General features: G+C 32.0%; 81 protein-coding genes (2 of these 81 only partly in view). 45 read left to right on the top strand and 36 right to left on the bottom strand.

From position 1 onward, the window contains the following. From Q0975_RS11525 to Q0975_RS11510, 4 genes are all read right to left on the bottom strand, one after another. Positions 1-2136, bottom strand: the 5' portion of a protein-coding gene (locus Q0975_RS11525; protein WP_299436753.1) for an acylase. The gene continues 54 nt to the left of window position 1, outside the view; the window shows 2136 of its 2190 coding nt (coding positions 1-2136); the start codon lies at positions 2134-2136; its stop codon lies off the left edge, out of view. A 41-nt stretch (positions 2137-2177) separates the two neighbouring features. Then, positions 2178-3059 (bottom strand): LamG-like jellyroll fold domain-containing protein, encoded by an 882-nt coding sequence (locus Q0975_RS11520; RefSeq protein ID WP_299436751.1) that lies wholly within the window; start codon positions 3057-3059, stop codon positions 2178-2180. 233 nt (positions 3060-3292) lie between these two features. Then, on the bottom strand, positions 3293-3781 hold the full coding sequence (locus Q0975_RS11515) for a hypothetical protein (protein WP_299436750.1): 489 nt from the start codon (positions 3779-3781) through the stop codon (positions 3293-3295). 1 nt (position 3782) lies between these two features. Further along, positions 3783-4355 carry a sigma-70 family RNA polymerase sigma factor gene (locus Q0975_RS11510; protein ID WP_299436748.1) on the bottom strand — a complete coding sequence of 191 codons (573 nt, stop codon included), beginning with the start codon at positions 4353-4355 and terminating at the stop codon, positions 3783-3785. Between the two features lie 140 nt (positions 4356-4495). Between Q0975_RS11510 and Q0975_RS11505 the strand changes: the two genes are divergently transcribed. Next, on the top strand, positions 4496-4831 hold the full coding sequence (locus Q0975_RS11505; RefSeq protein WP_299436746.1) for a DUF6249 domain-containing protein: 336 nt from the start codon (positions 4496-4498) through the stop codon (positions 4829-4831). A gap of 68 nt (positions 4832-4899) precedes the next feature. Beyond that, positions 4900-6582, top strand: coding sequence for a serine hydrolase domain-containing protein (locus Q0975_RS11500; protein WP_299436744.1), 1683 nt, complete (start codon positions 4900-4902; stop codon positions 6580-6582). A gap of 143 nt (positions 6583-6725) precedes the next feature. On the opposite strand, the gene Q0975_RS11495 is transcribed toward Q0975_RS11500, so the two are convergent. Next, positions 6726-8273: an ABC transporter permease gene (locus Q0975_RS11495; RefSeq protein WP_299436742.1), complete on the bottom strand. Its 1548-nt coding sequence runs from the start codon at positions 8271-8273 to the stop codon at positions 6726-6728. A 134-nt stretch (positions 8274-8407) separates the two neighbouring features. Further along, entirely contained in the window at positions 8408-9271 is an 864-nt protein-coding gene (locus Q0975_RS11490; RefSeq protein ID WP_299436740.1) for an ABC transporter ATP-binding protein, read from the bottom strand. A 319-nt stretch (positions 9272-9590) separates the two neighbouring features. On the opposite strand from Q0975_RS11490, the gene Q0975_RS11485 reads away from it, so the two are divergent. The 4 genes from Q0975_RS11485 (at position 9591) to Q0975_RS11470 (ending at position 15117) form a co-directional block, all read left to right on the top strand. Then, positions 9591-10568: a sensor histidine kinase gene (locus Q0975_RS11485; RefSeq protein ID WP_299436738.1), complete on the top strand. Its 978-nt coding sequence runs from the start codon at positions 9591-9593 to the stop codon at positions 10566-10568. Next, complete coding sequence (locus tag Q0975_RS11480) at positions 10569-11276, top strand: LytTR family DNA-binding domain-containing protein (RefSeq protein WP_299436736.1); 708 nt, start codon at positions 10569-10571, stop codon at positions 11274-11276. A gap of 171 nt (positions 11277-11447) precedes the next feature. Beyond that, on the top strand, positions 11448-12584 hold the full coding sequence (locus Q0975_RS11475) for an AraC family transcriptional regulator (RefSeq protein ID WP_299436734.1): 1137 nt from the start codon (positions 11448-11450) through the stop codon (positions 12582-12584). Positions 12585-12732: 148 nt separating this feature from the next. Continuing rightward, a complete protein-coding gene (locus Q0975_RS11470; protein WP_299436732.1) occupies positions 12733-15117 on the top strand; it encodes a TonB-dependent receptor in 2385 nt (794 codons plus the stop codon). Between the two features lie 130 nt (positions 15118-15247). Here Q0975_RS11470 and Q0975_RS11465 read toward each other — a convergent pair whose 3' ends face one another. Together Q0975_RS11465 and Q0975_RS11460 are read right to left on the bottom strand one after the other, a co-directional pair. Beyond that, positions 15248-15946 (bottom strand): LytTR family DNA-binding domain-containing protein, encoded by a 699-nt coding sequence (locus Q0975_RS11465; protein WP_299436730.1) that lies wholly within the window; start codon positions 15944-15946, stop codon positions 15248-15250. Next, positions 15943-17145 (bottom strand): histidine kinase, encoded by a 1203-nt coding sequence (locus Q0975_RS11460; protein WP_299436728.1) that lies wholly within the window; start codon positions 17143-17145, stop codon positions 15943-15945. Before Q0975_RS11460 ends, Q0975_RS11465 begins: the two co-directional genes overlap by 4 nt. A 236-nt stretch (positions 17146-17381) precedes the next feature. Between Q0975_RS11460 and Q0975_RS11455 the strand changes: the two genes are divergently transcribed. Genes Q0975_RS11455 through Q0975_RS11445 form a run of 3 tightly spaced genes read left to right on the top strand, consistent with a single transcriptional unit; the run spans position 17382 to position 23880 of the window. Continuing rightward, entirely contained in the window at positions 17382-19295 is a 1914-nt protein-coding gene (locus Q0975_RS11455) for an ankyrin repeat domain-containing protein (protein WP_299436726.1), read from the top strand. 26 nt (positions 19296-19321) lie between these two features. Beyond that, on the top strand, positions 19322-20200 hold the full coding sequence (locus tag Q0975_RS11450; protein ID WP_299436724.1) for an ABC transporter ATP-binding protein: 879 nt from the start codon (positions 19322-19324) through the stop codon (positions 20198-20200). 53 nt (positions 20201-20253) lie between these two features. Then, positions 20254-23880, top strand: a complete 3627-nt coding sequence (locus Q0975_RS11445) for a M1 family aminopeptidase (protein WP_299436722.1) — start codon at positions 20254-20256, stop codon at positions 23878-23880. Positions 23881-24091: 211 nt separating this feature from the next. On the opposite strand, the gene Q0975_RS11440 is transcribed toward Q0975_RS11445, so the two are convergent. Together Q0975_RS11440 and Q0975_RS11435 are read right to left on the bottom strand one after the other, a co-directional pair. Then, positions 24092-25645, bottom strand: a complete 1554-nt coding sequence (locus Q0975_RS11440; RefSeq protein WP_299436720.1) for a M20/M25/M40 family metallo-hydrolase — start codon at positions 25643-25645, stop codon at positions 24092-24094. Positions 25646-25807: 162 nt separating this feature from the next. Then, a complete protein-coding gene (locus tag Q0975_RS11435) occupies positions 25808-27046 on the bottom strand; it encodes an MBL fold metallo-hydrolase (protein WP_299436718.1) in 1239 nt (412 codons plus the stop codon). 131 nt (positions 27047-27177) lie between these two features. Between Q0975_RS11435 and Q0975_RS11430 the strand changes: the two genes are divergently transcribed. From Q0975_RS11430 to Q0975_RS11420, 3 genes are read left to right on the top strand one after another with little or no spacing between them, the layout of a single operon-like run. Beyond that, positions 27178-28881, top strand: a complete 1704-nt coding sequence (locus Q0975_RS11430; RefSeq protein WP_299436716.1) for a trypsin-like peptidase domain-containing protein — start codon at positions 27178-27180, stop codon at positions 28879-28881. Positions 28882-28921: 40 nt separating this feature from the next. Continuing rightward, entirely contained in the window at positions 28922-29752 is an 831-nt protein-coding gene (locus tag Q0975_RS11425) for a hypothetical protein (RefSeq protein ID WP_299436714.1), read from the top strand. Between the two features lies 1 nt (position 29753). Continuing rightward, complete coding sequence (locus Q0975_RS11420; RefSeq protein ID WP_299436711.1) at positions 29754-31907, top strand: hypothetical protein; 2154 nt, start codon at positions 29754-29756, stop codon at positions 31905-31907. Between the two features lie 57 nt (positions 31908-31964). Here the strand turns inward: Q0975_RS11420 and Q0975_RS11415 are convergent, their stop codons facing one another. After that, positions 31965-35108, bottom strand: coding sequence for a carbohydrate-binding protein (locus Q0975_RS11415; RefSeq protein ID WP_299436708.1), 3144 nt, complete (start codon positions 35106-35108; stop codon positions 31965-31967). A 389-nt stretch (positions 35109-35497) separates the two neighbouring features. Here Q0975_RS11415 and Q0975_RS11410 point away from each other — a divergent pair, with 389 nt between their 5' ends. Further along, positions 35498-37678, top strand: a complete 2181-nt coding sequence (locus Q0975_RS11410) for a S9 family peptidase (RefSeq protein WP_299436705.1) — start codon at positions 35498-35500, stop codon at positions 37676-37678. A gap of 75 nt (positions 37679-37753) precedes the next feature. After that, the gene (locus tag Q0975_RS11405) at positions 37754-38674 is read left to right on the top strand and encodes a phospholipase A (RefSeq protein ID WP_299437230.1); all 921 of its coding nucleotides are present in this window, start codon (positions 37754-37756) and stop codon (positions 38672-38674) included. 126 nt (positions 38675-38800) lie between these two features. Here the strand turns inward: Q0975_RS11405 and Q0975_RS11400 are convergent, their stop codons facing one another. After that, complete coding sequence (locus Q0975_RS11400; RefSeq protein WP_299436702.1) at positions 38801-41863, bottom strand: GEVED domain-containing protein; 3063 nt, start codon at positions 41861-41863, stop codon at positions 38801-38803. A gap of 529 nt (positions 41864-42392) precedes the next feature. Further along, positions 42393-43553: an iron-containing alcohol dehydrogenase gene (locus Q0975_RS11395; RefSeq protein ID WP_299436699.1), complete on the bottom strand. Its 1161-nt coding sequence runs from the start codon at positions 43551-43553 to the stop codon at positions 42393-42395. 193 nt (positions 43554-43746) lie between these two features. Between Q0975_RS11395 and Q0975_RS11390 the strand changes: the two genes are divergently transcribed. Next, the gene (locus Q0975_RS11390) at positions 43747-44949 is read left to right on the top strand and encodes a GAF domain-containing sensor histidine kinase (protein ID WP_299436696.1); all 1203 of its coding nucleotides are present in this window, start codon (positions 43747-43749) and stop codon (positions 44947-44949) included. A gap of 6 nt (positions 44950-44955) precedes the next feature. Here Q0975_RS11390 and Q0975_RS11385 read toward each other — a convergent pair whose 3' ends face one another. Then, a complete protein-coding gene (locus Q0975_RS11385) occupies positions 44956-45135 on the bottom strand; it encodes a hypothetical protein (RefSeq protein WP_299436693.1) in 180 nt (59 codons plus the stop codon). Positions 45136-45222: 87 nt separating this feature from the next. Between Q0975_RS11385 and Q0975_RS11380 the strand changes: the two genes are divergently transcribed. Together Q0975_RS11380 and Q0975_RS11375 are read left to right on the top strand one after the other, a co-directional pair. Then, the gene (locus tag Q0975_RS11380) at positions 45223-45792 is read left to right on the top strand and encodes a hypothetical protein (protein ID WP_299436690.1); all 570 of its coding nucleotides are present in this window, start codon (positions 45223-45225) and stop codon (positions 45790-45792) included. Positions 45793-45898: 106 nt separating this feature from the next. Continuing rightward, positions 45899-46090, top strand: coding sequence for a cold shock domain-containing protein (locus Q0975_RS11375; protein WP_299436688.1), 192 nt, complete (start codon positions 45899-45901; stop codon positions 46088-46090). A gap of 125 nt (positions 46091-46215) precedes the next feature. Here the strand turns inward: Q0975_RS11375 and Q0975_RS11370 are convergent, their stop codons facing one another. From Q0975_RS11370 to Q0975_RS11355, 4 genes are read right to left on the bottom strand one after another with little or no spacing between them, the layout of a single operon-like run. After that, positions 46216-47601 (bottom strand): NAD(P)/FAD-dependent oxidoreductase, encoded by a 1386-nt coding sequence (locus Q0975_RS11370; protein WP_299436685.1) that lies wholly within the window; start codon positions 47599-47601, stop codon positions 46216-46218. A gap of 13 nt (positions 47602-47614) precedes the next feature. Then, a complete protein-coding gene (locus tag Q0975_RS11365) occupies positions 47615-48976 on the bottom strand; it encodes a radical SAM protein (protein ID WP_299436682.1) in 1362 nt (453 codons plus the stop codon). Beyond that, positions 48973-51261 carry a hypothetical protein gene (locus tag Q0975_RS11360; RefSeq protein WP_299436679.1) on the bottom strand — a complete coding sequence of 763 codons (2289 nt, stop codon included), beginning with the start codon at positions 51259-51261 and terminating at the stop codon, positions 48973-48975. The genes Q0975_RS11365 and Q0975_RS11360 overlap by 4 nt, the downstream gene beginning before the upstream one ends. A 19-nt stretch (positions 51262-51280) precedes the next feature. Further along, positions 51281-52759: a ferritin-like domain-containing protein gene (locus tag Q0975_RS11355; RefSeq protein WP_299436676.1), complete on the bottom strand. Its 1479-nt coding sequence runs from the start codon at positions 52757-52759 to the stop codon at positions 51281-51283. 425 nt (positions 52760-53184) lie between these two features. On the opposite strand from Q0975_RS11355, the gene Q0975_RS11350 reads away from it, so the two are divergent. From Q0975_RS11350 to Q0975_RS11340, 3 genes are all read left to right on the top strand, one after another. Next, a complete protein-coding gene (locus Q0975_RS11350) occupies positions 53185-54294 on the top strand; it encodes a type 1 glutamine amidotransferase domain-containing protein (protein ID WP_299436673.1) in 1110 nt (369 codons plus the stop codon). A gap of 103 nt (positions 54295-54397) precedes the next feature. Beyond that, on the top strand, positions 54398-55447 hold the full coding sequence (locus Q0975_RS11345; protein WP_299436670.1) for a helix-turn-helix domain-containing protein: 1050 nt from the start codon (positions 54398-54400) through the stop codon (positions 55445-55447). 131 nt (positions 55448-55578) lie between these two features. Continuing rightward, positions 55579-55770 carry a cold shock domain-containing protein gene (locus tag Q0975_RS11340; RefSeq protein WP_118456039.1) on the top strand — a complete coding sequence of 64 codons (192 nt, stop codon included), beginning with the start codon at positions 55579-55581 and terminating at the stop codon, positions 55768-55770. Between the two features lie 124 nt (positions 55771-55894). Here the strand turns inward: Q0975_RS11340 and Q0975_RS11335 are convergent, their stop codons facing one another. After that, the gene (locus tag Q0975_RS11335; RefSeq protein WP_299436666.1) at positions 55895-57073 is read right to left on the bottom strand and encodes an acyltransferase; all 1179 of its coding nucleotides are present in this window, start codon (positions 57071-57073) and stop codon (positions 55895-55897) included. Between the two features lie 269 nt (positions 57074-57342). Here Q0975_RS11335 and Q0975_RS11330 point away from each other — a divergent pair, with 269 nt between their 5' ends. The 3 genes from Q0975_RS11330 to Q0975_RS11320 all read left to right on the top strand — a co-directional run bounded on the left by Q0975_RS11330 (position 57343) and on the right by Q0975_RS11320 (position 61655). Further along, positions 57343-58473: a helix-turn-helix domain-containing protein gene (locus Q0975_RS11330; protein WP_299436663.1), complete on the top strand. Its 1131-nt coding sequence runs from the start codon at positions 57343-57345 to the stop codon at positions 58471-58473. A gap of 282 nt (positions 58474-58755) precedes the next feature. Beyond that, positions 58756-60279, top strand: coding sequence for an amidohydrolase family protein (locus Q0975_RS11325; RefSeq protein WP_299436660.1), 1524 nt, complete (start codon positions 58756-58758; stop codon positions 60277-60279). Positions 60280-60314: 35 nt separating this feature from the next. After that, a complete protein-coding gene (locus Q0975_RS11320; RefSeq protein ID WP_299436657.1) occupies positions 60315-61655 on the top strand; it encodes an amidohydrolase family protein in 1341 nt (446 codons plus the stop codon). Between the two features lie 244 nt (positions 61656-61899). Here the strand turns inward: Q0975_RS11320 and Q0975_RS11315 are convergent, their stop codons facing one another. Further along, on the bottom strand, positions 61900-62313 hold the full coding sequence (locus Q0975_RS11315) for a hypothetical protein (protein ID WP_299436654.1): 414 nt from the start codon (positions 62311-62313) through the stop codon (positions 61900-61902). Between the two features lie 351 nt (positions 62314-62664). Between Q0975_RS11315 and Q0975_RS11310 the strand changes: the two genes are divergently transcribed. The 9 genes from Q0975_RS11310 to Q0975_RS11270 all read left to right on the top strand — a co-directional run bounded on the left by Q0975_RS11310 (position 62665) and on the right by Q0975_RS11270 (position 76450). Beyond that, positions 62665-64188, top strand: a complete 1524-nt coding sequence (locus Q0975_RS11310) for an aryl-sulfate sulfotransferase (RefSeq protein WP_299436651.1) — start codon at positions 62665-62667, stop codon at positions 64186-64188. Between the two features lie 98 nt (positions 64189-64286). Beyond that, positions 64287-64859, top strand: coding sequence for a TetR/AcrR family transcriptional regulator (locus Q0975_RS11305; protein WP_299436648.1), 573 nt, complete (start codon positions 64287-64289; stop codon positions 64857-64859). 88 nt (positions 64860-64947) lie between these two features. Next, a complete protein-coding gene (locus tag Q0975_RS11300) occupies positions 64948-66090 on the top strand; it encodes an MBL fold metallo-hydrolase (RefSeq protein WP_299436645.1) in 1143 nt (380 codons plus the stop codon). 93 nt (positions 66091-66183) lie between these two features. Further along, positions 66184-66384, top strand: coding sequence for a hypothetical protein (locus Q0975_RS11295; protein WP_299436642.1), 201 nt, complete (start codon positions 66184-66186; stop codon positions 66382-66384). A gap of 405 nt (positions 66385-66789) precedes the next feature. Next, positions 66790-68412: a nuclear transport factor 2 family protein gene (locus tag Q0975_RS11290; RefSeq protein WP_299436640.1), complete on the top strand. Its 1623-nt coding sequence runs from the start codon at positions 66790-66792 to the stop codon at positions 68410-68412. 308 nt (positions 68413-68720) lie between these two features. Continuing rightward, positions 68721-69320 (top strand): DUF6642 family protein, encoded by a 600-nt coding sequence (locus Q0975_RS11285; protein ID WP_299436637.1) that lies wholly within the window; start codon positions 68721-68723, stop codon positions 69318-69320. A gap of 350 nt (positions 69321-69670) precedes the next feature. After that, positions 69671-71884: a DNA cytosine methyltransferase gene (locus tag Q0975_RS11280; RefSeq protein WP_299436634.1), complete on the top strand. Its 2214-nt coding sequence runs from the start codon at positions 69671-69673 to the stop codon at positions 71882-71884. After that, positions 71881-73062 (top strand): MvaI/BcnI family restriction endonuclease, encoded by a 1182-nt coding sequence (locus tag Q0975_RS11275; RefSeq protein ID WP_299436631.1) that lies wholly within the window; start codon positions 71881-71883, stop codon positions 73060-73062. Before Q0975_RS11280 ends, Q0975_RS11275 begins: the two co-directional genes overlap by 4 nt. A gap of 22 nt (positions 73063-73084) precedes the next feature. Further along, the gene (locus Q0975_RS11270) at positions 73085-76450 is read left to right on the top strand and encodes a COR domain-containing protein (RefSeq protein WP_299436628.1); all 3366 of its coding nucleotides are present in this window, start codon (positions 73085-73087) and stop codon (positions 76448-76450) included. 597 nt (positions 76451-77047) lie between these two features. Here the strand turns inward: Q0975_RS11270 and Q0975_RS11265 are convergent. The 4 genes from Q0975_RS11265 to Q0975_RS11250 form a co-directional block, all read right to left on the bottom strand. Next, positions 77048-77611 (bottom strand): TetR/AcrR family transcriptional regulator, encoded by a 564-nt coding sequence (locus Q0975_RS11265; RefSeq protein ID WP_299436625.1) that lies wholly within the window; start codon positions 77609-77611, stop codon positions 77048-77050. 2 nt (positions 77612-77613) lie between these two features. Further along, positions 77614-78165 carry a dihydrofolate reductase family protein gene (locus tag Q0975_RS11260; RefSeq protein WP_299436622.1) on the bottom strand — a complete coding sequence of 184 codons (552 nt, stop codon included), beginning with the start codon at positions 78163-78165 and terminating at the stop codon, positions 77614-77616. A 294-nt stretch (positions 78166-78459) separates the two neighbouring features. Beyond that, positions 78460-80445 carry a serine hydrolase gene (locus tag Q0975_RS11255; RefSeq protein ID WP_299436619.1) on the bottom strand — a complete coding sequence of 662 codons (1986 nt, stop codon included), beginning with the start codon at positions 80443-80445 and terminating at the stop codon, positions 78460-78462. Positions 80446-80559: 114 nt separating this feature from the next. Continuing rightward, a complete protein-coding gene (locus tag Q0975_RS11250) occupies positions 80560-81723 on the bottom strand; it encodes an alpha/beta hydrolase-fold protein (RefSeq protein ID WP_299436616.1) in 1164 nt (387 codons plus the stop codon). A 151-nt stretch (positions 81724-81874) separates the two neighbouring features. On the opposite strand from Q0975_RS11250, the gene Q0975_RS11245 reads away from it, so the two are divergent. Continuing rightward, positions 81875-82927 carry a histidine kinase gene (locus tag Q0975_RS11245; RefSeq protein ID WP_299436613.1) on the top strand — a complete coding sequence of 351 codons (1053 nt, stop codon included), beginning with the start codon at positions 81875-81877 and terminating at the stop codon, positions 82925-82927. Further along, positions 82920-83615: a LytTR family DNA-binding domain-containing protein gene (locus Q0975_RS11240; protein WP_299436610.1), complete on the top strand. Its 696-nt coding sequence runs from the start codon at positions 82920-82922 to the stop codon at positions 83613-83615. Before Q0975_RS11245 ends, Q0975_RS11240 begins: the two co-directional genes overlap by 8 nt. Positions 83616-83849: 234 nt before the next feature. Here Q0975_RS11240 and Q0975_RS11235 read toward each other — a convergent pair whose 3' ends face one another. Then, a complete protein-coding gene (locus Q0975_RS11235; protein ID WP_299436607.1) occupies positions 83850-85496 on the bottom strand; it encodes a serine hydrolase in 1647 nt (548 codons plus the stop codon). Positions 85497-85758: 262 nt separating this feature from the next. On the opposite strand from Q0975_RS11235, the gene Q0975_RS11230 reads away from it, so the two are divergent. Both Q0975_RS11230 and Q0975_RS11225 read left to right on the top strand, forming a co-directional pair. Continuing rightward, on the top strand, positions 85759-86886 hold the full coding sequence (locus tag Q0975_RS11230; RefSeq protein ID WP_299436604.1) for an AraC family transcriptional regulator: 1128 nt from the start codon (positions 85759-85761) through the stop codon (positions 86884-86886). Positions 86887-87082: 196 nt separating this feature from the next. Next, positions 87083-89347, top strand: a complete 2265-nt coding sequence (locus Q0975_RS11225; protein ID WP_299436601.1) for an acyl-CoA dehydrogenase — start codon at positions 87083-87085, stop codon at positions 89345-89347. 415 nt (positions 89348-89762) lie between these two features. On the opposite strand, the gene Q0975_RS11220 is transcribed toward Q0975_RS11225, so the two are convergent. The 6 genes from Q0975_RS11220 to Q0975_RS11195 all read right to left on the bottom strand — a co-directional run bounded on the left by Q0975_RS11220 (position 89763) and on the right by Q0975_RS11195 (position 98838). Further along, the gene (locus tag Q0975_RS11220; protein WP_299436598.1) at positions 89763-90872 is read right to left on the bottom strand and encodes an ABC transporter substrate-binding protein; all 1110 of its coding nucleotides are present in this window, start codon (positions 90870-90872) and stop codon (positions 89763-89765) included. Positions 90873-90878: 6 nt separating this feature from the next. Beyond that, positions 90879-91376, bottom strand: a complete 498-nt coding sequence (locus Q0975_RS11215) for a hypothetical protein (RefSeq protein WP_299436595.1) — start codon at positions 91374-91376, stop codon at positions 90879-90881. 202 nt (positions 91377-91578) lie between these two features. After that, on the bottom strand, positions 91579-92172 hold the full coding sequence (locus tag Q0975_RS11210; RefSeq protein ID WP_299436592.1) for a Crp/Fnr family transcriptional regulator: 594 nt from the start codon (positions 92170-92172) through the stop codon (positions 91579-91581). Between the two features lie 345 nt (positions 92173-92517). Beyond that, on the bottom strand, positions 92518-93804 hold the full coding sequence (locus tag Q0975_RS11205; RefSeq protein ID WP_299436589.1) for a peroxidase, FMP-type: 1287 nt from the start codon (positions 93802-93804) through the stop codon (positions 92518-92520). Between the two features lie 42 nt (positions 93805-93846). Beyond that, a complete protein-coding gene (locus Q0975_RS11200) occupies positions 93847-95946 on the bottom strand; it encodes a hypothetical protein (protein WP_299436586.1) in 2100 nt (699 codons plus the stop codon). A gap of 492 nt (positions 95947-96438) precedes the next feature. Continuing rightward, a complete protein-coding gene (locus Q0975_RS11195) occupies positions 96439-98838 on the bottom strand; it encodes a TIM-barrel domain-containing protein (RefSeq protein WP_366888612.1) in 2400 nt (799 codons plus the stop codon). Positions 98839-99440: 602 nt separating this feature from the next. Here Q0975_RS11195 and Q0975_RS11190 point away from each other — a divergent pair. The 3 genes from Q0975_RS11190 to Q0975_RS11180 all read left to right on the top strand — a co-directional run bounded on the left by Q0975_RS11190 (position 99441) and on the right by Q0975_RS11180 (position 103464). Next, positions 99441-100025: an N-acetylmuramoyl-L-alanine amidase gene (locus Q0975_RS11190; protein WP_299436580.1), complete on the top strand. Its 585-nt coding sequence runs from the start codon at positions 99441-99443 to the stop codon at positions 100023-100025. 127 nt (positions 100026-100152) lie between these two features. Continuing rightward, positions 100153-102546, top strand: coding sequence for an outer membrane beta-barrel protein (locus Q0975_RS11185; RefSeq protein WP_299436577.1), 2394 nt, complete (start codon positions 100153-100155; stop codon positions 102544-102546). Positions 102547-102564: 18 nt separating this feature from the next. After that, complete coding sequence (locus Q0975_RS11180; protein WP_299436574.1) at positions 102565-103464, top strand: polysaccharide deacetylase family protein; 900 nt, start codon at positions 102565-102567, stop codon at positions 103462-103464. 273 nt (positions 103465-103737) lie between these two features. On the opposite strand, the gene Q0975_RS11175 is transcribed toward Q0975_RS11180, so the two are convergent. After that, complete coding sequence (locus Q0975_RS11175) at positions 103738-106134, bottom strand: outer membrane beta-barrel family protein (RefSeq protein ID WP_299436571.1); 2397 nt, start codon at positions 106132-106134, stop codon at positions 103738-103740. Between the two features lie 234 nt (positions 106135-106368). Between Q0975_RS11175 and Q0975_RS11170 the strand changes: the two genes are divergently transcribed. Both Q0975_RS11170 and Q0975_RS11165 read left to right on the top strand, forming a co-directional pair. Continuing rightward, positions 106369-107430 carry a histidine kinase gene (locus tag Q0975_RS11170; RefSeq protein WP_299436568.1) on the top strand — a complete coding sequence of 354 codons (1062 nt, stop codon included), beginning with the start codon at positions 106369-106371 and terminating at the stop codon, positions 107428-107430. Beyond that, positions 107427-108128: a LytTR family DNA-binding domain-containing protein gene (locus Q0975_RS11165; protein ID WP_299436565.1), complete on the top strand. Its 702-nt coding sequence runs from the start codon at positions 107427-107429 to the stop codon at positions 108126-108128. The genes Q0975_RS11170 and Q0975_RS11165 overlap by 4 nt, the downstream gene beginning before the upstream one ends. Positions 108129-108288: 160 nt before the next feature. On the opposite strand, the gene Q0975_RS11160 is transcribed toward Q0975_RS11165, so the two are convergent. Together Q0975_RS11160 and Q0975_RS11155 are read right to left on the bottom strand one after the other, a co-directional pair. Beyond that, entirely contained in the window at positions 108289-109002 is a 714-nt protein-coding gene (locus Q0975_RS11160) for a hypothetical protein (RefSeq protein WP_299436562.1), read from the bottom strand. A 47-nt stretch (positions 109003-109049) separates the two neighbouring features. Next, on the bottom strand, positions 109050-109796 hold the full coding sequence (locus Q0975_RS11155; protein WP_299436559.1) for a trypsin-like peptidase domain-containing protein: 747 nt from the start codon (positions 109794-109796) through the stop codon (positions 109050-109052). Positions 109797-110006: 210 nt separating this feature from the next. On the opposite strand from Q0975_RS11155, the gene Q0975_RS11150 reads away from it, so the two are divergent. The 3 genes from Q0975_RS11150 (at position 110007) to Q0975_RS11140 (ending at position 112726) form a co-directional block, all read left to right on the top strand. Continuing rightward, positions 110007-111035, top strand: coding sequence for a histidine kinase (locus Q0975_RS11150; protein WP_299436556.1), 1029 nt, complete (start codon positions 110007-110009; stop codon positions 111033-111035). Position 111036: 1 nt separating this feature from the next. Next, entirely contained in the window at positions 111037-111738 is a 702-nt protein-coding gene (locus tag Q0975_RS11145; RefSeq protein ID WP_299436553.1) for a LytTR family DNA-binding domain-containing protein, read from the top strand. A 121-nt stretch (positions 111739-111859) separates the two neighbouring features. Continuing rightward, complete coding sequence (locus Q0975_RS11140; protein WP_299436550.1) at positions 111860-112726, top strand: tetratricopeptide repeat protein; 867 nt, start codon at positions 111860-111862, stop codon at positions 112724-112726. Between the two features lie 86 nt (positions 112727-112812). Here Q0975_RS11140 and Q0975_RS11135 read toward each other — a convergent pair whose 3' ends face one another. Continuing rightward, positions 112813-113667 carry a LamG-like jellyroll fold domain-containing protein gene (locus Q0975_RS11135; protein WP_299436548.1) on the bottom strand — a complete coding sequence of 285 codons (855 nt, stop codon included), beginning with the start codon at positions 113665-113667 and terminating at the stop codon, positions 112813-112815. Between the two features lie 85 nt (positions 113668-113752). Further along, complete coding sequence (locus tag Q0975_RS11130) at positions 113753-114448, bottom strand: aspartate/glutamate racemase family protein (protein ID WP_299436545.1); 696 nt, start codon at positions 114446-114448, stop codon at positions 113753-113755. 132 nt (positions 114449-114580) lie between these two features. Between Q0975_RS11130 and Q0975_RS11125 the strand changes: the two genes are divergently transcribed. Continuing rightward, a protein-coding gene (locus tag Q0975_RS11125; RefSeq protein ID WP_299436542.1) for a LysR family transcriptional regulator crosses the window boundary here: on the top strand, positions 114581-115343 show its 5' portion. The gene runs 137 nt beyond the window's last position; 763 of the gene's 900 nt are visible here — the first part of the coding sequence; its start codon is at positions 114581-114583; its stop codon lies beyond the right edge, outside the window.

The raw sequence follows: 115343 nt of genomic DNA, 5'->3' as shown, positions 1-115343 counted from the left end.
GTAAAAAGCGGCATCTTTAAATTGTACATCAACATAAGGTTGTATTTGATCATCAAAATGTTGAGAATCTGGATTTCCATTCTGACCACCAGCCAAACTGGTTTTAGCTTTTACCTTATCTCCAAATTCTACAACCGCAACAAAACTATTTCCTCTGGTACCATAGATTTTTTTGGTATTGTTTGTATAACGTTCTCCATAAGCAGCAAGTGCTCCCCAACGTCCTGAGGCAAATCCAACAGCTGTACTTGGTTTACTATCATCAAATGGTTGTCTGATATCTCCATTAATACGTTGAAAACGATTTACATCACCCCAAGGAAGAATCCCTCCAAAATCAGATTCTAATTGTGTTAATGTTTCTTTAAATATGGTTATTCTTTCTTCTAATGGTGATTGTGTACCAAAATAGGTAAGGAGTTGCATATCGCTAATACGTTCTTCAGGTCTTTTTCCTTTTTTGGCATAGTTTGTTCCATAAAAGTGAGCCAATGTCATTGCTAAAGATTCTTTTGAAGTTCTATAGTCCCAATTTCGTAAGATTTCGATACTACTTCCCAATTCTTTGGTTTTATCTATTTTATCGTATGCTTCTACCAATCCAGGAATTAATTTTGCAAATGCAGGTAAATATGGATCGTACGCCAATGCTATAAGACTATCTATGGTATATTCTTTTTTACCCTTTAGTAGTTCTATCGCATGAACACCTCTGAAATTTTCACGATCTATTGACATATAGCGAGGATACTCTTCTTTTTTAGGACTAAATTCTAATGCTGCTGTATATGGAGTCGAGTTACAGTTCTGAAGCCATCCATTAGTAGGATTTAAGAGTGTTATCGCCTCATCAACAGGATGTAATCCATTCCAATCGGTTTTGGGATTACTTCCATCAACCGCTTTAGTGTAATCAAAAGACTGATCACGAACCGGAATAAAATTACCATGAAAGTACGCAATATTTCCCTCAGCATCAGCATAGACTGTATTGTTTGATGAATTTGTCTTTATATCCATCATAGTACGAAACCCTTTATATCCATTCTGTTTGGTACGTATATAAGATTGTTCTAATGCTTTCACAGGTTCCCACATTAGAGCCGTAGCTACCCATTTTCCTTCTTTAAGATGTGTAATAGGACCGTGGTGGGTGCGATATGCTGGAAATGTTTTTTCTTTTATAATATCACCCTCTTTATACTTTAACGTAACATCATACTGTTCCACGGGACGCAGTTCATCACCATACTGGTACATTGGTTTTCCTTCTTTCTTTATGGTTGTTTCAATAAATTCATCAATAACATCCGTATATGTAGAAGTGTGCATCCAACCTGTCTTTTCATTAAAACCTTGATACACAAAAAACTGCCCCCAAGTTACAGCTCCATATGCATTTAGTCCCTCTTCGCTAACCACATGTACTTCTCCTCTAAAATAAAATGAAGTATGTGGATTAATTAACAACATGGCATTTCCGGATTGTGTTAATGATCCAGAAATTGCTATTCCATTAGAACCTTGTGGTTCTAACATTTCCTTTTCTTTTTGTAGCGAAAGCTCTTCTGTAATTGGCATTTCCATACCACCTTCATACATCGCTCTGATTTTACGAGTAGAAACTCGCTCTATATCTCCTCCTATAGAACCTTCACTAAAATACATAGGCATCCAGGGTTCAAAATGAGTAAGTAATCGAGGTTTTACTTCAGGATGTGTTTTTAAATAATAATTAATCCCGTCAGCAAATGCAATACATAGTTCCTTAAGCCATTGTGGACTATTTTCATAATTTGCTATCGCTTCTTTTTCTGTCATAAAAAGCTTTGCTCTTAAATCACTGTAAATAGCTTTTTCTCCTTCAACTTCGGCTAAGCGTCCTGTTGCCCAAATATAATTTTGTTCTACACGATTAAAATCATCTTCACATTGAGCATATAAAAGTCCAAAAACAGCATCTGCATCTGTTTTACCATAGATATGAGGTACTCCAAAATCATCTCTTATTATAGTTGTATTGAATGCACGAGATTTCCATCGTTGTTCTTCTTCACTGGTTTTTATTTTTGTTTCTGTTTTGCAAGAAAAAAAGAGCAAGGCAGTAATACTGAAGATTATGATTTTAAAACGCATATAGTTTTAATTTTATAATAGGTTGTGAAGTAGGTGAGTTTTTATTTTAGAAGCGTATGAACTCCATTTTCTAATGCATGTAATGTGGTAATTTCTTTTTGGGTAAGATTTCTATTATATATAGAAAGTTCATCCATCAATCCAATATATCCTAATCCCAAATAAATATTTGATTTATCCAGTTCCCAGGAAAACGGATCAGTAATTCCATTTCTCTCTCCTTTTAATATACCATTAATATATAAAGAAGTTTCTCCTTTTTCTGTATTTAATCCTTTGAAATTGATAAGAATATGTGTCCAAGTTCCTTTGGCAAAAGGTGGTTTAGAAACTGGGAGTAATTGTTTAATAAAATCTTGGTCATCATTATCAGAAATTGTGGTGTCCTTTTTCCAAGCTGTTTTATCTCCAATAACTCCAAGCCTGAAATCTCTTGGATTATCTTTTGTAAAGTCGACCCATATAGATGCATCATTATAACTAACATCTGTAATTTGAATTGGATCACAATACCCTGGATCAAGATCAGTAGCTGGATCAAGGTTTAGCCAAAAAGATACAGCACCGCTCCAATCTTGAGTATTGTAAGCAATGTTATCAGTACTAGGATAATAGATATACCCCTTACTATCAGAGCCGTATAGTAATCCATCGCCATGTAAACCTTGCCCTTTGGCTATGCTTATATCTTTTTTATGTAGTCCTACCTGAGCAGAATCTCGAGCCTTACGAGAAGGAACTGTATATAATTGTGGGTCACCTAGGGCAAAATCAGCTTCTACACCTTTATCAAAAGAGGCATAAAAAGTTAGTGCTTCTTTTAAATCATTGTTTTTCGTGTCGGATCCACAAGAAATTGCAAAAGATGATAAAATAACATAGAAATGTACTTTTAAGAAAGTATGGAGTTTAGGAGATGTCATGAGATATTTTGTGTGAGCTAATATGGATATAAATATATAAAAATAATACCCATCATATGTAGTGGTGGGTACTGGATATGAAAGTTTTAAATAAACTTTATGATATCGCAGGAATTAAATTTCGAAGAATGAATTGAAACAAACGACCTACATCAAAAGCTTTTAATGGGTTTACTTAATCTTATATTAATATTGAATGATATGCTGTCCATTCAGTATTAATTTATAAACACTTAATTATCAGGCAATACATTGCGCATTGTTTGAAATATTTTTTCTATTGATAAAATAAATACAGCACTAACCATAATACATACTAATATAATAGGGGTTTTTTTTATATATTCTAAAGCAGAATAAATAATATCTAAGAACACGCTGTTTACTTCCATTTGTTCTGAATTATTATAAATTTCACAAAAGAAAGAAGTAAGAAGAATACTCGAAATGATGATTCCTAGAACTTTCTTGGAAATCAAAGGTTCAATTACCTGATTATCATCATTCTTTTCTATGAGAGAAACGACATTTTTTGTGAAATCACTATCAACAGGGTCTAGCGTATTATGATTTAAGATCTTATTCATAACAACATCTTCTGTTCTTAAAAAAGCTTCATTTTCCTGAAGCATTTTCAAAAAATCTCTTGTGAAATCAGTATTAGGGCGTTCTAATCGTTCATTTTTAATCCACTTTATTAGAAGTTTATCTTTTTTATTCATTTTATAGAATATTTTTTAATTCATCTTTTAATAAGCCATTCAATTCTTTTTTCAGCTTTTTTCTTGCTCTGAATAATTTAATTTTAATATTCGCTTTAGATAAACCGGTAATGACATGTATTTCTTCAATACTATTTTCATCAATATAAAATAAGGTAATTAGAAGCCCTTCTATACCAGGTAATGAATCGATGGCTAATTTTACAAAATACTGTTTATCTTTATATTGTAAGCTTTCTTCTTGAGAGATAGTTGGGGATTTTAATTTCTCATGATCTTCATTAATGAGCGTTTGCGTATTGATTTTGTTTTTTCGAAGATCATACAGAGCAGTCCTATAGGTAATAGTATACAACCAGGTAGAGAATTTAGATTCTTTCTTAAAAGCATGTATTTGTTGATATACTTTTATAAAACTTTCCTGAGCTATATCTTCTGCTTCAGTTCTGTTTTTTACAATTTTTAAAGCAATATTATACACCATATCCTTATACTTATCAACGATATACGATAATGCTTCAAAATCACCTTGCTGTATTTTTTCGATATATATAAAGTCTTCTTCTGAGCTCATCCATACTTAGGATGCTATTTTATGTTTAATGGTTACACTTAATATTGTTTTAATCAAATTATTAATCAATCATTATCTACAATGTGTAACCTTATAACTAAAAAGTGCATCTTATTAGATAACCATTAAAAATTAAGAATATGGATGGAAATATTATAGTACCTATTTCTTTTTTAGTTTCTGTGTTTGGAATCATTTACATATATATTACCTCGAAGCATAGAGAACGTATTGCTATGATAAAATATGGAGTGAGTGCTTCTCAATTAACAAATAAGAATAGAGATTTGGCCCAATCATTAAAATATGGAATGTTACTTATAGGTATTGCTGTGGGAATTTTAGTAGCATACTGTATAAATTTATTCGTGTTAGAAAAATATCATCCGGTATTTTATTTTTCTATGACATTTTTATTTGGAGGAATCAGCATTATTATGAACTATAAGCTGGAAAAAAGGAAAACAAATACTTAAAAACTAATCTATCACCAATTAGAATTTATAATCAAAACAATCATTTCATCAATCAATATTAATCACTTATGACACAATTAAAACGAATAGGTATAAAAATCATTTCAATATGCATTTACGTGCTTTTAATGAATGTATTACAATCTCAAAACTCTAAAGTAGAAGTTGAAAAAATAGATGCATTATTTAGTGCCTGGAACCAAGGAAAAACTCCTGGAGCTTCAGTTTCAGTTATCAAAAATGGAACTGTTATTTTTAAAAAAGCGTATGGTTTAGGAAATATAGAAAATAACATCCCTAATACAACCTCCAGTCTTTTTAATATAGCATCTAATTCTAAACAGTTTACCGCATTTGCAGCACTATTACTCGAAGAAGAAGGGAAGTTATCCTTGGAGGATGATATTCGAAAATACATACCTGAACTTCCAGATTTTGGATATACCATAAAAGTAAAGAATCTCGCACAACATACTCATGGAATACGAGGTGTAATTTACCTATTAGGAATGGCTGGTTGGAATATAGAAGATGTTATCACAAAAAAAGATGTATTCAAATTATTTAAACAACAAAAAGAGCTTAATTTTCCACCAGAGACAGATTTTTTGTATAATAACTCAGGATATATATTATTGGCAGAAATTATATCAAGGGTATCGGGACAATCATTTCATATGTATCTGAGAGATCATATTTTTATGCCTTTGGAAATGAGAAATACGGTAGTATTTGAAGATAATAGTAAGATCATTAATAATGTATCATATCCATATTATTATGATGGTAAATCGTATAAAGTAGCTATTAGAAATTCAAAAGATATTGTAGGACCTACTGGTATCAGAACCTCTACAGAAGATTTAAGTAAATGGTTGAAGAATTTTGAAAACCCAAAAGTTGGTAATAAAAAGATGATAACTCGATTAATTACTCCTACTGTATTAAAAAATGGGGATACATTATCTTATGCCTTAGGTCAGGTAGTACATTCATATAAAAATCACAAAGTTATTAGTCATGGAGGCTCTGATGCTGGATACAAAAGTCAGATTTTGCGCTTTCCCGATGAAAAACTATCCATTGTAGTTTTAACAAATAATGGTTCTTTAAATGCTGAAGAAAAGGCATATCGTATTGCAGATCTATATTTAAGTAATGACCTTAAATCGTTAAAAAGCGAAGCAAATACAAAAGTATTATCAACTGTCGCTGCCACAGAAGAAATCTTGAATAAATATGAAGGAAAGTTTCAATTGCAACCTGGATTTGTATTAGAATTCAATCAGAAGGAGGGAAGCCTATTTATTACAGCTACTGGGCAAGGAACACTGCCTCTAGAAACACTTAGTGAAACTCAATTCAGGATTCGAAGAATAGATGCTATAATTACATTTATAAAGGATAAGGATGGGACAGTAAATACATTAAGTTTTGATCATAATGGAGCTGTTAATTCTGCAAAAAGAATAACTTATGATATTGATACATCCATTCTGGAAAAGTATACAGGTATATATTACAGTGAAGAATTAAATACGTACTATGAATTATTGATACAAGATGGTCAATTAATTGCCAGTCATCAACGACAAGACAATACTAAACTTACAGCGCTAGATAGTACTAAGTTTACAGGAAACACCTGGTTTTTTGGAATATTGGACTTTATAATTTATAAAGATGATGTTAGCGGGTTTAAAGTTTCTTCAGAAAGGGTAAAGAACCTTTGGTTCGAAAAGAGAATTTGATGATTTCTTTTATGAAACAAAAAATAACCTTTTCATTAGTAAAACCTTACTATAATTCATAATAGAAGGTACTTATCAATTACACTCTGAATTCGTTACTGAATGAAATTTATTGTAACGAATTCAGAGTGCAAAGAGTAGCATTAATTTCTTAACTGATGCCTTCTTGTTAAGAAACCAATGATTCCTATAGTTACAGTTATTACTATTAATGATAAAAGGTAATTAGAACTATGTATCAGTCCACCGAAATAATCTGTAAAGGGTATTTTATTAATGTTTGCGTAGGTTATCATAAAAAATAAAACTTCAAATAGTTTTTTTCCTTTAGTTAGTATTCCCAAGGTAGATGCCATCAAAACAATAAAAATCGATCCTATTATAATATGAATCATGGATAAGATATCAGGTGTTATTGCTAATCTAACTAGTAAAGGAAGCGCTAACAATAGTAGCATTATTATTCCAGCAATTAATTGTGAGGCTAATAATCTTCTTAATGGTCTGTATGAAGTAAAAGCAAAATAATGAACATTGTAATAAGCTTCTTTTGAAGATATTTCTGAAAGTCTATGTACTTGAAAAAACCATAAAATAGGGAGGATTAGTGGATAAGCAATACTGATAGGAGTAATTGCTAACAAGACAAACCCAATTAGATTTATAACCCATAACCACTTTTTTCCTTTTCTAAAAAGCATTATTAATTCAGTTTTTACTAGAGAAAAAACTCCATAATCAATCTTAGATTTTTCTAAACTGGATAATGTAATTTCTTTATCCCTCAATTTTTGAAAAACTTTTGGAATCGAATTGATGCCTCTAGACCTTTCTTTTGTATTAAATCGATGAAAAAAAGGAGATATAAAACCAATTAAAGTAATACCCAATAAACACCATGCCACGCGACTTGTTATAAAAGACAAAGGAAACGATACTCCATTAAATTCAAATTTCTTTGTGTCTTTTATATTTCCTATAACATATCCAATGTTCAAACTAGTCTGCTCATCTGTTTGTAAAATACTTCTAACACTAGCTTCCAATTGATGCATTACTATTTTAGTGCCAAATGGATCAAAAGCGTATTGAGCTTCATTTGTAGATGTATTAAACGCTATCGCCGAAAATAAAAAAAAGAATACTATATTTTGAATGATAGAATAATTTTTGAAGAATACTTCAAAAACTACTGCAAGCACTGCTATAAAAAACATAGCGGGAATTGGAATTAATAGATACGGTATTAAAAACTGTGAAACCTCAAAAGGATATCCTTCGTTATACAAAAAGAAAAGTATAACACTCATGACAGCAACAATTAGTACTATGGTTGATAGCACTAAGAAATTGCTTAACACCTTGGAAGTTAAGTATTTAAAATTCGATATAGGAGTAGAGGCTGTTATTTGACCTATTTTAGTTATTTCATCTTTGTTAATGCTGTTATTTATTAAATAAAAACCAACTAATGATAAAAATATACTAGTCATTATTGCGGTGACATACCCAAACCAAGCCGCATTATAACATCCAACATGATTGGCAATTCTTATGGTAGAATATGTAGCGTTTGGTTCTGGCACAAAAGTATATGCAATGGCTAAACTAACACATAATGTTATTAGAAAACTATAGCTTCTGGTACGTTGTAGGTAATCGTATTTTATAGTTGATAAAAATGTCTTCATAGCAAATTTATTAGTGAGCATTATAGATTCCGATATGTACTTTTTTTAGGAAAATCAGAACTGCGATTAGAAATACTATAGTGGCAAGAGATATTCTTACAATTGTCTTTTTATTTATTGAATTTTTCATGGTATTAATTTGTTTTAGTTAAGTATAAATATGCATCCTCTAGATTTGCTTGCTGAGAGATAGAATGTTCTATTGGAGTTTCCGAAATATATCTAACGTTTAGCTTTCCATTTTTTCTAGAAGTACTAACTATAATTTGGTTGTTTTTAAAGCTTTCCAATTGTTCTTTACTAATCATGGTTTCAAAAACCTTTTGATCAACTTGTTTTATAAGTTGTTCTTGATTTCCTTGAGATATTAAAGAACCGTTTTTCATTACTGCTACTTGATCAGCAATAGTGTCAATATCAGAAACTATATGTGATGATAAGATTACAATGCAGTCTTGCGCTAAATCAGAGATAAGGTTTCTGAAACGTACACGTTCTTCTGGATCGAGACCTACTGTAGGCTCATCGAAAATTATAATTTTAGGATCATTAAGAAGTGTTTGAGCAATCCCTATTCTTTGTTTCATTCCTCCAGAATAGCTCCCGATAGGTTTTTTAGCAGCGTCTAATAGATTTAATCCATCTAGTAACTGTTCGATTTTGATTTTAATGTTTGCGCCTCCAATGCCTTTCATAGCAGCTATATATTCTAAGAACTCGAATGCATTAAGATTTGGATACACCCCAAAATCCTGAGGAAGAAATCCTAATTGCTTTCGCATATAATTAGCATCTTTAAGAATATTGTTTTTGTTTAAAATAATAACACCTTGTGTTGGTTTACTTACCGTTGCTATCATTTTAAGAAGCGTAGACTTTCCTGCACCATTAGGCCCTAAGAGCCCTAATATTCCTTTTTCTATGGTGATAGAAAAATCTTTTAACCCGTATTTATTTCTATTATATTTTTTAGATATGTTTTGAATTTCTAGTTTCATAATTGTAATTGTTTTTTAATTGATTTTATTTTCTAACACAATCCTGTGCTTTCTATAATTGAGATTGTTATCTCGATTAAAAATTTTACGAACGCTATCATATTTTTAGATTTTGTAATTGATTAGGTCAAATCTCATTTAATTTAGTTGGAGAATAAAAAAAGAGTGATGAGTAGCGACAGTAAAGTGATATTAGGATAAAAACCCTTTCAACACGAATATGGAACCATTTAGACCAAAACGGGTAACTTACATCATGAAAAAGTGTTATTTCAAATATCAAAACCTATTTTTGATGGTAAATTTTCACTAAACGATTATGTCAAAATTAGATACTTGGGTAGATAATAGGTTTGTACAGAACATTGTAGTATGGTTGTTTTTAATGCTCATTTTTATGATGGTTATCCAGGCAGAAAATAGATTTGTTACTACTTTAGGTTTTATTGCATTTATTATGCCTCCCATTTATATCAGTAATTTAAAGATATTGCCCTTATTCTTTAATAATAAGAGGTTATTAGGAGTGTTTTTATTTCTTCTTAATATTTTGTTTTTCACATTCTTGGGAGTCATTCTTTTAAGTGACTTATTTGATAAGTTCCAATGGAAAATGCTCTTAAATGTTTTTGGAGCTGTACTATTGGTTATACTTTTTGGTACTGCTTTAAAGCTTGCTAGAGATAGTTTTTTTCGTCGTCAGGAGGAAAAGGAAGCAGCATTAAAGCTTTTAAAAGCGCAGTTAAACCCACATTTCTTATTTAATACATTGAATAATTTATACGGTTTATCTGTTGTGAAATCAGAAAAACTACCTGATTTAATGTTGAAGCTTTCGGATTTATTACGCTATAGTCTATATGAAACAAAAGATACGTTTGTTCCCTTGGAAAAAGAAATCGAATATCTCCAAAATTATATTTCTTTAGAGAAAATCCGTTTAGAAGACAAGGCTGATATTCAATTTATGATAGGTGGTAATCCTTCAGGTAAAACGATTGCTCCAATGTTGCTAATTGTTTTTGTAGAGAACGCTTTTAAGCATTTAGGAGTTTTACAAAATGTAAAAAGCAAAGTTATCGTGAATATTGAAGTAGGAGAGGACTCACTTATTTTTAGTTGTAAAAACACGATTGATACATTAGAAACTAATCAGGATAATTTAGAAAAAGGAAAAAGTGGTATTGGCTTACAAAATGCCAAAAAACGATTAGATTTGATGTATCCAGAAAAACATCAGTTACATATTGAAAAACAAAAAGAATCACATCAAGTAGAATTAACACTTAATTTTTAGATGAAAGTATTACAGTGTTTAGTAGCCGATGATGAGCCAATAGCTCGTCAGATAATAGAGAATTATATAAAGGAAATACCGTATTTAGAGGTAGTAGCTACTTGTAAGAATGCATTTGAAGTTATGGGGTTTCTACAAGAAAACACTATAGATTTATTATTTCTGGATATTAATATGCCTAAGCTTTCGGGTATAAGTTTGCTAAAGACAATGCAACAAAAACCACAAGTGATTATTACTACCGCTTACCCAGAATATGCAGTAGAAGGTTTTGAACTATCTGTAACAGATTACTTACTCAAACCATTCTCCTTAGAACGTTTTTTACAAGCTGTGCTAAAGGTTCAACAAAAGTTGACTAACAATAATACCAATATTGTTATTGAGAAAGAAGAGGTTGTTACATCTATATATGTTAAGAGTGACAAAAAGATAATTAAATTGGATTTAGATGCTATTAATTATATAGAAGCTTACGGAAATTACATTAAAATATATACGGATCAAATGATTCTAACACCTACGACACTATCAGATTTTGCAGAAAAATTATCAAATGATTTCATAAGAATACACAAATCATTTATCGTAAATTTTAATAAACTTAAATTAATCGATGGTAATCAAATGGTATTAAAAAATGACAGTAAATTACCTATCAGCAAATCATATAGAAAGATAGTACTTAATAAAATAGATGGTGTTTAGTATGAGATCACTAGAAGGAACACCTTTGTTTCTTAATTATTAAAGATTGTTTTGCATTTTTACGAATCAACTATTATCAAGAGCAATAATTTGGGTTTATAAAATAATGAGATTTACTTATAAGTTAAGAGTAAATATTTATTTTAGCTTTTTAAACACGTTTAAAAGTTAATGGATAAATTTTCTCTCTTAGGAATCATCACCCTTGTCATTGTGTTTATCGCATTATTACTTGCCATTTTCTTGTTTACTGTTAAGACAAAAAACAAGGTTGGTAACCGATTAATGGGTGTTTATTTTACCATATTTGCGATACATATTAGTGTGTTCTTTTATGCAAAATACATTGAACTTCCACTAGTTCTAAATATGCTTCGGGATCAAATTGCATTTTTGTCCAGTCCACTGTTGTTCTTATATGTATTGTCATCCGTTTACTCGGATTTTAAGCTTCAGCCTAAACACCTTTTACATCTGATACCTTTTGCTATTGAGATTTTACTTTATGCTCCTGGATTTTATTTAGCTAGTGAGGAAGAAAGAATAATTTTTACAAATAATTTTCATTCAAACCCAGAAGTTAAGTTTTCTTCGCTTTATGGTTTTATAGTGTCTATAACCTATCTTATTTTAATATTTATGACACTTAAAAAGTATAAGCTGTTATTATTAGAAAGTTATTCTAACAATAATAGGTTTAATTATAAATGGTTATATCAATTAACATTACTACTATCTTTTATTTTTGTTTTTTCGACTGCTAAACAAATTTATAAATATGTTGGTGATGATATAGAAGTTTTAAATATGATGAGAATCATATTAACATTACTCTTACTAGGGTTTTTGTCATGGATTGTACTTAAAAGCATGTATTATCCAGAGTTGTTTAGAAGTATTGATACCAAACATTTGTTGGTGAAAAATTTGATTGAAACCAGCGAAAATAAGCAAACCTCAGATGATAAGTTTATTGTACAAGTAGAGAAACTCCAAAAATATATGGAAACAGAAGAACCTTATTTGGATTCTTCATTGACCATACATAAATTGGCAAACCAGCTCAATCTTCCGTTTAAGGATATTTCTATTTTGATTAATCATCATATAGGAAAACATTTTTTCGATTTCATTAATGAATATCGAATAAAAAAGGCAATAACCTTACTAGAAAATCCACTTAATGAGAAGCTAACTATTCTTGAGATTTTGTATGATGTTGGTTTTAATTCTAAATCTCCATTTAATACGGCTTTTAAAAAACATACGGGTTTTACACCTACACAATACCGTAAAAAAATCTCATAATCAATTGATTACAATAAAGTAGTACGTCTTTGTAAAAAGTAATACCAATTTCTAACAAATAAAATAGTACTACTTTCTTTAGTTGTACGCATACTTGAAGCTTTCCTTTCATTTTTGTTTTGAATTAAATTTTAAAACAAACAACAAAATGAAAAATTGTATTCTATTCATCTCCTTACTATCATCTTTTTTAGGAATTGCACAATTACAACTAACGGGTACTGTAACTAATAATTCAGAACCTGTGCCATTTGCAAATGTATTCCTGACCAATCAGAATGATGAAATGGTAATCAATAGCGGAGGTATTACAGATGAAAATGGTTTCTTTTCTATAGAAACTAAAAAAGGGGTATATAGAATTACTATAAGTTTTATTGGTTTTCAAGATTGGAAAAAGGAACTTTTGATAGAAAACAACCTTGATTTAGGAACTATAGTACTTAAAGAAGATGCAGAAAACCTAGATGAAGTGGTTATAACATCACAGAAAAAGTTAATTGAACAAAAAACGGATAGGCTAGTATTTAATGTAGAAAATAGTATTGCCGCTGCGGGAGGCAATGCAGTGGATGCACTTAGAGTTGCTCCTGGTATTAGAATTCAAAATAATAATATCAGCATGATTGGAGGCGAATCATCACGGATCATGATTGATGGTAGATTATTACAATTAACTGGAGAAGATCTAATAAGTTTTCTAGATTCTATGGCCTCCGATGATATCAAAAAGATTGAAATCATTACCAATCCACCTGCCAAATATGAAGTCGTTGGGAATGGAGGTATTATTAATATTATTTATAAAAAGGGTAGAAGAAACTCGTGGAAGAACACTTCTGGTGTTACTTATAATCAAAATACATTTAGTTTCACAACATTGCGCAATAGTTTTTTCTATAATAAGAATAAAATTAGGGTAATACTTTCTGCAAATGGGAGTAAAGGAAATATCCGTAATCAAGAAAACAGTATTATTCTATTTCCGAATAGTACATGGGAAATCGATACCGAATCAAAAGATGAAAAGAATAATTATTCTGGTCGTTTTTCATTAGAATATGATATTTCAGAGAAAATCAAAATAGGAGGGCAGTACCTAGGTAATTATAATCATCCTGATTCTAAGGGTAATGGTATTACAAACATTTTGAATAATCAGAATTCCGTAGATTCCTTGTTGATTAATAATAGTAATAGAAGTGATAGAGTAAATAGTCATGTCCTGAATGCCCATGTAATAACATTACTCGATACCATAGGGAGAAAAGTTTCTGTTGATTTTGATTATTTTCGATATAATAATTCTTTGGAAAATGATTACATAGTAAATACATTTTCTTCTAACAATGAATTCATTGGTATTAATCAAGCGGCACAGAATTTCTCTAATCAGAATATAGAAAATTACAGTGCAAAAGTAGATATTGAACATCCTCTGACGTTTGTGAACCTTTCTTATGGTGCCAAATTAAGTTTTATTACCACACTGAATGATTTAGAAAACTTTAATACGATTACCGGATTTCCAGTTTTTGACACCAATCTATCCAATCAATTTGAGTATAAAGAGAATGTACAAGCATTGTATGTAAATGGCTCAAAAACAATAAATAGCAAATGGAATTTTAAAGCAGGATTACGACTAGAGAATACAGAAACCAGTGGATATTCTATCACATTAAATCAGAGAAATGAAAATAACTATTTAAAAGTATTTCCTACATTTTATGCATCATATCAGAGGAATGACGATCATAATTTTTCCTTTAATTATGGGAAAGGGATAAATCGACCAATTTTTAGAGATTTAAATCCGTTTAGAAGCTTTATTAATAGTAATGCATATTCCGAAGGAAATCCTTTTATACAGCCATCATTTACAGATCGTTTTACATTGGCACATAATTACAAAGGAAAATTAATTACTAACCTATATTATGGTCTAACTACTGATGGTTTTGGCACGTTATTTTCCGCTGATGCCGAAAATGAAATTCAAACAATTATCAGACGAAATTATTATACTACAGCTATTTTTAAAATAAGCGAAACATATACTTTTGATAGTTTGTCTTGGTGGAAAAGTCAAAATTATTTCTCGTTTTCGCTTCAGAATACAGAACTCGATAATGACCTTAATTCTAGTCCTCAAAATGGAAATCAATTTTATTTCTCAACAAGTAACACCTTTGTATTAGGAAAAACCACAAAATTACAAGCAGATTTTTGGTATGCTTCCAAGACTAAATCATTACTGTATGATGTAGATAAAATGTACAATGTTACTATTGGATTAAAACAGAGTTTTTTAGACAATAACTTACAAGTGTCGCTAGTATTTAGTGATATTTTTGACACAGCAAGTTTACGTAATTTATCATCAGAGATAAATGGTGTAGAAACTATCTATGGTCAAAATTATAGTAGTAGAAATGCACGATTTTCATTGACGTATAGCTTTGGGAACAAGAAAGTTACTATTAAAAACAGAGGGTTTGGTAGTGATAATGAGCGAAATAGGGCAAATTAATTTAGCGCGTGTTAGATAATATTGATCATATAGAACATATAGAACCTCACAATGTATTAAAAGCTGTGAGGTTTTAGTATTTATTAATGATACTATATCTTTTAAAGATTCATCAGATAGTTCTAATCAATTACTTCAATAACTGAATAACATTCGTTTTATACATGGTTCCGATGGGTATGATATGATCCGAAATTAATATTCTATTCCCTTCGATACTTTTTATATGTTTTTTGGCTACTGCAAAAGATTTATGTACCTGTAAAAAATCATCACTGGCTAATGATATTAATAAATCGGTAATTTTTTCTCTGACGGTAATGGTTTCATTAATAGTGATTACCTTAACATAGTTTCCAGCAGATTCTAAGTACTGTATATCACTAAGTAAAACCTGTATATATTTTTTGTTACTTTTTAGAAAAATACTTTTCTCTTGAGTTTCTGGAAGAATGTTTGGTGAAGCTATTGTTTTTGATGTGGATGTAACTGCTTTATTTACTGCTTTCAAAAATCGTTCGAAACTAAAGGGCTTAAGCAGATAATCTACAATGTTAAGCTCATAACCTTCTAAAGCATATTCGCTATAAGCCGTAGTGACGATAACTTTTGGAGGCGAAGGAAGTGTTTTTAAAAATTCAAATCCTTTTAATTTTGGCATATTCAAATCCAAAAAAATTAAATCTACTTCGTTGGTACTTAAGTATTCAAAAGCTTCTAATGCATCATAGCAATTCTTCATTAACTCCATGTTTGGTAATAAATCGCAATAACGTTTTATAATTCCGTGGGCAATGTGTTCATCGTCTATAATTAAGTATTTAATCATATATGCTTCAATGTTAATTGTACTTTGTATACGTCATCTGTAGTTGTAAAAGATAGCGCATGTTTTTTTGGATATACTAATTCAAGTCTTCTCTTTAAGTTTTTAAGTCCAATACCAGGGTTTTCTGTTACTTCTGCAGTATCAAAATTATTCTCTACTTCAAAATGAATTTCTTTACCGGTTGAGTTCAGATTAATACGAACGTAGGCATTTTCTCTTAGATTTTCCAAACCGTGCTTAAATGCATTCTCCAGTAATATTATAAATAGCAAAGGCATTACTTTTGTATCTTTATCCTTGATATCACAATTAAATTGTACATCGGTTTTTTTATGATACCGCATTTTATGAAGCTCGATATAATTCTGAAGGTATTCCATTTCTTTGTTAATAGTTACAAAATCGTGTTCTCCTTCATAAATACTATATCGCATCATGTCTGATAATTTCAATATCAACTCTTGGGCTTTTTTCGAATCTTCTTCTACTAAACCATACAGATTATTGAGTGTATTAAAGAAAAAATGTGGATTGACTTGGCTTTTTAAATGTAATAGTTCCGTTTTAGTTTTCTCATTCTTGAGTCTGATGATCGATTTAATTTGTCTGATTAACCAGTTTAATATAAAAACCAAAATCATTAAAAACAATACAGGAGCTAAGAGATCCATTACTAATTGGTCATCTTCTAAAAGTACAAGATTACCATCTTTTGTTGCTTTGGTCTCAAATGTGTAGAAAACGATAATAAAAAGAACAATTGAAATATTGATCATCAGCGACCAAAAACTCAATTTAGGAACATTCCAGTTTTTAATGCTTTTGCCTTCCTTTTTGTTAATGCGGTACTTCATAAAAAGAAATAGAACTACTGAAATAAATGACAGTCCAAATAATATACTAAGTACTCCATGAGTTGGATCAGACTCTAGTGCACCTGTCAAATACAGTACTCCTAATAGTATCGCAATTACTGAAATTTCCTTCCGTATTAAAGCTTGTATGTCAGTTATGTAGTTTTTTCTAGTTAGAAACCAATACAATAATAAATAGCCTAGTGTACCAATAGAAGCAAACGTTAATAAAACTCCTGTAAACCTAATATCCAGTGTTATTAAGAATGTACCACTTATTAAAGAAAACACAAATATACTAAGTGTTATAAATACTCGATTATATCTATCATTTTGTAACATCATACCCAATATTACTTAAATAATGTATATCCACCAAAGAAGTTGATAGACACTGTTTATCTAGGTATAAACTATACCAAATTAGGGATCAACTTACTTACTCCTTGCAAATCGTATTTGTGTACCTGTTTATATCCGATTGATCACTATTATTTATTTATAAAACAGCTTGTTAATATGTTTGGCTAAGCAATCATTCAATCAAAGCGAACAGTTTAAATCATAACACATCTTAAGTAATGAAAACACAAATATTGAATTTCGGAATTTACCTATTACTATTATTTACTATTAATAGTACAATTATTGCTCAGGAAGAAGCATCAAAGAAAAATAATAAAACCAGTATTCTCGGGAAATGGGAAGGCAAAATTATAGTAAACGAAGAACGATCTATTGGAATCTTATGGCGTTTCGAAGAATCAGATCAAGGTGAAATAATTGGTTTTATGGGACCAGTTTCAAAAGGAGTAGCAACATTACCAATTCAAAATATTGTTGTTACAGATTCAATATTAAATTTTATAATTCATTCTGAAGGAAGTTATTCTGGTAAAATTACACCCAAAGGAATCACCGGTATCTGGAACGCTCAAGGCAGAAAAGAATTGGTTCTAAATATGCATCGGGAATTAACACAAAAGCAACTTCTTCAGAATGCTAAGAATAATAGTGATAAAAATTCAGGGAAGGACATTCACGAAAGTATTAAACTGGGCAATGTCAAAGCAGTAAAAGCTTTTTTGGATAAAGGGAATGATATTGATGAAACATATGACAAGGAATACACTTTGCTTTGTTATGCTATTAAAAAAGATAAAACCAATACTGTGGCTAAATATTTATTGGAAAAAGGTGCTAATCCCAATACAATATCAGGAGATATTACGCCACTTATGTACGCTGTAGCATATCAGAATTATGAAATGATGAAGGAATTAATCAATCATAATGCTGATTTGGATTATGTAACTATAGAAAAACAATCAGCTTTGATATTTGCCATTAAAGGAAGAGATGTAAAAGCACTGAACATATTGATAGAGAGAGGTGCAGACCCTACTAAAAAAATTGATAGTAAAAAGAGTGCTTACGATTTAGCAAAAGAAGAAAATATTAAAGAAATATTAGAGGTACTACATCTACCTTATATTTCGCCTTCTGATGGGCCTTATGTAATAGAAAATGGAACAAAAAGAACAGCTATTTGGGTAAGTAAAGGGAAAAAATACACTAAACGAATCAGCAATAAAGTTCCCCAAACTATTGAGCATGATGGTATGAAAGCCATAATATGGGATGCTAATCCAACCGAAGTGAAAAAACTAGAATATAACGGGAATTTCAAACTTGCTGCGACTAGTGATATTCATGGACAGTATCAGGTATTTATAGAATTATTACAACAGAATAATATTATAGATCAGGATAAAAAATGGAGTTTTGGAAATGGTCATTTTGTAGTTGTCGGAGATATTTTTGACCGAGGACCTCGTGTAACTGAAGTATTATGGTTTTTATATGATCTAGAAAAACAAGCAGAACAGTATGGTGGCAAACTCCATGTATTACTAGGTAATCATGATGTAATGGTACTTAACGGTAATCTTCGTTCAGTTCACCCAAAATACAAAGATATTGCTGAGATGTTAGATACACCTTTGGATTCTCTTTTTACCAAAGGAACTGTTCTGGGAAATTGGCTAAGAACGCGTCCAGTATTGATGAAAATAAATGATATGATGTTTATACACGGTGGATTACATCCGGATATCGTTTCTAAGGGACTATCAATAGATACTATTAATAAAGAGTTTAAAAAAGAATTGGTTGCAAGTGAATTACCAAAAATTAGAACGGAGTTAGGAAACTTTCTTCATCATGGAAATGGTCCTATTTATTACAGAGGATATTTTCAAGGAGAATTGGCTACTACAGAACAAATAGATCAATTACTAAAACATTTTAGCGCCACTCATATTATTGTTGGCCATACCACACACAAACAGATTGAAACTCGCTATAAGGGAAAAGTACTTGTGATCGATGCAAACATGAAAAGTGGATCCTCTGGAGAATTATTGCTTTGGGAATCTGGTGAGTTTAAGCGAGGAACACTGTCTGGAGAAGAATTATCAATTACGGGTAATTAATATTAATTATTTTAAACTAAATAGAGATGCAACTTACTATCAATAATTTATCAAAAACATATACTAACGGTACTAAAGCACTACAAGATGTTTCACTAAATATCCCTACTGGAATGTTTGGGTTATTAGGACCTAATGGAGCTGGTAAATCTACATTAATGCGCACTATAGCAACTTTACAGGATGCAGATAAGGGTTCTATAACACTTGGTGATATAAATGTATTAGCAGAAAAAGATGAAATCAGAAAAGTCTTAGGATATCTGCCACAGGAATTTGGTTTATATCCTAAAGTATCCGCGGAGTTTTTACTAAACCATTTGGCTGTACTTAAAGGATTATCTAATAAGAAACAACGAGGAGAGGTTGTTGAAGCATTGTTATACAAAACAAATCTGTATGATCATAGAAAGAAAAACCTTGGAGGGTTTTCTGGTGGAATGAAACAACGATTTGGGATTGCGCAAGCTTTGCTTTCTAACCCGAAACTTATTATAGTAGACGAACCTACAGCAGGACTAGATCCCGCAGAACGTAATCGTTTCTATAATCTGCTTAGCGAACTTGGTGAAAATACCATAGTTATATTATCAACTCATATTGTAGATGATGTAAAAGAATTATGTACTAATATGGCTATTATCAACCAAGGGCAAGTACTTCTGGAGGGAAATCCAATACAAACAATTGAGGAACTAGAAGGTACTATATATCATAAAACTATAGAAAAAAGAGAGCTAGAGATTTATAAGCAAGAATATACAGTAATCGCTGAAAAATTTATGTTGGGTAAACCTGTAATACATATTTTGAGCAAAAACAATCCAGGAAATGGATTTGATACAATCCCAGCGGATTTAGAGCACGTATACTTCTCTAATATTTTTGGAGCACCTTATAACTAGGTAGTTAATTTAATCCATTTTCATCCAATTCTTTCATTCTAAACGTATTCGCTATGTTATTCGAGATATTCAAATTTGAAATTAAATACAGGATAAAACGTCCTGATACCTATCTATATTTTTTTATTCTATTATTGTATTCTATTCTATCAGTAGACATCATTTTTGAAGGTAATTTAGACCCTATCAAAAGAAATGCACCATATGTTATTGCACGAACGATGACTATTAGCTCTGCATTCTTTATGATGGTTACCTCTATGATTATGGGAGTAGCTGCATTACGTGATTTTGATCATAATATGGAATCACTAATGTTTGTGAATCCTATTAAAAAAAGCGATTATTTGCTGGGTAGATTTTTAGGTTCTTTTATCGTGTTGTTTTTTATTTACTGTGCTATGCCTTTGGGTATGGTTATAAGTGATTTTCTACCATGGAGAGATGGTGACACTTTATTAATCTTTAATTTTTGGCATTATTTACAGCCATTTTTTATGCTGATAGTACCCACGTTATTTTTTGGAGGTGCTATATTTTTTGTAAGCGGAGCTTTAAGTAGAAAATTAATGGTTGTCTATACGCAAGGAATACTATTTTTTATGGTATACATATTCTCAATGCAATTGGCTCAAGGATCTGAAAATTTATACCTATCTGGGCTTTTAGAACCATTTTCTTTTCAAACAATTAGTTTGGTTACTGAGTATTGGAATGTAACAGAACGAAACACAATGTTACTTTCTATGGAAGGAATGTTGCTGTATAATAGGCTGTTATGGATAACAATTGGAGTAATCGTTTTAGTTATTGGTTATTATAGATTTAGTTTTAGGGTTGTTAAAAATGGTATTGTAAAAAAACTTAAAACAATCATTACTGGTCAAGAAGCAAAAACGGCTAAAGAAATAGATGCTATACTAAATTCAGGTAATATAGCTACAGTAAATCCAAATAAGATAACCTTGTTGTTTCAGCATTCTTTATTTTATTTTAAATCTATACTAAGATCAGCACCATTCTGGGTTATTGCTGCTTGCGCTTTAGGGATTATCCTGATTAGCTCTATAAATCTAGACACTTCTTTTGGTGTAGAAAGTTATCCAACTACTTATATTATTGTTGGTGAGTTATTAGAGAATACATTATTGTTCTTCATATTAATTATTATATTTTATTCCGGAGAATTGATCTGGAAAGAAAGAGATGGCAGATTGAGTCTTATTTATGATGCATTGCCTGTATCTGATGTTATCTATTTGACGAGTAAGTTTATTGGGCTTATCCTAGCATATACCTTGATAATGATTTTGATGATTATTGCAGGTATTATTTTCCAAACTTCAAAAGGGTATTATGAATATGAACTAGGAGTGTATTTTACAGGTTTTTTTGTTGAAATATTTCCTTTCCTTTTCCTTTTTACTGTGTTGTGCTTTTTCTTTCAAGTCTTAGTAAACCATAAGTTTTTATCACATATTTTGGTTATCATATTTACTTTTTGCTGGACAATAGGCCTGCGTGTATTGGGTTATGATCACAGTCTATACATATTTGGAGGTCCAGATTTAGGAATGTATTCGGATATGAATGGTTATGGTCATTTTTGGGAACCTTATATCTGGTTTAAAATCTATTGGGTAGCATTTTCGGCAATATTGTTTGTTATTGGGATTGTTCTATCGGTAAGAGGTACAGAAACAAATATAATAAAGCGTTATAAATCCAGTGAACTAAGACTTACAAAGTCATTAATTCGGTTTGGAATTATGATGATATCAGTTTTCTTGTTATCTGGTTGCTATATATTTTATAACACGAATATTCTTAATAATTATTCGACAATTACTACACAGCAGAAACATAGAGTTGATTATGAAAAAAAGCTTGAGAAATATGATAAACTCTTACAACCTAAAATTATAGATGTTAACCTAAAAGTAGAGTTATATCCATACGAAAGAAATTATACGGCAGAAGGGTATTTTATGCTTAGTAATCCTCACAGTACAACTATCAATGAAATTCATATACAAAAAGCACCAAATGATCATGTGGAAATTGAATATCTTACTATAGAATCAGGAGCTAGTGTAAATAATGAATTTGAACTATATGGGTACTCTATTTATGAATTAAAACAACCTTTGAAGCCAGGTGATTCTGTTAAAATGGAATTCAAACAAACGCATATCACTAAAGGTTTTGCAGAAAACGAAAGTACTAATATTGTATATAATGGAACCTTGCTAAGTAATTTTCATTTACTAACAATAGGGTATAATAAATATATTGAATTAGAGGACAAATCAGAGCGTGAGAAATATGGTTTAAAACCAAAAATGAGAAGGGCCAAAATAGATGATCCCAAAGCTATTCTAGAAGGCTTATCTTCTGGTGATGGTGAGGAAATTAATTTTGAAATCATTATTGGGACTGATATAAATCAAACTGCCATTGCACCGGGTTATTTGCAGAACGAATGGGAGGAAAGTAATCGTAAGTATTTTCATTATAAAATGGATAAACCTATGTCTAATTTCTATTCTATAATATCTGCAGAATATCAGGTAATGAGCGATAAATGGACATCAGAAGATTCAAACTTTAATCAAACCGTAAATCTTGATATATATTATCATAAAGGGCACGAATATAATTTGGATCGAATGATGAATGGTATGAAAAAGTCTTTTGATTATTTCAATAAAAATTTTGGCCCGTATCAATACCGTCAAATGAGAATTGTAGAATCTACCAGCTATAAAAGTAGAGCGCAATCATTTCCAAATACGGTACCTTTTTCAGAAAACATTGGCTTTATTATGGATATTGATGATAAGAAAGATGTAGATATGGCCTTTTATGTAACTGCACACGAAATGGCGCATCAATGGTGGGGACATCAGGTAAATCCTGCCAATGTACAAGGTAAAGCTATGCTTTCAGAAACCTTAGCACAATATTCAGCGTTAATGGTTTTGAAAGAAGAATATCCTGAGGAAAAAGTACAGCAGTTTTTACAATCTAGAATTAATAGTTACTTAAAAGCGAGAACTAATGAAAAAATTAAAGAAATGCCTCTAAATCTGGTAGAATCAGGTCAAGAATATATCTATTATGATAAAGGATTGATTAATATGTATGCCTTACAAGATTATATTTCTGAGGATAGTGTGAATATAGCTTTAAAAAGATTTGTTAGAGATTGGGATAGTTTTGAAGGTTTAAAAAAGATCAAAACTAACAGATATGCTACTACCAAAGATTTACTGCCATATTTTAGAGAGGTAACCGCAGACAGCTTGCAATATGTGATAACGGATTTATTTGAAACCGTTACATTGCATGAAAGTAAGATAACTGAAGCGACTTATAACAAGATTTCTGAGAATCAGTACGAAGTAAAACTGAACTTAGATTTAGAAAAATATAAAATAGTCGATATTAAGAACGAAAGGAACATTCCGGTAAACGACTGGATTGACATAGGAGTATATGCAAGTGGTACCAATGGGAATCAAGAGTTGATATATCTAAAGAAACATAAAATCACCAAACACTTTACAGAATTACAAATTATAGTAGATCAAAAACCAAGTCAAATTAGTATTGATCCTAAAAATAAGTTAATTGATAGAAAAAGAGAGAATAATGTAATTATACTTTCCGAAATATAGATGCCTAATTCATTGTTCTATAAAATGATTAAAATAAAGAGGCTGTCTAAAAACTAGATTTCTATGTCATTTCGAGCGGAGTTGAGAAATAATTATCCTTGGTTTTCAGTACATTTCGACTCCGCTCAATGTGACAGTATTGTAAATATTGTGCTTTTCGGACAGCCTCATTATTCAAAATATTCTTACATAAAAGAATATCCAATTGTACCTAGTTCATTCCTCCGGCACGATTTGGTGATCGCGGTGTTGGCCACTTTCTTTGTTCTCCTGTTCTAGAATCAATAGGAAGAACACTTTTTACTCGAGAGGTTTTTTCAGGATCTTCACTAGCCATATAGGTAAGTATAGCTGTAAGAATAGCATTATTACGTACATCATCAAAAATGATTTTATCATATGTATCTCGATTTGTATGCCACGTATAATTCCAGTAGGACCAATTTAATGAGCTTAAACTGAATGCTGGCGCTCCTGCTGCTTGAAAAGACGCATAATCAGAACCACCTCTCGCAGGAGTACCAGGAAAAGTAGTTTCTATATGTTGTGTGATTTCTTCAGGAACTGCTGCTAACCATTTACTTAGGTAATCATATGAATGAAGAAAACCACCTCCAGACAAACGAACTACACGACCGGTACCATTATCTTGATTAAATGATGCTTGAACACCTGCTACAATATCTGGATGATCTTCTACAAAGGCTCTTGATCCATTTAATCCTTGTTCTTCGCTACCCCAATGTCCAACAAGTATTGTACGTTTAGGATTAGGGTAGATTTTTTTTAATAAACGCATTGCCTCCATCATAACTAAGGTACCTGTACCATTATCGGTTGCTCCAGTTCCTCCATCCCAAGAATCAAAATGTGCGGAAAGAATTACATATTCATTAGGTTTTTCTGTTCCTTTAATTTCTGCAATAGTATTAAAAGTAGGTACTTTTCCTAACTCTTTAGATTCTGCAACAATATTAATTTTTGGCTGTTGACCAGATTTTACAAGCCTATATAACATCCCATAATCCTCTAGCTCAAGATCTACAGTAGGAATCTTCTTTGTACGAGCACCGAAAATTTTATTTACTCCAAATCCTCTTGACCAGTTTGAAGTTACGATTCCAACTGCTCCTGCTTTTTCTAATGCAGCAGGTAGGGTTCTATTGTTATACCCTGTCGTTTTCATGTTTTTTCGCCAAGCTTTAGTCTGAATATCTCGCGCATCTTTCATTTTAGTAAAAGATTCTTCTGTAGCAAACTCTTCCCAGTTATAATCAGGACGTCCTGTAGGTTGTAACATGGATATAAGTACAATCTTTCCTTTAATAGTAGTCAACCATTTCTCGAAATCCAGAGAATCTTTTAGCTGTACAGGTAATACCATCAATTCTGCTGTTATACCTTCTTTTGAAGTGCTTGGATTCCAGGCAAGTTGTGTTCCTCTTAAACTTTGAACACGAGGATATACCATATCTATATGAGTAATACCTCGTTCCCATCCGCGCCATTCTCCCCATTTTTCATTTCTAGCGCTAATACCCCAATCGGTATATTTTGCAACAGCCCATTCATTTGCATGTTGCATTTGAGGAGTACCAACTAAACGAGGACCAATAATATCTGTAAGTTCATGAGCTAAGGATTCTAGTTTAGAGTTTTCATTAGCTTCTTTGATAATTCCATCTATTACAGGATCTGTTTTTTGTGCTAATATTACACTTGATAATAGAAGTGCGATAGTCAATATTTTATAAGATGTATTCATGTGTAATTGTTTATTGGTATAATTTACGAGAAATGATTTGAGATTGAATCTATCTTTATAAATAGTTTAAGAAATAAATCTAAATATATTGTGCTGGTTGATAAAACAAACATTACTTACAAAATTAAAGGGCTAGATGTATTGCATCAAATTGTAGAATTATTATATCCTTAGTTTCACATATCCATCAACACCATTTCCCCATTCATCTACATCTGGCCAAAGTGTATCATAATTATATTTTTGTTTACTCATATCATCATCAATATCTAGTAATCGATCGCCTTGCTTGTAATTAAAAACGAACGTTTTATAAGATGCTACAGGGTGATTATTCAAAATACTAGCCATGGTTTCAAAATTTGGATGTCGATGCCTTCTTCCATTACTGGAAAAAAGATAGTACTTAGCCTGAACCATTTTGATAAGTTCAGGACTGTTATTTTTCCATGCGCCATGATGTGCAACTTTAAGAACATCTATCTGTAGTGGAAATTGATCTTCAGGAATCATTTTTTTTAATTGTTCTTCTACTTGACTCGGAATAGCATCACCAAGAAAGAGTAGTTTTATATCTCTGTATTCTAATAAAAAGATAATAGACGATCCGTTAGTAGGGGATTTGTCTTCTTTTTCCCAAGGTTTATTATAGTTTTCTACCCAATCTCCGAAAGTAGATACTAACATTTCTTCGTCAAGAATAGCTTCATCAAGATCAGCCTGTCTCATTTCCTCCATCATTTTTTCGAAAGCATCATCAAAATATGAATCCTGATTGATCTTGCCTGCAAATATCTTTTTTAGATAGCGATACCATGTATTTGCCATTTTATCTAAAGAAGTTTGTGTGGGACCCAGTAATGTCAATTCTAGATTGTCTGACAGTTTTAGTTTTAATGGTTGATCAGTTTTTACTGCTAACGAATTAAAAGTAGTATTCCATTTGTATCCATATTTTAGAAGTAAACTACCTAACGATGTTCCTTGCTCATAACTTACTAATTGAATTTCATTTTCTGTTTCAATACTTTCTTTTCCACCAACGATTGGTATATCAGGAATACTTCCGTTTAGATCACCCTCTTCCTTATCTTCAAAATTAAGATGGCGATAACTATTAAACCAAACTTCATCAATCCCAATAACAGATGGATTATTAGCTTCTCCGTTTTCATTAATAAAAGCGATGGCACCAGATATATGGTCCGCATCGATATGAGTTACTACAAACTTTGTTAATCTACGTCCTTCGGAATGAAGTGTTTTTAATCTAGGTTTTAGATGATCCCGAAAAGTAGAGATGTATCCTGTGTCAATAAGAATAAGTGCTTCTCCAAAATCTAAAAGTATTGCATCGCCGTTTCCTGCAGGAAATAATTCTATAGATATAGTATCTGACATACTTGAATTTTTCAACTAAATTAAACAGTATAATTATTGTCTGAACAGAAAGGAACAATCAATTTATCGTAAATTAATGATTATTGTTATTTCCCCCAATTTTTCTTACCTTTTTGCAACAATATCATCTAATGGCCGACACTTTAATTAAACTGTTTCAAAAGAGAACAGTACTTATTAGTACGACAAACTCTATAGGAACGGGAACTCTTATTGCTCCTGGAAAAGTGCTTACCTGTGCTCATGTTATAAGGAAGTCAATAGATGATATAAATACGATAAAAATTTTATTCCCTGATGTTACACAACCAGGGCATTTTGAATGGGAAGAGAATGCTGCTAAGGTATATCTTTCCAAAATATACGAAGAGTCGAATAAAAAGGGGAATGAAGTTGGAACTGAAATAGAATCATTAAAAAAAGAGTATCCAGATGTTGCTATTATAGAAATAGCCAAAAAAGATCACGCTCTGATGGCATTACCAAATAGTGATGACATTTCTAGTGATCTTCAGAATCGTCAATTTTTAGCATTTGGTTTTCAAAAAAAAGATAGAGACCTTAAACGCAATGTACCTCAAGCAGTAAGTCTGAATTATAATGGTGAAGAAATTGATTCAGATGTTATTAGAAAATTAGTTTTTGCGAACGGATTGATTCGCCCAGGAATGAGTGGAGCCGCTTTAATCGAAAGAGAAACTGGTGACATTATTGGGATTGTACAAATGACTCGTAGTGCTAATGATGATTTGGGAGCTTATGTTATTCCTATTGATATCATTTGGAAGGTTTTTAAGAAATGGGAAGAAGATGGAGACACTGAGATTTTTTCTGAATTACACAGTAAAGAAGTAAAAAAACAGATTCAAAAAGAATATAACCAGGAATATCCTAAATATCCAATGTACCGGAAGTATGGAATTAGGTTGATCATTTTACCAACATTAATCTTTCTTTTGATTTGGTGGATGTTTTATCATCTTGGACAAATACAAGAATCTGGATTGGTGGCTATAATATTGGTAACGGTTACCATCTCTGGTAAAATAATGGGAGATTGGCTTGGTGAAGCTATAAATACGGAATCGAGTAAACTTAAAAACACCATAGGATCTTTACTTTTTGGCAATGTATTTTTGATAGGTCTTGGAATTATAACGCTCTTTTTATGGGTTTTTACAACATCTATATGGGTACACGGCAATTCTGAATTTGATCAAGTGCCAATAACCTTATTTAGTGGTGAAGAATATAAAGAAGGACGCCAAAAAAGCCTGAATCCAATCGGGGATACAAGGTTTTTAATATGGACAACATTTATGGGAGATTCTGTGAAAATTGTTCCAGAAGGCATGGAAGAACTACCATTATTTGTTTCACCATTCTCTAAAAAAGAATTGTATTATCCAAAAAGCTTTTTAAAAGAGCCTTTGTTTTTGATTCGATTTGATGCAAGATTGTCAAGTAAAATGAATAAATATCGTGTAGAGGTTCAGATAGAAAAGCAAAATGGTAGTTCTATGAAGTTTACAGATAGTACTTTGGCTAATAGTGGTGCAATATTGTTGGGTAAGCGAAAACTAAAAATCACTAAGCAACGCGAGCAAATTTGGAAAGATTTTTTTGTGGAGGGTGGAATTAGAGACAATATTTTGGAAAAATGGACGGATCACTGGAAAAAAATAAAAATCTATAATGAAGTTGATTTGGATAAAAATGATAGGATATCTATAAAGGTTATTAAAAAATCTGATAGTACTATTATTAATGAACAATCTTATAAAATAGGTCCTAAAACTGATAATATAGACAAATTATTAAAGTTTAAATTTTAATGCCAATATTATGGGGGAAATAATAATTAATAGGAGGATCATGGGTATTCTCTTACTTTTTGCATTACACGTACAAGCACAGAAACCAGAAGTAAAAGTAAGTTTTGATATTGCAACGAATAATTTATTTTTTGAAATATTTGAAAGCGATATTGATGAAATGAAAAACAACGCTTTACCAATACTTATTGATGGATTAAATGAGTATATAGGATTTGTATCATTCTTTAAAGAATCTGCTTCTAATGAGCTAACCATAACATTAAAAAACAAAAACGTTGGTAGTACCGGTTTTAATGAAGAGTACTGGTTGTTTTTTGAATTAAAAGATCAAGAAGATTCTGTATTCACACACGAATGGCAGTTTCTAGATTACGAAGAGTTTGATGCATATCAGAGTTCTGCGATAATGATGTTAGACAAATTACAAGAAGATTGGAAAGCTTATTTAAATAAATCGTACAATCAAGAACTAGTGAGTATTTTATTTGACAAGATTTCGATAACTATTCCGGATAGTGATCACTATTATATTGATAATACTTCAGGTATTAAAGAGGCAATTCTTCCTTTTAAAAAAGAAGCACTTATGATGGAGCCCATAGATAGTGAGTTTAAAGTAATTGTTAATGGCAAAACTAATAATGGAGTTCATACGATATCCAAACATGAAGAAGCTCAGTTTTCTGGAGTTGTTCAGGAAAATATGACAAGCATACCTTTACCACTAATGGGATGTTTAAGAATACAGCTAAAAGAATTACCAGTAATGGAGCTTATTAATGGTAAGATATTCGTAACGAAATATAGAAGAAAAGTATATAGCACCATTGCTACTTCTAGTGAGTTTTTTGAATCTAACATAGAGTAAAATGAAAACTAAAAATTTATTCTTGATTGTATTCCTGACAATATCATTAGGATACTGTTATGGACAGGATACTGTAAAACCTTCTATAACCAGTAGCGAATTATTAGTAAAAGATGTCAATCTAACGGTTGATGATTTGCTTAATAATGGAGAAGTAAAGAAAGCAGCAGCACATATTAAAGATAAAAAAACGTATTGCCAAGAGGTTGCTGATGTCAAGTTATGTGAAGCGGGATTAAATTTCACTACTGGTTATTTATATCAGCAAGCCTCTCTTAAAGATAATCAGAATAGTAGGGCATACCAAAAAAGAGCTATCGTTTACTATGAGAAAGTTTTAACTTCATACCCAAATAATAAAGCCGCCTTGTCTAATTTTATTCAATTGATAGCGGTACAAGATATTGATCCGTCCATTATTAAAAAATTAGAATTAATGGCCAAAAAATATCCTGCGGAAAGGATCAATATCTATGTGCAAATAGGTGATATGTATAAAGATGATAATAACTTGCAAAAAGCTTGTGATTATTATAAAAAAGCATATAAAGAAGATCCTTTCTCTGAAAAAGCTTGTGGTGCTATGGTAGCGTTGTATACCAAATACGAGTTTTCTTGTGTTATGAGGAAAGATATTAGGCAATTAGCATTGGATTGTCAGGAAATTGACTTGCCAAATTATTCAGAAGAACTCCTTAGAAAAGAATTGATTTTATATTTTAATAATAAAGAGTATAAAAAAGCTTTAGAATCTTTGGTGTTTTGGTCTTATATAATGTCGAATAATAACTGGTTAAGTTCTTCTAAAGTACTTCGATTAAAAACTAAATTATTCCCTAAAAAGCAAATTAGATCTAGAGCGGAAAACCCTATTTACAATGCCTTAGATGAACTTCAAGATTTAATAGAAGTTGTTCAGGTAGAAGATACTAATAGTATTAAATTTTGGAAAGGATATAGCCCTAAAATTTATTCTTATGGAGAATCGAGTAAGATCGAACCAAAATCAGTTTTTTATAAAATTATGCATGCAAAAGGAGTAAAAGAAAACTTCAAAGGAAATGTAGAAAACGCAGAAAAATTTTGGGAAGTTATTCTCAAAGAAACTAGAAACGACGATAAGGCATTGTTTACAGTTGTGGCTTCGGATATGGCGCAATTATATAATAATAACCAAAGGTTAGATCCCTCTGACAAAAAATTAAACGAGCTTATAATTAGACTTTTTGATATGAAAGGAGCAGCTTATGGAGAGAACGACTTGCGTATGATCCGAAAATATCATATCACCCTTGGAAGTATTTTTTACAGTAAGAAAAAATGGGATGGGGCAGGGTTTGCCAATGCTAGATTTCAGTTAAGTAACGCAATAGATAATCGATTAGGACCAATAGTGAATCCAAAATTAAGAAGAATGTTAGGGGATGTGTATCATGAATTAAATCAGGATAAAAATGCCATTAATTCTTACAAGGAGTCTGTTCAGGATTATTTATCCTTTGATTTGATAAAAGATGCTGATATGCTGATGAATGACATTAAGAAAAAATATAATATTTCAATGAATTCTAACCAGAAAAAGGACCTCGAAGGAATTCAAATGATAATTGACTGGAGAAAAGAATTTAAAAACCCTAAAAATAAGTTGCTTAAAAACGAAGTAACGGTGATGGATTATTTAGCAAAAATTTCTAAAGCAGAAAAAGATGCCAATAAAGTATTATCAAAGGAATTTGTTAAACTTCAATTTTTCAAAGGACTTTCTGACTTAGGTGCATTGGTTTCGGAGAATAGAAAGATAGATAAGCAAATTATATTAGCCAATGCATTAGAAAAAATAGATAGAATATACCAGCTATCTTCACCAACAGATTTTAATAGAATAAAGAAAATTAAAATTTCTTTAGAAGAAAGTGTGGAACAACCAAAAAGATTGGAGAAAACACAAATGAATAAAAAAGCAAATTTATCCTATAATTCAGGATCAAAGTCAGGTTTTAAAACGTATAATGTTACCGCTTTGAATAAGGAAATTATAGTTCCTAATCAACTATTTAAACTAAATGATGTTCTCACAAATCATTATACATCAGATAGCTTAAAGAATAAAGCTACAATTGAATTAAAAGGCGGGAAATTCAGAGTTAAAAATTAACCTGAATTCCCCATCTTAACATTAGACTATTTGTTTTAAAATATAGTATATAAGCAATTACCGCTGAATACTTATTTTACTAAAATATGATTGTTTATTGTCTAGGATTTTTATGATATATACACCGGCTGTCAAGTTATGTACATCTAAAGCTGCTGATTCGCCTTTAATATTTTCCGAATGTATTCGTAGACCAGCTAAATTATAAATTTCTACTCGTGCTGTACCTAAACCAGAAACAGTGATATTTAATAAATCCGAGTTATTTAAAGGATTAGGATATACTAAAGGAGCTTCCTTTGCTATATCTTCAGGAAACTTATTATTTGTTTTAAAACGATCTCTACCAGCAAGCCATTCCATATCCCAGCGCACACCTCGTAATAAACATCCTTCAACACCCATATCAACTCTACCTGGACATAATGGTTCATCACTAGAGTCATTTATAGGTCCATTTCCACATTGAACATCATTATATATATTGTCTCCATTATTTCTGGATCTAAACAAAGGGTGCTTTTCTAATTCATCACAAATATCAACTACACTGTATTGAGTTCCATTAACGATTACCTTTTTACTCCCTAAATTATGATCAAAATTAGTACTGCACCAGCAAAATCCATTAGCTTCATAACTATCATGCCAAGAAACTCCTCCAGGATTTAAAGGAATATCTCCACAATCCTGAATTAGAATGAGGTGCGCTATATTGTATTCACAATCTCCACCTGCATATCTAGCAGCTACTTGATATTCTGCATTACTTAAACCTGTAAAACTATAAGAGCCAGCATTGTCATTAACGGTAATAGGGTATGAGTTTCCTCCATCAATACTTAATTGAATTTGTGTATACACATCCGAGTCTTCGAAATTGACAATAATTTGACCATTATTGTTGCTACAACCAGGATTCGTTTGTGTAATTGAAAGTCCACCAAAAAAATCTGAACAATCCTCACCAATAGGTGTGCAAGCCAATGCAGAGACATTCGACCCTGTTACTTCCATATAATCAATATTACCAAGTCCTGAGTTATTAGTAGCTTCGAGACGTATGTCTTTTACTCCTTCAGACAGATTCACTGTTACTGATTCTGTATCCCAGCCAGTCCAACTTCCTGTAGTATTAAAAGCAATATTACTTGCTACAGTGGATCCATCAACAACTAATTTTGCTGACCTGTTACTGGTACTGGCATATCTCCAAGTAAGGGTATATGATCCAGCTGATCCATTAATTTTCCAATCTATACCATTACCAATTGCATTAGCTGTATTGGTAAACCCTGTTCCTGTATGTCCCGTATGATTGTTGTCTATTGAACCATCATAAGAACAGAATCCAGTTTCATCTTCTTGAATAGTGATTGTGTTATTTGTAGCTGCATAATAAGTAGGTACATTTTGTTTCGAAATACCAGGCCCTTCGTAAGCTACTGACAATACATTTCCGCCAGTTTTTTCAAAAAACTGAACTTCTATTTTATGATGCCCGGCTTCTAAACAAACTGTTCCAGATTCTTCACGTGCACCATGTAATCCATCATTGTCTACTACCTTAACTCCATCAATCCAAAGTGAGGAACCATCATCAGAAGTAGTATAAAATGTATAGCTTCCATCACTTGGAACATTTATAAAACCATCGAATGTTAATCCGAAATTATCCTGACTTCTGGTATTACTAAGATCAATTGCTGAAGCAACTCCAGTTGATATTGGTGAAAGCGAATTAAAATTAGGAAGTGAATTCCAACTACCTTCATAATACTTATAATTAATACCAGAAGATAGGTTAGAAGGTGGTGTAACATCTGCCAATGGTGAATTACAAGGGTTTGCTGTGGTATCCTCAGAAAACTGAAACCAATCGATATCTAATAAATACCCATTGCCGCCAGTGAATACAAAATAAATATCCTGTTCTTCACTTACTCGTGATATACTCGCAGTAAAGGTTTCCCATGATGTAAAAGAACCTGTATTGGTAACTTCTACAGTTCCCAATAAAGTTCCGGAAACACTTCCTTGTCTTATTTCGATAGTTCCTCCTGAAGTGCCACTGGATGCAGAAATTTCTATTGAATTTGCTCCAGAACCAAAATCAACATTTTCATATTGCACCCAATCGCCATTATTTACCCAGCCTACAAAGGAATTAGTAGATCCTGTTTGTATACCTGATTGCTCACAAAAATCTTCTGCTTCTATCTGTGAAAATGCATCGTGACTGTCACAAATAGCTACAGTATCTTCACAAGTTTCACTTGAATCACTTATATTGCTTGACTGAGAAACCGCACTGGTAACGTCATAATCGTCTCCATTCCCATAAGAATTACAATTTAAAATTTTTCCAGTAGCTCCAGATTTAGCATAAATACCGTCTTTTGCATTATTTGCTACACAGTTATTTTTCCAATCAATATCTCTTGTAGTAAAGTTTTCACTATTTGCACCTAATCCAAAATCACCATTGTCAGTGATAATACAATTATGTACCAAATATCCTTCAGTATCTGCAGCACGTACTCCTCTAAAATAGTTTCCTGACATTTCACAATCATAGATTTCAATATCTTCGCTATAAGAAATATTAATTCCATTTGCAGAAGTAGAGTTGTTAAATGTAGAGTTCCTAACAACAGCACCATAACATCTCCTTAGGTACATATTATGTGCAAAACCTTCTTTACCAGCTGTTCCGTTTTTACTAAAATCACAGTTCTCTACTAAAACATTTTTAACACCTTTAATATGCACTCCCCATCCCGTGTTGTAACAACGAACACTTGATATTTTTACCGTATCGTGATCAGCGCCATAGGAGATAATTTCTATCCCTCCACCGTCAGATGCATTGGTACCATTTAAAGTTAGGTTCTGAATGGTAATGTTTTTTAAGCCATAACCAGATTGAACAATCATTTTTATATTTTGAGTTGTCTTAATGGTAGTGCCATATGTACCTGAACCTTGTAGTTTTGTGTTACTAGATATTTTAAGTGAAGAAGTAATCGTAAATGTGCCAGAAGCAAGTGTTACAGTACCACCTCCGCTAGAGCCTACATCATCGAGTGCATCCTGAATGTTCCCACCTAAAGGCACTGTTATATCAGCAGCACTTAACGAGAGGCTTATTAACAAGATAAAAACTTTTGTTATATTAATTAAGTAGTTTGTTTTGTCCATAATTAAATTATTTTAATTTTTAGACATATCTCAACCTTCACTTTAGGAGGAATATTTATGTCAATTTTGTTATGAAAAAAATATTTTTTTTATTTTTCAAAATACGATTGTATCGAATTAGGTTTAATTATAAATTGGTTGACCAATTTAATGAGAAGTAAAAATAACGTACACGTTTAAGGAATCATTCAACCTTTAGAATACGTAGGGAATGATTTAGAATTCGTTTGTTATTTATGGTAATATCCTGAATTAGAATAAAATTTATTCTTTTTTAAATAAAATTAATTGCTAATTGTTGCAGAATACTAGTATTTTTAAATCATAAAATTCAAATTGTATATAATAATTTGAATATTCATTTTTATTATTTAATCATACTATTACATATGAAAACTAAAATCATCAATCTACTTTTAGTATTGCCAGCATTCTTTATAGCTTGTAATACTGCAACAGAAGAAAAACCCGAATTACGACCCCATCAGTCGTTAGATGCTCCGGTAGCTAAAAAAATTGCGGAAGAGTTAACCGCGCACGAGGATACACGCATCGATAATTATTTTTGGATGCGACTAAGTGATGAACAAAAGAATGCCGAAACTCCAGATGCACAAACTAAGGATGTATTGGAATATCTAAATGCAGAAAATGATTATAAAGAAGCTGCAATGAAACATACCGATAGCCTTCAGAAAACGTTATTTGATGAAATCGTTGGACGAATCAAAAAAGATGATTCATCGGTTCCATATAATGACAATGGTTATTCTTATTATACCCGTTTTGAAAAAGGGATGGATTATGCATTGTATTGTCGTAAGAAATTAGAAGATAACGCAAAAGAAGAAATTATGCTCAATGGACCAGAAATGGCTAAAGGGCTTTCGTATTTTTCACTTGGTGGTATGTCTGTTAGCCCTGATAACAAAATGATTTCTTATGGAGTTGATACTGTATCTAGACGCAGATATACTATCTATTTTAAAGATTTACAAACAAATGAAATACTTTCGGATAAATTAGTAAATACTACTGGAGGTGTTGCCTGGGCCAATGATAATAAAACAGTCTTTTATACTTCTAAAGATTCTGTAACATTAAGAGCTAATAAAATCTATAAGCATGTATTAGGAACAGATCAATCAAAGGATGAATTAATATTTAATGAAAAAGATGATACGTTTAGCACTTTTGTATACAAATCGAGATCTGATAAGTATATTATTAGTGGTAGTTATCAAACACTCTCTACAGAATATAGATATCTGGATGCAGATACTCCTAGTGGAGAATGGAAGATGATACAAGCTAGAGAGAGAGACTTAGAGTATAGTGTAGCCCATTTCGGAGATCATTTTTATATAAATACCAATCTAGACGCAAAAAACTTTAAGCTAGTAAAAACACCGGTTACTGCTACTAGTAAGGAGAATTGGGTAGATGTAATACCACATAGAGAAGATATTTTGTTACAAGATTTTACAGTGTTTAAAAATCACTTAGTACTTAATGAAAGAAAAGATGGTTTAAGTACTATTCGGGTAAGAAAATGGAATGGAGATAATGATCATTATATTTCTTTTAATGACCCAGCATATCTTACCTATACTTCAACAAACAGAGATTTTGATACAAATATTGTACGCTTTGGTTATACATCGCTAACGACACCCAATAGTACCATCGATTATAATATGGATACTAAAGAGCAAACAATTTTAAAGGAACAAGAAGTGTTAGATCCTAATTTCTCTAAGGAAAATTATGTGTCTGAACGTTTATATGCTACCGCAAAAGATGGGGTAAAAGTCCCTGTATCCTTAGTGTATAAAAAAGGAACACAAAAAAGTGGTAGTACTCCATTGCTATTATATTCTTATGGTTCTTATGGAAGTAGTACTGAACCTTATTTTAGTTCTACCAGACTTAGTTTATTAGATCGTGGATTTGTATATGCAATAGCGCATATTAGAGGAGGACAAGAAATGGGTAGATATTGGTATGAAGATGGTAAATTATTAAAAAAGAAAAATACGTTTACCGATTTTATTGACGTAGGTGATTTTCTTGTAAAAGAAGGATATACTAGCTCTGATCACATGTATGCCTATGGAGGTAGTGCAGGTGGATTATTAATGGGTGCAATTTTGAATATGAAACCAGAACTTTGGAATGGAGTAGTAGCTGCTGTGCCTTTTGTAGATGTAGTTTCTACAATGATGGATGAAACGATACCATTAACAACATTCGAGTTTGATGAATGGGGGAATCCTAAGAATAAAGAATATTATGAGTATATGAAATCCTATTCTCCATACGATAACGTTGAAGCAAAAGAATATCCTAACATATTAATCACAACAGGATACTGGGATAGCCAAGTACAGTACTGGGAACCAGCTAAGTGGATAGCAAAACTTAGAGAGCTAAAGATAGATGATAATTTATTAATTATGGATTGCGACATGGAAACAGGCCATGGTGGTGCATCTGGGCGTTTTGAACGATACAAGAGAACTGCTCTTAATTATGCATTTATGCTAGACCTTGAGGGAATAGAGAAATAAACTTTGTGTTTATTAAAAGATCAAAAACCAGTAAGAATCTAAATGCTTACTGGTTTTTTTATAAAATTGAAAAAAGTGGTAGCACCAATCAATAAGATTTTTAGGAAAGTAATAATTACCGTAATGTTATCGGTTCTCACATTTTCTGTTAGTCATAGCCAAATCATTCTTCAAGATTCGGAAGGAAGTCTTTCCAAAAGATGGCAAATAAAAAGTGATAGTATAAAACGTTTTAAAATTGAACCATATAAACCGGTTTATTTTTTGTTAGCTAACTATACTACTGATATAAATAACTTTCCAATTAGTGAAAACCCTCTTAATTCAGTAGAAGAAGCTTCTGATTTTTCTGATACTGAGTTAAAATTTCAAATAAGCTTTAAGACCAGAGCTGTGAGAAATTTGTTTGGAAAAAAAATAGGCGGTGATCTTTGGGTTGGGTATACTCAATCTTCTAGATGGCAACTATATAGTGCTAATATTTCTCGACCATTTAGGGAAACTAATTATGAACCCGAATTGATGCTAGTTTTTCCAACGCCTTATAAAATTTTAGGATTGAATGGAGTATTAGCCGGTATAGGAATAAATCATCAAAGTAATGGGAGATCGAATCCTTTATCCAGAAGCTGGAATAGAATTATATTACAGTTCGGTTGGGAAAATCCTTCTTGGAGTTTTATGCTTAGACCTTGGTGGCGATTACCAGAAGATACTGTCGAAGATAATAATCCAGGAATAGAAAACTATGTTGGTAGAACAGAGTTTTTAACAGTTTTTTCCAAAGGAAAGCATGACATAAGTATACTAGCAAAGCATTCTTTACGTGGTGGAAACAAAAATAGAGGAAGTATACGACTAGATTATGCAATTGAGGTTTTAGGTCAGTTACAAATTCATGCACAAATATTTCATGGATATGGGGAAAGTTTAATAGATTATAACCATAGTCAAACAACTTTTGGAATTGGTTTATCTCTTCTGCAATGGAGATAGTTTGTACAATTCCACAAATACTTTAAAAATTTGATTAAGTTAATATCCTAACGGTTTTTTTAAAAGAAAAGGCTGTCCATAATATGAACAGCCTTTTGTACTACTTATTGGCTACTTTATTATCAATTATTTCTTGATAACAAATCTTTTTGTAATAGCTAATCCTTCAGAAGTTGTGAATCTTGCAAAATATATTCCTGAAGCAAATTGAGATACATCTACAGAAAGAGAATCTACGTTTGGATTGATCTTCTTAACAATTGCTCCTGTAGTCGAAATCATAACAATCTCATCATAGTTACCATTTCCAATTTCTATATTCAATACCGAAGTTGCTGGACTTGGATATAATGTAATACTTTTATCAGCTTTTCTGGTAAACGATACAATCTCAGCAGAATCAACTGTAGTATCCGGTGTACTTGGAGATGTAGTTGCCCTTGCGTTATCACCAGTAATAATGATTTGGTCAAAATACACCTGATCATTATTTACACTTGCATCACAACGAATACGGAATCTGTTATTTGCATTAAAGTTATAGGTTCCTGCATCAAGAACTATAGTATCTGTAAAGAACGTTCCATTGGTAAAATCAGTACCAGTGACATATTGACCAATAACTTGGTATGATGATCCATTAAAAAATTCAACAAAATAATCTTCTCCATTTTCCATACCATTTGCAAAAGTATGAAACTCAATAGATACTTGTGTATTCCCTGTTAAATCAAGAGCAGGGGATACGGCATTAGAAGATGCGCTATTATCTCGAAGTCTAATGGAAAAATCTCCTTCAAAAGCACGAGCACTATTATTAATACGAGCACAATCACTTCCGCCATCGGTCCATCCTTCTAAACCAGTTTCAAAATAATATGCAGCAATTTCTCCAGATGGTCCAGGTCCCGGTCCATCAGTTCCTAGATTTACAGTATAATCTTCAACTTCTCCATATGTGAACGTTTCACAAGAAGTAGGGACGGCATTGTATTTCATAGAAACTCTCATTCTCACTGAAGTTTCAGAAGTTCCACTTGGTATTGTAAATGATCCACTATTAGGAGTATCTGTAGAAGCAGTTTTAGACCATACCAATTCACCTGCATCGTCAAAATCTCCATTGTTATTATAGTCAATCCAAACCGCATAACCTTCTGCATATACAGTACCTGTCCAAGTAGGAGTAACGGTTACTGTGTATGTTTGACCTTCATTTAAATCAGTTGAAATTGACGTAAAATCTGAATAAAACTGAGCACCAGAGTTATTATTGATCGTATTCAGCTGAACATTGCTGATAAACTCATCATTTACATTGGTACTTGCAGAATCACAATAAACTGTAGTACTTCCATCTATAGTAGTAAATGAAGTAGTTACATTTCCAGAAACATTTCCAGCCGCATCTTCTGCATTTACAGAAGCAGTATACGATGTTAAAGGAGAAAGTCCTGTAACATCAAAACTAGTTGTTGTAGAAGTCCCCACCACAGTTCCTCCAATGGAAATATTATAACGAGCTACTCCAACATTATCGGTAGAAGCGGTCCAGTTAAGTGTGGCTCCACCAGATGTGATATTACTAGCTGTTAAATTTGTCGGATCCGAAGGTGCTTCAGTATCCGGAACTCCTGCTTCGATTTGAAATTTACCGACAACACCTCTTCTACCATTATTTACGTATTCATTGATAAACCAAAACGAAGAATCATCTGATGGATCTACATCAATTTTACTATAATCTCCATATCGTGTGCCAGGAATATTACCAGTTCCATTTGCTATAAGTTCTTCTGCAGTAGTCATAGTTCCTAAAGGATCAGAATTTAATCTGCCTGTAAAATAAGAACTCACTCTTACTGTAGATGGAGTAGTAGGACCAGACATAGAAGTATATCCCATTCCAATATTTCCTTGACCATCCATTGCTAAACTTGCATGCCAAGCGTGTCTTCCGTCGGGAGCCGTATAAGTACCTTCTTGATACAAAGACCAAGGTTGGTTATCTCCACTTTGTCTAAATTCATACCATCGTATAGCTGCTAATTCTCCAGAACTAGCATCAGCATCTACTACAAAATTAAACACTGCAGAATTATGAGTAGCAAATTTTCTAAATTGAGCTTGATTCATAATAGTAGCTTGTAACGCATCAATAGAAGTACCTCCTCCTGGTTGTGATAAATTTACGAAGCTTCCTCCATCAAAAACGCTAATAAAAGGAGTAGTATTGATTTGCTGAGGACTCGACACTGTAGAGCTTCCTGGATTATTCCAATTTACATCGGCGGTCCATACTTTAATGTGATCTACTGATACACCACTCCAAGCATTGTCTTGTAAATATACGATAGTAGCACCTCCAGGAGCAGGCAAATTGCCATCAGTTACATTTAGTGCTTGAGGGCTAAAAAAACCACTAGTAACAATTCCAGGAAGATTGAAACCTAGAATTTGTGCATTTGGATCTCCCGCCAACATAGCATCTCTTTCCAATGCCCATAATTTATTAGTTCCACCTGTATTTTCGGTAATGTAATATCCATCACTCCATACCGATAATTTTTGATAATCCTGTATTCCTGAAATGTTATAAACATACCATCCAGAGGTAACTGGATTGGGTCCATCAGAAACTGCTACCTGAGCACCTGATCCTAAAAATGATAGTACCCATCTATCCGCTGCATTGTCATAAGATGCTGTAAGATCACAACAACCTCCTGAAGGAAAAATTGCGGGATTAGGTGATGTTTGCCCAACGAGTTGATTACCAGATTTATCATAAATCATAAATCCAGTATTGTACACGACAACTACATGATTAGGACCTACAGCAATAGAAGGATCTGTAGGTTGAGAGTTGGATGTATAAGTATCAAAAACCAGGCTAGCAGGAGCTCTTTGTACACTTTGCTCCATTGCGTTTTTATTTTTGAAAAAATAATCATTTTCAGTTTGTGGGTCTTTACCCGAGATAATTTGATTTCCTAATGATCTTTTATCTTTTGCTTCTCTGACGGAATTATCCGGAGGAATAAGATCATTGGGTCTTGATGCGATTGAGGAAACATATTCTACAGAAGATACTTTTCCATGATAGAATGCTTTGGTTCCAGTTTGTTGTGCTTGAGTCATAAAACAGACCATAACAAACGCCGTTAGTAATACGAGTTTTAATTTCATTTGTGTTAATTTAAATGGTTAATTGATTTAAATTTAGTGCAAATTGTAACAGGAAATATGAAATTTTAGATCTTTTTTTTAAATGAATGGGAAGACCATATTAAGGATATGTAATAACCATTTTTATAGATGGAAGATTGTGTTTTTTATAATTTTAGAAGAAAAATTAGTGATAATTCATCTAACTCTATAGATCATAAAAATGTTGATTAATGAATGCTATTGAAGTTAAACAACAAGCTAAAAACACATACGTATGGTGGTCGTTCAGAACCATTTTAATAGTTTGTTCTGTATTGATAATAATAGTATTAAGCTTATTACTTAAAGTTATATATAATGATAGCGGTTTATTTAAATCATTTTCATTTGAGGTCCCTAAAACACCACTATTTCTTATGATAACATTTGCCTTTTTGTATTATGTAAATTCTATAGTTAGACTCAATTATCATAATTCTAAATAATAATATAGCCTTGTCTATATACTATCTAGACAAGGCTATATATTAATTTTCAGGTAGATGCTTTAATATGCCATTTCTACAATTTCGGCGGCAATGTCGGGAGTTATGTCTTGATGTTCTCCTAAAGAAGTCATTCCATGATCCGTTAGGTTTTTTGCTACTTTTTTCGAGAATCCATCATAGTCATCAGTATAATCTCTTAATCGAGTATCAATACCTAATGATTGAAAAAAGCTTTCGGTTCTTTTGATAGCTTCTCTGGCTTTTTCTTCTATACTTCCTTCAGTTATATTAAAAATACGCTCTGCATATTGAGCTAATTTTTCCTTTTTCTGCTCAAACTTTTTTGTATAGGCACTCGGTAAGATCACTGCTAAGGTTCTGGCATGATCAATACCATAAAAAGCTGTCAGTTCATGTGCAATCATATGGACACTCCAATCTGTAGGAACTCCTTTTTGGATGTATCCATTTAGTGCCATAGTACAGCACCACATAAAATTAGAAGCAGCTTTATAATTACTAGGGTCTTCAATAATAGCTGGAGCAATTTCTATTAAAGTTTGTAAAATTCCTTCAGAAAAACGATCCTGAAGATATGCATCTGCAGGATACGTCATATATTGTTCTAATACATGAGTGAAAGCATCTACAATACCGTTGGCTAATTGCCTTTTGGGTATACTATGAACAACAGTGGGATCACAAACAGAAAATTCTGGGAATAATCCAGGTCCACCCATCACCATTTTTTCATTTGTCTCTGATCTACTTACAACAGCACCACTATTCATTTCACTACCCGTTGCAGGTAATGTAAGTACTGTGCCAAATGGTAATCCTTTTAGTGTTCTAATTCTTTTTGACAAAATGTCCCAAGGATTATCCCCTTCATATAACGCTGCTGAAGATAAAAACTTTGTTCCATCTATAACAGAACCACCTCCAACTGCCAACATATACCCAATATCTTCTTTCTTTATAACCTCTAATGCTTTAAGTAAAGTAGTATATTCAGGATTTGCCTCAATTCCAGAAAATTCTATAACCGTATGATCTTTAAGTGCTGATACTACTTGATCATAAACACCATTTTTTTTGATACTTCCTCCTCCATAAAGTAGTAAAACCTTTTTGTCTTTTGGTACTTCAGTTGTTAGTTTGTCGATTTGCCCTTTACCAAAAATCATTTTGGTAGGTACGTATAATTCAAAATTTTTCATGATTTATATTTTATTATTACAGCTAATTAAGTATTGTTTGATTTTATTTCTACAAATTTCAAAATAAATATGCGTTAAATTATTGATCTATGGTAAGAAAAGCTTGAATCTTACGACTTTTAATAAATTGATTATGTAATTTATACGGTATAACCAGAGATTAAAATCAGATTATTTTTTTAGATTTACCCCAATGATAGCACCTAAATTCCCTGAAAACGAAAAACAACGACAAATTGCTGTAGAAAAGTATGGATTATTGGATACTTTACCAGAAGAAAGTTATGATAATATTACTTCTATAATGTCCTATATCTGTGATGTACCTATATCACTTATAACGCTCATGGATAAGGATCGTAATTTTTTAAAATCACATCATGGAATTCCTTTTAATGAATCTCCACGTGAAATTTCTTTTTGTGGGCATGCTATTACTTCAGACGATCCTATAACTATCATAAAGGATTCTAGAGAAGATGAACGTTTTCACGGAAATCCTTTGGTAACGGAGCATCAGGCTATTTTTTATGCAGGGGCACAGCTAATCGATTCTGAAGGGTTTAAATTAGGTACCTTATGTGTATATGACACTAAACCAAGAGAATTGACTTCTGAACAGAAAATGGCTTTACTTGCGATGTCTAAACAGGTAGTTAGCTTATTTGAACAGCGATATCAAAATCTAAAACTTACGCAACTTCGGGATAAGCTGGAAAAAAGAAATGACGACTTACAAAAATTTGCTAGTGTAGTATCGCATGATCTTAAATCTCCTTTAGCTAATATTATTTCACTTACAGAATTATTAGAAGATGATAATAAGGATAAACTTAATGAAGAATCTTTACAGTATTTAGAATATTTAAAGACTTCATCATATTCCTTAAAAGATTATATTGATGGTATCTTAAAGTTTTACAAAAGCGACGATTTAATAAAAAACAGAAAAGAGAAAATACTACTTCATCATCTTTTTGAAGAACTAAAAAAAATAACAGATTCAGAACATAAAGCTACGTTTACTATTTCTTCAGATATAGAGGAATTATTTGCAAATGAAACGGCGTTAATGCAAATTTTAGTAAATCTGATTACCAATGCAATAAAATATAATTCTAAACCCGAAATTTTAATTGATATTAAAGTATCGGATTTGCAAGATGATTATGAATTTATTGTAAATGATAATGGTAATGGCATACCACAAAATTATTTAGACAAAATATTTGACTTATTTACAGTTGTTGGAGTAGAGGATAGGGATGGTAATGTAGGTACCGGTATTGGATTAGCAACCGTAAAAAAGATAGTAAAAAACTTAGGTGGAGACATTTCTGTTACTTCTTCTGAAGGCAAAGGGAGTACTTTTACTTTTTCTATTGCTAAAATTTAGAAGTTATCAATCAATACATTCTCCTAAAATCAGTGTACGACCATCTGATGCTTTCTTTTCTCCACGTGCATAGGTAACTGGAGGATAAGTACTTCTTACTCTTACACCTAACTCAAAAACACCTGAAGCTCTACTCATTCCAGTTCCAGCAAGAATATCTACTTCAGAAACTGTCATAACGGCCATTAATCTAAGTAATGGTATGATCTAATACCATTTCATTGTTCGATGTATAATAAGTAGTATCTTTCATTCTTCTTAAAAAGAATTATTATGATCTATAAAATTAGACTCATTGCTTGTGCTTTCTTAGTTTTTATGCAAGTACAATCACAAGAGATTAATCCGGCAAAACAGTTTTGGAATACACTTCAATCACATTGTAATAAGGCCTATGAGGGAACCTTAGTAGAACCTAAAGAAGACAAAGATTTTGGAGGCAAAAAATTGATAATGCATGTCCGTTATTGTAGTGATACTGTTATTAAAATCCCTTTTTTCGTTGGAGATGATAAATCCAGAACCTGGATATTAACCTATGCAAATGATCGTATTTCTTTAAAACATGACCATAGACACGAAGATGGTACAGAGGATGATATTAACTTTTATGGAGGAACGACAACTAATAAAGGGAAATCCAATATTCAATTCTTTCCTGCGGATGCTCATACTCAAAAAATGATTCCCGGAGCAGCAACCAATGTTTGGTGGATAACAATAGATGAATCAACATTTACTTATAATCTAAAACGCTTAGGCACAGAGCGTGTTTTTAAGGTGGTTATGGATCTAAAAAAAACAATATCAGTCCCGGAGGCACCTTGGGGATGGAAGGATTAACTATGCTTTTTAGGGATGTAAAAAAAAATGAAATTAATTAGTTATATATCAAATTAATAGCACGATCTTTGCATTTCAAAAATATAATAATTTTAATTACATTACAATGAATAAAGGAACAGTAAAATTCTTCAATGACGCTAAAGGTTTTGGTTTTATCACTGAAGAAGGTGCTAACAAAGATCACTTTGTACACATTTCTGGATTAATAGATGAAGTTCGTGAGGGCGATGAAGTTGAATTTGATCTTAAAGAAGGAAACAAAGGATTAAATGCAGTGAACGTAAAAGTTATTTAATTATATACTTTCAATTTTTAAAAAAGGCCATCATAATTTGATGGCCTTTTTTCATGATTTTTATTTATTGAAAATATAACTAGACACTTGAATTAAAAAAAACAGTAAGCTTAGTGGAGGAGATACTAATGATGGGTCAAGACCTGTTGATATATTAACCATTTTGTTAACTTCATAGGATTCTGTTTAGGCAATACATTACTAATAGCTTTTATACATTCCTGAAGGGTTTTTCCATGTATCAATTTGAGTAATGGTATGATATGGTGAGAATCCACAAAAACAAAAGGGTCTTCGTTTCCTTTTAGCAAGAACCCTTCCTTATTTATAATTTCTTTTTCCCCTAAAATCGGAACCGATACAAATGTTCCTTGCGTATTTAAATTTAGTATGTCATTTTTTTTCAGTGATATATAATGATTAGTATTTGAAATTACTTTTGATACTTTTCTGGATTCCCAAAATACGCCTTCAGTAAACACGGCTTGTTCGCTATAAAAATCTGTTGTCCATTGCTTATTCTTTCTTACTTCTGATTGTATCAAGTTTTTATAATATTGAAGTGCTAAAGATGTATTTTTCTTCTTTAAAATAGTATTCACAACAATAGCTCCCTGAATTCCAGATTTTATTGCTTTTTGTACACCTTGCGATGAAATAGGATCCATTGTATATGCTGAGTCACCAATTTTAATGAAATTATCCCCGATTACATTGGTATCAAAATAAGGTGTAGCATCACAAACAGAAATGTCACCCATAGCATAGGAATCGATGATATGTTTGGCAAATTTTGATTTAGATAAAGTATCCTTATAGAATTGATTAATAAAAGAAGCTTCTTTTAGTGCCGAAGGATTTGAAAAAATACAAAGAACAAAACGACCTTTATCTAAAGGTGCTCCCCAATACCAATAATCACTTCCAGCTTCTATAAAAGAATGGAGATCTATTTTACTAGTTGATTCCCAATAAGAATAGGTAGCCATTAGTTTCGGTAGATATGCTATTCTTTTATCTTTAAAAATTGATTTTCTACCACAAGAATCTATAATAAATGATGATAAAAAATGAGATTCTTTTGTTCCACTTAAAACGTTTATATCCCAAGAGCCATCTTCTTTTTGTTGTAAACTTTGAATCGTTCCAGGTTGTATTATCGTTACTTTTTTTAATTTACACTCGTCCAATAATAATGAATCAAAATGCCCACGATCTATATGAAAACCGGCATTTTCTTGATTAAACTCTTTAATTATTGGATCCTCGGATGACCATAAAACAGTGGATTTCATGGCCCTTATAGCTTGTAATGCTTCTACTTTTTTTTCAATATTTAATTTTTTTAGCCAATGATGAATCCCTGACGTAAGTGATAACCCAATATGTTGCCTTGGAAAATTACTTTTCTCGACAACTAATATCTTATACCCAAAATCAGCCAAACGATTTGCTATAGTAGTACCTGCAGGTCCAGCACCAACTATACATATGTCATAATGGTTATGCATCTTTTAGTTTTATTCAAGCATTCCAATCAGGAACCAATCTATTTATTCTTTCATATGATTGAATTGTAAAGTACAACCATCCCCGAATATAATCACACGCTGTTCTTCCTCGGTCAATTACTTCATGATGACATCCACCTCCACATAAATAACGAGCCCAACATTGACCACAAGGCGATTGATTATGTACATGACGTTCTTTTAACCATGTATTTTGTAGTACAGGATCAACACCTCCTTCTACCGTTCCCATTTTTCCTTTGGGTTCATTAACAAATCGGTGACAAGCGGATAATTCTCCATCGGCAGAAACTCCAAAATATCCTGCTCCAGCACCACAAGGATATGGACGATGTGTTTCTTTATCAATTTCCTTTAATGCATTAATCATATTCAAAAAAGGGTACCGCTTTCCTTGCAATACAGCACGTTCAAAACGAAGACCACAATCAATCATTCCGGTAAGTAAATTCTCAAGATTTTCCTTAGACATTTCCTTTTCTCCATCACTAGATTTCAAAAGTGGAGAAAAGCCCACACTATGAAATCCCATTTCGATAAATGTATCCAATGTATCACCAAGATTCATGTTTTGGGAAGTAACAGTTACTCTTGCAGATACTTGCATTTTTTTTTGCAATCGAAGTAAAGGTTCAATCTTTTTCATGATTTTATCATAACTTCCTGTACCATTTTTCATGAGGCGAAGCTTATCATGATCCGTCTTTAATCCGTCTAAACTTACAGTAACAGCAAAACCATATTTCTCAAAGAAAATAGCATCTTCTTCTCTTACTAATGTTCCATTTGTGGTAATAGAAAATTGTATATCTACATCTTTGGTTTTAGCCTTATTAACTGCATATATAGTTGCTTGCTGTATGTCATCTCGATTCATTAGAGGTTCTCCTCCTAAAAAAGTAAGTTGTACACGCTCTCTCGGTTTTCTTTGATCTATTAAAAGATCAATAGCCGATTTAGCTGTGTCTATAGTCATTTTTTTTGATGGCCCACCAAAATCACCTTGTTGTGCATAGCAATAGGTGCAACCCATATTACATTTTTGTGCAATTGCTAAAGATAATGCATGCATAGGAGGATCTTGTAATGGTACATCATCGATATATGGAGTAGGAGAGATACCCATAGCTGCTAACCGATATGTTATAGCTTGTTCGTCATTTAATTCCAGAAGCGATTGTATTGAATCTTCAATTGTCTGATTTATAGAAAATAACCGACTTCCATTGGGAATAAATAGCTGACTAGATTTTGCTCCACGTATAAAATGTGCATTAGGAGAAATTGGTTTAGAATCTGCTGCTATGATTTGTGCCATAGCTTGTGCTAAAGTTTGTTTATCTTCTATAATCATACTAGCAAATCGCTTTTATCTCCATCAGAATCTAATGCATCTCGTCCTTTTACAATGAAGCTTAACTCACCTTCCCAATTTTCAAATAAATCATCATAGGTTACTAATCTACTATCTGTTCGATCATCTGGTATATACGCTCCCGATCGTTTCTTAGACATCCAGTTATCTCCTTTACTTAATCCGTCTGCACCAGGTTCTATATTTACATAATCCGGACGACTGGCTGCCCAGTAATAACAAGCACATTCACGATAATCATTTTGCCAGGGAGCACAGAGTCCTTGTGTTAATTCACCAGGTTCGAGTATATCGTTACTAAAAGCAGCACTCTCTTGATTAAAAAAATGATTTACAGTTAGTTCTTTAGTTATTAAAGCATCATTATCCTTATGTAACTGATCTGCAGTAAAAACCACTTCTTCATTGGACTCTTTTTTAGTAAAATAACCAATAACCTTTTGTCCTTGTAATTGTAATACTTCCGCCAAGTTATTTGACCATTCCATAAACGAAACACCATTAGGATTAGAGGTGTTTATAAGTGTATTATTACCGCTATTCGGAAATGTTGGACCCGTAGTAATAACCGTTGTTGGATGTTTAGTATCTCCATAATGTAATCCAACCAATCTATGATATTTTAATTTGTCTAAATCTCCTTCACCGCTTAACACAAAATTATTATTCTCTAATAATAAAAGTCCTTTAAAAGCTCTTCTCCATAGATTTCTGAAATCAAATTCTAGTCCAGGAAAACAGTTAGATATAGCAGTTCTTGGTAATACCGAAAAAGGATTCCCTAAAGCTTTATAATGTAATTGGGATACTACATCTTTTACGAGCATAGAAGTTGTTGCAGTATGATTCAATCTTTTATCTGCTTCCTGAAACATGGCCGAAGCAGCAGATTTTATAATAGTATTTATCTGACGATGAGTAAAACAAAGAGCTCTTCCATCGGCACCTCTCATCATAGCTGGCATTTTACGACGTTCTTCATTCGATAAATCGCCAATTTTATCAGGACGTCTTAGTGCATTTTCGAACCAAGGAGCCATGCCGGTACTAATCCCATTGAATACGCGGTCATGGATTGCCTGCACGGCAAGATTATCAACAATTGAGGTTGCCATAATCGGTTCAAACATACGTCCAAAATCATTAGAATCCTGAGCAGACATAGTACTTGCAATTCTGGCTTTGCCATTATATGGATTTCCATTCATAATAGCAGTATTCATAATACGTACGGTTTCTAATGCACGACGAATGATTTCTTCTGCTTCCTCTATTGGAACTTCTTTATCTATATCAGGTCCTAATAAAATTTGCTCTAATTCATCTGTTACTACTCTAACTGGTAATGTATCCGGTGCATAGGCTGGTGGACCAGCACTAATATGTGCACGTGCTTTTAAGGTTTCTTTTTCATTTTTCTTTAGATGAACTGATGCAAAACCATCACATTCATCATCTAAATATCCCCAACTTACCCGAAGTCCTTCCTTATTATTATATCCTGCAAAAATCTGTGCTGGATTGGTTAATATAGGGCGTTTTTGATTTCCTTCTTCATATCCATGCCAATCCTTAGTTTCATCATAAATTAAGAAATCATCTCCATATTTTTTATATAATGGATCAGGTTCAGGTTGTAATGTATTTTCATTTATCCGTTCTTTTGATGAACCATACACTTTTCCAGGACCCGGTGTCCAGCGAAGTCTAATTTGAGGAAACTCTGCAGTAGGTTGAACAAATTGGATATGACCTAAAGGTAAAACCTTTCCTGGTATAAAATTATCACAGTATCCTTCTAGAGGAATACGTTCATGACTAGTAATATCACAAAGCTCTGCATTAATTTTGTCCTTATTATTCTGTGTCCTTCTATACAATTTGATATTTGCTATATCAATATGCCATGAAATATCGGACAATGAGTGCCCTGCTTGTTCTAAAAGATCAAGTGTGAGTGGTACTAATACCTCTTTATTATCACTAGTAATAGCAAATACTTCTAGAAATGGCGCCACTGGTCTTACTACTCCATTTTTATCTGAGACATTATTAGAATCCTTAAAAATGATTTTATTTGGTAAACATGTATTAATAACACCCGTTTCCGGATCAATGGATAGCGAATCTTCTGGTATAATCGTTCTAAAGTCCAATGGTGCTTCATCACTAACACTTAGGGTGTACGCATCCATAGGTATTTCTGAAGATCCAAGTCGTCCAATTGCAATAGGAGGTAATATTCTTAAGTCTAAAATTTCCATGATTTGTTTTTGATTGTGATTAAACAGCTACATTAATAATTTGATCTGCAATTGCATTGAGTTTTTGATCCGCTTCTTTTAATGAATAGAGATAGGTGCGTTGTGTATCATCGGCAGTTAACAATAGTTTTTCAATCAACACTGCTGAAGCCTCAATAAGATCTTGGTGTTTTTTCCAACGACTACTTTCTCCAATAGGAAGATCCATAGTATACGGAATTGTAAATGGAGGTCCAGCTGTTTTATCTGAATTGTCCCCTAAAGGCATTTTCATGAGTACGTGAGATAAACTTCTCAAATTATACATCTCACCAAAAGTAGCATGAATAATAGCTCCTCTGGGAGAAAAAGCACCGGTATTATTATATCCATCATCTAGCAAAAAACTATGCGTTAAGAATGTTAATAGCATTCTATATCGTATATCAAACAAACTAGCCCATTCCTGTGCCAGCGGATCTGTGATATAATCAATTTCTTGATTTGATACTTGTCCGGTAGAAGGAGAATAAGAAAGATCCGCTCCACTATCACCAATGGTAGGGTTGGTTGCTACCTTTCTAGAAGGCATAAAATCTTCGGGTAACTTACGCCATTGCTTATAAATACTTAGAAAGCGTTCGAAATGAGAAAGCTCATTTCCTACTTCCTCTGTGGATTCACCTTGTTCCGCAATTTCTTTTACTGCATTAATCGTATCTGTTCTTGATAGGAGTGGAGCCACCAGAACATTAGGAGCTCCTTTAGGATTAGCTTTCATACTATCTCCACGTGCTCCATCCTTATATCCACGTCCCCATTCATCAAACTTTGCTTGAAAAGGATAGGTATCTGCCTGAAATACATCATCCGGAATATAACCAGAGTCTGGATCTAACATAGCGAGTACCTCTTTAAAAATGCAACTTATAGGATCACCTAATTCCTTTTTTCCAACCGAATCTTCTATCAATTTTTTAATCTCTTTCTTTATTTCTTTAGTTTCCTTGTCGTCGTCTTGTGTAATCGTCAACCAATTAGCTGGTGATTCTGCGAAAATATATTTAGCAAGAGAAGTTTTTGTGAATTGTTCCAGCTTAAAAGGGAATGGATAAAGATCTGTATCCCAAGGGAAATCCTGTCGATTAAAATTCAAGGCAGCACCAATTACGCGAAGTACATTCTGAACAGATACAAAATGCCCCATTTCTTCCTTTGCAATACCTAAAATAATTTCTTGCCATTGGCGAACACTTTCTCGATGTTCTTCGGCTATATGATCTCCACCCATGCTATAGGCAGCATATAGATATTGTACCATCAATCCATGTTCTAATTCTGCATCTATATGTAGTAAATAACTTAACCAGTCTTTAGCATTAAATTCTGAAGGAATGTTGACTTGACCACATGCATCTTGTGGCTTGCCATCTGCTCTTAGAGTTTTAAATAGTGTAGATTCTTCTTGATTTGCTAAACGAATAAAACGTCGTAGATGGCGAGTTTGATTTGATCTCATAGGTTTATAAAGAGTTAGTAAGATTAAAAAATGATAATGTGCCTAGTAAATATAGTGAAACTACACGGGGAAATAATAGGTAAAAACACCTGTTTTTATTATTATGTAAAATTACATTTTTGGAATGTTTATTTTATCTATAACAAGCTGATTTAGTAATTGTTAAATATGGTTGTTTAAATGTAAAAATTAACATTTTATCACAATAACATATCATATTTTTTTCTTGATAATAGAGAAAAAGGAATGAACTAATTAGCACAACTATTAGTATCCGTCACTACTTATATATTGACTTAAGTTTTTTATATGTTAGATGCTCAATAAGATCTTTAAAACATATTTTACTCTGACGAAATTATCATTTCGACAGTGTTTAGTACTCATTTCAAGTTACTTCGTACTATAATTCTAAAATCAATATCATGTTTAAAAAATATCGAATTCTTAAATGGGTTTTACTTAGTTTCACGGGTATCCTTGTTTCTCTTTTTCTTTTTGGTTGGTGGTTTATTAGCCTATTACCATCATCAGAAAACAATACTGATATAACTACTACACAAATATCAGATTTACCTTATGTATCAAAGGATATTATCCCATCACGTGGAAAAATATTAGCAATTGTTACCAGTACAGATAAAATGGGAAATAGCGATAAAAGCACTGGCTATGAATTAACAGAATTGTCACGTGCTTATTATGTGTTCCAGGCGAATGGTTTTGAGGTTGATATTGCCAGTCCATTAGGAGGAGAACCACCAGTAGTAATTGATGATGAAGATATGGGTGAATTTGATCATGCTTTCTTAAATGATAGTATTGCTCAATATAAAGCAAAGCATACAATTCCTGTAAAAGATATCAATCCTGCCAAGTATGAAGCGGTATTCTTTGCTGGTGGAAAAGGAGCTATGTTTGACTTTCCGGAAAACACATCTATCCAATCTATTGTCCGATATTTATATCAATCGAATAAAGTAGTTGGTGCCGTGTGTCACGGACCCGCTGCGTTGGTAAATGTAACACTGGATTCTGGTCGTCCGTTGATAGAAAACAAAAGGGTTAGTGGTTTTACAAATGAAGAAGAATTACTACTGATACCCGATGCAGAAACGATATTTCCTTTTCTTTTGCAAGATAAATTAGTAGCAAAAGGAGGAAAGTTCAATGAAGGAGCAATGTATTTGGAAAACATTAGCCACGATAAAAAATTAGTAACAGGACAAAACCCATGGTCTACCTGGATATTAGCGGAAACTATGATTGCTGAATTAGGGTACACACCCAAATACAGAGAGATTACAGCCGAAGAAAATGCAGTTAATGTTTTAAAAGTATACGATGCAGAAGGATCTAAAAAAGCCAAAGAATTAATTAAACAATTATATGCTTCGGAAAACAAACCTTTATCAAGAATACTTATTGCAAAACACGGTATTATAGCTGCTATGCAAGGTAAAATTGGACGTTTCTTTAGTCTCGTAGGATTAACATCATATGCAAAAAGTACATCGAACAATATCGAAGGTTAAAAAATAACTGATGTTTTATTATTAAATAGGAAGTACAAATTCTTACTCGAGTTTGTACTTCCTTGAGATATCAAATATCCCTACATTTGGAAAAAATAATATATTGAGTTTTTTAGATCTATTATTGGTTGTTATTAGTAGTGCAGGACTTTTGCATGGAATACTATTTGCTTGCCATTTAATTGCTTTCAAAAAGAAAAAGACATTAACCAATCGTATACTTGGATTGATACTCATCTTTATGGCTTTTAGAATAGGGAAATCTGTAATGCTCAATTTTGGGGATGGCTTAGAACCTATTTTTATTTTTATAGGGTTGGCATTTCTTTTATTAATTGGCCCGCTTTTTAGATGGTATATTTTGGGGATGACACGTGCCGATTTTAAACTACCAAAATATTATTTTTTAGAACTCATTCCGTTTGCTTTTATTTTTATTGCAAGCCTTTTTGTTACCAAAGAATGGTATGAAAATAGCAAACTAGTCATTATCATTTTCGGGAGTGGTCTTGTTTTTATATACCTACATTTAGCTTTCTATATTGCTTTAGGTTTGTGGATTTTAAAGAATACAAAGAAACAATATCAACAAGGGTTACAAACAAAATCTCAAAAAGCTATATTTAATTGGCTACATCTACTAAGTATTGGTTTTGCTGTTATTTGGATGACCTATGTATTAAATATCCTAGATGAAACGGTTCCTTATATTGTTGGTCCTATTTTATATTCTGTAATTATCTACTTTTTAAGTTATAAAGCATATCAATTAAAAGCAACGGATCTGGATGGTGATGTGTTTAAAGCGAATGATAATAATCTGTTATTTGATGAAATATCAAAACTTATTACTGATACAAAATTATATCTTGAACCTGATTTATCTTTAGTAAAACTTAGTAAACTGTTAGGGAAAAGTTCGCAAATTACATCCTCTGTAATTAATCAATATGCTAAGCGAAACTTTAATGATTTCATTAATTATTACCGAGTCCAGGAAGCTAAGAAATTGCTTTCTAGTAAAGAAGGTGATAAATACACTATTTCTTCTATTGCTTTTGATACAGGTTTTAGCAGTCTTTCTTCTTTTAACAGTGCCTTTAAAAAGTTTGAAGGAGTGACACCATCTAGATACAGAAAAGATAAAATTTAACTTTGGTATTAGTAGATATAATAACCGAATATTTATAATAAATTGAAAATAAGTCAATTAATCTATTGTATATCGAAAAAAAGGGGGCACTTTTGCATTTTAAAACAATATTTTAATTTAATTACATTACAATGAATAAAGGAACAGTAAAATTCTTCAATGACGCTAAAGGTTTTGGATTTATCACTGAAGAAGGTGCTAACAAAGATCACTTTGTACACATTTCTGGATTAGTAGACGAAGTTCGTGAAGGCGATACAGTTGAATTTGATCTACAAGAAGGTAACAAAGGATTAAACGCAGTGAACGTAAAAGTTATCTAATACATACATATACTTTCAAGTTTAATAAAAAGTCCATCAATATTGATGGACTTTTTTTATTTTGAATCATAGTTTCTGATTTATCAAATTATGAGCTATTACTTCAATTGCCACTCCTATAATTTCAGGATGATATAGATTGCTGCTTTTTGTTGTGCCGTATGAGGTCGTTACGATTGACTTTTATCCTTGGAGCCGTTTTGATACCAAAAAGAAAACGAGCAAATTTAAAAGGGTATATACACCAGCGATAGATAAATAGAATAACTACAAAGGATGTAAGCGCTAAAACCAAAAGTTTTGATAGGATGCCCCAAGATTGTGGTAAAATGTAGTATCCTATTATAATAAGAACAGTCTGATGGAGGATGTAAAAAGGATAGATACCTTCGTTAAGTTTCTTCAATAAACTACTTGGTTTAGCTAACCAAATCTGACCATATCCTAATAAAGTAATGATAACAGACCAACTTATCAGTGAAGTCAGACCATACCAAATATCCCATCTAGTAGGAATATCCCAATAAGCAGCTGCAATACCTTCTGGTAAGAAATAATAAGTATAAAATATAATGATTGTTAAAATTGTGATTGCACGATTTAGTTTTCGATATTTTTTAAATAAGCTCCATAAAATTGGTGTTCCCGCTAATATAATTCCCATTATGAAAAAATATCCATAAAATAAGGTAGTTGACAGATTAGTAATAGACTTGTCATCTTCCGGAAAGTATTTCTTAGCAACAACCTTGAGAATGATAAGAGGTATCACCAGAGCAAATATACCAAGTGGTTTTGAGCAAAAATTACCTAAAACAGTTTTGAAAGATTTCGAATGGGTTGATTTTATCCAAAGTATAAAAGGAATACTTACTACAGAAAGGTAAAACAGGTTTTCAATAAACCAGAGGTGATTCACATCCAAATGCTCTAGAATGTTTGTATAGAATTCTGCATAAGAAGTATATGATTCAATATGCTCGATATATGTTTGAGGTGGCACAATAATAAATACTCCAAAAACTAAAGGAACTAATAACCGAGTAGCACGCTCTTTCAAAAACTGTCTCCAGCTTCGTTTAGAGAAAGCGAACACTGTTCCTGTTCCAGAAATGATGAATAGTAATGGTAGTCTAAACTGTTCAAAAAACACCATGATATCATCTAGTAATTTGCTGGACTCAACATTCATGATATGAAAATCATCACCATTAAAAGGCATTCCTATATGATGTAAAAAAACAAGAAAGATGGAGATTACACGCCACCAATCAAGATCATAACGTCTTTCGATTTTTTGCATAGCTATTGGATTGATGAGAGTAAAACTAAGTCTTTATAACTCTCAGAAACACGACATTTTAATAATGTCGTGTGATTGTCGGGTTATTGATATTTATACCTAACAGTACAATGCTGATATGTAGTAAATAACTCATTTGTACTGTAAACTTTTAGAAGTGTAGGAGAGAAGATATGTTATTAATCTACCATTTTTCAGGTGTCTGTAATTCAACACTTTTATAGTAGTTTAAAAAATATTTACTACTTATATTTGATCAAAAATTATAGGTGAAATTAGTTTACGATTTCCTTTTTATCGCCGGAATGCTTGTCGCAAGCATTTATATGTATATTTTATATAAATCCAAAGATCGGGGACTACCCAAATCAATTTTAATCGCTTTTTTTGGATTGCTAATTATCGTTATCCTAGAATCCTATGCTTCAATCCATAATATAACCATCTTATTAAGGATTGGTTTTATACTTACTCTAGGCGTAAAATTGGCTCTTGGACCACTACTATTATTATACATTCAATCGTTGTTTTTAAAAGATGAAAAAGTATTAAAAAATGCTGTGATCCATTTAATACCGTTTGTTCTTTTTGTATTTTTTGTTTCACTGCCCTATGAAATTGCAGTGATTACCGAAGAATACTTTGTTAGTTATAAAAACGTTCTTCAGGAATATCTTATGCCTGTAAAACGTTTGTCGCTAGATGTTATATTTTTAATATACATATATATAAGTTTTAAAACTTTTTATAGATTCAAGCGCGCTTTACAATGTAATTATTCATATATCGAACATAACAATTTCATCTGGGTTCGCTATCTATTAATAGCACCTCTTATTGTCATTATTATAGATCTGTTTTTTGCTGGGTATCAATTATTTTTTGGTTATCTAGGATGGCGAACACAAAATACTATAATGCTATTTACGTCGATTTCTATTTTTTATGGTGCCTATTACGGTATCAAACAATCCAAAGTATTGATTCCATATTTTTTGTTAGAAAATGATATTGTTACCAGTCCAAACAAAGAATTAATAACTGAACAGCAAGAATCTGAGTTTTTGATATTAGAAAAGTCACTTATATATCATATGGAAAATGAAAAACCATATCTAGACGAAGAATTAACGCTGAACAAACTAGCTATTGGAATTGGTATAACTGATAAAAAGTTGTCAGCTTTATTAAACCAATATGTCAAAATTTCTTTTTATAATTTTATCAATTCATATCGTATCAACGAATTTAAGAAATTGATTGCTTCACCTTCATATACGGATTATACCATAGAAGGAATTGCGTATGAATGTGGTTTTAAATCCAAAGCAAGTTTTTATAGGTTGTTTAAGAAAGAAACAGGACAATCCCCTTCAGAATTTAAGAATAGCTTGAAATAGTTCCAGAAAGATTTAGGTGGTAATTCCTAATTGAAAATATTTACACAGAACAGCATTGGAAGACATATTACAGGCTGTAAAAGAAGTTTATACTAATCAATACCGCAATTAACTTCTTTAAATAGAAAGGGATTGTAGTACTAAATAATATATATCAAACATCACTAATAATCCTTACTTCATCCCTTTTTTGTCTCTTTAGAAGCAATGAGACCCTAAATAATCCTATTTATTATTCTTTTGTACGTTTTAACAATCACTTTAAAATTCATCAAAAAACAAATGAAACGTAGATCAATCAAAAAATGGATAATCGGAACATTGCTGATAGTAATGGTTATTAGTATAGGTTCCTGTATCGGAGTTAAATCACAAATCAATCATCATCTCGGAGCAAAAACAGAAATAGTAGACGCTTCAGTTTTTAAAACACTATCCAACCCAATAGCTATTACGAATGTCAATGTACTATCTGCAGATTGCTCCAAGATGACAGACAGTTTAACCGTATTGATAAAGGACGGAAAAATTCAATCTATTACTGAAGGAAATGTAATTTCTAATGAGTATACCGTAATTGATGGTACAGGAAAATACTTGATTCCAGGGCTTATAGACACCCATGCGCATTTGAAGAAAAGTAAAAATGATCTTTTACTATATCTTGCTAATGGAGTTACTGGCATTGCCGAAATGTTTGGAACGAAACAACACTTAGCATGGAGAAAAGAAGCCGAAGGCGGAACTCTTAGTCCTAAAATATATGTAGCAACAACAAAAGTTGGAAGTAGAAAAGGATTAATGCGAAAAATAAGGAAATGGTTTGGAGCTCAACATAATTATACCACTGTCAAAAAAGCACAGAAAGCGGTTACGAAGTATAAAGAACAAGGCTATGACGCTATTAAATTGAGTTCTTTTTTAAGCCCCGAAATTTATCATGCGATCGTGAAAGAAGCGAAAAAACAAAATATACCAACTGTAGGACATTTAACATATGACGTTAGTTTAGATGATTTTTATGATTCTGGACAAACACAATTAGCGCATATAGAAGAGATTACAAAAAGTACCATGACGGAATTTGGAGGCTTGTATACTGACAATACTGAAGATTATTTAAAGTACCTCAATGAAAATGCTGATGCAATTGCCATAAAGCTAAAGGAAAATAAAATAGTAATTTCTTCTACTGTTTGGATTATAGAAAGCTTTCCAAAACAAAAATTTGATCTTGATAATTTTATTAAAGAAATAGAATTGGAATATGTAAACCCAGGCATAGTAGAAGGTTCTAGAATGGGAAAAGGATGGCTTCCAGGTAATAATTCCTATGAAAATTTGGAGATCAAAAACGATCCCGAAAGAAGTAAAGAAGTAAAAGTTTTCTGGGACGCATATGCGAAGGCAATACATGTTATGGCTAGAGCATTATTAAAACACAATGTGACCATAATCGCCGGAACTGATTCTAATGGAGCTTGTACTGTTCCAGGTTTTTCACTACACGATGAGTTAACCTCTCTAAGCAACGTAGGATTAAATAATGAACAAGTGTTACAAACAGCAACACGAAATGCTGGGGAATGGATGCAAAATAATACAGGTAGAATAGAAGTAGGTTTTGATGCTGATTTGGTATTGTTAAATAATAACCCTCTTCAAGATATTAATAATACCAGAAAGATCCAATCGGTAATTATTAATGGAAATCTTATAGATCGATCTACACTAGACAAGATGTTAGAATCGGTTAAAAATGCAAATGATAGAAGTAGAAAAGTGAGTATTGATACCCATTTATAGTAGATATGTAATTTCTTTAATTAAATATAGAAACAATGAATAACATTAAATACACACTCATGATAATTGGTCTTTTATGGGGATGTACAAACAATGCACAAAATTTTACCATAAAAGAACAAGAACCTATTAAAGCTTTTATAAATGTACATGTACTTACAATGCAGGATTCGATTCCCAAAATGTCTCAGACTGTTCTCATAAAAAATGATAAAATCATAGAAATTGGAGCCAGTACAGATATTCAGATACCAGATGGAGCGAAAATAATTGATGGTAATCATACCAAGTATTTAATTCCTGGTTTAACAGACACTCATGTACATTTAACTCATAAAGGTTCTGAAGAATGGATCCGAGCGTATGTTAATAGTGGTGTAACTACCGTACTAAATCTTGGTGGCTCCAAGAAAGTTTTAAAATTAAGAGAGAATATCAAGAATAATAAAATCTTAGGTCCTGATATATATACTGCTGGTCGTGGAGGAGTAGTACGTGAACTAAATCGTCCAAATTTTAAAGAAGTATCCTTAGCTAAAATTGAAGAACGAATTATAGAAGATAAAGAAAAGGGATACGATTTCATCAAAATATATGGACAAATGACGATACCCCAGTTTGAACATATGATAAAAATAGCTAGGAGGGAAGGCGTTCACGCAATGGGTCATATTCCTAGAAATTTAACTGCAGATGATGCGCTACGAATAGGGCAAAAATCTATGGCACATACAGAAGAGTTTATCTATACACAGTTCACAGAATTTGATGAAAAAGAGATAATAGATTTTGCTAAGAAAGCAGCAGCACAAAATATCTGGTTAACTGCAAATATGGTTGCATATGAAAAAATAGAACAGACTTGGGGGAAACCAGAGGTTATGGATTCTATATTGCAGTTGCCAGAAACCAAGCGTTTACACTCTAAAATTTTAAAGTTATATAAACAAGATTGGTACGGTTCAAGAGATGTAGATAGCAGAGGATATATAGAAAAAGTGTATAAATTGTATTTTCCAATAGTTAAACATTTTCATAAGGCAGGTGTAAAGATTCTTGTAGGTACTGATACTGGGTTTCCTGGATTGGCGCCAGGTCAATCAGCAATTGATGAAATTAAGAACTTGACGAAAGCAGGATTAAGCAAATACGAGGCATTAAAAGCAGGAACTGCCAATGCAGGAGCGTATATTAATCTCTTTATTGATAACAATTACTACGCTGGCAAAATACAAGAAGACTATAAGGCGCATATGGTACTATTATCATCTAATCCTTTAGAAAACCTAGAAGTTTTAGAATCTCCGGAAGGTGTTATGTTAAGAGGTTATTGGTTTGATAAGCAAGACCTTAACAATATGGTGCAATGGGAGTAGATAATATAAGTATAATCTCATGAATTCCTCAAGGCTCGGCTTCGATTTTACCTGATACATAGAAGGTTGGGATAACAGGAAATATGAATTTTCGTTCGTGATAAAAATAAAACCAGTAAAATACCCCTGTCAATTGAGCTTGTCGCCCTACAATCTCAATTATTTTAAATCAGTTCTATAATACGTTTATAGAACTGATTTTATTTCTACTTGTTCTCGTAAGGTTTTTATTAAATTTAATGGTTTATTGCTTCGATTGCCATTCCTTTAATTTTAAGAAGGTATCGATTGCTTCTTTTTGTTGTGAAGTAATTGCTGGTTTATTTTTTATGCGGTCAGCAATTCCCGGTAGATTCTCTACAGACAATGAAGTATGCCAGTTGGCAGCCATATCAAGATCAAAAATCTTAATCGCTTCCGGTTTATGGGTATCGAGAGAGCTTTGGTGACAACTACCACAATGAGTAATGAGAACTGCTCGTGTAATTTCAGAATTCTCCTCAAATGTGCTTTTATCAGCATTAACTGGGCGTGGTTTTTCTTCTGAAGAAGTTACATCTTTTTTTGCATAAGAAGTACTCGTATCCCGAACACAACTACGTGCTGAAAACACAAGTGTTGTAAAAAACACCAGCAATATTTTGGTATAGCTAAACATCTGTTAGTAAAACATTTAAGATACAATATTCTATCTTAAAGCATTCTTAATTAACAGCTATATTTTATTAAAAAATGATTAAACTAAAATATTTACTAAACACTCTGAATAATACTATCTTATAAGTTGAAATTTCTTTTAAAATAATAATACGACTATGAAAGTTAGCTGAGCAGTAAAAATGAAGAATACATATTACAACATAATACTGTGTAATAATTTTCGTTTTTACCATAAATAAAGGATCATTCCTTTATAAATTATATAAATTCGTTACTCAACTAACTTAAGTTTTATACACAAATGAGTTTTAGTCTGCGTCCAAGAATTGGAATACTAGTCTGTCTATGTATGTTCATTTTTATTTCATGTCAAGAAGATGAAACAACGGTAATAACCCCTGAAATTATAGATTCTCTACCTTCTGGAATAGTAATAGAGGAAGAAGTAACTCTAAATCCATCGGGATACGCACCGCTTTCTGCTATGATTTCTTTGACAACGAGCGAGATAGTTCGCGTGCGTATTAGGGTGCTAGGAAAAAATGGTGAAGATTCTGATGTTGTAAAAGATTTTCCGGAATTAGGAACGACCTTGCAAATACCTGTTCACGGACTTTATGCTGACTTTCAAAACAGCGTTAGAATCACTTTTTTTAACTCTGATGGAGTAGAATTGGGTATAAAAACCTATATAATCAGCACAAATCCTCTTATAGCGGATATGCCTATGATTAGTATAGAAACTGCTAAGCGAGATCTAATAGCCAAAGGAATGACGATGGTAAACTATTATGGTTATAGTCAGAATGTACATCCATTTAGACCATTTATGTTCGATGCTTACGGAGATATTCGTTGGTATTTAGATTATATAAATCATCCGGATTTAAATAACTTACATTATGATAACGGGCCGCATCGTCTTGCTAATGGTAACTTCTATTTTGCTAATAGAGAACCTGATGCGATATATGAAGTAGACCTTTTTGGTACTATTGTGAATACCTGGGATATGCCAGGCTATAGATTTCATCATGAAGTATTCGAAAAACCAAATGGAAATTTCTTGGTTTCTGTAGATAAATATGGAGAAAGCACTATAGAGGATTATATCATAGAAATTGATAGAAACAGTAAAGAGGTGATAAATGAGTGGAATCTCAACCAATCTTTGGATAATCAAAGAACAACATTAACAGATAATGCGATTGATTGGATTCACGTAAATGGTGTGAGTTATGACCCATTTGATGACAGTATCATTATATCCGGACGAACACAAGGAGTTGTTAAACTTACTGCTGATAATGAAGTGGTTTGGATTATGGGTGCGCATAAAGGTTGGAGCACTGCAGGAAATGGAATAGACCTTACGCAATTTTTATTACAGCCATTGGATGCTACTGGAGTTCCAATTACTAGTCATGCGGTTTTAAATGGTGATGAAAATCATCTTGATTTTGAATGGAACTGGTATCAGCATGCTACCAAAGTAATGCCTGATGGGAATATTATTCTTTTCGATAATGGCTTTAATAGAAATTTCTCAGAAATAAATACCTATAGTCGTGCAGTATCCTATAAGATTAATACAGAAAATCGTACAATCCAGCAAGTATGGCAATATGGCAAGGAGCGAGGTACAGATACGTATTCACGAATAGTCTCTGACGTAGATTATCTGGAAGCCGAAAACCATATGTTATTTTCTCCAGGTAATATCGTAGATGGAGCACGACCCGTAGGTAAATCGATAGAAGTAGATATGATAACTAATGAGGTGGTTTTTGAAGCAACAGTAATTCCGCCAAAAGCATTCGTGAACAAAATAACATTTCATAGAACGGAACGACTATTATTATATCCTGATTAAATAAAACATCAATTTTCTAAATATTCATTTAAATCATAAATATTTCCTAAAAGCATATAATCGAATAAATATTCGATTTATAATTATATATTTGCAAAGTGCGAGTAAAAGACGAAACAAAACGGTTAGCCATCATAGAGAACACTTTGGATATTGTTTTCGATAAGGGTTTTGCAGGTGTTAAGATGTCCACACTTGCTAAAAGAGTAGGTATTTCTGTTTCTACACTTTATGTCTATTATGAGAGTAAAGAAGATTTAATAGTATCAATCGCTACGGAACTAATAGCACGTCAAACCAAGAATAGTGTTAAGGATATTACCGAAGATTTACCTTTTAAACTGAAAATGAAAACCATGTGGTTGTACTGGATTCACTTTAGTATCAATCATAGTAAGGAGATGCATTTCATCACGCAAGTAAAGAAATCTCCGTACTACGACAAGATTCCTGCAGTTATAAAAGAAACAAAAAACCGATTAGGAATAGATCTTTTCGAATTAGGGAAGAAGGAAGGGTTAATTAGGGATATAAATAATGAAATCTTAGCATCTATTATAGGGGCTATTTTGTTAGAAACTGTTAATCTCATTATCACTAAAAAGATAAAATTGAATGAAGAAGATACAGATGTAATGTTTTCATTTGCTTGGAATGCTATAAAAAGTTGAATTTTTTTTGACTTAAAAAAGAATATTTATTCGATTATGAAATAGTACCTCTTGAGAAAAACAAAATAAACGCATGCTACATAACATAATGAAAAGTAAAATTTTTAAATATATAAAACGAATGATTATAGGTATCGGAATTCTTATAGGAATAGTGCTACTAATAGTGGTCTTGTTTATCAATATAAGCCCTGAGTTTGGAGGAAAAGCCACTAATAAAGAAAAAGTTAGGTATGGATCTTCTATAAACTATAAAGATGGAAAGTTTGTGAATACCAATGAAGTTCAATTAGATATGAGTTTTGGGGATATGGGGAAAAGTCTTGTAGGCTTTTTGAAATCTCAACCCAATACAGCTCCTGAAGGTGATTTACCCGTAAAAGAAATAGATTCTTTAAATATTGCAGAATTCAAAGGGAATACACGTCTTATTTGGTTTGGGCATTCTTCATTTTTAGTTCAGATAAATAACAAAACGATATTGATAGATCCTATGCTTGGTGACGTTCCAGCGCCGCATCCTATATTAGGAGGTAAACGTTTTAGTAAGGAATTACCTATTGAAATTGAAAAAATGCCTAGAATAGATGCAGTACTGATTTCACATGACCATTATGATCATTTGGATTATGGTTCTATTAAAAAATTAAAAGACAAGGTAAAGATGTTCTATACACCGCTAGGAGTAGGGGTTCATTTACAAAAATGGGGTGTCGAAAAAGACAGAATTATAGAATTGGATTGGTGGCAAGAAACTACATTCGAAGGATTAAATTTTATATGCACACCCGCACAACATTTTTCTGGCAGAGGCCTTACGGATAGAACAAAAACACTGTGGAGTTCATGGATTATACAATCTAATAATGAAAACATCTTTTTTAGTGGAGATAGCGGATATGCCGAACATTTTAAGGAAATAGGCGAAAAATATGGACCTTTTGATTTTGCAATGATAGAATGCGGGCAATACAATGAAATGTGGCCAGATATACATATGTTTCCGGAAGAAACTGTACAAGCAGGATTAGACGTAAAAGCAAAAACAATTATGCCAATTCATTGGGGAGGTTTTAAGTTAGCAATGCATACCTGGAAAGATCCCATAGAGCGTGTTAGTAAAACAGCTAAAGAATTAAACATGAATATGATAACACCCAGAATCGGGGAATCCATCTATTTAGATGATAATGATAAACTGAAAGAAACTTGGTGGAAGGATTATGAGTAGGTTTTTTGTATAAATAATAAAGTTTTGTTTTTTGTTGGGTAACAAATTCCCTGAATTAGTAACAGCTAGCATATAAACTTAAAACTTTTAATCATGTTAAAAAATCTTTCAAATTTAGGAGCTGTTCTAAACAAAACAAAGCAAAAACAAATTGTTGGCGGTAAAGCACAAATCAGTAGTGGTCTTGCATATTGCAGCTGTTCTGAAGGCGGTAATGATGGTTGGGACGGAACGATCAGTTCTTGCGATAGGTGTTTTGCACTTTGTATGGGAAATGCTATTTGTATAGATTAGCAAAATCATTAAAAAAGCGGTCTTCGGATCGCTTTTTGTTTTAATTTATTCTGTAATCAATAATAACAGGAGTCGCATGTTATTTTGGGCTAATGCAGCGTATATCTGCAACTATGTAAAATGCAAGCATCCATCAATTTGCTACAATATACATTTGTACTATAATGTACTTGCGTTATGCGTTGTACAGTATCGCAATTCTTCAAAGCAAAAATAAGATTGCTTATGTGTTATGCTTTCGCGAAAGCGCAACACATCCCTTGATAATTTTTATTTAGCACATACTCCAAAATATATTTAATCTGCCCATTTTGTATGCCAACATCGTGATATAAGTAGGAAGTTGAGTCTAAACCTTAGACATTTACTGCATATTAATAATAATCCGGATTAAAAACAGTCAATATGAAAAAGTATGTCCTAGTAGTAGCAATGCTTCTTACAATTCAATGTATAAATGCGCAATCTAAAACTAATGAAGATGTGAATACATCAGCTATTAATTTAGTTATTCTTAATGATAACGGAGATGTTTTATTAAAAAAAGCAACAATAGGTTGGATAACAATAGGTGCATTTTATGAGAAAAGACACACTATAAATGAAGTTATCGATAGTATCTCAAATAAATATGGAGTATCCATTACAAAACCAAACCTTAAAGGTGTTTTTACTTATAAATTTGACTTTAATAATTCTTTAAGTGTAAGGCAGGTTTATGTCGCTAAATCTACTACTAATGATTTACCAACAAATAAAAATGTAGAATTCCGTTGGGCACCAAAAGATGAAGCTATAGAAAAATTTAAAAGCACTATTCCATCTTTAGGCGAAATGATAGGGCAAGTTATAGAGTATCCTCAAGTAGTTTGGGGAGGTTCTTTTTTAATAAAGCGAAAAAACGGAAAAAACACTTCTATGATAACAGAGGATTTTTATCCAATAAGCGATGCGTTCACATACAGAGAAGGATCACATAATCCTGCTGTAGTAAAAACACTTCAAAAGTATATGGAAGGCAGTTCTTATAATAAGAAAGAAATGTTACTAAGTGCCTTTGCAGACAATGCTACATTATATCTAACAAACAGAAATGGAGATTTCAAAAGATATTCCCCAAGTGAATACGCTGACTTTTTTAAAACCGCTGAAAAGGGAAAGTTCAATGGGAGAGACGCTAAAATTTTAGAGGTTACCGTTACAAAAGATATAGCAACGGCAAAAGTTGAAATTGCTGGTCCTAATAGAGCGTGGGTATATATTGATTTGTTCTTGCTCAAAAAGTTTAAAAATGATTGGAAGATTATTAGTAAAACAGCAACAAGGGTCGATGAAATAGAGAAGAATGCTGTATTATTTGTTGTTTCTAACGCTCATTATTATGCAAATACAGACATACCTACGGGGAATAGTTTTTCTGAAATTATAAATGCATATGATGTTTTCAAAAAAGCAAATTATACTGTCGATTTTGTGAGTCCAAAAGGAGGTGCGGTGCCATTAGCCTATATTAATACATCAGACGAGATGAGTAAAAAATATCTATATGACACGCAGTTTATGAATGTTTTGAAGAACACAAAATCACCTTCAGAAATTGATGCTTCAAAATATAAGGCTGTTCAGTATATTGGTGGTGGAGCTGCTATGTTTGGGGTTCCAGAAAATAAAGAAATTCAAACTATAGCGATGGATATTTACGAAAAATATAACGGAATTTTATCTTCAGTTTGTCACGGTACAGCGGGCATCGTTAATTTAAAGACAAAAGATGGAAAATATGTAGTTGACGGTAAAAGAGTAAGTGGTTATCCTGATGATTATGAAAATAAAAATGCGCCGTATTTTAAAACATTTCCTTTTTTAATCAAAAAAACAATTGAAGAAAGAGGAGGTGATTTTAAATTTTCCGAACGAGGAAAATTTACTGTAGAGACAGATGGACGTTTAGTTACGGGACAAAATTTTCAATCTTCAAAGCCTGTGTCTTTAAAAATTATAGAATTAATAGACACAATGAAAAAATAGATAAAGAGGCTAATAATTCTTATTCAGTTTCCAAAGTATTGTACGTGACAAAAGAAATTATCCGGTGGATATTTAAATATTATCATGTGTACTATTATACAAGATACACGAACTTCTCTAAAACAATGCCTATGCAGTTGATAATTATATTCTAGTTTAGTATTTTTTTATTAATTCAAATACTATGTGTGGTTTTAAAATTTTAAAATAGCTTATTGTTTTTAGGTGTTTTTAGATGAAATGGTTAAAAAGAATAAAAGAGTTATATTATTTTTGCTATTTATATACGTTACATAAATCCTTAAAATTTGTTAGAGAAAAGACAGCAATTATCCCAAGAACAATTTGTAGATATAGATTATTTCATTTATTGTTTAGAAGCGGTTCACAATATAGAAACGGACAAGATTACCGAAGCACAAAAAAAATTAGAAAAATTGACTTCGCAATATGGCGTAGCTAGTATTTATAAAACGTGTGATACCATTGAAGGTTTAGAAGCTAGTTTAAATGCATTGGTCTCGGATGATCATAATTTTAAAAACTATGAAATAATCTACCTCGTTATAACAGGTGAAGCAAATAGTATTTGTTTGAATGACTATTATTATAGTCTACAAGAAATTGCAGAAATTTTTGAAGGAAGATTAAAAGGAAAGATTTTACATTTTTCAAATGCAAAAGTTCTAGATTTAAACGAAGAAGAAGCACAATATTTTTTGGATATCACTGGTGCAAAAGGTGTTTCTGGGTATGGAAATGAATATAATGGAATAACTAGCTCAAATCTTGATATAGCATTCTTTAACTTATTTAAAGAAGATGAGAATATGCTAGATGTTGTAGAAGAGTTGCATCAAAGACATTACAAAGCCTGTGAACTACTTGATTTTAGATTGTATCACTAAATATTGACGACATAAAACACCTAACGGTGTCGTTATATCTGCAATTATATCAATCCGCCGCGGCGGACCGCCAATTTGCTACAATATACATTTGTACTATAATGTTCTGCGTTATGTAACTTGAGCTTTGGTTAAAAGCGAAAGTTGTTACTACTTTTCTTGAAAAAATTTATTCCCAAATGTTTCTTTACTAAACTTAATAGAACACTCTTTTTACGAAGCGACGATAGGAGAGTAGTGGAATGTGTGTGGAATGATATTATTTGCAAATACTTCAATATTTAGTTGGATATTTTATTAACTGTCCGTAGATTTGTCCGTGTCCGTAAAAACGTCCGCAATATATAATTATGGCTACTATAAACTTCTATCTAGATAAATCTGACAAAAAAGGATTTGCTCCAATTCATTTAAGAATTAATTGTAATTCTGAACAAGTGAAAATCTCAACTGGTGAAAAAATTAAACCGGAAGACTTTGATAAAGAGACTCAACTTGTCAAGGAAAAAGCAGAAAGAGTTACTGAAATAAATCATTATTTAGGTTACTTAAAAGAAAGAGCAGATGAATTGTTCAATAACACATATAAGAACAGTTACTCTAATAAAGAAATAAAATCAAAACTTACTGATTTTGTTAAGGCATATAAGGAAGACCATAATGTTAATATAGTTAGAGAACAAATATCTCTTTATGGCAAGCCATTTACTTTCGTGGATTTATTTGCAGGAGCTGGTGGATTTAGTGAAGGCTTCATTCAAGCAGAACATAATAACAAATTCTTTGATTTTCTTGTTGCAAATGATATCAATGAAAATTCCGAATTAACTCACGTAGTTAGATATAACCATCAATTAGGTTTAGATGCTGACTTTTTATGTCAAGATATTACAGAACCAGATTTTTTAGACAATCTACTTTCCAAAACTAAAGGTAAAAAAGTTGATGTTGTTTGTGGTGGACCACCTTGCCAGAGTTTTAGTTTAGCAGGAAAAAGAAGGAAATTTGATAAAAAAGATGACTTATTTTCTCATTATTTAGAGGTAATTAAAGTGCTTCAGCCGAAGTATTTTATTATGGAGAATGTTAAAGGTATTTTAACAAAAGAGAAAGGAAAAATAAAAGAACTTATTCTTAAAGAAATCAATTCGATAGTTGATATTAAAGAAATTCCAGCTTTAACTTCTTTTATTAAATCATTAAAGAAGACAAATATTGATAATGATTTTCTTTTAGATTGTTTAATTAAAAGAATTGAAATTGAACAGTTTACTGATATAAAAGCTGAAGAAGCAAAAGAGACTTATATAAAAACCATAGATTCTAAATTCAAAAAGTTAACTCCAGATATTGCAGATTATAAAACGAGTAAAACTGACGAAAGGATTAGCACAATTAGACACGGATTCAATCTATTAGTTAGAAATAAAGAATGGGAGAAATTAAAACGAGATATTATACGAGAAAAAGATTTCTGCAATATTGACAATGATTATTTTGTAGATTCTTTTACTCAATTTCTTACTGATATTGATTCAAACGAGGTTATAAATAAGATAGAAGAAGCATTTGGTAGATTAAACGTTGCTAAAGACTTTAAAAAACCTTGTAATGATATTATCCAAGCATTAAAAATTTACGTTTTAAACATAGATGATTGTATTACAATCATTCGCGAATATTGTAATAAGGAACAAAGCACTCAATTAGATGAAATCATAAACGATATAAGACTTTATAGAATTGAAGCACCTTTTGTTGCCAATTCATCTAACTATGGAGTTCCTCAAAATAGAGAACGTGTTTTGTTTATAGGATGTAGAAAAGACCAAAAATTCATATCTGAAATTCCTGCAACCGTTACTGAAGAAGAAAAGGTTTCTGTTTTTGAAGCATTATATGATTTAGATTTTATAGGGAATAACGAAGAGGTTCATCATTATCAATTGGTTGATATTTCCAAACAATATAATGGAACAGCCAAAAAGATGAAAAGTCTCCTTAAGAATCGTTCAATTGATGGAAAACCATTAAAAACAAAAGGAAAAACTTTTGCTGAATGGAGTAAAAAAGGAAGATTAAATGGCAGATTTACAAAAGCAAAAAAACCATTCTATGTAAAGAGTACTGAAGCTTTAAATAATGGAGAAAAAGTATTTGACATACTTCATAATCACAAAACAAGTAATCAAGGAGATGATGTAATTAAACGACTTGATATAATCTTAAAAGAAGGTGACTATAAAAATGCTCAAGCTGAATTAAACAAATGTGGGTTGTCTTCTAAAAAAAGAAACTATAATGTATTAAAGCCAGAGAGTCAAAGTCCAACAGTTATGACAATCCCAGATGATTATATACATTATAATTCTCCAAGAGCATTAACAGTACGGGAAATGGCTAGGCTACAATCTTTCGATGATTCATTTGTTTTTCAAGGGAAACGTTCTACTGGTGGAAATAATAGGAAAACAGAATTACCTCAATATACTTTAGTTGGGAATGCCGTTCCTCCACTTTTAGCTAGAGCAGTTGCAAACGAAATCTTGAAAAATATTAAATGAGATTACTAACTAACCCAGAAGAAGAAAAACTTAAAGTTTTAACTGAAAACTCAATCTCTTTAACCTTAATTGAACCTACTGAAAATGGACTTAAAAAGTCTATTATGGATGCAACTGGAACAGTTAGAAATTATTTAAGGAAGAATAATTTTCACGATTATAACTTACAAGCACAAGGACCAGAAAATAAAATAATAATAGATGCTCTTATTTATGAAACTGATAAAGTTAATAAATCAAGAACTTCATTATATAGACCAAAAACAAAAAAAGGAGATCCCAGAATATGGTTTAGTGGATTAACTAAATATTCTAATCCCAATGATATTTTAGCTTTAATTGCTTTTGAAGGTAAATTACACGTTCTTAATTTAACGCAGTTGCCAATAGAGCAATTAATAGATTCTGCTATTATTAACCCAATAAAGGAATTAATTGAAGAGATTAATTTTATTGAAAATGCAGTTTCAAAAGAATTATTAAATATGTTAACCAATCTTGCTAAAGGTGGTCCAATATTATCAATGGTAAATGCAGATACTTCTGTTGGAAGAACATTAGAAACGGCATTAGGGATTGATATTAATTCTTCTAAACTTCCTGACTATAAAGGAATAGAATTAAAATCATTCAGAGCCAATAAAGGCAATAGGAAAAATTTATTTGCACAAGTTCCAAATTGGAAATTAAGTAAATTTAAAAGATCTGCAGAAATATTAAATGCTTTTGGTTATTGGAGAGAAGAAGATTTTAAATTATACTGTACTGTTTCTGCAATAACAACTAATTCACAAGGCTTAACTTTAAAAGTTGATCCAGACATAAATCAACTTATTGAAAACTCCAATCAAAAAGGAGTAGGGGACTTTGTAGTTTGGACATTGGATAAGTTACATCAAAGGCTACTTGAAAAGCATAAAGAAACATTCTGGGTAGCCGCCGATACAATTTACGATGATGGAAAAGAATATTTTCAATACAAACAAGTTGAGCATACAAGAAAACCTATTGTATCACAATTTGATATTTTATTGGAGCAAGGAATTATTACTTTAGACCATTTAATCAAAAGAAACTCAAAAGGTAGAGTTGTTGAAAAAGGACCTTTATTTAAGATTAAGCCTAATAGTTTGGATTTATTGTTTCCTCCAAGTAATATTTATAATCTAATCTTATAACAAAACTCTTACATTTGTATGTATGAGAGAATTAAATAAATCTGAACAGTCTAAGCTAGAATATTTTAAGACTCTTAACATTCCTTTTGCACAGATAGAAGTTACCCAAACGGCATTAGAGAAAAGTATTTTAGATGCTACACAAACAATTCGTGATTTACTTTTGTATTTGCAACTGCACGATTATGATAAGCAGAAATTCGGTGCAGATTTTAAAGAGTCAATTCCAACAAATTTTCTTCTTGAAGATGAAGTGTTTATCACAAAATCTCAATTATATAGATCAAATACAAGGGGTGATAAACGAATTTGGTTTGAACAGATTAAATCCCATATTTCTGGAGCGGATATCTTGATTTTATTCGGAAGACGTGATCAATTATATTTAATTAATATCACTCAATCAAGAATTAGGGAGCTTGCTAATTCATCAAAGGATAATCCTATTCGGGAAACTATTAACCAATATAAAAATGGATTTCAGGATTCAAATGTTGTATTCAATATAGAAAACCCAATTCACAAGTTATCGCATGGTAGTTTATTCACTTATGAACAAGTAAGAGACTTTCAACAACGAAAGATAGCTGTTATACATAAAGATACTAAAGCTAAAGGGAAAAGGCCGTATACACAGGCTGAGGACTTTAAACATGCACAAATAGGAGATTATTTTTATTTATGTAATGCAAACTATTCAGTAAATACCATCGGTTCATTCAGTTCTGAATGGGAAATGTGTGAAATTGAAGATCTAGCAAATATTGGATGGATCCAACGTAAATACATCGTTCATTACAATGCAATACAAATTAAGCCATATAATCGCAAAATAAGGCGCTGGTGGCTTCCTACAGATTTTTCAACTTTTGTTCGTATACCCATAGAACAAATGAAAGAAGCTAATGAAATCCTTTTTATTCCACATTTTGATGTAAAAGTACAATTGTCATTTACAGATGAGATTGATTCAGAGTACATGCATAAATCGTTAATAAAAAATGATTTAATTGGCGAATACGATATTAATGATAATGATAAGATTACGACACTTAAAATTATAAACCCTATTAACTCTGGATTAGGATTTTTAAGACGATTTCGTGATTTGAAGTTATTGGATATAAGTAATACAGAAATTTCAAATATTGGAATCATTCGGGATTTACCACAATTAACAACCTTAATACTTTCAAAAAATAACATCTCTGATTTAAGCCCTATTAGACATCTTCACAACTTAAGACATCTTGATTTAAGGAATAATGAAATCTCGGATATTAAAGAGTTAACGGTTAATAAAATGCGAAAACTTTCTGTTTTAAAGTTGAGTGGAAATCAAAAATTAAAATTACCTCTCTCTGATTTTGATGATTTGAATGGAATAATTGGTTTTAAGATTAGCATTGATGAAGGAGGCCTTGAAGAAAATAAACATGTCAAAGTAAATATAATAGGTACGGAAAGAATTGGTAAAACTCAATTGTTTAATGTGCTACTAGGCAATTTATTCGTACATGATCATGTTTCAACTCATGGAACCAAAACAACTGAATACAAAGTTGGAAATTCTGGGTATTCAGCACTCTTATGGGATTTTGGAGGACAATCGTACCACCATGGGACTCATAAAATATTCTTACGACCTTATGATATTAACATAATTCTTTGGCGTGATTCAATAGGAAAAGATAATTATCCATATTGGCTTGGTACTGTTAAGAGGTTCGGTAATAGTAGTCCACAGTTAATGATTCAAAATGTATGGGAAAATGAGAATGATGAAATTATTTTTCCAAAAAGTGAAAAAGCACATCTTTATGATCTCCCATTTCATAATACATTTGCTATTGATATATCTGAATTTTTGAATAAATCATCAAAATGGGAACCAACAGTAAATAACTTCATTAAAAGATTCCAACATTTAATTAAAGAACATGCTAGTAAATTCAAAGATCTTTCTAAGAAAAATGTTTCGGTTAGAAAAAAACTTGATAAAGAGACGAACCCAGAAAAAATATATTGGGATATAAATGAGTTTAAAGATAACTATGCCTCAAGTTTTTCAAATGAAGAATTTGCTTATTTACTTAACTATTTGGAATACACTGGAAGAATTTTACACTTTAGAGAATCTGAAGAATTAAAAAGCTTTGTGTTTTCAAATCCTCCATCACTTTCAGATTGGATTTACAATAAGGTACTTACTAAAGTACAGATGCAAAATAATAATGGAGTAGTAGACTACAATGATCTAAAAGATCTTTTAAAAGAAGAGGCTGCTGAATTATTCATTAATCTAATGACAAAATTCGGTTTGATATTTCAAAGCCCATTCTCAGATAGTTTTAAGAAATTTATAGTTCCTCAATTTCTTCCTGAAAACAATTCCGCTTTAAAAAATACACTATTGGATGTTTTACCATATACATTTTGTATTCGATTTGAAGATTTTTTACATGAAGGTGCGGTATTCAATTTTATTTCAAAATATGGTAAAGAAGCCATTGATGAAAGTTCGATTTGGAAATATGGTTTAATATTTAAGAACCTGAATTATAATGTACAAGTTTTGATGCACTTTAACAGAGAAAGTCAGGAAGTAATATTCCATATTGAAAATGGAAATTCTTTGACAAAATTTTCTCAAGAACTATTTGACTTTTTTGTTGATGGAGGAGAGGATAGTATAAACGGTGACAGAGGTGATTACCAGAATGTAAGTCTTTCAACAGATAATAGTTGTTTTTTTGATATTAAAGGAACAAAAATAAATATAAGTGAAGGTGTGTTTTATGGAGAATGTATTCAAACAAAAGTTAAACGAAAATTAAATTCATTGGAGATGTCATTACTAGATAGAAGTAGCAAAGTTAAGAACGTATTTATATCGTATTCACGAAAAGATGTAGATTACAAGGATGAATTAAGGGTTCATTTAGCACCATTAGTGAGATATGACACTATTACAGAATGGGCATGTGAGGATATTAGAGCTGGGAAATGGGATGAGCAAATACAAACTAAATTGCAGGAGGCTGATTTGATTATTTATATGGTTTCTGCAAATTTTATGGCCTCTGATTATATTATTGACAATGAAGTTAAAATAGGTATAGAAATGGCAATTAATGATCCGTCAAAAAAGATAATGTGTATTTTGGTGAAAGAATGTGTATGGAGGTCATGGGCATTACTTGAGAAGAACTTTAAAGAAACTAATAGTGCAGATTTAAGTCAATTTCAATTTCTACCATACCATAAAAAAAATGGAGAGGAAAAAATACTATCTCTTGAAGAATGGGGTGCTGAAGATACAAAACCAAGAAGTGTTGCATATAGAGATATTGTAGGTAAGATTTTAAACGAGGTTATAAATAACTAAATACAAATACTTTGATAGTATATAATTATGTAAAACAGAATCTCGATGCTTGCCTTGGCCTCATAAAATTTTGGTAAAACAATAGGAGAAATAAGCGTCCATATTTTAGGGGTTTAGTAACACAACAGGCGCCACGGCAAATTATAGCTACAAATGTGAGCAGAATGTTTCAACAATAGTTTTTTAAAAATTATGATGACCCCAGCAGCTACGAACACTATGAAATAGAATTATCCTGGGATATTTTACATAGTATTACATTATAGCTACGAATGAGCTTAACGTTTCGCAAATTGGCTTTTACATAATAAAATACCTGCAATGCCATCCAGCGCGCCATCTCGCCAACAATATCGAAAGTCCACCGGACTTTCTGGATATCGTTACGTGTACTATAATTTATATTATGTAAAATAGAATATTTCAAAACCTACTCTCTATACACTATTTAATGTGTCATAACTATTTATCATTATTATAGAAACCTATGATGAGTAATTATGAAAAAGTAGTTTTATGATACAAGAAACCAAAATTAACAACTATATACTATTTTCTAGATTCTCATTTTTCAATTGAATCATAAATAGTCTTTTTCTAAACTCTTGCAAATATCCAATCGATACCTTTATAAAAGTCATTGATAGTTAATACTCCTAAATCCGTTTTTTCATTTTGTGAAGCTGCAGCTAATGCAAAACCATGTGTGTAATCCACAATTAAATCTGCCAATAGAATACCTTCAGTTTCATCATTAACTAATGAAATGGCATGTTTTCTAATTGAATTAGTAAGTTCAATTAATTCTTTATTAATTAGAGAATGGTCTATTAGTAATAATCTTGATACATTTGGATGCTTAAAAACACATTTACAATAGTTATCTAATAATGCTCTTATCACTTCTTTAGAATCATCAGTTATGGTAATTTCGTTTACATTTTTATATACAACTTCTACAAGGCTTTTTATAATATCTTGACGTGAACCTACGTGATGTTTTAAAGCCATTGCAGTCACTCCAAACACATTCGCTAATTTTCTAAATGAAAGCCCAATCTCTCCTTGTTCATCAAGAACTTTAAGCGCTACTTTTAAAATATGATCTTTTGACAATATCAATTCATCATTTGTTGGTCTACCTAATGATTTACTTGTCATATCTATTTATTTAATACTTGATAGTGATTTTGTATAAAGCCAAATTTCATAGGTTTTGAATTAATTAATTCTAAATCAATATCCTTATCCAATTCTCCGAATAATCTCTTTCCTTTACCAATTAGAATAGGAATTTGTGTGAGCGTTATTTCTTTAATAAAACCATCATTAATAAATGATTGTACTAACTTACCACCATCTATATAAGCTTTTTTAAGACCTTTCTCATAAAGAAGTTGCATTAACTCTTTAGGATTTAAAGCCTTAATCTTTACTTGTTCCTGTAATGATTCTGGAACATCATCTTGAGTTAATCTTCCGCTCAAAACATATACAGGCATTTTATAAGGCCATTGTTTAAAACCAAGTACAGTTTTAAATGTGCCACTTCCCATTACTAACACATCTATATTTTTGGTGAATTCCTCAAAACTATTATCATTTTCATCTACGCCATACTTCATTAACCAATCTAAAGAATTGTCTTGTCTCGCTACAAATCCATCTAAACTTGAAGCCATAAAAACGTAGCCATTTGCATATTTATTTTCCATATTATTTGAATTAAAAACATAAATATACAGTGTATAATTTTAACATCAAAGCTATGTTTTCATTTGAAACACATTAATCTTCCCTCCTATGGTTCGGCTTCGCTCACCACAACCCAGAAATTTTTAAATACGCGATTCTCAGCGATTGCTGTTTATCACTATTTTGCCGTGAAGTTTATGTAGAATTGTCACATTGAGCCTATCCAAATGTTGCCGTAGATTATAATTCACATACCTGCCTGCCGTTGCCGTCTGGCAGGCAGGTTATGATCATTCAAAAAAGTTTTTATGGGATTATTGTTCAACAAACGCTGGTATAATGATTTCAGAAATTTGAGTCATTATTTTGTCATCTTCACCATCATGACCAGAAATTACAATGGTCAAATCAAGCTCTTCTATCACTATTACACGTTGTCCTCCGCCTCCCCAAGCAAATGCGGTATCATAACTTTTATCACCTACTTTTACGAGTGTTTGATACCAAAAATAGCCGTAACGATAGTCTTTAGGCATCCAGTCCTGAGTAGGTTTCACAATGCCACTGGTGGCTTTAGCAAGATATTCTGCAGAAATAAGCTGCTCGCCGTTTAATGTACCCTTATTGAGAACCAAATTACCCAATTTGAGCATGTCTCGAGACATGATACTTGCACGCCACCCCGCTTCTGGCAAACCACTTATATGAGTTGACCATTTATAGTTTGTAATACCGAGTTTGTCGAGTAGCTCAGTTTTAATAAAGTTCTCCGCCGTTCCTGGAACAACGGCGTCGATGACCGTCATCACTAACATTGGATTAAAATTACCATACAAATACGTCTGAGACTCTGGAGTAATAGGTCCGCTTTCCTCAAGAAGTGTCTGAACCAGCCCTTGGCCTTTTAATCGAACAGAATCTTTCTCAATTTCTTTCCATGTATCGCTATCTATAGTCAATCCTCCGTGCATGGTCAATGCCTTATGAAGTGTGATTTTTTCGGCACCTTTGGTAAATTTTTTAAGGTCGACATCTTTTAGAAAACTAATCATAGGTTTGTTTAGATCTTCCATGGATAAGTAGCCCATTTGGATTGCTCTACCCAAAACCAAACTGGTATACGCTTTTACTGCTGATGCCTGTCCATGTGGTAAATTGACACGTCCTTTTTTATAATAGGATTCAAAAACTAATTTGTTTTTATGTGAAATGAGCAAAGCATCATAGCTTCCATGTTTGCCTTCAAAAATTTCTTTTGACAGGTTGAGGATTGCCTTTTGGTCATTGCTATTTACCGATAAAGTATCCACTGATATTCCATCTTTTCTGTCTTCTGGTGTTGGACTGATATATGGGTTATTAAGATGTGGAATCGACCAGAATGAGACCTCGTTCCTATTTGTTGAAACATGACTCATCAAGGATGACAACCAAGCGACACTTTCTACAGCAACCCTGGGGAAAGCGGTTCCATGATCGCCTTCCATTGTTTTATTTTGCACAGATAAACTTAAATTCTTTCTATTCTTCAGCAATTCTAAATATTCGTCTATAGGTTCGTCCTTTTCTTTTTCTAATGTACCATAGGCGATATATACGTTGACGTGCAATGGATTGTTCTTATTGGACTCGATCGGTCCCAATTTGGTATTAATCTCAGAAAGGTAAGGGATTAGGCCTTTGTTTAATGGACTACCAAGAATGTAATTATCAAAAGTATCGGGTTGAGTTAATACTATATAAGCACCGAATGCACCGCTTAGTGAATACCCGAAATAGGAACGACTGTCTGGATCGGTACGATAGTTGTTATCTACATATTGAATAACTTCGTTGCGAATAAATGCCAAGTGATTTTCGGCTTGGCCAAATTTGAGTTTAGGATGATTAGGGTTGGTTTTTTTCCAGAATGAATAATCGGTAAATCGGCTGGCGTGAGCTCCATATTGTTGCCTTAAATCTTCTGCAACGTCCTTCTGCCAGGAAATTCCGACTAGAATAACATTTTCTAGCATGAATTCTGCAGAGCCAGATAGCATTTCGAGATGCCACATAGCATCGGTATAATAAAGAACAGGATACGTTTTGTTCGTATTCTCTGCATAATCTTCGGGCAACTCTATATAGAGTTCGTAGTTTTTTGCAGTCTTAGAATCTTTTATGGGGACTATTTGAATCTGCGGTAATACCAATGAAGCCCCTTCTACATTTTGTATGTTCTTTATCACACTACTTTGTTGGGCAAAGACAGTCTGTAGCGATATAATCAATGTTAGTATTAATAATTTAGTAATTTTCATGTTTTCTGTTTTTCCTAGCGAATTGATTTGTGATCAAGCCAATTGGCCTATTTATTTTTTTAATTTCATAAATCCACCTCATAGCTCTTTGATGAATAAAGCCAAGTTTCATTTCTAGAGTCTTTGTAGCCACCTTTTAGCAAGTGAAAAATCTGGATCAATTATCAGTGCTTTTTCGATCATGACCTTAGCACTTTCAAGCTGACCTTGAGCTCTTCGTACAAGACCCATTCCGAGATAAGATTCCTTCCCTTCAGGATACACTTCTATGGAATATTGAAAGATTTCTTCTGCGGCAATTAAATCCTTACTTAGTATCGTGTGAAAACCAAGGTTAAATATGACCGATATTGGTGTCTTGATTTCATACCCGTATCGTTTTGATAACCTATCGAAATGTTGTGTCACTGTATCCAATGATTCCAGGTTTTCACCGGGATTGAAGGGATTGAAGTCAGGATATAACGCAAGAAGGAATTGTGTGAAATCCATCGCTGGTACATGACCCTGGTTCACCAATTCATCTACTTTATAGGTAAAACTCTCTGGTTTATGATCCGCTACAACACGAGAGAATTCAGAAACGTGATTTGTTAACCCCTCTTCATCGCTATAAATGATGTGTAGAGATCTGTTTTCCGAAAGCGTTTTTAACGGACCAGTTTTTATTTTTTGTTGAAGCACTGCCGGTATGTGCATAATTGATGGGCTGCTTGCGAAGTAGCCATTAAACAGAAGGGGGTTGTTGAGCAGCGTGTAAACAGTGAAAAAACCACTGTTAGAACCGCCATAAAGCACTTTGAACGGAGCCGTCCGATAGTTATTATCAACGTGCGGCATCAGCTCTGTCTCAAAAAAGTTAATATAATTATCCGGAATTGTTGTGTCTTTATTTTTCCTTGTTGGCAACAAAATACTATTTCCTTCGGGTAGATCTATTCCTATGAGTATCATCTCAGGAATTTGTCCCTCGCCCATGTAGTCTAGTGTAGAAGCTAACATGGCGAACCGAGCTCGGTAATCTGAACCCAACATATACATCACGGGATAGGTTTTCTTAGAACTATCATAGTTCTCGGGTAAATGGATTGATAGTGGAATAGTTTTGTTTAACACTTTTGACTGAAGTGAAGATATTTCGCCTAAGGTAACTGCTGGTTCACTCTGCTCTGTTAAACGAGGAAAATCAGCTTCGTTTACTTTCTGTTTTTTAGTATTGCATGAATTGAAAAATAGTGTAAATACAAGTATTAATATAATAAAGTTGTAATTTCTCATTGTTTATTCTTTTACTTAAATATTGAATAAATGTATAGTATATTCAATGTCTAAATCCATTAATAGGATGAACCCAATAATTAAATGATAAAACCATTTCATCATTGATATCCCGCTTTTGTATAATAATTAGGATGATTTCTGTGCATAGATGGTATATTTAACCGATTATTATTTTGAATTTATGCTTAACAGGTCATTAAAAAATACAATCCTAATAAATATAGGCGCCTTTTTATTAGTACTTATACTTGAGATATTAAGTATGTGGGCATTTAAGGATAGATTTGATACTAATTATTCTTTTTTCTTACATAGCCTTAATTATACAATTGCCATTATGGGGATTATATGGATTAATCATTTTATTTTCATTCCATCTTTTTTTGATAAGAGACGTTATTTTTTATATACAATACTTCTTATTGGGAGTGTATTTATTGGGGCCTATTTGAAAGGATATGTGAAGGATGGCTGGTATGGTGTTTATAAAATGATATTTTTTCTAATTTATACTACTGGAGCCGGAATGGCTGTCTTTTTTTTAAGAAGAAATATACTATTCAGAAGAGAAACTGACGAGAAGGAAAAATTACAAAAAGAAATGGAACTTAATTATTTAAAAGCACAGGTAAATCCACATTTTTTATTTAATTCTTTAAATAGTATTTATTCGCTTTCACGGAAACAATCATTAGAAACTCCTGATCTTGTTATGCAGCTCTCAGAATTATTGAGGTATCAACTAGAAAGTTCTAAAAAAGAGACCGTTTTATTAAAAGAAGAGCTTGAGTTTATAGAAAATTATTTATTACTTGAAGAAAAAAGATTGAGTAAACGTTGTACTATTGAATTTTTAATTGACGGAGACGTGTCGGGCTTAAGGATTTCTCCGATGTTGCTCATCCCTTTTGTCGAAAATGCTGTTAAACATGGTGCCCAAAGTACGAATGAACAGAGTACCATTGATATTTCTGCCTCGATAAAAAACTCTACGCTTCATTTTTGTATTGATAATTCAAAGCCTCACAAAGTTTCTTCATTAAAAAGAACAGGACTGGGTCTCGAAAATGTGAGAAGACGTTTAAATCTTTTATATCCTAATTCTCACGTATTAGAAATTGATGATAAGGAAGAAAAATATCATGTAAATTTATCTATTGATTTAGCAGTTTCGATATTAAAAAAAACAGTTAATGATTAAAGTTGGTATTATAGATGACGAAATACTAGCACGTAAAGTGTTAGAAGAATATTGCTCTAAAATTGACAATTTAGACATCGTACTAAGTACAGGAAACCCGCTTGATTTTATCAATTTCATTCAGCAAAATGACCTTGATCTCATTTTTCTTGATATAGAAATGCCAGAACTTAATGGCATGGAAATATTGCGGTCTATGATAAAACCGCCTAAAGTTATTTTGACTACAGCATATTCTGAATATGCGTTAGAAAGTTATAATTATGGTGTTGTAGATTATTTATTGAAACCTATAAAAATTGAACGCTTTTTAAAAGCAATTAACAAAGTTTCGGCTTCAAAAATAACACAACCTAAAAAAAATAGTGGCAATGATGAACTTCAAATAAAACATGATGGTATGCCTGTTAATATTCCATTTAAATCAATTCTGTATATTCAAAGTTTTGGAAATTATTTGAAAATTTTTACGGATTCAAGAATGTACTTGATTTCCGAAACACTTATTAATATCAACACCTTATTATCTGAAAATTTCCAACGCACACATAAATCATATATTTCCAATTTGAGTAGAGTTACAAAGGCAACAAGAACATATTTGTTAATTGAAAATAATAAAGTCCCAGTTAGTGCTATGTATAAAGTTATTGTTTTTAAAAAATTAGAAGTTTTAGCAAAAATATAAAATAGGTGATTCCCATTTATTCACACCTTTCCTATTGTTTTTTAGTTGAGTTCATGAACCTCAATTTTCGGTTTCACACTCTTTACGCTTCCCTCCTGTCGATTCGACAACATTTCGACAAGTTCAGTGTGACATTTCAGTGAACATGTCGACTTATACACTTGTTATATGTAGAACTTCAATTAATCTTTTTTAATGTTTCAAGGCAAAATTCAGGCAACGTATCAACCGGTTTTATTGTTTCTCTATTATTGCAGGTAATATATAATCAGTCATCATTTTATCAACATCGATGCGAGCACCTGGTTTACCATATGCCGAGGTAGTGATAACAACAACAAAAGGAATGTCTTTAAAAACAAGAATCTTATTACCTCCGTTACCAGCGCAAAAAGAAACTTCATAATTTTTACCATTTACTTTATATATATTATTCCAAAAAAGGTAACCATAATAGCCATTTTCAATACCAGCATAAGATTGTGATACTTGTTTGGTTAAACTTTTTTCTACCCATTCTTCAGGTAAGATTTGTTTACCATTCCAAAGCCCTTTGTTTTTATATAATTGCCCATATTTAGCAAAATCCACAGCACGTAATTCTATACCACCACCTGTATATGCAACATTCTGCGGGGTATAAAACCACTTATAATTGGTAATATCTAATGGCGTAAATAATTTTTTGTCGGCATAGGAAACGAGTCCATCAGGAACTGATCTATGAATGATATCCCCTAACAAACCAACACCAGCAGTAAAGTAATTATAGTCTTTGCCTATAATCTTGTCTTTATGCATGGGTAAATCTAAAGCAAACTTCACCCAGTTATCGGTAGATTGCATCTTATCTTCAGTACCTGGACTTTCATCATCCCAATCATCACCTAGAAATCCAGAACTCATGGTTAAAAGTGATTTTAGAGTTACAGAATCTTTTTTTGTGCTATAATTTTTATAAGATTTTAAATCGTAAAAATCTTTTAGCAAAGTATTTTCATCTTTTATGAATTTATCTTTAATAGCAATCCCTAGTATTGTAGAAGCAAATGATTTCCCTACCGACCTAGTATTGTGTAAATTATCTCTTGTTGCATCGTTAAAATATTCTTCTATTAAGAGTTTGCCTTTTTTTATTACAACAATTCCATTAATATCTTCAAACCTACCTTCTGCTATTTTTCTATTAAGTGATTCAATTTTAGAACTATCAAAATTATCTTTAGAAATTTTCCAACCACTATTAGGTTGTATTTTCTGAACAGGAACTAAACTTTCATCTATAACTATTTCAGGAACTTCTACAGCAATAGCTCCTTTTGCTAAAAGAGGACCAACTTTTAATACATCTCCTTTTAAATAGGGTCTTACTTCGATACTCAACATATGGTTTCCTTCTGTAAATGCATCTTGCCCTCCATTAAATTTCATAAACCTTTGCCACATATACCAGCCCCAAAAATTTATTTGTTCTGGCGCTACTAATGGTATTACTTGTCTAAGTTTCTCAGTTTTTCTGGTTTTTGGCCCCGCTCCGGTGTTTAAGTTCTCTACATAAATTATTTTCCCATCTACCAAATATGAAAATTGAAAATTTCCTTTGCTTAACAATTCTTCTTCAGATAGACTTGGTGCTAATTCATGAAGATTCTCTATCAATGGTTTATCTAAGGTGAAAATAATACTCAGGAAAGAATCGTTATGTAAGTCGAAGCTTTTTGAATAATTCTCTATTTTACCTTTAATTTTTGTGAAATCTACTGTTGAAAAATATAAATTCTCTATTTCGTTTGATAATGAATTGCTTGATTTTGATTGACTATTATTCTTGCATGATATTAATAGGCATACAATAAGGACTAAAAGATACTTCGATTTCATGACTATAAATTAATTTTATTTATTGTTAGGTATTGGGTTTTTCATTGAGTTCAAAATTCATACAAGAATATTCTTAAAAACTGTATTAAATTAATGCAGTAGTTTTTCACATTAATTCTTTGTAAAGAAAACTTTTTTTTGTCATCAGATGTAACGATTGTCGTTATTAGATGTCCTAAACTATAGTGTCAGACTTTTTTTTTAGTCAGTACATACATAAAAATTAAATCCTGACTATCTGAAATATTAAAATTTTGAGTGGATGCGTATATCTCTATATGAGCTTTTTCTGGTATTAATTATTGGCCAGTGTATTTTTTTGATTTTTGCTATTCAGTATGTCCCTAAAAAACATACGGGAGCAAATAGGGCTATACAGTACTTACTAGCTATCTATAGTCTTTTTTTATTCGAAAGAGCTATGGGCCATCAATTTGAAAGAGATTTTTTGAGGCTATATGGTAATATCATTAATACTTTTTATCTTTTTATTGGACCTTTAGTGTATACATATATTAGGCGGTTACTTTTTTATAAAAATGGAAACTATCAGTTAGCATACTATCACTATTTGCCAGCACTATTGTATTTAATATACTGTTTTTTTCATATTTATATTTATGATTCAATAAAGGATTTAAGCAGTTATTTTAACACTTTATTGTTTTGTAACGACGTCATATTTTTCGTTTTCATCTCGGCTTATTTATTCAAATCTAATAGACTACTAAATTACTATAAGAAGAATGAAGGACAAGAACTATCCTTTAATCAAACTATTGTAAAGTATATAAAGATCATGCTGATTGGCTTGTTAATTTATATGATTTTTTGGTTGTTAGGCATTGTTGAACGCTTTGTTGTTAAATTACCAATTGATATTAGAATGATTTGGGATATATCATGTTTAATCTTTGGTATACAGATTTATATAGTAGGTTTTTATAATTTAAAACATCCAGAAATATTCAAAATTCGTTTTCCCTCTATTAAGAAAAATATAGCAAAAAGAAAGAATATACTTGATGAAAAAGAAATACAAAAGATTCAAAACTTGGTTAAAGCCTACTTCGAGGAAGAAAAAGGATACCGCAGACCAGAATTAAGTTTGTCTATTTTGGCTAATGAAATTAATACTACAACCAATAAATTGTCTTGGGTTCTAAACAACATCTATAAAAAAACTTTTTACGAACTGGTTAACGAATATCGAGTTGAGGATTTTTCAAAAAGAATCAAAGAAAATGACCATAAGGAATTTACACTAATTTCTATAGCGTTTGATGTTGGGTTTAATTCTAAATCTACTTTTTATAAGGCATTCAAAGAAATAACAAGTTTTACTCCTACAGAATATATCAGAAAGGTTGAGAACTCACAAAGACAATGAAGTATTAGTAACTATTTAGGTTCAAGTTACATGTGCAATATTTGGCCATTAATTTATAAAAAAGGTTTTTAGGAGTTTCAAATTTTAGTTTACACTCTCGATTGTAACTATCCGTGATTGGAGTGACCTCTTTTCTATCCTTTATTCTATTCTTTTTTCTATTCTATATGTATGCTATTTGTCGTAAATTTATAATATGGTAGCAAAAATTTATTCTCCTGGTATTTTACAATACATACCTTTTTTTTATGTGATTTGGTCTGATGATTTATTGTCATATTCTGAAATTTCTGTCGTAAAAAAAGCAATAGAACAAGATGATACACTTAAAAAAGAAGACTATGATTACCTCATAAAATGGTTAGATAAAAAAACTCCACCTCCCTATCAGGAACTTAAGAATTGGAAAAAAGTAATTTCTAATTCAAAAATAAAGTTAGTAGAAAGTGACACGTATCCGCTTTCTACGTTTAGTCAAAAAATGATATGTCATCATTTTGCCGAATGTCCTTTTAATTCGCATTTAAAAGATATTGAAATTAATCTCGGTATTCAACCAAACCATTATAATCACTTATTTGAAATAGAGATCGTAAAAGAAATTACTTCTAATTATTACAATCCTATTGCAATAGATAACATACTAAAAGGAGATCATGTTGCTGTTGTTGATTCCTTTAGAAATCTATTAACAGCTCCTATTTTTAAATGGGATGTAAAAAGAGATAAGGAAACGTTTAGGGCACATGTATTGAAACAAGTAAAATTTTTGGCTAAAGAAGGATATGGCGCCATGGCGTACCCTAAACCTTATGGAGGAACTGAGAATATGCCTGGATATGCAGCTATTTTTGAAAACATGATGTATGTAGATGGCAGTATGGCTGTGAAATTTGGGGTTCAATTTGGACTTTTTGGAGGAAGTATTCAAAAATTAGGAACCAAAAAACATCATGATGCCTACTTATCTGAAACTGGAAAAGCCAATCTTTTAGGTTGTTTTGCTATGACTGAAACGGGGCATGGATCTAATGTGAGAGGGGTTAAAACTACAGCAACGTACGACAAGGAAACGGATAGTATTATTATTCACACACCTGGGAAAAATGATAACAAAGAATATATAGGGAATGCCTTACATTCATCAATGGCTTCTGTTTTTGCCCAATTGATTGTAGAAGGGAAAAACCATGGTGTTCACGCTATTTTAGTTCCTATTCGTGATGCAGAACACAAACTGATGCCTGGTGTTACGATAGAAGATAATGGATACAAACTAGGTCTCAATGGCGTAGATAATGGTAAAATTTGGTTTCATCAAGTACGGGTTCCAAGGGAGAATTTGTTAAATAAATATGGTGATATTAAACCCGATGGAACCTACCATTCTGATATAGAAAACCCAAGTAAACGTTTTTTTACTATGTTAGGCACCTTGGTTGGAGGTAGAATTTGTGTTGCTCGTGCCGGACTTGGTGGCGCCAAAAAAGCCTTAGCCATTGCTGTAAAACATGCGCTAAAAAGAAGACAATTTAATGACAGTATAAAGGTGCAGGAAGATTTATTAATGGATTATCCAAGCCACCAATTACGTTTAACTCCATCAATTGCCAGCTGTTATGTATACGATATTACACTCACGCATATGATGAAAGCGTATAGTGATACATCAGTGCTGGACAAAAGAAAGATAGAAACACAAGCAGCCGGACTTAAATCGATCATTACATGGTTTGCAAATGACACCATACAAGAGTGTAGAGAAGCCTGTGGCGGAAAGGGATATTTGATGGAAAATCAAATCGCTGATCTAAAAGGTGATGTTGATATATTTACAACCTTTGAAGGTGATAACCATGTACTACTGCAATTAGCTGCCAAAGGTGTCTTATCGGATTTTAAATCCGAATTTAATAGTGCAGGTTTTACGGCCGTACTTAAATTATTAGGTGCTAGAATTGGAGATACATTAAGTACGATTAACCCTGCATACACTAATAATACAGACAAAGATCATTTATATAGTTCAAAGTTTCATAAACACGCTTTTGATTATCGTACCAGAAGGTTGACGTATACAATTGCTATGCGTATTCGAGATTATGTAAAAAAAGGAATTCCCTCGTATCAAGCTTTTTTAAAGGTACAAACGCATTTACTGGCTTTAGGGAAAGCATATAGTGTGGAATTGGCATATACTACTTTTGTAGACTTTACAGACACCATTGAAGATGAAAAAAATAGATTGTTATTTCGCAAAATAGGTGTTTTGTATGCATTACACGAATTGCGGAAAGACGCTTCTTGGTATTTAGAACAAGGCTATATTAGTGGAACGAAGTCTAAAGCACTACGTCAACGTGTAGAACGACTGTCTACAGAATTACGACCACATATAGGGGCTTTAATCGATGGATTTGGAATACCCGAACATTGCATGGAAGCACCTATTGCAAAATAAGAATTACTGTAGCTACAAATTTTTAAATACGCGATTCTAGAGAAGCGATGTATTACTTTACTTCTAAAATTATTATGTTCGTTTTATCTTATTAAAGACAACAACTGATACTATGCTTTTTTTATTCATTATATCTTATATGATTTATTTATAGTTACATATGAAAATGTTCCTCCATTTCTACATAAACTGAATCTGAGTTTTGATACTTCAAATACCCATAATTGTCTTCTGCTCTAAATAAACTAATTGATGTTGTATTAAAACTATCCTGCTTTGCATGAGTAGGAAGCAAAGCAGATATACCTAAAAAACATATTATAAGCACCAAGTTTGTTTCATCTGATTTTTAAAGTTGTTTTGCTTACTACCTTATGTATTGTTTTCATTTTTTTTCAGATGAAGTTGATAACTACTAGTTCTTTCTTTCAGGTTTTGTGTTATAATCCATTTCGAGCGGTGCGGGCCCCTGAGCTGGGCCGACTAACTGCTCTATCTGTAGTCGAAAACGTTCAACCAAGTCACGCTTCAACATGAAGCGATGGAAATCCGCAGGAGATGTGTTGTAGTGCTGTACAGACTTGTAACCACTAGGTGATTCCACATCCATCCTTACAGGAAACTGTAGCCACTTACCCTGAAATTCTTCAGAGAGCATCCAGTTTAGATAAAGCTTGGCTGCAGCCTTGTGTTTTGCATCAGCAGGAATAGCAGCAACTTGGAACCACGTTAGAAAATAGTCTTCTTTTGGCAAGATAAGGCGTGTATCACTTCCTTCCCATGGCACGAATGCCCAAGACGTTGTAAAGCTCGCGCCATACCAACCATTGTTAATAGCCACATAAGGCATTGATGTACCTCGTACCCAGGTTGGTTCAGTCGCAACCAATTTTTCTAAATACTCCCAACCATACTTTTGTTTTAAATTCCAGAATTGATATAAGACAGCATCATCAGTATGCGGATAAGTCAAGATAATCTTCCCCTTCAGCGCTGGGTCGAGATAATCCATCGCATCTCGTGGTGCTTTATCTTGATCGATTATTGTCTTATTGAAAACATTGGTGAAGGCTACACCAAACAAACCAACCCAATTCCCGTGTGGGTCTTTATAATCTGGGTAAATTTTTTCCCAATTCTTTGGCTTATACGATTCCAACAATCCGTGTTCGGCATAATAATCAAAATCGTGCAATGTTTGTAACTGTATTACGTCTGGGACATTGACTTTGTTGTCTTCTTTTCTTGCATTGTCGAAGCGTGAAGCATGATAAAAACTCAGATCAACACTATGCGTGAGTTTAATTTTTGGAAAACGTTTTTTGAACATATCTAAATAGTAATCGGCTTGATCCTCTTTATCTCCACCTGCTCTTAGAACCAAATCGCCACCTTCTTTTATTGCATCTGCATAAAGTTCATCTAAAGATTTTGTTTCTACTTCTGCATACGTTTTTGCATCTTGTGAATACATTGTTGTACTTACTACAAGAACTATTATAATAGTAGTTATATAATGTTTCATAATGTTTTAATTTTGATTAGTTACTAACTCGTAGGAAACAGTTGTAATTATTTTAATTGTTTCTAATTCTTCTTTGTTTCTTGGTGCATAGATCATAATATGTCCATAGTCTTTATTTGGATAAATCCTTGGGTCTAAAGGATGATATTCTCCCCAACCCTTTTTAATGACTGTTTCGCAATCTTCTCTTTTAAGTGATAAATGCTGACTTCCTCCACCATAAATATCTAAAGGGTGAATATGCGTAAACTCCCTACCCGTCTTTAATACATCGAAATTGGTATTAGGATAATCATCTTTAATCCAAGCTGCTCGTGCTCCTCTAACTGATATTACTGTTTCACGTTCTTCTATATATTCTAATGAAAAAAGCCAATTTGCTAATTCCTCAAATAGTTCGACACTAGAATTATCTGTATGCTGAAGATGTGGAATTTGTGGTCCCGTTTTAGGTCTTTGACCTACCCTAGTTATTAAGTTTTCTAAACTTTTTATTGCTTCCATACTTATAGTTTTTTAAAAAATAATTTTGCTGTCCGAAGGCATTCAGAAGGCAAAAAGAAATTAAAAATGAAGAAGAGTTTTTTCATCACTAAATGATACTTATTGTTTTATAAGTACAAATTTATGATGCAATAGAACGCTAAAAGTTAATGTACATTAACTTCGACTGATGGAAATAAAATCTTTATAATAAAAAGAATTCTTACTGATTATTCTTTATAAAGTCATTTTTCATTTTACTAAAAAACTGTGGTGTAACACCTAAATAGGAAGCTATATATTTTTGAGGAACGCGTTGTTCTATATTAGGAAACTTTTTTAATAACTGTTCGTAGTTATAGATTGTAGGTTTTGATACATTATTGAACATTCGTAGTTTTAAAGATTTGAAGGCGTTTCTAATGAGCCTAACTTCAGTAAACGCGTACTTATCATTATTCTCATAAAGTGTTTCTAAAGTTGTAGATTTAATTTTGAATAATTGTGTTAGTTCGACTGCCTGAATATTGACATCTTTAAGGTTATAATGTTCTCCGCCACCTGCCCAATATTTTTCAGGAATAAAATTAAGTACAACTTTATTACCATTATAGTCATAAGTGTAATTTATAAGCATGCCTTTAATAACAAGATAGGTGTATTTCGAAAACTCGCCATTTTCTTGTAAGTGTTCATTCTTTTCAACTTCAAAATATTCATAATGTTCTATAATTTCATCTATTTCCTTTAGACTAAAGGCTTTATACTTTTGATAATAGTTAAGAAGAAATTCCCTTTTTTCATCTATATTTTTCATACGATTAAAAACAGTAAACAGTGAATTTTATGAATCATAAATATAGCAATATCAGAATACAGTTTATTAAATAAATTAACTAAATAGATAATTACACATAACACTATCCTTCTGATACTTCGACTACGCTGAACAATGGTTGGCTCGCATAATAAGTGTATCACCACCTATTTTAAAGAAATATTTAGCTCACAAGGTTTCTATTCTTCTAGAGGTGTTCGTGAATCTAAGATTCATTTTTTGATAAGTAGATTTTTTATAGGCTCAATAACACCTAAATATGGTGTTATTGAGCCAGTTGTCTGTGGCAAAATTATACTATTGAGTGCCTCTTGCTAAGTTTGCTTAGTCACGAGTGTGTCGCATCACTGGACAAATGCTGCTAGCATTAGACATTTTGAGTACTTCCTCATCATGAACTTCTGTTGGTAGTTTGATAGATGGTAAGCGTCTATCCGCAGGAACATCCTTCTCACGGCGTAGTGTATTCACTTGGATATGAGGCCATAATGTTGTACCTCCATTTGATCCAAACTGGAACTCAAAGTCTACAATTTGCTCGTACTGTAGTTGTTCGATCACTCCTCCAAATTCCTCATCATACACCTCTTCTATCCACATGCGATAGCGCATTCGGGCAACTCTGCAGTAGCGCTCAATCATCACATTGTTTATAGTGGCACCTTGAACACCTGTGTTGTGAAACGAGTCCAGCTCGATCATATCGTACTTTTTAAACTCTAGTCCTTCGTTGGCATCGCTCAACTTCAGATTGGGCTGTACTGTGTATGGGAACTTCGCACCGAACTGGTCGTAGTTAAAAATCTTTTCGAAGTAAGCACGTCCACTGTTTACACCGCTGTTACCTATGCCTCCATCAGGGTTTTGTTCTTCACGAGGGAGTTCTGTCCATTTAGGCTTCTCAAGAGATCCTGGAATCAGATCCTTCTCAGGATTGATCCCCATACTTGGCGATACAGACAAATATTGTTGTTCCCAGAGGTCAGCAATATGAGGAGCCTTTCCTTCTCCGGACTCCGTTATATTACCTGTTAAGTGGATGGTCGTACCATGAGGAATCACACCAGAACGAGAAATTTGATATGGAGGCACAAATTGAGGCCCCAATTCTCCTGGTCCAAATACAGGTTCAGCACCATCTGTTTTCACTGATTCAGCATCCGCTGTATGCTTGAACATTGTAGTTGGGTTTTGATACGGACTCTTTTCACTCCAAGGCATCTGGTGATCTCCCAGCCATAGGTACATTCCGTCCTCAAAGTGCTGAAGATCGTTATTGTTATCTATAATGGCAGTTTCATACTTAACAGCTCCGTTAAATTGTTCGTTAGACCCTGCACGGTTGCGGACAGGTGCATTTACTTGTGTAAATTTGAGTTGTTCTCGGTACTCCTGAGATTTGAAGTGGAACACTCCAAAAATGGTCTCTGATGATGAACCGGGTGATGGCATAGGAGTCGTATGTAATCCTGTTGGGCCACCTTTCCAATTCACCCAATTACCATTAAGTTTTGACAAAATGCCAAACTGTGTCCCATTGTTCTTCCCTTTGGGTAGTCCTTCCTCCCATTCTTTGTATGGTCTTACCGAAGATTGTTGTGGTTTTTTCATAATAATTTACTTTATAAGATTAATACTTTTCTGATATTATGTTTACTCTGGACAAATAAATGGATAGGCTGAATCGTCTATTAGTTTTTCTATATTGAAGAAATCGTTTAAAACGGATTCTGCCGTACAAAAAGCACCTTCTACCCAAGCCTGATCGTTAGAGTATGTTGATCCAACAATAAAAAGATTACTGTCTTTACCTTTTACTAATGATGATGGCTTACGTATTTTTTGCTGTACATCTCCAATATTATAATGAGAATAATAGGCATGATATCCCGCCTTAAATGGCGGTAAGGACCAATCCATATATTTAGTTTCTAAAGGTTCCGGAACCGCTGTATAACTTGCTTGAGAACCAAAATGCAAGCTTGCCAATTGTTTACGTAACATTTTTACCATGATTGCAGGAGCTTTACGTGGCCCTTCTAATGGTTGCGTATCTTGAGATTCAGCTATTTTACGTTCTCTATTTGGTCCTATTTCTAAAGCTTTCCAGAAAGTTGTGTATTGTATATCGTCATAACTCGCTAAAATTCCATAGATTTTTTCACCCTTTTTGTTACGTGCATTGTCTCCAAAGTAAACCACTTGTCTAATGGGCATATCTGTAGCACTTGGCCCAATAGTATCTAAATGCGCTGTGTTAGTAATTTGTTCTTTTTCTTTATAACTAAAATTTGCTTCTACAATAGTTTCTGCCGCGTTTAAAAAATCAACTTCTGTCGTATAGGTTACATCTATAAGTGACGTTACTGAATTATCGTAAGCTTTATTTTGTTGCTCTGCCTTTTGCTTTGCCTTTGCCGCTTCAGACGCTGCTTTTTCTATTGCTTTTATGTATTTGGTAGGAAATTTATCTTTCTTAAGCGCTTTAATACCTACTTGAGTTAAAAAATAACTATTTAATTTTGCTGGATATTTTGGAGGTGAAGCAATATCGTCTCTCCACCAGGGAGTGTCAAAGAACATCCCGATTTTATACGAAGGCTGCATTAAAACGGATTCTAAATACAACTGCACCTTATCTTCATTTAGGACGTCAAAATCGCCTCGTTTTTTATTCATGTAACGTGTAGCTTGGGCTACTAAATCAATAGCATATCTTCCCATCGCCAAAAATGCTGCATCACAAGTTTTTGAATCTAATTCTTTAGAAGGTTCTTTTCTACTCGCTGTTGTATAATGAATTACATTTTTATTTTCTAAAATAGAGCGCAGTCTTGTATTTGGATGGTACTCAAAACAGATGCCTTTCTCTTCTGCAAGTTTTACAATTTCTTGAAAAAGTGTAGCAAAAATACCTGAATAGCCAATGGTTAATGTTTTGTAAAGCGTTCCCGGTGTAAATTCGTTATTAACTTCAAAAGATTGTGCAGAGTTACTATTTACTACATTTGAAGAATACCCATTACCGTCTGCTAAATAACTAAAACCTTCTTGCCCTAAAACATCATAGGCTAAATTCCAATACCCAATATCTTTTAATTTTTGTCCTTTTTTAAAGATAGATTCATCTCCTAAATCTTTTGTTATTTTTCCCTCTTCATAAAATTTGCACCATTCATTTCTTGTAGGTGGTAATGCATCCTCAGAAACGTTAATTCCCACACTTTCGATTTTAGTAAAACCATCGTCTGGTCCTGAATCTGCACCATAATTATTTACATTATATGGAGCAGGATTTTTAGCATCAATTTCTGATGTATATGTGCTTTTTGCTCTTAATGATAAAAGCGGATCACTTGCTTCATTAAAAGGTACAGAATATTTTTCCAGACCAATTTCACTAATGGTTTTGGTTACTAATCGATGTCCGGGGTTGTTACCGTCATTAGGGTTTGGGTTGTTTTTTGTTTTTTTGTAATCCCAAGCAGAATAGCGCATGCCACCTAATTCTAAATAAGAAGCGTCAGGATCGTCTTTATAATGCCAAGTACAAACTCTGGCACCTGCTTCTCGGGTTCCTTTTTCTTCTTCTGAAAATTGATATTTACCCCAATCGTATAATTCTAGTGTGTCTCCTTTTTCTAAAATTTTCGATTTGTCTTTTGCATTTGCTGGTTTTCCTTGAAGTAATCTCCATGCTGTATATAAGCCGGCTGCTCCTGCGCCAAAAATTGAATAAGTTTTGTCTCCCATTTTCTATTTGTTAAAATTCATTACTTATAGTTAATATAAACACATACTTAAATCGGTTATGCATCTATAATTTAAATCAGTTAATAAAACAGGGTAAGAAAATGACGATTACAATATTTAAATTTAATAAGAACTCATTTGTTAAAAAATAAGTAAAAACCCCTAGTTTTGAGTTCTATATAAAATAGGAAGTGAAAAATGTAAATGTAATTGCTGATGATTATCTTCTTTTCTTGATACGCTAAAGTTATTATCAACTTTTGATAAAAGTCTAGGAAAAAAAACAGTGTACTTAAATAGCCTTCAATAAAACTTATAACAAAGAAGTATACAGTTAATTAAATATGTAATTTATATGAAAATCGCTTTAGTATATAACACAAGCTCTGAAGCATCACATCCAAGGGTAACGTTATTCGCTACCAAACACTCTATTGCTTTATAAAACTAAATTATTGGTACAATTAATTTTGAAAACACTAAAACAGAAGGCTAATACAATTCAATTATTAGTTTATCAGTCATGGAAAACACATCTAAATTTAAAGATAATAGTCTTTTCTCTGTATCAAAAACAGTGTTGTTAGATAAGTTTCCATTAACTTTTACATTCATTTCACTATCTAAACCATGAATTACAATCGTGTATGTTCTAGATAAATTTGCGCCATCGAAACTCCCTTCTGATTTTTCTATAATTACTTTTTTAGTTGTATTAATATAGGTAAAAACGGTCTGGCGCAGTTCTTTTTTAGTTCGGTATTTTTCACTTTTACCATCATCTTCATACAGTGTAAACGTTCCATCTGCTCCTGTATAAATATTTATAATAAGTTCGTCATTGATTATCTTAGACATATTCTCAGCAGCTCGTGTCATTGGAATAATAGCGCCTGCTTTAACAAAAATAGGATATTCGTCATTCTCAATCTTATAAGATAGTTTCTCTTCGTTAGAATAATAGGTGTCATTCCAAAAGTTATACCAACCTCCTTTTGGTAACCATATCTTAACTAGATTCTCTGTTGATGTATTAGGCGCAATAAGCATATGTTCTCCCCATAAATACTGTAGATCGTAATGCCAAGCGTTTTCGTTATCACCATAATCTAAAACCATCGCTCTAACAAGAGGAACTCCTGTGTCGTGAGCCAAATAAGCATTTGAATACGTATATGGCATAAGTGAATATCTTAAATCACTATATTTTTTTGCAACCTCTTGTGATGCTTTAGATCTATCTAACGGCCATCTAGATGCTCCCATACCATGAGGTTTCCAAATAGGCGAAAAAACACCCATAGCCATAGACCATTGCTGATATAGCTGCTCGTCTGGACCAACGTTTTTATCCCAATCGTAAAAACCACCCGCATCGTGACCCCAAAACGGAAAACCAGATAAGCCTGCTAACTGCATACCCCGAATTTGTAATTTCATATCTTGGTGATTAGGCTTTATATCTCCGCTCCAAAGTGTGGCATAACGCTGTGCGCCTGCCGTCATTCCTCTTACCCAAACATAAGGTCGTTTCTCTTCTCCTATTTGTTTGTCCCAACCGTCTTCCACCAAGGCTTTGGCTATTAAGAAAAACCAATAGTTTCGCATTTCAGCAGAACTTTTACCATTAGCCAGTACCATATTTTTAGGTGCATTTCCCATTTCATCAAATTCATCTATCCAAAGACCATCTCCGGGAAAATCTAATGCTGGATCTAGTGTCTTTTTATAAAAAACATCCCAAAACCAAGTTCTAAATTCTGGATTCGTTAAATCTGGCGCACTTTCTTTAAAATTGATGGAATCTGTCACTGGAATATTAAATTCTGGTTTCCAGCCTTCACTAAATTGTCCAATACACCTGTTAAAATCAACAGTCAGAGTTAAACCGTTTTCCTTTAACCATTTTTGATAGTTTGCAGGATCTGGATATCTGCTCTTATCCCATTCTATATAAGACTCACATCTTTTGCCTCCTCCAGCTCGCCATCTATTATCATTAACTACATGATCTAATGGAAAACCTGCACTTTTATGGGTTTCAATCTTATTTCTCCACCATTTTTCATCAGATGGTGTGTCAGAATTATGGTCATGACCTTTATCAGAAAGTTGAAGCCCGAATATAGATTTTTGTGGCAATCTTGGTTTTCCAGTTAATGATACATACTCTTGTAATACTTCTTTTATAGTTGGGCCAAGAATAAAGAAGTAATCCATTTGACCTTTAAAACCTGATGTATTAATACCAAATTCATATGTTTCATCTTTTCCAAAGTTGAAATAGTTCTCAAAAGTACTATTCAGAAACACACCATACCCCTTGCTAGACATATAAAAAGGAACTATTAAAGGTGCTTGCTCATAGTCATGATTTCCGTAATTTCTTTTATGCAATTCGCCTTTAAGATCAAGGCTTTTTGATCTACCATAATAGCTATGACCAAGCCCCGTAAAGTGCTCGGTTGAATCACTTACAAATGATATATTTATGGTATCGTTAATTGGGGAAAAGCGCTGCTTTTCTTTTAATATTGATGTATCAAAATACTTATAATCAAGTTTAAGAGTTTCTTTATCTACAATTACTTTTAACGATGGATTGTCGGTTATTGAAACTTCATAATTATTCTTTGTTTCATTGATTTTTAATGTGCCATCAAAATCGTGAGACGCAACCATTTCGTAATGATCATCTGAGAAAAAAGTTTCATTAGGCAAAGCATATTGTACACGAATCATTTTTTGCCCATAAGGAGTTAACCTAAGCCTGAATTCCTCAGCATTACCAATGACAATACTCTTGTCCTCAATTTGATAATGCTTATTTACACAAGATGTACAAATGCATAAAAAAATAATTATAATTGATAAATTCTTGATTAGAAACATAGCTTAGATGACATTGAAAAATGAACTCTAAAAATAAAAAATATAAGCTACTATCTTAATATTTGTTTTGATATTTATCGTGAAGTTATTTAAGAGTTATAAACTCAAAAATAAAAGTTCCTCGCTCCTACTTCTAAAGATCTACTAGACTTTCAGCTTTCGGCCGTTCCAAAAAACAAAGTCAACATCCAGAAGGTCTAATGAACTTTTGATTTTGTGAGCGGGCTGGCGGTTTGGTAATTAACAGCATTTTGTTTTATCTGATTTACTACGATAATCCAGTGACATCATTCTCCTGGCTATTATAATTGGTTCACTAAAGCAATCATAATAGCTCGTTATTGATCAAAAATTCTACGAGCTAAAAAAACATATTACTATAAATATAGTAATATAACTATATTTTTAGTAATACTTTTAAAATTAATTATATATTTGCCCTATGTATGAATTGACAAAGCTGAAGAAAATATGCTTGGAAAGTTGAAAAACCATTCCTCAAAGATATCCAAGAACAGTTTCCTGAACGGAAACCGAAGTACCTAAATCCATTACATCTTATAAAATAGTTGGTTATCATTATAAACTTAATAGAGAAAACAATGAAAAAGATTTCAAAATTTATCGGATTAGCATGTGTAACAATCACTCTTGCTTTTACAAGTATTGACAATAAAATAATAGTCATAGATGTAAGTCACGGCGGGCATGACAGCGGTATATGCGTAGACCAATTAAAAGAGAAGGAAATTGCATTACATATTGCTACAAAAATCAAAGAGCTAAACAAAAATGAAAATGTTGAAATAATTTTGACTAGGGAATCAGACAAGTTCCTCACTTTAAATGAACGTATTGAAAACATAAATAAATTGAAACCAGATGTTGTTATTTCATTGCACGTGAACTCAAATGAGAACAAAAATAAAAATGGAATGGAAATTTTCGTGAGTGACAAAAATAACCAAAAAGAAAAATCTAAAGAACTAGCTCTTAACCTTTTTAATAGCTTTGACGATCACCAGGTGGAAGTAAAAAATGCGGATTATTATCTACTTAAAAATGTAAACTATCCAATCGCCATAGTTGAGCTTGGTTATTTAACGAATGGAAAAGACAGACAGTTATTAACTAGTAAAATTGGACAGCTGCAAGTTGTAACCTCCATACTTAAGGCTATAAAATAACTATTACAATGCCTTTCTTTTATTAAAAAATAGTTCACCCTATACTATATTATCTTTTGACCAAAAGTTAATTCTCTTTTTCAAGCTGAATAGGACAACTACATCCTATTAATTACTTAAATCAACTATGAAGTCATTACTTTTATTTCTCTCTTGTATTTGCTTCTATTGCAATGTATTTAGCCAAAACATTACCATTTCAGGAACTATAAAAGATACGTCTGGAAGTTCAGTATTGTATGCTAATGTTATTTTTAAAGTTAAAGACAACATTGAACTTATCTTTGGAACTTTGACAAATGAAAATGGTAATTTCTCAATAGAAGTACCTAAACAGGTCTATAATTTTGAAATCTCTATAGTTCGCTTACCTCCTACAATTTCATTGCTAGATTTAACGAGTGCGAAAAACAAAAAGAATCTTGGAGATATTATCATTAATACTGATGTTGCTCTAGATGAAGTCGTTGTCAAATCTAATACTTCCGACTATAAAATTGAATTAGACAAGAAAGTTTACAACGTTTCAAAAGACCTTTCAGTAAGTGGTGGAAGCCTTATTGATGTAATGCAAAATGTCCCTTCTGTTCAAGTTGAAGTAGATGGTAAAATAAATATTAGAGGTAATGGTAGCGTTACAATCTTAGTTGATGGGCGTATTAGTGGTTTGACAGATACAGCATCACTCTTGCGTACTATTCCAGCTGCGTCGATTGATAAGATTGAAGTGATTACAAATCCATCTTCAAAATATAGTGCCGAAGGTTCTGGAGGCATCATTAATATTGTCTTAAAAAAAGGAAATAAAAAAAGATTGAGTGCTAGCTTTGAATCTTTTACGGGTGTACGCTTAAATTCTGGAGTTAATATAAACATCAACAAAGCAAACGAAAACTATTCTTGGTATGTTAATACCGGTTTGGGGTATTCTGAACCAAAAGCTACAGGTTCCTTAGCACTTGAAAATTTTGAATCTTTCCCTTCAGAAAGTTTTCAGGCTTCAGAAAAAATACTGAAACAATTTTATACGGTGAATAATCTTGGAGGCGAATATAAATTCAATTCGAAACATTCTATTTCTACAGATGTTACATATCGTTTTGCTGACTTAAACACCTTTAAGAGCATTGCTTATGAAGACTATAACAATGCTAATTTATCCGCTACTTCTGAACGTTTAGATTCTGAAAAGTTTAAAAATAACTTCTTTCTCGTTGCCAGTGAATACATAATAAAGTTAAATGATAGCGGCACTCAGCTAAAACTGAGTGCACTCACGCAATCTTCCATTGAAGACGGTAATTCTGCTATTCTGGAAGTAACTACTTCTCCACAATCAACAATAAATGCTAACGATAAAATAGACAATAACATTAATGATAAACGTTCTACAGTTGCCCTAGATTATGTACATATTCTTAAAAATAAAGCACAATTAGAATTTGGAGGAAGGAGTAGATTCACCACTATTGATAATAACTATACAGTAGAGCGTTTAGATAACAATATAGTTACTATAATTCCTGAATTTACAGATGAAACCAAGTATAGGGAAAATGTGACCGCGTTATATGGACAATATGCTAAAAGCATTGATAAATTCAAATTTCAAATTGGATTAAGAACAGAAACGACAAGTATCGATATTCATTCTAATTTTAATGCTGAAAAAATATCACGAAATTATACGGATGTCTTTCCGTCAAGTTTTTTTAATTATGAGTTTAATCAAAATAGTACTATCCGATTTTCAGTTTCACGACGCATTAGAAGACCAAGACGAAATGCAATCGTTCCGTTTTCTTCTTTCAGTGATGCTAGAAACATTTTGGCAGGTAATCCTGAGGTGAACCCATCATACGTTATTCTCACAGAATTGGCTTTTGAGGCAAAGTTTAGCAATAAATTCTCATTAGTTCCAACCCTATTCTTCCGAAGAACTAATCAAGCGATGGATTATTTTATTCAAAAAGAAAATATTACCATTAACGGAAATACCGAAGAAGTCTTCGTAACAAGAATAGTAAACATTGGTACTGATAAATCATACGGGCTCGAATTAGGTTTTGTTTACAAACCAATTAACTGGTTTAGTATTTATAATGAAATCATTTTAAATGGTTACCATCAAAAAGGGAGTTATGAAACTACAAGTTTTGATGCAAATGGTTTTGCTCTTGGTGGTAGGATTCATCTTAGTTTTAAGGTATCTAATTCGTTTAAATTTCAATTCCAAAACAGATTTAGAGGTGCCAATAATAGAGGTCAATTATCTCGAAAAGCATTATATCGACTAGATTTTGGAATGAGCCAAAGTTTATTTAATAATAATGCCTCATTGAGTATCAATTATAAAGATGTTTTTGATAGTTGGGAGTGGAATATTAGAACCAGCGGCGATAATTTCACCCAAGAAACAAGTTCACAAGTTAGAGTACCACAGTTAAATATTTCCTTTATTTACAGATGGAATCAAAAACGTTATAAAGGTAAAAAAGGACAGCAATACGATAGATTATAACAACTAAAATTATAAAAAATGAAACAGTTTATTATAGCAATTACTTTATTGATTACAGTACAAACATTCAGCCAGTCTAGGGTAAGTTTTACTTTTGATGATGGCGCTTTAGGCAATAGACCAAATTACACCTTTAACGAATGGAACGGAATGCTTTTAAAGAAACTTAAAGATGCCAATATAGAAGCTATGTTTTTTGTGACAGGAAATGGTAAACCTGGTGCAAGAGGAAAAAAATTACTAGAAAGTTGGAATAATGATGGTCATAAAATTGCAAATCATACCTATACACATCCCAATTTTAATAATACTAATATTACGATTACTGACTTTAAAAATGAGTTGCTTAAAAATGACAAAATGATAAGCAAATACTCTAATTACGTCAAGTTTTTTAGGTTTCCGTATTTAAAAGAAGGTAATACTCAAAAAAAAGTAGATGCGTTTCGTGAGTTCTTAGAGAGTCAAGAGTATAGAAATGGTTTTGTAACTATTGATGCATCAGATTGGTATATTGACAGCAGATTAGTCAAACGATTAAGGAAGAATCCACTTGCTGATATAAGTGATTTTAGAGAATTCTATTTAAATCATATTTGGGAACGTACTCAATTCTATGAAAAATTGTCTTTAGAACTTAATGGAAGATCGATTAAGCATACGCTTTTATTACACCACAATTTAGCAGCAGCATTATTTATAGATGACTTAATTGAAATGTTTAAATCTAAAGGCTGGGAAATAATTTCTGTAACAGAAGCTTATGAAGACCCTCTTTATAAAACTAAAACAAACTTTGCTGGTGAAAGCCTTATTTATGCACAAGCAAAAGATTCTGGTAAGTATGAAAGTCTTTTGCGTTATCCAGCAGAAGATAGTCGCTATGAAAAAGAAAAAATGGATTTACTTGGTTTATAAATTTTAAACTATTCCACACACAGTATGCTTCCCTCCTATACATTCGATAACACTTCAGCACTTCAATACTTAGGCAGGTTCAGTGAACACATCGATATTATTAGCGAGATGAAGCGCTGGGAAAGCAAATTATTCAGATTAATTAGTAAAGGCCGAGTATATTTTATACCCAGCCTTTACACTTTTTATTATATCAAGTACGCTATGCTCTTTTATCAATAGATCTAAGCTTATAAAAGCAGCTATTTTGTTGATTATCTCTTAAATTTATAATTACAAGAATTTATCTTTTTTCTCATTAGCATCACGTTTTTTACGTTTTATATTTTTATTTTTAATCCCAAAACGATATGACAATCCTAAATATACCGATTGACTATCTTGCCTAAACTCTCCTTCTTGAATAATTGTTCGAAATGCATTAAAAGCAAAACGCTGGGTCTTAAAAATGTCATTAAAATTAAGGTTTATAGTACCTTTTCCTTTTGCAAAGTTATAGCGAGCGCCTGCATTCATAAAGAAATTATCTTTAAGTTCATATTGTAAAACACGCTGCTTACCAGAATACAAAGTGAATAGTTGAAACGAAAGTTTTTCTGTAGCTTTAAAACTATTACTGATCTTAATATTGAATAGGGTGTTTTTTACTTCTACTTCTTCATTTTCAATAATCCCTTTTTGTTTTCTTGTGTAAATATCTACACTTCCGTTATAACGCCACCAGTCATTCACCTTGTAATTTGTAGAAAATTCAAAACCAAAGGCATTTGTGCTATCAAAATTAGCGTAATCCAAAATCAAAACTGTTGGGGTTTCATCATCAAAAAAACCTCTTCTGTTAATTTCATCACTAATTCTTCTGTAAAACCCTCCAAAAGTTAAACTACCTCCTTCTTGTTTTCTGGTGTAGTTTAGCTCTACTGAATTAGTAAACTGTGGTAATAAGTTTGGATTTCCTTTTAAAATTATTTGTGGTGTACTTATTTGCCTGATTGGATTTATTTGGTTTAATGATGGTCGGTCTACACGTCTACTAAAACTAAGTTGATAACTATTCAATCCATTTTCATTAGGAGTATATTTTAAAAACCCAGAAGGATATATATTAAATTGTTTATCGGAAAAGGTATTAGCCTCATCCCCTACTTCTATAAATTTATTATCGGTGTTATATCGCTCTAACCTAAGCCCAATATTATATTGTAATTTTTCCCATTTCTGACTAAATGTGGAATAGAATGAATAGATATTTCTATCAAAATTGAAGTTTGAATTTCTAAAATCTATGCGATCACTTACATAAGAATTCTCTACTGAGTTAATACGTGTTTCTAACCCTAATTCTATATTAGAATTTTCATTGATAGCATTTTCGTAATCTAGGTTTATTACTGTGTTATTTCGATTATCATCAATAGTCTCTTGATAATTATTAATAGGGGTATTACCAAAAAAACTAAAGGCATTGGCTGCTTCGTTAGTTATACGATTATAATCAGCCTCTAATTCCAAAGAATGGTTATCAGAAAAGATGTGTTTATAATCAACATTATAGGAAGCACTTAATGTTTCAGTATTTAAATCATCTAATTGATTAAAATTTTGTTCTGGTGCAGTAAAAAAACTAATATCTTTTTTGCCATCAGACTGTCGCTTAGCTATGTTCTGGTTTGTGTAAATAGAAAAGGTGTTTTTATTATCTATAAAATAATCTAAACCAACTTTAATTAAATGTGATGTTTGATTATTAATGTTTTTGGTTAGCTGATTCGTTTCTTCTATTGTACGAGTTACAGTTCCGTTTGTTACTCGATCTCCAAAACGATTACCATAATTTCCATAGGCATTAATTTTTTTATTGTTATAATTAAGATTTAATGCATTATTATAACGTGATCGTTCTCCATTAGTAAATCCAAGATTTACAGATCCATTTAAACCTAAATTGGCATTCTTTTTTAGAGTGATATTAATAATACCACTCATACCTTCTGGATTATATTTTGCCGAAGGATTCGTAATTAATTCAATAGTTTTTATAGACGTTGTTGGTATTTGTTGTAGCAAATCCCTTGGGTCAATATTGGTAGGTTTTCCATCAACAAGAATGCGAACATTATCATTACCGCGAAATGATACACCTCCTTCTTGGTTTATACTAACAGAAGGTATATTATTCATAATATCACTAGCAGATGCACCAGTTGTGGTTAAATCTTTACCCACATTAATTACTTTTCTATCTATTTTTTGTTCGATGGTTGAGCGTTCTGCTGTAATTTCTACGGCATCAAGCGATAAGGCATCCTCAACTATGGCAATGTTGCCAAGATCTATAGTTTTTTTGTTCGCAGATAAATTTACTTCAAGCTCTTTCTCATTATAACCTATGTATTGAAAAGCAATCATGTAATTGCCATAAGGGATTTTTTTAATTGAAAAAAAACCATTATCATTAGTTATTCCTCCTGTAGTAATCTTCCCCTCTTTTTTAATTATGACATTTACATACGGTAATGGTTCTTTTGTTTTATTATCTAAAATTTTTCCATTTATAATTGCTGTTTGAGCGCTTAGTAGAGAAACAAAAAACAAACAAGGTAAAACCAAAGCTATATCTTTTATAATTTTTTTTCTTTTTGAAGCAATTAAATTTTGAATACTTTTCATTTTAATGCGTTTAAATTTTATTTGATTTTTAATATTGCGAGCAAAATACCTTAAGAAATTGCTCATTTCTTGTAGCGCAATCAAATAGGGATTTAATGATGTTGAATAGCTGATTTATACCCTCTGAATAATTTTGTCTACACTAACCGCACTTTAGACATCTCTAAATAGGTATTTGTATTCATGTGGAGAATAACATGAGTATAATTCGTATTTTTATTATAAAATAATCGGATGCAACAAAAAATTCAAAAGCTTTTAGAAACCTCAAGATTAAAATATCTTGTTTTTGGGGTAATTATTTTTGTGTTCTCTGCATCCACATCGAATTGGTATCACACTACGACTTATGAGCTACTTATCACTTATACCATACGTACAGTACTACAAATTGCATTGGCGTTTGTTATTATTGAATTCTTAGTCCCTTATATTTTAAATAAAAAGAAAACCTCGCTTTTTGTGATCACTACAATCATAACCTTGCTCATCTTTTATTCTGTTTGTACCTTAACTTATATGTACTACTTTGAAGTAACATTTCCCTCTACGTATACCAATTACATAAAACGATTTACAGATGCTTCGTTTTTAGGCAGGCTAACAAATGTGAGTGAGTTTATATCGAAATCATTGTATTTATTATATCCGACATTTTTAATAATGGTTTTTAAGCTTTATCAGGAAAAACAACACTTGCTAGAACTTAACCAACAGAAAAAAACTGCTGAACTAGCTGCATTAAAACATCAATTAAATCCACACTTTCTTTTCAATACCCTAAATAACCTTCATGCATTAACGCTTAAAAAATCTGATGATACATCAAAAGTGATTGAAAAGTTATCACATATTTTAGATTATATTTTATACCGATGTAATGATGAGTATGTTACTCTTGACAAAGAAATAGAACTCATTAACAACTATTTATCTTTAGAAAAAATACGTTATGGAGATAGGGTCAAAATAAGTTTTACGCAAAATGTAAACGGTGATGAAAAAATAGCACCTCTTTTGTTGTTGACCTTTGTCGAAAATGCATTTAAACACGGTGTCGCTCAAGAAATTAATCAAGCTAATATTGAAATAGAAATTTCAAAAGAACATAAGCAGTTGGTCTTTTCGATAGATAACAGTGTTCCACAAACCATAAAAAAGAAGGAGAAAGTAGCTTCAATAGGATTGAAGAATATAAAAGAACAATTAGAATTGTTGTACCCCAAAGCGCACAATTTAATTATTAAAAATAGTTCGAGTTCATTTTCTGCTTATTTAAAACTAAATGTTATATGACCTACAATTGTTTGATAATTGACGATGAGCCTTTAGCAAGAGAATTGATTGAAACCTATTTAGAAAAACTACCAAACTTTACACTTATAGACTCTTGTAAGAATGCTATAGAAGCTAGTTCTGTGTTAGCAAAAGAGAAAATTGATCTGTTGTTTTTAGACATAGAAATGCCACAATTAAAAGGTGTAGATTTTTTTAGAAGCCTAAGCCATAAACCCGAAGTTATCTTTACAACTGCCTTTCGCGAATATGCCCTAGATGGATTTGAGGTAAATGCAGTAGACTATTTATTAAAGCCTATTTTTTTTGAACGTTTTTTTTCTGCCATTCAAAAATTTCTAAAACTAAAGGAAAAACATATAGTAATAAATAATACAGAAAACACTAAAAACACAGAAGGTATTTATGTAACTAAGGCAAAGAAAAAAATACGTGTTTCTTTTGACAATGTACTATATATAGAAAGTTTAAAGGATTATATTAAGATTCATTTTCTTGATGAAACGCTAACTGTAAAAGAAAGTATTTCAAGTTTTGAGAAACGCATTGACCCTAGATTTATAAGAATACATCGTTCTTATATTGTAAATAAGAATAAAGTCACTGCATATACCAAACACGATATAGAAATAGGTGAAATAGAACTACCTATAGGTAACAGTTATAAGCATAATATGATAGACTTGAATGACTTTTAAAATCATCTCATTTCATACACATTGTGCTTCCCTCCTATACTTTCGACACTTCGACAGGCTCAGTATGACAGCTCAAGACTAGCTGGCTAGTACACGTATCCGCCGAAATGAAATGATGGAGGATTACAGTATATGTGGCAATATCCAAAAAGTCACATATTCAATTTTTGAACTTTGGCAATAACCCGAACTGATGTACATTTTTAATTCCGAGATTGTTCATTTTAAGACTCTCTCGATAAAATTCTCTATACTTTTCTTCATTATTCCATTCGGATATATTCATATAATCAGGCGAATAATAATTCGTTATTGACGATATGCCATCATATAAGTCCAATATTGTTTTGCCTTTATATTTCTGTATGAGGCCTAGCCAATTATTCTTGAATTTCTTAAACTTTTTCTTTTCATCGCTCCAATAAAATGTAATAACATAATATTTTCCTTTTTGAAAAGAGAAGGACAGATCTCTTGGGACTTTAAAAAATACTGCATATAAACTAGCCCAGATTTCCCTTCTTAACTCATGAAAATCTGGAAATTCTTGTACTAACTTTTCCATAGTATCTTCTCTGTTTTTTAGTGAATCCCAACGCCCAAACAATATGTGATCTGGTGTATGATTTCCTTGCAAAGCTGGATAGTCAATATGTATTTCATAAGGAATCCCATGATAACCTAATTCAAAAGCTCTTGGCACGAGTTTTTCAAAAAACCTATTTTCCGTTTTCTCAGAAACATTATCAGCATTGATTCTGAGTAGCACATCAAGTACTTGGCCTTTATCTAATTTAATAGTCACCTTTGATTGCCCAATTGCTAAATTTGAAAACAAAACTTGTATAATTATTATAATTAATACTTTTCTCATAAATCTTTTTGATATATAGATTTGTTGTTGTTATGAAAGGTTTAAGATCACTCTAATTGAGAAATAAATTCAATGGTATTTTTCATACTGGTAGCTTGTATAAAAACCTCTTTAGTTTTTTCATCTTCCCAACCAGAACTTACCAAAGCCACTACTCTTCCTTTTTTATCTACTACAGGCGAACCACTTAATCCTCCTAAACTTTTAGGCCCTTCTATCTGCTTTAAATTATAGTAATTACCCTCTATCTCATTAAACTTATAGGTATACACTCGTTGTGGGCCAACACTGTCTTTATATGACCAGCCAATTACATACACATTTTCGTCTTTTTTAAGTGGCTCTTTTCTAAATTTCAAAGGTTTATACTTTGTTTTATTTTCTTTAACAGAAAACACTAACCAATCATTAAAAGTGTCCCAATTGGTATCCAAATAACTCCAGGTAAGTGAATCTTTTTTATTTGTACTTAAGAGTTTATCTAAAATAACATAGTTCTTACTATCATTTTTAGGATGCATTCGCCATTGTTTTAATTCTCCTTCAAAATCAACAAACTTCATCTTGTCTGTTTTTGCCATGATAAGAATATGTTTAGCGGTAACTCCATAGGCACGATTTTCATATTCTACCAAAAATCCATTAGATGCGTTTGGATTATCAAATGATGAGTCTTTGTAAGAGACGTTATTTATTAAGCCAATTGGTGTATCGTTTAATCTTTTTATAGATGAACAACTAGACAATGTTCCAACAATAAACATTATTGTAATTATTATTTTAAATCTTAACATAGTAGGTTTAATTTTTAATAAGAATTGCCAATATAGAAAACAACGGTTGCCATATTTCATGAAATAGACGAAATGGTAATAACTGACTAAGTATAGCGAATACCTTCTTATTTTTGCGTTTTTATACAGTTATCTCCCCTTCGTAGACTTAGGGTAAATAAACATATACTTTATAATTATTAAAATTATAATTTATCTATATTTCAAAATATGAATTTTAATAAAAAGATTATCCAAACGCATATAGTTTTTTGGATTATAATTTTCCTCTTTTATGTCTTTGCTTCTAGTAGTTCTGAGTTGTTCGAACAATCTTTAGAAACAACATTATTTAAGTTCCCTTTAATAATCATGGCTGCTTACGCCTTTAATAATTGGCAGGTACCGTATTATCTAAAGAAAAAAAAATATCTTGCCTTTGGAGGGTCTATGATTTTTATGATCATACTATCCGTATTTTTATTTAGGTTAATAGGATATTATCATTTGGACAAGTACTGTTCTGAAGGCCCTTACCCATTAATTAGTTTTGTAGATTTTCCTTTTTCCATGTTTTCGTTTCATTTTCCGGCATTGATTATGTTTTTTTTTAAAACTAATAAAGAGCAAGAATTAGAAAGGGAGAAAATACTTCAGTTAGAAAAAGAAAAAATAGCTACTGAACTTAAATATCTAAAGGCGCAGCTTAACCCACATTTTTTATTTAACACATTAAATAATTTATATTCTTATGTGATAGCCAAATCTCCTAAAGCACCAGATATGGTATTACAACTTTCTGAAATATTAGATTATATTCTATACAAAAGTCAACATCAATCAGTTCTTTTAACAGAAGAAGTACATACTATAGATAATTATATAGCTTTAGAGCAAATCAAATATGGTAAACGATTACAAGTGAAATTTGAAAAAAAACTTTCTAAAAATGGATTATCAATAACACCATTATTGCTGTTATCTATAGTAGAGAATGCTTTTAAACATGGTGTTAGGGATAGTGTAGAAAAACCAAAAATAAAAATAGAGTTATTGCAGTTAGATACTCATATAGAATTTAGTGTTTGGAATACAAAACCAAATACTGAATTCAGTAATCAGACAGAAACCTATAAAAACGGAATTGGTCTTACCAATATTCAACGACAATTAGATTTAATATACCCAAAACAACATACTTTTAAAATTGAAGAATCTGATATGTCTTTTAGCTTAAAACTAACTTTAAACATACATTAATATGGTACGATGCTTATTGGTTGATGATGAATCTCCTGCAATAGATTTACTGAAAAATCATATAAAAGCACTTAATGATTTAGATGTTATAGCTAGTTGTTACAGTGCTGTTGAAGCTTTCGAAGTACTAAAAAAAGAGGAGATAGATTTGCTCTTTTTAGATATCGAAATGCCCGTTTTAAAAGGGTTAGATTTTCTAAAAACACTACAAAACCCTCCAAAAGTAATTATTACTACGGCTTATAGAGAATATGCTATAGAGGGATATGATTTAGACATTGTAGATTATATATTAAAACCTATTTCTTTTGATCGATTTGTAAAAGCTGTTGATCGCTATTATGAAAGAACTCAAGTGACAAATCAATCAACAAAGTACCAAAAAGAAAATAATACATTTTTCTATGTTAATGTAAATAAGAAACATATTAAAATTGTATTTGATGATGTTCTATATATTGAAAGCTTAAAAGATTATGTTAGGATTCATACCAAAGATCAAAGAATAGTAGTAAAAGGTAATATTGGCAAAGTAGAAAAACAACTTCCTTCACATCTATTTATTCGTACACATCGTTCTTATATTATAGCTATAAATAAAGTAACTGCTTATACTCAAAAAGATGTAGAAATAGAAGACTTCGAGATCCCAGTAGGATCAAGTTATATTAAGAAGGTCTCTTCAGTACTAAAAATGTCTTAATCTAAGCAATTGCTATACCCTTTTTCTGTTTTTATCATTACTTAACCCACCATTCTCTATTTTTTAAAAAAGCTATGTATGATGCATCTATTTTTGACATAAATTAATTAAAAAAATAATTATGTTAAAACAGTTAAGCACTATATTATTAGCCATTTGCCTATGCTCTTGTCAAACACAAAAAACAGAACGTGAAATCGAAGATGAATTCGTAAAAAAATATGCACCTTCGGATTTAAACGCCTATGGATTTACATTAGCAGTAGATTCTAAAGTACCAGAAGTACATCAACTCTTAAACGACCTAGAATTAAACTTTTATTTTTATGGTAACAAACAAGAGTATCAAAAAAAATCAGCAAGAATTATTGAATTAGATCCCAACTACCCAAGTGGTGTTTTAATGAGTGGTTTTTATGTACAGGATCCAGAAGAATATAAAAAACTGGTTACTAAAGCCTACAATCTTTCTAAAAATTCTACATTGAAATCTGAACGGAATCTAATACAGGCAGAGTATTCACTTTTGGTAGAAGAGGATTACCTAAAAGCTCAAAAGTATTTTCAAAAAGTAGTAGATATGTATCCTGATAGCGCCGCTGCTATTTGGTCTTTAGGGATGGCATATTATTATAATGATGAATATGATAAAGCCTTGGAATGTTACCAAAAGAGTACTGAATTAATTCCTAATTTACCTAAAGGATATGAATTTATGTCGGTTATGTATTATCAAAAGAAACAATATAAGAAGGCATTAGCATATCTAGAATTGGCTAAAAAGCATGGAGCAAAAACTAAAAATGACATTTATTTTGCAGAATACGAGCACATCGCTTATTACAAAAATGGTCTTTATGAAAAAACAATGAAGTCTATTGAAAAGGCAAAGACCTATGGAAAGTACTTTGAAAACAGTGAAAGCTTGAAAAAAACGTACGAAGCAGCTAAAGTAAAATTAGATTCAATTCAATTATTAAAACTGTGAAGGAATAAATCAATAACTCTCTACTCTTGCTTTGAGAGTTATTGATTCTATATTTTAACTATTATTCCATGCAGTCTTCTATATGTTTATCTAAATAACGTTTTTATTCCATTTTTTAATTCGTAAACAGATGTTACTTCTTTAGGATTTAGTGGCTTATCAAAAATAGTCAGTTCGTCCATCAAACCAATGTATCCTAAACCTAGCATGATTTTTCCTTTTTTTACTTCCCATGTAAAAGGATCATCAACATCTTTTATAACACCCATAAATTTACTGTTAAGGTATAATTTGAATGTAGGTTTTGTTGTGTTTACTTCTGTAAAAACAATAGCAATGTGAGTCCATTTTCCTTTCTCAAAAGGAGGTTGTTTTACAGTAACAGTGCGCTTTTTCCACTTAGTTTCATCGTTTTTATTTTCTGGATTCCAAACATCTAAATCTCCCATTGCTCCTAGTCTAAATTGTCTTGGGCTATCATCTGTAAAATCTACCCATAAGGCCGCATCATTGTATCTAACATCTGTAATGCATATTGGGTCACAATAACCTGGTGCTAAGTCTTTGTTGGGATCTAATAGCAACCAAAATGATATGGTACCGCTCCAAGATGTACTATTATACCCTACATTTTTATAAGCCTTATAAAAAATAGCAGAGGTGTTTGCCGTTTTAAAGTGAAGCGCATCACCAGTCAGACCTTTATTTTTAGCCAAAACTACATCAGGATTATGCAAGCCTGTTTTGGCATACGCCGTTTTTTTATAGCTTTCGGCTGTATACATCATTGCATCACCCACAGCTATATCGGCAGTTGTTTTTCCGTCAAAAGAACTGTAGAAAAGCACATGATCTTTTAATTGTTTCTCTTGCGAAAAAGAAATAGCTGTAATTAGTAAAAAGAATTGGCTAACAATAGATAAAGATATCGTTGTTTTCATGATTTTTTGATTAAGGATTAATAGTATCCGCTGTTTGTTTTATTTTGGAATTCTAGTAGCTATATTAAAATTGTTCCAATCATTATTACTTATTTATACTCCATTCAACAGCTGTATGCGCATGAATTTTTCCTGTGTCAAAAATTGGAATATCCACGTCTGATTTTGAAATTAGTAGAGGTAATTCTGTACAACCTAAAATAACACCTTGTGCACCTTGTTTTTGTAGTTCTTTTATTACCTCAATAATTATTTGTTTTGAAGTGTTTGTAAATTGCCCTTTTACTAATTCGTTATAAATGATATCATGGACAACTTGTCTATCACGTGTATCAGGAATTAAAATATCTAGCCCAAAATCATTCATCAATGTTTTAGTATAAAAATCTTTTTCCATCGTAAATTTCGTTCCTAATAATGCTACTTTTTTTAAACCTGCTTTTTGGATAGATTCGCCAGTCGTTGTAGCAATATGCATAAACGGGATACTTACATTTTCATAAATATAATGACTTACTAAGTGTATGGTGTTTGTGCAAAGTAAAATAATATCCGCTCCTGCCCTTTCTAACTGTTGCGCTGCAGCTTTCATGAGTGCTCCTATGGCGTCCCAATCATCTTTAAAAGTTAATCGTTCGATCTCGGCAAAATCAACTGACACCATCACACATGTTGCGGAATGTGAGCCTCCGAATAGTTCTTTTACTTTGGTGTTTAAAAACTCGTAATACAGTTTTGATGATTCCCAACTCATCCCTCCTATCAATCCTATTGTTTTCATAATCTTACAATTAGCTTACACAAAACTATAATGAATAGTAAGGTTTATATAGTTTTGAAATTGAGATAATTGAAACTGTAGTTGAAATTATTTCAACTATAATTTATAACCAACTATTCTATCTTTGTAGGTATGGAACTCAAATATTACAGATTAATAAAAACGATTGCAGAAGAAGGCAGTATTGCTAACGCTACCGAGCGGTTGTTTTTAACACAGTCAGCTTTAAGTCATCAATTGCGTGAGTTAGAAGAGCGTTTAGGCTTTAAAGTTTTTTACAGATCTAGAAATAAGTGGGAATTGACCCAAGAAGGTTCCGAATTATATAAATTGGCTAACAAGCTATTCCAGTCTATTGATGAAGGTTTTAGTAACATCAAACATATTATGGAAGGTTCCAAAGGTGCTATCAAATTGAGTGCTGAATGTCAGTCGTTTTTTCATTCTATTCCATCTTTCATTCAAAAAATGGGAATGCTTTATCCAGAAATTGACATAGATGTTACTCTTGGTGCAACACATCAAACGATATCACAAGTATTATCTGAAGATATAGATATTGCTATTGTTACATCTAAACCTACTTCTGAAGAATTGACAAGTATTAAAGTTTTTGAAGATGAGATTTTTGCTGTTATACATAAAGAAAACCTACTCAATAGCTTGGAATATTTGGAAGCAAGTCATTTTTCTGATATACACTTATTGATAAATTCTTTTCCTTTAGAAGGTGTATCTGTTTATGAACACTTCTTAAAACCTAATAAAATGAATCCTAAAAAGATTTCTGCTATTCCATTTACCGAAATTACACTATCAATGATCGAAGCAAATATGGGGATTATGTGCGTTCCAAAGTGGCAATTAACTCCTTTTAAATTATCTGAAAACGTTG

This window comes from uncultured Aquimarina sp., from assembly GCF_947500065.1.
Classification (GTDB): domain Bacteria; phylum Bacteroidota; class Bacteroidia; order Flavobacteriales; family Flavobacteriaceae; genus Aquimarina.
This window is presented reverse-complemented; position numbering and strand designations above follow the sequence as displayed.

Bases quoted from the DNA above. Each gene is read 5' to 3' on its own strand.
- Q0975_RS11520 (WP_299436751.1), bottom strand. From the start codon at position 3,059: ATGACATCTCCTAAACTCCATACTTTCTTAAAAGTACATTTCTATGTT.
- Q0975_RS11515 (WP_299436750.1), bottom strand. From the start codon at position 3,781: ATGAATAAAAAAGATAAACTTCTAATAAAGTGGATTAAAAATGAACGA.
- Q0975_RS11510 (WP_299436748.1), bottom strand. From the start codon at position 4,355: ATGAGCTCAGAAGAAGACTTTATATATATCGAAAAAATACAGCAAGGT.
- Q0975_RS11505 (WP_299436746.1), top strand. From the start codon at position 4,496: ATGGATGGAAATATTATAGTACCTATTTCTTTTTTAGTTTCTGTGTTT.
- Q0975_RS11500 (WP_299436744.1), top strand. From the start codon at position 4,900: ATGACACAATTAAAACGAATAGGTATAAAAATCATTTCAATATGCATT.
- Q0975_RS11495 (WP_299436742.1), bottom strand. From the start codon at position 8,273: ATGAAGACATTTTTATCAACTATAAAATACGATTACCTACAACGTACC.
- Q0975_RS11490 (WP_299436740.1), bottom strand. From the start codon at position 9,271: ATGAAACTAGAAATTCAAAACATATCTAAAAAATATAATAGAAATAAA.
- Q0975_RS11485 (WP_299436738.1), top strand. From the start codon at position 9,591: ATGTCAAAATTAGATACTTGGGTAGATAATAGGTTTGTACAGAACATT.
- Q0975_RS11480 (WP_299436736.1), top strand. From the start codon at position 10,569: ATGAAAGTATTACAGTGTTTAGTAGCCGATGATGAGCCAATAGCTCGT.
- Q0975_RS11475 (WP_299436734.1), top strand. From the start codon at position 11,448: ATGGATAAATTTTCTCTCTTAGGAATCATCACCCTTGTCATTGTGTTT.
- Q0975_RS11470 (WP_299436732.1), top strand. From the start codon at position 12,733: ATGAAAAATTGTATTCTATTCATCTCCTTACTATCATCTTTTTTAGGA.
- Q0975_RS11465 (WP_299436730.1), bottom strand. From the start codon at position 15,946: ATGATTAAATACTTAATTATAGACGATGAACACATTGCCCACGGAATT.
- Q0975_RS11460 (WP_299436728.1), bottom strand. From the start codon at position 17,145: ATGATGTTACAAAATGATAGATATAATCGAGTATTTATAACACTTAGT.
- Q0975_RS11455 (WP_299436726.1), top strand. From the start codon at position 17,382: ATGAAAACACAAATATTGAATTTCGGAATTTACCTATTACTATTATTT.
- Q0975_RS11450 (WP_299436724.1), top strand. From the start codon at position 19,322: ATGCAACTTACTATCAATAATTTATCAAAAACATATACTAACGGTACT.
- Q0975_RS11445 (WP_299436722.1), top strand. From the start codon at position 20,254: ATGTTATTCGAGATATTCAAATTTGAAATTAAATACAGGATAAAACGT.
- Q0975_RS11440 (WP_299436720.1), bottom strand. From the start codon at position 25,645: ATGAATACATCTTATAAAATATTGACTATCGCACTTCTATTATCAAGT.
- Q0975_RS11435 (WP_299436718.1), bottom strand. From the start codon at position 27,046: ATGTCAGATACTATATCTATAGAATTATTTCCTGCAGGAAACGGCGAT.
- Q0975_RS11430 (WP_299436716.1), top strand. From the start codon at position 27,178: ATGGCCGACACTTTAATTAAACTGTTTCAAAAGAGAACAGTACTTATT.
- Q0975_RS11425 (WP_299436714.1), top strand. From the start codon at position 28,922: ATGGGTATTCTCTTACTTTTTGCATTACACGTACAAGCACAGAAACCA.
- Q0975_RS11420 (WP_299436711.1), top strand. From the start codon at position 29,754: ATGAAAACTAAAAATTTATTCTTGATTGTATTCCTGACAATATCATTA.
- Q0975_RS11415 (WP_299436708.1), bottom strand. From the start codon at position 35,108: ATGGACAAAACAAACTACTTAATTAATATAACAAAAGTTTTTATCTTG.
- Q0975_RS11410 (WP_299436705.1), top strand. From the start codon at position 35,498: ATGAAAACTAAAATCATCAATCTACTTTTAGTATTGCCAGCATTCTTT.
- Q0975_RS11400 (WP_299436702.1), bottom strand. From the start codon at position 41,863: ATGAAATTAAAACTCGTATTACTAACGGCGTTTGTTATGGTCTGTTTT.
- Q0975_RS11395 (WP_299436699.1), bottom strand. From the start codon at position 43,553: ATGAAAAATTTTGAATTATACGTACCTACCAAAATGATTTTTGGTAAA.
- Q0975_RS11390 (WP_299436696.1), top strand. From the start codon at position 43,747: ATGATAGCACCTAAATTCCCTGAAAACGAAAAACAACGACAAATTGCT.
- Q0975_RS11385 (WP_299436693.1), bottom strand. From the start codon at position 45,135: ATGGCCGTTATGACAGTTTCTGAAGTAGATATTCTTGCTGGAACTGGA.
- Q0975_RS11380 (WP_299436690.1), top strand. From the start codon at position 45,223: ATGATCTATAAAATTAGACTCATTGCTTGTGCTTTCTTAGTTTTTATG.
- Q0975_RS11375 (WP_299436688.1), top strand. From the start codon at position 45,899: ATGAATAAAGGAACAGTAAAATTCTTCAATGACGCTAAAGGTTTTGGT.
- Q0975_RS11370 (WP_299436685.1), bottom strand. From the start codon at position 47,601: ATGCATAACCATTATGACATATGTATAGTTGGTGCTGGACCTGCAGGT.
- Q0975_RS11365 (WP_299436682.1), bottom strand. From the start codon at position 48,976: ATGATTATAGAAGATAAACAAACTTTAGCACAAGCTATGGCACAAATC.
- Q0975_RS11360 (WP_299436679.1), bottom strand. From the start codon at position 51,261: ATGGAAATTTTAGACTTAAGAATATTACCTCCTATTGCAATTGGACGA.
- Q0975_RS11355 (WP_299436676.1), bottom strand. From the start codon at position 52,759: ATGAGATCAAATCAAACTCGCCATCTACGACGTTTTATTCGTTTAGCA.
- Q0975_RS11350 (WP_299436673.1), top strand. From the start codon at position 53,185: ATGTTTAAAAAATATCGAATTCTTAAATGGGTTTTACTTAGTTTCACG.
- Q0975_RS11340 (WP_118456039.1), top strand. From the start codon at position 55,579: ATGAATAAAGGAACAGTAAAATTCTTCAATGACGCTAAAGGTTTTGGA.
- Q0975_RS11335 (WP_299436666.1), bottom strand. From the start codon at position 57,073: ATGCAAAAAATCGAAAGACGTTATGATCTTGATTGGTGGCGTGTAATC.
- Q0975_RS11325 (WP_299436660.1), top strand. From the start codon at position 58,756: ATGAAACGTAGATCAATCAAAAAATGGATAATCGGAACATTGCTGATA.
- Q0975_RS11320 (WP_299436657.1), top strand. From the start codon at position 60,315: ATGAATAACATTAAATACACACTCATGATAATTGGTCTTTTATGGGGA.
- Q0975_RS11315 (WP_299436654.1), bottom strand. From the start codon at position 62,313: ATGTTTAGCTATACCAAAATATTGCTGGTGTTTTTTACAACACTTGTG.
- Q0975_RS11310 (WP_299436651.1), top strand. From the start codon at position 62,665: ATGTTCATTTTTATTTCATGTCAAGAAGATGAAACAACGGTAATAACC.
- Q0975_RS11300 (WP_299436645.1), top strand. From the start codon at position 64,948: ATGAAAAGTAAAATTTTTAAATATATAAAACGAATGATTATAGGTATC.
- Q0975_RS11295 (WP_299436642.1), top strand. From the start codon at position 66,184: ATGTTAAAAAATCTTTCAAATTTAGGAGCTGTTCTAAACAAAACAAAG.
- Q0975_RS11290 (WP_299436640.1), top strand. From the start codon at position 66,790: ATGAAAAAGTATGTCCTAGTAGTAGCAATGCTTCTTACAATTCAATGT.
- Q0975_RS11280 (WP_299436634.1), top strand. From the start codon at position 69,671: ATGGCTACTATAAACTTCTATCTAGATAAATCTGACAAAAAAGGATTT.
- Q0975_RS11275 (WP_299436631.1), top strand. From the start codon at position 71,881: ATGAGATTACTAACTAACCCAGAAGAAGAAAAACTTAAAGTTTTAACT.
- Q0975_RS11270 (WP_299436628.1), top strand. From the start codon at position 73,085: ATGAGAGAATTAAATAAATCTGAACAGTCTAAGCTAGAATATTTTAAG.
- Q0975_RS11265 (WP_299436625.1), bottom strand. From the start codon at position 77,611: ATGACAAGTAAATCATTAGGTAGACCAACAAATGATGAATTGATATTG.
- Q0975_RS11260 (WP_299436622.1), bottom strand. From the start codon at position 78,165: ATGGAAAATAAATATGCAAATGGCTACGTTTTTATGGCTTCAAGTTTA.
- Q0975_RS11255 (WP_299436619.1), bottom strand. From the start codon at position 80,445: ATGAAAATTACTAAATTATTAATACTAACATTGATTATATCGCTACAG.
- Q0975_RS11250 (WP_299436616.1), bottom strand. From the start codon at position 81,723: ATGAGAAATTACAACTTTATTATATTAATACTTGTATTTACACTATTT.
- Q0975_RS11245 (WP_299436613.1), top strand. From the start codon at position 81,875: ATGGTATATTTAACCGATTATTATTTTGAATTTATGCTTAACAGGTCA.
- Q0975_RS11240 (WP_299436610.1), top strand. From the start codon at position 82,920: ATGATTAAAGTTGGTATTATAGATGACGAAATACTAGCACGTAAAGTG.
- Q0975_RS11235 (WP_299436607.1), bottom strand. From the start codon at position 85,496: ATGAAATCGAAGTATCTTTTAGTCCTTATTGTATGCCTATTAATATCA.
- Q0975_RS11230 (WP_299436604.1), top strand. From the start codon at position 85,759: ATGCGTATATCTCTATATGAGCTTTTTCTGGTATTAATTATTGGCCAG.
- Q0975_RS11225 (WP_299436601.1), top strand. From the start codon at position 87,083: ATGGTAGCAAAAATTTATTCTCCTGGTATTTTACAATACATACCTTTT.
- Q0975_RS11220 (WP_299436598.1), bottom strand. From the start codon at position 90,872: ATGAAACATTATATAACTACTATTATAATAGTTCTTGTAGTAAGTACA.
- Q0975_RS11215 (WP_299436595.1), bottom strand. From the start codon at position 91,376: ATGGAAGCAATAAAAAGTTTAGAAAACTTAATAACTAGGGTAGGTCAA.
- Q0975_RS11210 (WP_299436592.1), bottom strand. From the start codon at position 92,172: ATGAAAAATATAGATGAAAAAAGGGAATTTCTTCTTAACTATTATCAA.
- Q0975_RS11205 (WP_299436589.1), bottom strand. From the start codon at position 93,804: ATGAAAAAACCACAACAATCTTCGGTAAGACCATACAAAGAATGGGAG.
- Q0975_RS11200 (WP_299436586.1), bottom strand. From the start codon at position 95,946: ATGGGAGACAAAACTTATTCAATTTTTGGCGCAGGAGCAGCCGGCTTA.
- Q0975_RS11195 (WP_366888612.1), bottom strand. From the start codon at position 98,838: ATGTTTCTAATCAAGAATTTATCAATTATAATTATTTTTTTATGCATT.
- Q0975_RS11190 (WP_299436580.1), top strand. From the start codon at position 99,441: ATGAAAAAGATTTCAAAATTTATCGGATTAGCATGTGTAACAATCACT.
- Q0975_RS11185 (WP_299436577.1), top strand. From the start codon at position 100,153: ATGAAGTCATTACTTTTATTTCTCTCTTGTATTTGCTTCTATTGCAAT.
- Q0975_RS11180 (WP_299436574.1), top strand. From the start codon at position 102,565: ATGAAACAGTTTATTATAGCAATTACTTTATTGATTACAGTACAAACA.
- Q0975_RS11175 (WP_299436571.1), bottom strand. From the start codon at position 106,134: ATGAAAAGTATTCAAAATTTAATTGCTTCAAAAAGAAAAAAAATTATA.
- Q0975_RS11170 (WP_299436568.1), top strand. From the start codon at position 106,369: ATGCAACAAAAAATTCAAAAGCTTTTAGAAACCTCAAGATTAAAATAT.
- Q0975_RS11165 (WP_299436565.1), top strand. From the start codon at position 107,427: ATGACCTACAATTGTTTGATAATTGACGATGAGCCTTTAGCAAGAGAA.
- Q0975_RS11160 (WP_299436562.1), bottom strand. From the start codon at position 109,002: ATGAGAAAAGTATTAATTATAATAATTATACAAGTTTTGTTTTCAAAT.
- Q0975_RS11155 (WP_299436559.1), bottom strand. From the start codon at position 109,796: ATGTTAAGATTTAAAATAATAATTACAATAATGTTTATTGTTGGAACA.
- Q0975_RS11150 (WP_299436556.1), top strand. From the start codon at position 110,007: ATGAATTTTAATAAAAAGATTATCCAAACGCATATAGTTTTTTGGATT.
- Q0975_RS11145 (WP_299436553.1), top strand. From the start codon at position 111,037: ATGGTACGATGCTTATTGGTTGATGATGAATCTCCTGCAATAGATTTA.
- Q0975_RS11140 (WP_299436550.1), top strand. From the start codon at position 111,860: ATGTTAAAACAGTTAAGCACTATATTATTAGCCATTTGCCTATGCTCT.
- Q0975_RS11135 (WP_299436548.1), bottom strand. From the start codon at position 113,667: ATGAAAACAACGATATCTTTATCTATTGTTAGCCAATTCTTTTTACTA.
- Q0975_RS11130 (WP_299436545.1), bottom strand. From the start codon at position 114,448: ATGAAAACAATAGGATTGATAGGAGGGATGAGTTGGGAATCATCAAAA.